106 protein-coding genes, 1 tRNA gene and 1 pseudogene (2 of these 108 running past the window's edge) are annotated in these 115343 nt (G+C 59.1%); 54 read left to right on the forward strand and 54 right to left on the reverse strand.

Going from position 1 to position 115343, the window contains the following annotated elements; all coding sequences use genetic code 11:
* A protein-coding gene (locus tag KVG87_RS00730; RefSeq protein ID WP_217848623.1) for a dermonecrotic toxin domain-containing protein crosses the window boundary here: on the reverse strand, positions 1-4477 show its 5' portion. Its footprint begins 371 nt before the window's first position; only the first 4477 of its 4848 coding nucleotides appear in the window; the start codon lies at positions 4475-4477; the stop codon falls past the left edge of the window.
* 233 nt (positions 4478-4710) lie between these two features.
* Here KVG87_RS00730 and KVG87_RS00735 point away from each other — a divergent pair, with 233 nt between their 5' ends.
* On the forward strand, positions 4711-5739 hold the full coding sequence (locus KVG87_RS00735) for an Ldh family oxidoreductase (protein WP_217848625.1): 1029 nt from the start codon (positions 4711-4713) through the stop codon (positions 5737-5739).
* 57 nt (positions 5740-5796) lie between these two features.
* Here KVG87_RS00735 and KVG87_RS00740 read toward each other — a convergent pair whose 3' ends face one another.
* Positions 5797-6114: an ElaB/YgaM/YqjD family protein gene (locus KVG87_RS00740; protein ID WP_016774661.1), complete on the reverse strand. Its 318-nt coding sequence runs from the start codon at positions 6112-6114 to the stop codon at positions 5797-5799.
* A gap of 154 nt (positions 6115-6268) precedes the next feature.
* Here KVG87_RS00740 and KVG87_RS00745 point away from each other — a divergent pair, with 154 nt between their 5' ends.
* Positions 6269-6523 carry a hypothetical protein gene (locus KVG87_RS00745; RefSeq protein WP_003224595.1) on the forward strand — a complete coding sequence of 85 codons (255 nt, stop codon included), beginning with the start codon at positions 6269-6271 and terminating at the stop codon, positions 6521-6523.
* A 6-nt stretch (positions 6524-6529) separates the two neighbouring features.
* On the opposite strand, the gene KVG87_RS00750 is transcribed toward KVG87_RS00745, so the two are convergent.
* Complete coding sequence (locus tag KVG87_RS00750) at positions 6530-7444, reverse strand: LysR family transcriptional regulator (RefSeq protein WP_217848627.1); 915 nt, start codon at positions 7442-7444, stop codon at positions 6530-6532.
* 84 nt (positions 7445-7528) lie between these two features.
* Between KVG87_RS00750 and KVG87_RS00755 the strand changes: the two genes are divergently transcribed.
* On the forward strand, positions 7529-8452 hold the full coding sequence (locus KVG87_RS00755; RefSeq protein ID WP_217848629.1) for a carbon-nitrogen hydrolase family protein: 924 nt from the start codon (positions 7529-7531) through the stop codon (positions 8450-8452).
* Between the two features lie 137 nt (positions 8453-8589).
* On the opposite strand, the gene KVG87_RS00760 is transcribed toward KVG87_RS00755, so the two are convergent.
* Together KVG87_RS00760 and KVG87_RS00765 are read right to left on the reverse strand one after the other, a co-directional pair.
* On the reverse strand, positions 8590-9063 hold the full coding sequence (locus tag KVG87_RS00760; RefSeq protein WP_056785875.1) for an LEA/WHy family protein: 474 nt from the start codon (positions 9061-9063) through the stop codon (positions 8590-8592).
* A gap of 65 nt (positions 9064-9128) precedes the next feature.
* The gene (locus KVG87_RS00765) at positions 9129-10595 is read right to left on the reverse strand and encodes a nucleobase:cation symporter-2 family protein (RefSeq protein WP_217848631.1); all 1467 of its coding nucleotides are present in this window, start codon (positions 10593-10595) and stop codon (positions 9129-9131) included.
* Positions 10596-10858: 263 nt separating this feature from the next.
* On the opposite strand from KVG87_RS00765, the gene zapE reads away from it, so the two are divergent.
* The 3 genes from zapE (at position 10859) to KVG87_RS00780 (ending at position 13199) form a co-directional block, all read left to right on the forward strand.
* Entirely contained in the window at positions 10859-11977 is a 1119-nt protein-coding gene (zapE, locus tag KVG87_RS00770; protein WP_217848633.1) for a cell division protein ZapE, read from the forward strand.
* Positions 11978-11994: 17 nt separating this feature from the next.
* On the forward strand, positions 11995-12576 hold the full coding sequence (locus KVG87_RS00775; protein ID WP_076563029.1) for a DinB family protein: 582 nt from the start codon (positions 11995-11997) through the stop codon (positions 12574-12576).
* Between the two features lie 125 nt (positions 12577-12701).
* The gene (locus KVG87_RS00780) at positions 12702-13199 is read left to right on the forward strand and encodes a GNAT family N-acetyltransferase (protein ID WP_073474539.1); all 498 of its coding nucleotides are present in this window, start codon (positions 12702-12704) and stop codon (positions 13197-13199) included.
* Between the two features lie 115 nt (positions 13200-13314).
* Here KVG87_RS00780 and KVG87_RS00785 read toward each other — a convergent pair whose 3' ends face one another.
* The 3 genes from KVG87_RS00785 to KVG87_RS00795 form a co-directional block, all read right to left on the reverse strand.
* Positions 13315-13524 (reverse strand): hypothetical protein, encoded by a 210-nt coding sequence (locus tag KVG87_RS00785; RefSeq protein WP_217848635.1) that lies wholly within the window; start codon positions 13522-13524, stop codon positions 13315-13317.
* Between the two features lie 177 nt (positions 13525-13701).
* Entirely contained in the window at positions 13702-15444 is a 1743-nt protein-coding gene (locus KVG87_RS00790; protein ID WP_217848637.1) for a phosphoethanolamine transferase CptA, read from the reverse strand.
* Between the two features lie 210 nt (positions 15445-15654).
* Positions 15655-15837: a DUF6026 family protein gene (locus tag KVG87_RS00795; RefSeq protein WP_016774671.1), complete on the reverse strand. Its 183-nt coding sequence runs from the start codon at positions 15835-15837 to the stop codon at positions 15655-15657.
* 275 nt (positions 15838-16112) lie between these two features.
* Here KVG87_RS00795 and gnd point away from each other — a divergent pair, with 275 nt between their 5' ends.
* Genes gnd through KVG87_RS00810 form a run of 3 tightly spaced genes read left to right on the forward strand, consistent with a single transcriptional unit; the run spans position 16113 to position 19431 of the window.
* Positions 16113-17093, forward strand: coding sequence for a phosphogluconate dehydrogenase (NAD(+)-dependent, decarboxylating) (gene gnd / locus KVG87_RS00800; protein ID WP_095179978.1), 981 nt, complete (start codon positions 16113-16115; stop codon positions 17091-17093).
* A complete protein-coding gene (zwf, locus tag KVG87_RS00805) occupies positions 17090-18613 on the forward strand; it encodes a glucose-6-phosphate dehydrogenase (protein ID WP_217848639.1) in 1524 nt (507 codons plus the stop codon). The genes gnd and zwf overlap by 4 nt, the downstream gene beginning before the upstream one ends.
* Positions 18610-19431 (forward strand): HAD family hydrolase, encoded by an 822-nt coding sequence (locus tag KVG87_RS00810; RefSeq protein WP_217848641.1) that lies wholly within the window; start codon positions 18610-18612, stop codon positions 19429-19431. The genes zwf and KVG87_RS00810 overlap by 4 nt, the downstream gene beginning before the upstream one ends.
* 159 nt (positions 19432-19590) lie before the next feature.
* On the opposite strand, the gene nhaB is transcribed toward KVG87_RS00810, so the two are convergent.
* From nhaB to KVG87_RS00825, 3 genes are all read right to left on the reverse strand, one after another.
* Entirely contained in the window at positions 19591-21093 is a 1503-nt protein-coding gene (gene nhaB, locus KVG87_RS00815) for a sodium/proton antiporter NhaB (protein WP_217848644.1), read from the reverse strand.
* A gap of 88 nt (positions 21094-21181) precedes the next feature.
* The gene (locus KVG87_RS00820; protein WP_217848646.1) at positions 21182-22471 is read right to left on the reverse strand and encodes an NHL repeat-containing protein; all 1290 of its coding nucleotides are present in this window, start codon (positions 22469-22471) and stop codon (positions 21182-21184) included.
* A gap of 263 nt (positions 22472-22734) precedes the next feature.
* Complete coding sequence (locus tag KVG87_RS00825; RefSeq protein WP_016774677.1) at positions 22735-23001, reverse strand: hypothetical protein; 267 nt, start codon at positions 22999-23001, stop codon at positions 22735-22737.
* Between the two features lie 320 nt (positions 23002-23321).
* On the opposite strand from KVG87_RS00825, the gene KVG87_RS00830 reads away from it, so the two are divergent.
* The gene (locus tag KVG87_RS00830) at positions 23322-24647 is read left to right on the forward strand and encodes a sigma-54 dependent transcriptional regulator (RefSeq protein WP_076563015.1); all 1326 of its coding nucleotides are present in this window, start codon (positions 23322-23324) and stop codon (positions 24645-24647) included.
* A 99-nt stretch (positions 24648-24746) separates the two neighbouring features.
* Here the strand turns inward: KVG87_RS00830 and KVG87_RS00835 are convergent, their stop codons facing one another.
* The 10 genes from KVG87_RS00835 to KVG87_RS00880 form a co-directional block, all read right to left on the reverse strand.
* Positions 24747-26957, reverse strand: a complete 2211-nt coding sequence (locus tag KVG87_RS00835) for a hypothetical protein (protein WP_217848648.1) — start codon at positions 26955-26957, stop codon at positions 24747-24749.
* Positions 26958-27182: 225 nt separating this feature from the next.
* Positions 27183-28499, reverse strand: a complete 1317-nt coding sequence (gene fapF, locus KVG87_RS00840; protein WP_041479694.1) for a fibril amyloid transporter FapF — start codon at positions 28497-28499, stop codon at positions 27183-27185.
* 45 nt (positions 28500-28544) lie between these two features.
* Positions 28545-29291, reverse strand: a complete 747-nt coding sequence (gene fapE / locus KVG87_RS00845) for a fibril amyloid subunit FapE (RefSeq protein ID WP_217848650.1) — start codon at positions 29289-29291, stop codon at positions 28545-28547.
* 43 nt (positions 29292-29334) lie between these two features.
* On the reverse strand, positions 29335-30015 hold the full coding sequence (gene fapD, locus KVG87_RS00850) for a fibril amyloid maturation endopeptidase FapD (RefSeq protein WP_217848652.1): 681 nt from the start codon (positions 30013-30015) through the stop codon (positions 29335-29337).
* 64 nt (positions 30016-30079) lie between these two features.
* Positions 30080-31063, reverse strand: a complete 984-nt coding sequence (gene fapC / locus KVG87_RS00855) for an amyloid-like fimbrin subunit FapC (RefSeq protein ID WP_217848654.1) — start codon at positions 31061-31063, stop codon at positions 30080-30082.
* A gap of 73 nt (positions 31064-31136) precedes the next feature.
* Positions 31137-31709 carry a fibril amyloid subunit FapB gene (gene fapB, locus KVG87_RS00860; protein ID WP_076563009.1) on the reverse strand — a complete coding sequence of 191 codons (573 nt, stop codon included), beginning with the start codon at positions 31707-31709 and terminating at the stop codon, positions 31137-31139.
* Position 31710: 1 nt separating this feature from the next.
* Entirely contained in the window at positions 31711-32160 is a 450-nt protein-coding gene (gene fapA, locus KVG87_RS00865) for a functional amyloid chaperone FapA (protein ID WP_041479690.1), read from the reverse strand.
* 331 nt (positions 32161-32491) lie between these two features.
* Complete coding sequence (locus tag KVG87_RS00870) at positions 32492-33016, reverse strand: AAA family ATPase (protein ID WP_217848656.1); 525 nt, start codon at positions 33014-33016, stop codon at positions 32492-32494.
* Positions 33013-33576 (reverse strand): nicotinamide riboside transporter PnuC, encoded by a 564-nt coding sequence (gene pnuC, locus KVG87_RS00875; protein ID WP_217848658.1) that lies wholly within the window; start codon positions 33574-33576, stop codon positions 33013-33015. Before pnuC ends, KVG87_RS00870 begins: the two co-directional genes overlap by 4 nt.
* Positions 33577-33746: 170 nt before the next feature.
* Positions 33747-35381, reverse strand: coding sequence for a methyl-accepting chemotaxis protein (locus KVG87_RS00880; protein ID WP_217848660.1), 1635 nt, complete (start codon positions 35379-35381; stop codon positions 33747-33749).
* A gap of 293 nt (positions 35382-35674) precedes the next feature.
* Between KVG87_RS00880 and KVG87_RS00885 the strand changes: the two genes are divergently transcribed.
* Positions 35675-36505, forward strand: coding sequence for an undecaprenyl-diphosphate phosphatase (locus tag KVG87_RS00885; protein ID WP_016774688.1), 831 nt, complete (start codon positions 35675-35677; stop codon positions 36503-36505).
* Positions 36502-36930 carry a DUF1294 domain-containing protein gene (locus KVG87_RS00890; protein WP_217848662.1) on the forward strand — a complete coding sequence of 143 codons (429 nt, stop codon included), beginning with the start codon at positions 36502-36504 and terminating at the stop codon, positions 36928-36930. The genes KVG87_RS00885 and KVG87_RS00890 overlap by 4 nt, the downstream gene beginning before the upstream one ends.
* A gap of 119 nt (positions 36931-37049) precedes the next feature.
* Here the strand turns inward: KVG87_RS00890 and KVG87_RS00895 are convergent, their stop codons facing one another.
* Together KVG87_RS00895 and KVG87_RS00900 are read right to left on the reverse strand one after the other, a co-directional pair.
* A complete protein-coding gene (locus KVG87_RS00895) occupies positions 37050-37409 on the reverse strand; it encodes an MmcQ/YjbR family DNA-binding protein (RefSeq protein WP_217848664.1) in 360 nt (119 codons plus the stop codon).
* Positions 37406-38314 carry a LysR substrate-binding domain-containing protein gene (locus KVG87_RS00900; RefSeq protein ID WP_110645260.1) on the reverse strand — a complete coding sequence of 303 codons (909 nt, stop codon included), beginning with the start codon at positions 38312-38314 and terminating at the stop codon, positions 37406-37408. Before KVG87_RS00900 ends, KVG87_RS00895 begins: the two co-directional genes overlap by 4 nt.
* A 126-nt stretch (positions 38315-38440) precedes the next feature.
* Here KVG87_RS00900 and KVG87_RS00905 point away from each other — a divergent pair, with 126 nt between their 5' ends.
* Both KVG87_RS00905 and KVG87_RS00910 read left to right on the forward strand, forming a co-directional pair.
* Positions 38441-39052: an FMN-dependent NADH-azoreductase gene (locus KVG87_RS00905; protein ID WP_016774691.1), complete on the forward strand. Its 612-nt coding sequence runs from the start codon at positions 38441-38443 to the stop codon at positions 39050-39052.
* Positions 39053-39219: 167 nt separating this feature from the next.
* On the forward strand, positions 39220-40257 hold the full coding sequence (locus KVG87_RS00910; protein ID WP_217848666.1) for an alpha/beta hydrolase family protein: 1038 nt from the start codon (positions 39220-39222) through the stop codon (positions 40255-40257).
* Between the two features lie 38 nt (positions 40258-40295).
* Here the strand turns inward: KVG87_RS00910 and KVG87_RS00915 are convergent, their stop codons facing one another.
* Both KVG87_RS00915 and KVG87_RS00920 read right to left on the reverse strand, forming a co-directional pair.
* Entirely contained in the window at positions 40296-41483 is a 1188-nt protein-coding gene (locus tag KVG87_RS00915) for an MFS transporter (protein WP_217848667.1), read from the reverse strand.
* A gap of 275 nt (positions 41484-41758) precedes the next feature.
* Positions 41759-43345 (reverse strand): ABC-F family ATPase, encoded by a 1587-nt coding sequence (locus tag KVG87_RS00920; protein ID WP_016774693.1) that lies wholly within the window; start codon positions 43343-43345, stop codon positions 41759-41761.
* A 374-nt stretch (positions 43346-43719) separates the two neighbouring features.
* On the opposite strand from KVG87_RS00920, the gene KVG87_RS00925 reads away from it, so the two are divergent.
* The 4 genes from KVG87_RS00925 (at position 43720) to KVG87_RS00940 (ending at position 48327) form a co-directional block, all read left to right on the forward strand.
* Positions 43720-44946: a zinc-dependent alcohol dehydrogenase gene (locus KVG87_RS00925; protein WP_073474496.1), complete on the forward strand. Its 1227-nt coding sequence runs from the start codon at positions 43720-43722 to the stop codon at positions 44944-44946.
* A 15-nt stretch (positions 44947-44961) separates the two neighbouring features.
* Positions 44962-45891, forward strand: a complete 930-nt coding sequence (locus KVG87_RS00930; protein WP_110600651.1) for a ZIP family metal transporter — start codon at positions 44962-44964, stop codon at positions 45889-45891.
* Between the two features lie 109 nt (positions 45892-46000).
* Positions 46001-47368, forward strand: a complete 1368-nt coding sequence (locus tag KVG87_RS00935; protein ID WP_217848669.1) for an iron-containing redox enzyme family protein — start codon at positions 46001-46003, stop codon at positions 47366-47368.
* Between the two features lie 14 nt (positions 47369-47382).
* Positions 47383-48327 carry a methyltransferase gene (locus tag KVG87_RS00940; RefSeq protein ID WP_217848671.1) on the forward strand — a complete coding sequence of 315 codons (945 nt, stop codon included), beginning with the start codon at positions 47383-47385 and terminating at the stop codon, positions 48325-48327.
* Between the two features lie 33 nt (positions 48328-48360).
* Here KVG87_RS00940 and KVG87_RS00945 read toward each other — a convergent pair whose 3' ends face one another.
* Positions 48361-48795, reverse strand: a complete 435-nt coding sequence (locus tag KVG87_RS00945) for a short chain dehydrogenase (protein WP_206420296.1) — start codon at positions 48793-48795, stop codon at positions 48361-48363.
* 308 nt (positions 48796-49103) lie between these two features.
* Here KVG87_RS00945 and lpxO point away from each other — a divergent pair, with 308 nt between their 5' ends.
* Positions 49104-50003, forward strand: a complete 900-nt coding sequence (gene lpxO / locus KVG87_RS00950; RefSeq protein WP_064362281.1) for a lipid A hydroxylase LpxO — start codon at positions 49104-49106, stop codon at positions 50001-50003.
* Between the two features lie 132 nt (positions 50004-50135).
* On the opposite strand, the gene ku is transcribed toward lpxO, so the two are convergent.
* Positions 50136-51002, reverse strand: coding sequence for a non-homologous end joining protein Ku (ku, locus tag KVG87_RS00955; protein WP_056785952.1), 867 nt, complete (start codon positions 51000-51002; stop codon positions 50136-50138).
* A 188-nt stretch (positions 51003-51190) separates the two neighbouring features.
* On the opposite strand from ku, the gene KVG87_RS00960 reads away from it, so the two are divergent.
* The 4 genes from KVG87_RS00960 to nudC all read left to right on the forward strand — a co-directional run bounded on the left by KVG87_RS00960 (position 51191) and on the right by nudC (position 54565).
* Entirely contained in the window at positions 51191-51511 is a 321-nt protein-coding gene (locus tag KVG87_RS00960) for a hypothetical protein (RefSeq protein WP_217848673.1), read from the forward strand.
* Positions 51512-51563: 52 nt separating this feature from the next.
* Complete coding sequence (locus tag KVG87_RS00965; RefSeq protein WP_217848681.1) at positions 51564-52709, forward strand: PQQ-dependent sugar dehydrogenase; 1146 nt, start codon at positions 51564-51566, stop codon at positions 52707-52709.
* 205 nt (positions 52710-52914) lie between these two features.
* The gene (locus KVG87_RS00970; protein WP_095179999.1) at positions 52915-53727 is read left to right on the forward strand and encodes a crotonase/enoyl-CoA hydratase family protein; all 813 of its coding nucleotides are present in this window, start codon (positions 52915-52917) and stop codon (positions 53725-53727) included.
* Between the two features lie 7 nt (positions 53728-53734).
* Positions 53735-54565, forward strand: a complete 831-nt coding sequence (gene nudC, locus KVG87_RS00975; protein WP_217848683.1) for an NAD(+) diphosphatase — start codon at positions 53735-53737, stop codon at positions 54563-54565.
* Here nudC and KVG87_RS00980 read toward each other — a convergent pair.
* From KVG87_RS00980 to KVG87_RS00990, 3 genes are all read right to left on the reverse strand, one after another.
* Positions 54533-55312, reverse strand: a complete 780-nt coding sequence (locus KVG87_RS00980) for a TSUP family transporter (protein ID WP_076562976.1) — start codon at positions 55310-55312, stop codon at positions 54533-54535. The two genes, nudC and KVG87_RS00980, sit on opposite strands and share 33 nt — an antisense overlap.
* Positions 55313-55574: 262 nt before the next feature.
* Positions 55575-56054 (reverse strand): nuclear transport factor 2 family protein, encoded by a 480-nt coding sequence (locus tag KVG87_RS00985; protein WP_016774707.1) that lies wholly within the window; start codon positions 56052-56054, stop codon positions 55575-55577.
* A gap of 54 nt (positions 56055-56108) precedes the next feature.
* Positions 56109-56672, reverse strand: coding sequence for a TetR/AcrR family transcriptional regulator (locus KVG87_RS00990; protein ID WP_217848685.1), 564 nt, complete (start codon positions 56670-56672; stop codon positions 56109-56111).
* Positions 56673-56887: 215 nt separating this feature from the next.
* Here KVG87_RS00990 and pssA point away from each other — a divergent pair, with 215 nt between their 5' ends.
* A complete protein-coding gene (pssA, locus tag KVG87_RS00995; RefSeq protein ID WP_217848687.1) occupies positions 56888-58231 on the forward strand; it encodes a CDP-diacylglycerol--serine O-phosphatidyltransferase in 1344 nt (447 codons plus the stop codon).
* Positions 58232-58336: 105 nt separating this feature from the next.
* On the opposite strand, the gene efeO (KVG87_RS01000) is transcribed toward pssA, so the two are convergent.
* From efeO (KVG87_RS01000) to efeU, 4 genes are read right to left on the reverse strand one after another with little or no spacing between them, the layout of a single operon-like run.
* A complete protein-coding gene (gene efeO, locus KVG87_RS01000; RefSeq protein WP_217848689.1) occupies positions 58337-59161 on the reverse strand; it encodes an iron uptake system protein EfeO in 825 nt (274 codons plus the stop codon).
* Between the two features lie 26 nt (positions 59162-59187).
* The gene (gene efeB / locus KVG87_RS01005; RefSeq protein ID WP_217848691.1) at positions 59188-60486 is read right to left on the reverse strand and encodes an iron uptake transporter deferrochelatase/peroxidase subunit; all 1299 of its coding nucleotides are present in this window, start codon (positions 60484-60486) and stop codon (positions 59188-59190) included.
* Positions 60487-60503: 17 nt separating this feature from the next.
* Positions 60504-61688 (reverse strand): iron uptake system protein EfeO, encoded by a 1185-nt coding sequence (gene efeO, locus KVG87_RS01010; RefSeq protein WP_225930729.1) that lies wholly within the window; start codon positions 61686-61688, stop codon positions 60504-60506.
* 8 nt (positions 61689-61696) lie between these two features.
* Positions 61697-62536, reverse strand: a complete 840-nt coding sequence (efeU, locus tag KVG87_RS01015; RefSeq protein WP_217848693.1) for an iron uptake transporter permease EfeU — start codon at positions 62534-62536, stop codon at positions 61697-61699.
* Positions 62537-62808: 272 nt separating this feature from the next.
* On the opposite strand from efeU, the gene KVG87_RS01020 reads away from it, so the two are divergent.
* The 6 genes from KVG87_RS01020 to KVG87_RS01045 all read left to right on the forward strand — a co-directional run bounded on the left by KVG87_RS01020 (position 62809) and on the right by KVG87_RS01045 (position 69719).
* Positions 62809-63825, forward strand: a complete 1017-nt coding sequence (locus KVG87_RS01020) for an AraC family transcriptional regulator (RefSeq protein ID WP_217848695.1) — start codon at positions 62809-62811, stop codon at positions 63823-63825.
* 184 nt (positions 63826-64009) lie between these two features.
* Complete coding sequence (locus tag KVG87_RS01025; RefSeq protein WP_217848697.1) at positions 64010-65674, forward strand: AMP-binding protein; 1665 nt, start codon at positions 64010-64012, stop codon at positions 65672-65674.
* 18 nt (positions 65675-65692) lie between these two features.
* A complete protein-coding gene (locus tag KVG87_RS01030) occupies positions 65693-66454 on the forward strand; it encodes an SDR family NAD(P)-dependent oxidoreductase (RefSeq protein WP_217848699.1) in 762 nt (253 codons plus the stop codon).
* A 12-nt stretch (positions 66455-66466) separates the two neighbouring features.
* Positions 66467-67660 carry an acetyl-CoA C-acyltransferase gene (locus tag KVG87_RS01035; protein ID WP_217848701.1) on the forward strand — a complete coding sequence of 398 codons (1194 nt, stop codon included), beginning with the start codon at positions 66467-66469 and terminating at the stop codon, positions 67658-67660.
* Between the two features lie 142 nt (positions 67661-67802).
* A complete protein-coding gene (locus tag KVG87_RS01040) occupies positions 67803-68930 on the forward strand; it encodes an acyl-CoA dehydrogenase (protein ID WP_217848704.1) in 1128 nt (375 codons plus the stop codon).
* Between the two features lie 15 nt (positions 68931-68945).
* On the forward strand, positions 68946-69719 hold the full coding sequence (locus KVG87_RS01045) for an enoyl-CoA hydratase (RefSeq protein ID WP_024012950.1): 774 nt from the start codon (positions 68946-68948) through the stop codon (positions 69717-69719).
* Between the two features lie 91 nt (positions 69720-69810).
* Here the strand turns inward: KVG87_RS01045 and KVG87_RS01050 are convergent, their stop codons facing one another.
* From KVG87_RS01050 to KVG87_RS01070, 5 genes are all read right to left on the reverse strand, one after another.
* Positions 69811-70962 carry an acyl-CoA dehydrogenase family protein gene (locus KVG87_RS01050; protein WP_039762931.1) on the reverse strand — a complete coding sequence of 384 codons (1152 nt, stop codon included), beginning with the start codon at positions 70960-70962 and terminating at the stop codon, positions 69811-69813.
* Positions 70963-70965: 3 nt separating this feature from the next.
* Entirely contained in the window at positions 70966-72072 is a 1107-nt protein-coding gene (locus KVG87_RS01055) for an enoyl-CoA hydratase/isomerase family protein (RefSeq protein WP_217848706.1), read from the reverse strand.
* A gap of 142 nt (positions 72073-72214) precedes the next feature.
* Positions 72215-72901: an HPP family protein gene (locus KVG87_RS01060; RefSeq protein ID WP_024012953.1), complete on the reverse strand. Its 687-nt coding sequence runs from the start codon at positions 72899-72901 to the stop codon at positions 72215-72217.
* Positions 72902-73057: 156 nt separating this feature from the next.
* Positions 73058-74236, reverse strand: a complete 1179-nt coding sequence (locus KVG87_RS01065) for an MFS transporter (protein WP_217848708.1) — start codon at positions 74234-74236, stop codon at positions 73058-73060.
* A 234-nt stretch (positions 74237-74470) separates the two neighbouring features.
* The gene (locus KVG87_RS01070; protein ID WP_217848711.1) at positions 74471-75850 is read right to left on the reverse strand and encodes a UDP-glucose 6-dehydrogenase; all 1380 of its coding nucleotides are present in this window, start codon (positions 75848-75850) and stop codon (positions 74471-74473) included.
* Positions 75851-76094: 244 nt separating this feature from the next.
* Here KVG87_RS01070 and KVG87_RS01075 point away from each other — a divergent pair, with 244 nt between their 5' ends.
* Positions 76095-77033 (forward strand): site-specific integrase, encoded by a 939-nt coding sequence (locus tag KVG87_RS01075; RefSeq protein WP_307845070.1) that lies wholly within the window; start codon positions 76095-76097, stop codon positions 77031-77033.
* A 6-nt stretch (positions 77034-77039) separates the two neighbouring features.
* Here the strand turns inward: KVG87_RS01075 and KVG87_RS01080 are convergent, their stop codons facing one another.
* The 5 genes from KVG87_RS01080 to KVG87_RS01100 all read right to left on the reverse strand — a co-directional run bounded on the left by KVG87_RS01080 (position 77040) and on the right by KVG87_RS01100 (position 83419).
* The gene (locus KVG87_RS01080) at positions 77040-77588 is read right to left on the reverse strand and encodes a PqiC family protein (RefSeq protein WP_217848713.1); all 549 of its coding nucleotides are present in this window, start codon (positions 77586-77588) and stop codon (positions 77040-77042) included.
* Between the two features lie 17 nt (positions 77589-77605).
* Positions 77606-79261, reverse strand: a complete 1656-nt coding sequence (locus KVG87_RS01085; protein ID WP_217848715.1) for a PqiB family protein — start codon at positions 79259-79261, stop codon at positions 77606-77608.
* A 222-nt stretch (positions 79262-79483) separates the two neighbouring features.
* Positions 79484-80785 (reverse strand): NAD(P)/FAD-dependent oxidoreductase, encoded by a 1302-nt coding sequence (locus KVG87_RS01090; protein ID WP_217848717.1) that lies wholly within the window; start codon positions 80783-80785, stop codon positions 79484-79486.
* Positions 80782-81870 (reverse strand): polyamine ABC transporter substrate-binding protein, encoded by a 1089-nt coding sequence (locus KVG87_RS01095; protein WP_217848719.1) that lies wholly within the window; start codon positions 81868-81870, stop codon positions 80782-80784. Before KVG87_RS01095 ends, KVG87_RS01090 begins: the two co-directional genes overlap by 4 nt.
* Before the next feature lie 190 nt (positions 81871-82060).
* A complete protein-coding gene (locus tag KVG87_RS01100; RefSeq protein WP_016774729.1) occupies positions 82061-83419 on the reverse strand; it encodes a glutamine synthetase family protein in 1359 nt (452 codons plus the stop codon).
* 162 nt (positions 83420-83581) lie between these two features.
* Between KVG87_RS01100 and KVG87_RS01105 the strand changes: the two genes are divergently transcribed.
* The 5 genes from KVG87_RS01105 (at position 83582) to KVG87_RS01125 (ending at position 89110) form a co-directional block, all read left to right on the forward strand.
* Entirely contained in the window at positions 83582-84478 is an 897-nt protein-coding gene (locus KVG87_RS01105; protein ID WP_217848721.1) for a helix-turn-helix domain-containing protein, read from the forward strand.
* A gap of 81 nt (positions 84479-84559) precedes the next feature.
* A complete protein-coding gene (locus KVG87_RS01110; RefSeq protein WP_217848723.1) occupies positions 84560-85069 on the forward strand; it encodes a sigma-70 family RNA polymerase sigma factor in 510 nt (169 codons plus the stop codon).
* Positions 85069-86019, forward strand: a complete 951-nt coding sequence (locus tag KVG87_RS01115; protein ID WP_217848725.1) for a DUF4880 domain-containing protein — start codon at positions 85069-85071, stop codon at positions 86017-86019. Before KVG87_RS01110 ends, KVG87_RS01115 begins: the two co-directional genes overlap by 1 nt.
* 67 nt (positions 86020-86086) lie before the next feature.
* Positions 86087-88489 (forward strand): TonB-dependent receptor, encoded by a 2403-nt coding sequence (locus KVG87_RS01120; protein ID WP_217848727.1) that lies wholly within the window; start codon positions 86087-86089, stop codon positions 88487-88489.
* Positions 88490-88594: 105 nt separating this feature from the next.
* Entirely contained in the window at positions 88595-89110 is a 516-nt protein-coding gene (locus tag KVG87_RS01125; RefSeq protein WP_130929811.1) for a cupin domain-containing protein, read from the forward strand.
* Between the two features lie 191 nt (positions 89111-89301).
* Here the strand turns inward: KVG87_RS01125 and KVG87_RS01130 are convergent, their stop codons facing one another.
* The 3 genes from KVG87_RS01130 to KVG87_RS26080 all read right to left on the reverse strand — a co-directional run bounded on the left by KVG87_RS01130 (position 89302) and on the right by KVG87_RS26080 (position 92457).
* Positions 89302-91623: a hypothetical protein gene (locus KVG87_RS01130; protein ID WP_217848729.1), complete on the reverse strand. Its 2322-nt coding sequence runs from the start codon at positions 91621-91623 to the stop codon at positions 89302-89304.
* Between the two features lie 25 nt (positions 91624-91648).
* Positions 91649-91723: transfer RNA gene (locus tag KVG87_RS01135), tRNA-Lys, on the reverse strand.
* Entirely contained in the window at positions 91714-92457 is a 744-nt protein-coding gene (locus KVG87_RS26080) for a nuclease domain-containing protein (protein WP_217848731.1), read from the reverse strand. The genes KVG87_RS01135 and KVG87_RS26080 overlap by 10 nt, the downstream gene beginning before the upstream one ends.
* A gap of 964 nt (positions 92458-93421) precedes the next feature.
* On the opposite strand from KVG87_RS26080, the gene KVG87_RS01145 reads away from it, so the two are divergent.
* Together KVG87_RS01145 and KVG87_RS01150 are read left to right on the forward strand one after the other, a co-directional pair.
* Positions 93422-93769, forward strand: coding sequence for a helix-turn-helix domain-containing protein (locus tag KVG87_RS01145; protein WP_052392211.1), 348 nt, complete (start codon positions 93422-93424; stop codon positions 93767-93769).
* Between the two features lie 126 nt (positions 93770-93895).
* Entirely contained in the window at positions 93896-95008 is a 1113-nt protein-coding gene (locus tag KVG87_RS01150) for a hypothetical protein (protein ID WP_217848734.1), read from the forward strand.
* Positions 95009-95082: 74 nt separating this feature from the next.
* On the opposite strand, the gene KVG87_RS01155 is transcribed toward KVG87_RS01150, so the two are convergent.
* Positions 95083-95448 (reverse strand): low affinity iron permease family protein, encoded by a 366-nt coding sequence (locus KVG87_RS01155; protein WP_041480361.1) that lies wholly within the window; start codon positions 95446-95448, stop codon positions 95083-95085.
* Positions 95449-95556: 108 nt separating this feature from the next.
* Positions 95557-96189 carry a dTMP kinase gene (locus KVG87_RS01160; protein ID WP_217848736.1) on the reverse strand — a complete coding sequence of 211 codons (633 nt, stop codon included), beginning with the start codon at positions 96187-96189 and terminating at the stop codon, positions 95557-95559.
* A gap of 102 nt (positions 96190-96291) precedes the next feature.
* Between KVG87_RS01160 and KVG87_RS01165 the strand changes: the two genes are divergently transcribed.
* From KVG87_RS01165 to KVG87_RS01210, 10 genes are all read left to right on the forward strand, one after another.
* Positions 96292-97353, forward strand: a complete 1062-nt coding sequence (locus tag KVG87_RS01165; protein WP_217848738.1) for an SDR family oxidoreductase — start codon at positions 96292-96294, stop codon at positions 97351-97353.
* A 373-nt stretch (positions 97354-97726) separates the two neighbouring features.
* A complete protein-coding gene (locus KVG87_RS01170) occupies positions 97727-98242 on the forward strand; it encodes an HvfX family Cu-binding RiPP maturation protein (protein ID WP_217848741.1) in 516 nt (171 codons plus the stop codon).
* Between the two features lie 61 nt (positions 98243-98303).
* Positions 98304-98723, forward strand: a complete 420-nt coding sequence (locus tag KVG87_RS01175) for an organic hydroperoxide resistance protein (RefSeq protein WP_217848743.1) — start codon at positions 98304-98306, stop codon at positions 98721-98723.
* A gap of 112 nt (positions 98724-98835) precedes the next feature.
* A complete protein-coding gene (locus KVG87_RS01180) occupies positions 98836-99720 on the forward strand; it encodes an HvfB family MNIO-type RiPP peptide maturase (RefSeq protein WP_217848745.1) in 885 nt (294 codons plus the stop codon).
* A complete protein-coding gene (locus KVG87_RS01185) occupies positions 99713-100504 on the forward strand; it encodes an HvfC family RiPP maturation protein (protein WP_217848747.1) in 792 nt (263 codons plus the stop codon). The genes KVG87_RS01180 and KVG87_RS01185 overlap by 8 nt, the downstream gene beginning before the upstream one ends.
* 252 nt (positions 100505-100756) lie before the next feature.
* Complete coding sequence (locus KVG87_RS01190; protein ID WP_217848749.1) at positions 100757-101224, forward strand: HvfA family oxazolone/thioamide-modified RiPP metallophore; 468 nt, start codon at positions 100757-100759, stop codon at positions 101222-101224.
* A 204-nt stretch (positions 101225-101428) separates the two neighbouring features.
* Positions 101429-101644, forward strand: coding sequence for a tautomerase family protein (locus KVG87_RS01195; RefSeq protein WP_016774741.1), 216 nt, complete (start codon positions 101429-101431; stop codon positions 101642-101644).
* Entirely contained in the window at positions 101641-102297 is a 657-nt protein-coding gene (locus tag KVG87_RS01200) for a DsbA family oxidoreductase (protein ID WP_122507365.1), read from the forward strand. The genes KVG87_RS01195 and KVG87_RS01200 overlap by 4 nt, the downstream gene beginning before the upstream one ends.
* A 98-nt stretch (positions 102298-102395) precedes the next feature.
* The gene (locus KVG87_RS01205) at positions 102396-103424 is read left to right on the forward strand and encodes a D-cysteine desulfhydrase family protein (protein WP_217848751.1); all 1029 of its coding nucleotides are present in this window, start codon (positions 102396-102398) and stop codon (positions 103422-103424) included.
* Between the two features lie 84 nt (positions 103425-103508).
* On the forward strand, positions 103509-104138 hold the full coding sequence (locus tag KVG87_RS01210; RefSeq protein WP_217848753.1) for a cysteine hydrolase family protein: 630 nt from the start codon (positions 103509-103511) through the stop codon (positions 104136-104138).
* A gap of 186 nt (positions 104139-104324) precedes the next feature.
* Here the strand turns inward: KVG87_RS01210 and KVG87_RS01215 are convergent, their stop codons facing one another.
* Entirely contained in the window at positions 104325-105206 is an 882-nt protein-coding gene (locus KVG87_RS01215; protein ID WP_217848755.1) for a LysR family transcriptional regulator, read from the reverse strand.
* A 108-nt stretch (positions 105207-105314) separates the two neighbouring features.
* Between KVG87_RS01215 and KVG87_RS01220 the strand changes: the two genes are divergently transcribed.
* Positions 105315-106316 (forward strand): zinc-dependent alcohol dehydrogenase family protein, encoded by a 1002-nt coding sequence (locus KVG87_RS01220; protein ID WP_217848756.1) that lies wholly within the window; start codon positions 105315-105317, stop codon positions 106314-106316.
* Positions 106317-106589: 273 nt separating this feature from the next.
* Here KVG87_RS01220 and KVG87_RS01225 read toward each other — a convergent pair whose 3' ends face one another.
* Together KVG87_RS01225 and KVG87_RS25825 are read right to left on the reverse strand one after the other, a co-directional pair.
* Positions 106590-107426 (reverse strand): MliC family protein, encoded by an 837-nt coding sequence (locus tag KVG87_RS01225; protein WP_217848758.1) that lies wholly within the window; start codon positions 107424-107426, stop codon positions 106590-106592.
* 153 nt (positions 107427-107579) lie between these two features.
* Positions 107580-107666: pseudogene (locus tag KVG87_RS25825) on the reverse strand (integrase); the annotation flags it as partial.
* Between the two features lie 126 nt (positions 107667-107792).
* Between KVG87_RS25825 and KVG87_RS01230 the strand changes: the two are divergent.
* From KVG87_RS01230 to KVG87_RS01245, 4 genes are all read left to right on the forward strand, one after another.
* Entirely contained in the window at positions 107793-108920 is a 1128-nt protein-coding gene (locus KVG87_RS01230; RefSeq protein ID WP_367616656.1) for an NAD(P)/FAD-dependent oxidoreductase, read from the forward strand.
* A gap of 270 nt (positions 108921-109190) precedes the next feature.
* A complete protein-coding gene (locus tag KVG87_RS01235) occupies positions 109191-109709 on the forward strand; it encodes a sigma-70 family RNA polymerase sigma factor (RefSeq protein WP_217848761.1) in 519 nt (172 codons plus the stop codon).
* Positions 109696-110676 carry a DUF4880 domain-containing protein gene (locus KVG87_RS01240; RefSeq protein ID WP_217849366.1) on the forward strand — a complete coding sequence of 327 codons (981 nt, stop codon included), beginning with the start codon at positions 109696-109698 and terminating at the stop codon, positions 110674-110676. Before KVG87_RS01235 ends, KVG87_RS01240 begins: the two co-directional genes overlap by 14 nt.
* Before the next feature lie 121 nt (positions 110677-110797).
* Positions 110798-113188: a TonB-dependent siderophore receptor gene (locus tag KVG87_RS01245; RefSeq protein WP_217848762.1), complete on the forward strand. Its 2391-nt coding sequence runs from the start codon at positions 110798-110800 to the stop codon at positions 113186-113188.
* 72 nt (positions 113189-113260) lie between these two features.
* On the opposite strand, the gene KVG87_RS01250 is transcribed toward KVG87_RS01245, so the two are convergent.
* The gene (locus tag KVG87_RS01250; protein WP_217848764.1) at positions 113261-113641 is read right to left on the reverse strand and encodes a hypothetical protein; all 381 of its coding nucleotides are present in this window, start codon (positions 113639-113641) and stop codon (positions 113261-113263) included.
* A gap of 410 nt (positions 113642-114051) precedes the next feature.
* Here KVG87_RS01250 and KVG87_RS01255 point away from each other — a divergent pair, with 410 nt between their 5' ends.
* Positions 114052-114537 (forward strand): DUF6130 family protein, encoded by a 486-nt coding sequence (locus tag KVG87_RS01255; RefSeq protein ID WP_217848766.1) that lies wholly within the window; start codon positions 114052-114054, stop codon positions 114535-114537.
* A 58-nt stretch (positions 114538-114595) separates the two neighbouring features.
* On the opposite strand, the gene KVG87_RS01260 is transcribed toward KVG87_RS01255, so the two are convergent.
* Positions 114596-115343, reverse strand: the 3' portion of a protein-coding gene (locus KVG87_RS01260) for a TrkH family potassium uptake protein (RefSeq protein ID WP_217848768.1). Its footprint extends 707 nt past the window's final position; the window shows 748 of its 1455 coding nt (coding positions 708-1455); its start codon lies off the right edge, out of view; it ends in the stop codon at positions 114596-114598.

Consider the following 115343-nt stretch of genomic DNA (forward strand, 5'->3'; position numbering starts at 1 on the left):
CCGTCGTCGTGTCGATAAGATCGAGATAAGGCCCCATGGCCTGGACCGTTACCAGATCTTCGCTGTCGCAAACCAGATGCGAGAGTTCATGGATCAGCGTTAGCGCGCGTGCGTGTGAATCAACGTTGAACCGAGGAGGTAAATGGGCGGTGTATCTGTCCATTCTTGGATTGAAAAAAACCTCGGTGAGATGAATTATTTTTTGTTTGTCCTGTTTGAAAACGAAGGCAACGGTATTGGCGCTGCCAGGCCCATTCAGACCAATAAAAAAGCGCTCGGTGTAGAGCAAATCATCTTTTGGGTTCGTCAGTTCCTGGCAGACAGGAATTATCACTTTCTCGAGTTTTGTGAGCAGCAAGGGCGTTACCTCATGCACCTCGAAGAACTCCTTCAAAACCGTCTCCAGCCGTGTGCCCGCAGGATTGCTGCGCTGTGTAACGTAGTTATGCAGGCAGTTGACTGCGTATTCTCTTGCACGGTTTACGGCTTGCTGTATCACGAAAGCCCTGGCCGGATAGCGACGGTGGATCTGGGCCATGCCTCTGGCCTGGATATACATCTCTATTGAGCGGTTTTCCTCGACTTCATGTTGAGCAGGGTCACGACGTTTTGATCGGCAGCGATGAACCGGCTGGCTGGCGCTCGCAATAACCAGACGGGCATTTTTCTCTTCGAGTGCCGGCCCCTGACTGCCGTCTTTTTTGCGCAAATGCCAGCTTTTTTCGACCTGGACTGCCGGATACACCTTGCCGGCAATGGCGGCGTATTTCTGCGTCGTCAACGAATCCCCATAGACCAGCTCATTGGCATCAAGCTTGAGGGATTCCAGCGCCGTACTGCTTTCAAAGGGCTGCAAATCAATCCGAGCGGGCGTGACGGGCGACACCTTTGCCCAGCGAGAGGCGACTTGCACCGTTGTGGCTGTACCCGCAGGTGCTTGCGCCTCTGCGGCGAATTCGGAGCCGGCCGTTTCTGCCTCGCTTTCCCATGACAGACGTCCCAGGCTGAAGAGGGTAATCGCCCCTGCGATGAAGCTTTTCAGGGCATTTGCCCAGTGGTGATCCTGAAGGCCTTCGGCGGACGCCTTGAAGTCCTGATAGCTTCGCCACAGAAAAAAACCGGACGCGAGTTTGCCCGGTAGCAAATGTGGCACCAGGCGCACGCCGTGACTGAAAAGAAACTTCACCGCTTCCCAATCCGCTTGGCCATTGATCTGTGGCTGGCTGCGCAACAGTTGCGGCAGAAGGCTCAGGGTGTCTTTGTGCAACCGCTCAAGCATGTTGCCCCTCATGGGGGAGTCATGAAGTGTGATTTCACTGTTTTTGCCGATCGTTGTTTTCAACAAGCTCTTGAATACGGCCTGCTGCGCGTCAGGCAGACGCCGGATGAGCAAGTCCTGAAAGTGGCCGGGGGTATTCAGTGCTTCGATCAACTGCGCTTCGTTCTCGAACTCGCGAAATACCCATCTTGAGTAAGGCGCATAGAGAACCCGGGGACCTGTTTGCCCTGCGCCCGGACCGAAGACATACAGTCCGAGCGCGTCTACGCAATCAGCGCCTGAAGTCTTGATCAACGATAGCGGACAGGCGATGGCATGAGCGCCCTCGACCGCAGCGCGCGCTATCCCGTCAGGCATGTCGAGGACCTGGCAAATGTAGTCATAACCGGTATCCGAGAGCTGTTGTTGCAATTTCATCGAGTGAGCGTGTTGCATCAATTGCCAAGGCAACTGGCGCAAAAACCGTTCTTTGCTGGTGCGAGCAGACGGGCTGTCGGCTGACAGCGCTTCGGTCACTTTCGCGGTGTAGGTGGTAGCAACATCAAGAGATTGCAGTAATTGCCGTACCGCGGCCTGGGCAAACTCTTTTGGTAAGGCTGTGGCCGTTGTCGAGGCGACTTTGAAACCGCTGCCCTGCACGACGTTGTAGTGATGCAAGGCAAATTCCAGCAAGTTGCAGGCAGGGCCGGCCAATATCAGGTTGGGGGTGATCCGGATGTCCTGTGGCTTGAGCCCATTGCCTGGAAAGCGCGCGTCGAGCAGGGTTTTGAGGGTCTGCTCGATATGAGTGGCCAGCGCCGGGACCTCATCGAGGAAATCCTTGCCATCGATGAACGCATGCCGCAGTTCATCCAGCAGCGCGAGTTGCGTGCGTTGCTCCGTCGCCGAGGCCATGCGCAACCAGTCGGGGTAATCCAGATGACGCGAAAGGGTGCTGGCAAGATCGATCGCGCGTCGCAGGTTGGTATCGATGACAGCATTTTTCATTTGATCAAGGAAGGTCGCCAATGTCTTTGGCTCCTTGATACACACTCGCAGCCTTTCACATTCCGCCAGGAACTGTTCAATGGCCGATTGCATGCGGTCTCGGGCGACACTGCCATCAATCAATTGAAACTCGCCCAGTGTGTATTGCTGGTCCAGTCCGTGTTGCGCCTTTGGCAGATTTTCCAGCAGCGTGTGACTCTGATTGTTGTCGTCCAGTCGTTGTTGCAATTGCTTTTGCGCATTGGCGATGTCGTCAAACAGCTCCAGGCCCAGGGCCGGTGTCCAGAGGATGGCGCGCCCGGAATGTTTCACGTCCATGCCGCCGCGCTCGGTCAGCAGCACGCAGTGAGCGAGCGGCAGCGCAGCGTTGGGCTCGGCCCCGTTGAGGGTCAGTGACCAGGCATCGGGGCGGAAACCATTGAGTGACTGGCGGTCCCTGCGTGTCGGGTGCCTGGAATCGAACACGGTGTCGACGATCTTTCGTTCCGCCTCCAGCCATGACCCGCTGAGGCTGCGCAGGTACGCCTCACCACGCAGGCCGTCTTCGAATGCCTGGGCCAGTTTCCACAGAATGCCTTCAAGAAATACGCGCTGTTCGGCGCCGTGCGCGGTCGGCTGGTCTTTGAAGTGGCTGGTCAGATTATCCAGCGTCCGTCCCAGAAGTGTCGCCTGCTGCGCAGCCTTGTCTGCCTGCACGAGTGACGATGGCGGTGTACTGGTAAACAACGGCCGGGTACTCCAGCGCTGATTGACGTCGAGCTTGAGCAGCCGTTCATGAATCATTGAGCGGATATCCAACGCCTTGTCGAAGAGCGCATGGATGTCAGTGGTGCGCTCGCTCTGACGAAAACGCTGCAGAACGAATTCAACGTTCTGACGTTGCTTGGTGAGGATGGCCTCGAACAGCGTCGTCATGATCTCACCGCCAATGTTTTCCCCGGATACCTGTGCGTTAGCGAAGCCAAGGTAGCGATTGCGCTCTTGCAGGTTCATCAGCCCGTACAGCTCATCTTCGTGCCCGGCTGCCCGCAGTTTGGCGGTCAGTGTCTGTTTGAGGTCGGCGTAGTCGGTGAGTACCTGCAGGCCCTGGCTGGGCGTATAGAGATAAGCCTTGTCGTGATTGATCATCAGCGAACCGGCCAGCTCGACACAGGCTGTTTCTTCGCTCAGGCACACGGTTTCGAACGTTGGCCGCCGTACCGCAACGGTTGGCTCACGTACCAGGCTGTGCAGGGCGTCGAACTCGCTGGCGGTGAGGATCTGCGTTTCGCGCTTGATCATCAGATCCGCGCGCGCCTGATCCTGCACCGTCTGGCTGAAGAAAGTACGTCTGGGCGAGCCTTCGAATGAAGCGCCGTTCCAAAACACCTCAAGCTGTCGAAACAACAGCATGGTCAGTTTTCCCGACGCCGACTTGATCGCATTGCTCCAGGCCGACTGATCGTCTTCGCGTACCGAACGGGCGGGATGGGTGAATTCTACGGCCTGACCGTGGGGCCAGCCCTGACGGTGAAAGTGCACCAACAGCGCTTCAGTCAGCGACAGCGAGTCGACCCACTGTTTCCCATCCGAAGAAGTCACCGAATAGAAACCGACCCGGGTAAGCGACTGTTGCACCGCGCCAAAATGCGCTTCGAGCAGTTCGTCGAGAATCTTTTCCAGCAGCGTTGCAAGGGATGGCAGGCGTTTAAGCTCGTCCAGCAAGTCACGGGCGCACCTCTCCAGAGAGTCGCCGATTGCCAATTGCTGGTCCTCGAACACATCACCTTCGATGGTTTCGCAAGTCAGAGTGATACCGCGTTTCTCCACCAGTTCCTTGCGCAATGAAACCGAGAGGAAAGCCAGCAGATCATCGTTTTCCCTGGCGTTGTCGAGGCGTTTCTGCAGGGCATCAGTCAGGGCTTGCCGGTCAGCGAATTTTTTCAGGCCATCGTAGGGCGTATAGAGAAACACGCCGTTGTCATCCGGCCCGGCGCTGAGTATGAAGCTGCCTGCCAGCGGCACGGCCAGTTGCTTGTCGGCGTTGAGCAGGATGCGTTCGGCCAGCATTGGCGGGGTTTGCTTGTTGCGCAGTGATTGCGTAGCGAGTTGCGCATGTGCAAGCCAGTCGAAGTCTTTGCTGTTGAGACCGTGTGCCGGACCGAGGTTAGCGTGCAGGCCGGGTGAATCGAATACCACTGGAAACAACAGCGGGGCAGTCGGGGTGGACATCATTGCAACTCTGAACAGGGCGCCATTGGGCTGGAACTCAACAGTAAATGCGCAGAGTGGAGCACTTGCGGTAGATAGTGACCGCACGTGCCGACATCGAAATGTGCATCAGGGCGCACCAACCAATGGCAATTAATCGAAGGGTTGACAGCTGGCAGCTCGGACAGGGTTAATCGGTGGGCAAAATCGACCGTACGCTGTTGTTCCCTCCAATAATCATTCTGGAGCTTCAGATGTCTGCGCCACACGATCATGGCTCGTCCACAGTGTCCCTCGAAGCACTGACGCAACTGCTTGAAACGATTTTTCTGCGCCACGGCACCTCCAGCGAAGTCGCCCGGGTACTCGCCGTCAACTGCGCCAACGCCGAACGCGACGGCGCCCACAGTCATGGCGTGTTTCGCATCCCCGGTTATGTCTCGACGCTGAAAAGCGGCTGGGTCAATGGCCATGCCGTGCCACAGGTTGAAGATGTCGCGTCGGGGTTTGTCCGGGTTGACGCTGGCAACGGTTTTGCCCAGCCAGCGTTGGCAGCGGCCCGACCCTTGCTGATCGAGAAGGCGCGTCATGCCGGGATCGCAGTCCTGGCAATTCGCAACTCGCATCATTTCGCCGCTTTGTGGCCGGATGTCGAGCCCTTCGCCGACGAAGGTCTGGTGGCGCTGAGCGTGGTCAACAGCATGACCTGCGTGGTGCCCCATGGCGCTGATCGGCCATTGTTCGGTACCAATCCGATTGCGTTCGCCGCGCCAAGGGCCAACGCCGCGCCGATTGTGTTCGATCTTGCCACCAGCGCCATCGCTCATGGCGATGTGCAGATCGCAGCGCGCAAGGGTGAAAAACTCCCGGCCGGCATGGGTGTCGACAGCCTCGGCCAGCCAACCCAGGACCCCAAAGCGATTCTCGAAGGCGGAGCCTTGTTGCCGTTTGGCGGCCATAAAGGCTCGGCGCTGTCGATGATGGTCGAGTTGCTGGCGGCGGCATTGACCGGCGGCAATTTCTCATTCGAGTTTGACTGGTCCAACCATCCCGGCGCGAAAACCCCGTGGACCGGCCAGCTGTTGATCGTCATCGATCCGAGCAAAGCGGCGGGGCAGAGCTTTGCCCAGCGCAGCGAGGAACTGGTACGGCAGATGCACGGGGTCGGGCTCAAGCGTTTGCCGGGGGATCGACGGCATTTGCAGCGAGGCCGATCACTGGCCCAGGGAATTGTGCTGGATGAGCAGACGCTGGGGCAGTTGCGGGAGTTGGCGGGGGAGTGAGTGTGCAGGCATAAAAAAAGCGAACCGGAAGGCTCGCTTTTTTTGTGGCGCTGGAACTCAGCGACGGCCGAGCAGCAGGCCCACCACCAGGCCGAAACCGGCGGAGATCGCCACGGTTTGCCAAGGGTGACCACCGATGTAGTTTTCGGTGGCTTCGACGGCGGGTTTGGTGCGGTCGCGCACGCTGGACACCGAATCCAGTGCCAGCTGCAGTTTCTGGGCGATTTGTGCACGCAGCGTTTCTGCTTCTTCGCCGACCAGTGAAGCGCTGCTCTTGAGCAGTTTGTCCGATTCTTCGATCAGAGCCTGAAGCTCGCTGAAAGCTTGATCCTTGATTTGCTCTTCGGCAGCTTGCGAGGCGGTTTTACGGGCCATTGGGTGACTCCTTGCAGGTGAATGGACAGTGACCAATGGAGTGTAGCGGCAGGCGAAAAGTTGCATGTCATTCGTGGAGAAGGGAAAAACCTGCACCGGAGATTTCCTTCGAGCGTGTAAGATGTCGCCATTTTACGCAGCAGGATAAATCCCCATGAGTTTCAATCTGGCCGACAAATCCCTCGCAGAGCGCGCAGCGCTGGAAGATGAGAAATCCCGTCTGTTCGAACTCTGGCAGAACAATCTGGGCAAAGCCAAAGGCGAAGCCGCGCGCTTGTTTGGGGAGCGCTCCAAGCGCAAGGGCAAATGGGCCGAGTGGGTCCGCGCCGAACTGGACGGCATGTCGCCGCCGGAATTCGCAAACATGGTGCGCAGTGAAGTCAATCGCCTGATGGCGGCGAACAAATAATCCGCTTCACGCCTGGCTGAACGTGGCGGCAATCGCCTCGCGAACCTTGACCAGCACCGGATCGATCTGCGTGCTGGTGCGCCAGCCCAGTTCCACCGGATAGCGCGGTAAAGCCAAAGGGCAGGGCAGCAACGCCAGCCCGCTCAGCGTCGCGATGCTTGCGGCGGCATGGGCCGGGATGGTCGCCACCGCCTGACTGCCCTTGAGCAGGAAGGGCAGCGCGGCGAAATGCGTGGTCGACGCGCAGACTCGCCGGCTCAAGCCCGATGCCGCCAATCCCTCATCGGTGATACCGATAAAGCCCCCCGACGACACCAGAATGTGCTCGCGTTCAACGAACTCCTGCAACGCGATCTGCTGTTGGCCTGGCGCGAGACTGGCCGGGTCGACCAGACAGGCATAGCCGCCTTCCCCCAACACCTGACGACTGAGCAGGCGCTCGGAAAAGCCGCCGGCAGTGATCGCCAGGTCGATGCTACGCTCCATCAGCGCGCGGGCGACGATCTGGCTATGGGTCTGGCGAAAGATCAGCCGCAGTTTCGGCGCGAGACGGGCGATTTCCTCGATCAAGCGGCGCCCGTAGGCAATTTCAAAATCATCTGACAGACCGATCGCCACCGAGCGGCCGTCGTATTGATTGGCCGCCGGATCGAGCATGGCCAGGCTTTGCCGGCATTTGTTCAGGGCATCGCTGATCACCGGTTTCAGCTGATTGGCTTGCAGCGTCGGCGCCAGACCGCGCCCGGTGCGCACGAACAACTGATCGCCATACACCTCACGCAAGCGGCGCAATGCCGCGCTGACTGCCGATTGCGTTACGCCCAGGCGCAAAGCGGCGCGGCTGGCGCTGGATTCATCGTGGAGTGCTTCGAAGACTTTCAGCAGGTTGAGGTCGATGTCGGCGATATTCATTTGACTCATATCATTCAGCAGTGGGTAGGGCTTTATTCATGATCGCGTGACGCTGGAGAATCAGCAACACCTGAACCTGATGGAGTAAACACGATGGCCAAATCCATAGTCGCAGCGTTGCAGATCGGTGCCTTGCCCGGCGGCAAAGGCGAGACCCTTGAGCAGATCCTTGCTTGGGAAGACGCAATCCGCGAATCCGGCGCGGCGCTGGTGGTGATGCCGGAAGCCTTGCTCGGTGGCTACCCGAAAGGCGAGGGCTTCGGCACCCAATTGGGCTACCGACTGCCCGAGGGGCGTGAGGCGTTCGCGCGTTATTTTGCCAACGCCATCGATGTGCCCGGCGCCGAAACCGACGCGCTGGCCGGATTGTCAGCGCGCACCGGGGCCAATCTGGTGATCGGCGTGATCGAGCGCGCCGGCAGCACGTTGTATTGCACCGTGCTGTATTTCGATCCGCAGGCCGGGCTGATCGGCAAACACCGCAAGCTCATGCCCACCGGCACCGAGCGACTGATCTGGGGCAAGGGTGATGGCTCGACGCTGCCGGTGTTCGACACCCAGGTCGGCAAGCTTGGCGCGGTGGTCTGCTGGGAAAACATGATGCCGCTGCTGCGCACGGCGATGTATGCCAAAGGCGTTGAGGTCTGGTGCGCGCCGACCGTGGACGAGCGCGAGATGTGGCAGGTCAGCATGCGCCACATCGCCCATGAAGGCCGCTGTTTCGTGGTCAGCGCCTGTCAGGTGCAGGCCTCGCCGAATGCGTTGGGTGTGGAGATTGCCAATTGGCCGGGTGATCGACCGTTGATTGCCGGTGGCAGCGTGATCGTCGGACCGATGGGCGACGTGCTGGCGGGGCCGTTGCGCGGGGAAGCGGGCTTGCTCACGGCGCAGATCGACACCGATGAACTGATCCGCGCGCGGTACGACTACGATGTGGTCGGCCACTACGCGCGGCCGGATGTCTTCGAGTTGACCGTTGATGAGCGTGCGAAGCCGGGAGTGCGGTTCAACTCCTGACCTTGAAACTTGTTTTGAACCTGTGGGAGCTGGCTTGCCAGCGATGGGGCCATGTCAGTCGACATCTTTTTGGCAGATGCACCGCTATCGCTGGCAAGCCAGCTCCCACAGGGATCGGTGCCCGATCAGAAAACTTTTTACCAAGTCGCCGCACTCGCTTTAGGCAGGCTCAGCTTGCCGCTGTCGGTAAAGCGCATCGTGCCGAACAATCCGCCCGCCAGTTTGCCGCGCAGCACGTAGGGCAGGTTATCGAGGCTTTGCGTCTGGCTCAGGCCCAACGTCTGGCGCAGCACCGAGAACGCCGAGACGCTGACCGGCACCGTGACAATGGCTTCAGAGAAACGCGGGATCGAGCCGCTCTGATCGCTCACACCCGAAGCCAGCGAATGACCATTGACCTCCAGATCCAGCGCGATGCCGTTGTAATCGATCGCCGTTTCATTGGGGTTCTGTACGCGCAGCTTGATCGCGAAGCGTACTTCCAGTTCCTGGCTGGGTAACGGTTCGAGGCCGACCACGTTGATGTTCACCGGATCGCGGTTGGGAAACAGTGCGCAGGCGCTGAGCGACAACAGCACAAGCGACAGGATGACAGCGTGGACGCGGCGCATAAAAATCTCTCGACAAAAAAAGGGCTGAACCGTCGCCGGTGCAGCCCTTTTTTCAAGGCGCGACGTCAGCGGTTCAACTGTGCGACAGCCGCCGCTTGGCCGGGTTCACCTTTGGCGGCGACGTCGGGGTTTTCCATGACCTGCAGAATCGACGCTTCCGGGTCGAAATCATCTTCTTCCAGCTCGATGAATTCTTCCGGCAGGAAGATGTTCAGCACGATAGCGCACAACGCACCGACAGTGATTGGCGATTCGAAGATGTTGCGCAGCGCTTGCGGCAGTTCGCGCAGGACTTCCGGCACCGCCGCGATGCCCAGGCCCATGCCCAGCGAAATCGCCACGATCAACATGTTGCGCCGATGCAGGCCGGCCTCGGCGAGGATCTTGATCCCGGCCACGGCGACGGTGCCGAACATCACCAGTTCAGCGCCACCCAGCACCGGTTTCGGCATCAGTTGCAGCACTGCGCCGATCATCGGGAACAAACCGAGCAACACCAGCAGCCCGGCGATGAAAAACGCCACGTAGCGGCTGGCCACGCCAGTCAACTGGATCACGCCGTTGTTTTGCGCGAAGGTCACCATCGGCATGCTGTTGAACACTGCCGCCATGGCCGAGTTGAGACCATCGGCGAGCAGGCCGGATTTGATCCGGCGGATGTACAGCGGGCCTTTCACCGGTTGCCGCGAGATCATCGAGTTGGCGGTCAGGTCACCGGCCGCTTCCAGCGGCGACACGAGGAAAATCACCGCCACCGGCACGAACGCCACCCAATCGAAGTTGAAGCCGTACTTGAACGGCACCGGCACGCTGACCAGCGGCACCTCGGGCATCGAAGCGAAATCCACCGTGCCCATCAGCCATGCCACCACGTAGCCGAGGGTCAGGCCGATGACGATCGCGCCCAGGCGCAGAAACGGCACGTCGACACGGTTCAAAACAACGATGGTGCCGATCACCAGTGCCGCCAGAAACACATGGCTGGCCGCGCCAAGATCTGGTGCACCGAAGCCGCCAGCGATGTCGGTCATCGCCACTTTGATCAGCGACAGGCCCATCAGCGTGATGATCGTGCCGGTCACCACCGGCGTGATCAGCATGCGCAGTTTGCCGATGAACTGGCTGAGCACCACTTCGATGAAGGCAGCGAAGAAGCACACGCCGAAGATCGTCGAGAGGATTTCGTCAGTGCCACCGCCGCGTGCCTTGACCATGAACCCGGCGCTGAGGATCACACTGATAAAGGAAAAACTGGTGCCTTGCAGGCACAGCAGACCGGAACCCACCGGGCCAAAGCGCCTGGCCTGGACAAAGGTGCCAAGGCCGGAGACGAACAGCGCCATGCTGATCAGGTAGGGGATTTCACTGTGCAGACCGAGGGCGCCACCCATGATCAGGGTCGGGGTGATGATGCCGACGAAACTGGCCAGCACGTGCTGCAACGCGGCGAACACCGTGGCGGTCAGGTGCGGACGGTCGTTGAGGCCGTAGATCAGGTCGTTGTTGCGCGGGGTTTTGTCAGAGGCGGTCATGGTGAGGTGCGCGCCGCAAGGCGGGGCCGGGTCAGAAAATGGGTGCGCAGAATGCCGGAAGAGGGCGGCGAGGGCAACGAGCAATAACTGCCTGAAAAGTCAGGTTTTACTGCCTATGTGGGAGCGAGCTTGCTCGCGAAAGCGGTGGCTCAGTCTGCATCTCGGTGACTGACGAGCCGCCTTCGCAAGCAGGCTCGCTCCCACGATGATCGTCCACGCGCGTTAATCAACAATGGCCAAGCGCCCGTGGCATACTCCCGCGCATGACTTTCGACTCCCCCCTCAGTGCCTGGCAATACGCAGTCGACCACAAGGGTTTCATCCAGGATGAAGCCCAGGAACACGCGGTCTGGGCCTTGCAAAAATGCCATGAAGCCTTGCACGCCGGTGCCCGTTCGGTCAGCGGCGTGTACCTGTGGGGGCCAGTCGGTCGTGGCAAGACCTGGCTGATGGATCAGTTCTATCAGAGCCTGCGGGTGCCAGCGCGGCGTCAACACTTTCATCACTTCATGGGCTGGGTGCACCAGCGTTCGTTTCAACTCAGTGGCATCGCCGATCCATTGCGCGCTTTGGCCAAAGAGCTGGCCGGCGAAGTGCGCGTGCTGTGCTTCGATGAACTGTTCGTCAATGACATCGGCGACGCGATCATTCTCGGCCGGCTGTTTCAAGTGATGTTTGACGAAGGCGTGGTGATCGTTTGCACGTCCAACCTGCCACCGGACGATCTGTACGCGGACGGCTTCAACCGCGACCGTTTCACGCCGGCGATTGCGGCGATCAAGGCACACATGACAGTGGTGGCGGTGAATGGCGCCGAGGATCATCGCTTGCATCCCGGAGCGATCGAACAGCGCTATTTTGTCAGCGCGACCGATTCGCCGAGCGCACTGGGTGCCGTGTTCAACTCGCTGGCTGCAGATGAGACTGTCAGCGATGAGCCAGTCGCCGTGGGCCACCGCACACTCAACGTGGTGCAAGCCAGCGAATCCGTGCTGTGGTGCCGCTACAGCGATCTGTGCGAACAACCTTTCGCCGCCATGGACTTCATTGCCCTGTGTGATCGCTACCGGGCTATTCTGTTGAGCGAAGTACCGAACCTCAGCGCACAAAAACGCGAAGGACGTATCGCGCGCGGTACCGAAGACGGCGCTGAGCGCGTGGTCGCCGGCGACCGGGAATTGCCGCAGTTGTCAGTACATGACGACGGCGTTCGCCGCTTTATCGCACTGGTCGACGAATGCTACGACCGCAAAGTGCCGCTGTACGTCGAGGCAAGCGTTCCGATGGAGGCGCTGTACACCGAGGGCTATCTGGAATTCCCGTTCCGCCGCACCCTCAGCCGTTTGCAGGAGATGCAACTGCAGCGTTTCGCCGAAGCTTGAAAGAAGAGGGCGCCGACATGAGTCAACCGCTGTCCCATCATTTGCTGACCATGGCCTATCAAAATGCCTGGGCCAATCACCGCCTGGCAAAGGCCTGGAGCCAGCTCGACACCACTGAACTGGCGGCGCCACGGGTGAGCTTCTTCCCCAGCATCCGCCTCACGCTCAATCACATCCTCACCTGCGACTGGTTCTACGTTGATGCGCTGGAGCGCGAATTGCGCGGGGACGAGCCGCACCCGGATTGCTATGTTTTCTTCAATGCAGACGAGCCGTTTACCGAGGCTGCGGCGCTGCGTGCAGAACAGGCCCGCGTCGATCGCCGGCTGATCGCCTATTGCGAGCAACTGCGCGATGCCGATCTGCCAAGAATCGTCACTATCGCTCGCGACGAACCGCAACATGACAGCCGCCTGCGCATGCTCTCGCACCTGTTCGAGCACCAGCTCCATCATCGTGGCCAGGTGCACGCCATGCTCAGCGGCACGACGGTCAAGCCACCGCAACTGGATGAATTTTTCTGTGTCGGCGAAAGCGCATTGCGCGCCGAAGACTTCGCCGAACTGGGCTGGACCGAAGAGCTCATCTGGGGCCACTGAGCGCAAAAGATCGCAGCCTGATCTTCAAATTTCCGATTGCCCGCCCATTCAAACCCAAGCTAATGTCCCCAGGCCTTTCAGCTAGCACCTTGCGCGCCGGGGCTTTTTGCTTATCGGGGATGGAAATGGATTCCGCAGAAATACTCGTACTTCAGGCCAGCTACAGCAACCCGGTGCACGCCGAAGCCATCGGCATCGTGCTCAACCACTATGCCGAAGATCCCATGGGCGGCGGTCATCCGATCGCGCCCGAACTGCTGCAACGCCTGCCCGAAGAACTCGCCCGCCGCCCGCATGCCTTCAGCGTGCTGGCCTTCGTCGGCGGTGAACCGGCCGGGCTGGTCAACTGCTTTGAAGGCTTCTCGACTTTCGCCTGCAAACCGCTGGTCAACGTTCACGACGTCGCCGTGGTCGGCAAATTTCGCGGCCTGGGGCTCAGTCAGAAAATGCTGCAGAAGGTAGAAGACATCGCCCGTCAGCGCGGTTGCTGCAAGATCACCCTGGAAGTGCTGGAAGGCAATGCGGTGGCGCAGGGTTCGTATCGCAAATTCGGCTTTGCACCGGGGATGTTCAATCCAGATCACGGGCGGATGTTGTTCTGGATAAAGGATTTGCAGGCCTGAAGGCTTCTCACCGCAAATCACCAACATAAAAAAAGGCGCCCCAAGCAGGGCGCCTAACTGTCATCTCCCGGGCCAGAGCGGAGCCACGGAAGGTTCATCGGTTGCTCGGTAGAACTCAGTCGCGATAAGACTCGGTCACCTGCGCCGTCTGGTCAGCAGGGACGCGGATTTCTTTCGCGCTGGCGACGGTCTTCTGCTCGCTTTGCGCGTGCTGGACCGGGAAATTGTCGTAGTAATAACGCATACGTTCGGCACCGCCTTCAGCGAAGGCGCTGGTGGAGCCGAGGGCGAGCAGGGTGGTGAGGATGATAGTGGTGGTTTTCATGGTGCCTCCTACTGAACAAGTGGGAGTCGGTTCGTCCGTGAAGCAGACCGCGAAAGAGAGTCTGCGGCGCGGCCATTAACGATGGGTTAACGCTGGTTCAGCGCAAATATTGCGGCGTATTACAGAAGCACCGCGGTCGATGGGCACAAAAAAGGGCCTTCTCGGCCCTTTATCGTTTTACTTCTGCGCGACTTCCGCCGAATCAGGGTGTTTGGGCTTCATCAAACTGAAGTCAATCAACGCTCGCCTCGGCGCCTGGTACGGGTCGCCAATCAACAGCTTGCGCGGTACAAAGCTGTCGCTAACCAGGCTTTTGCTGCGATCCAGTTCATCGGAGCTCAACCCGGCCAAGTCCGCCCAGGTATGAATGAGCTGCGAGCTGCTGTACGGGCGGCTGAGGTCGCCGGCGAAGTTCCAGTCGTGGTTTTCCTTCCACTTCGGCGAGGCCCAGGCCATGAACGGGATGGTGTACATCGGCGCGGTCGGTTTGTTTTCGTTGCGGCCCAGCGTGCCGTGGCCGGCGGAGTCGAAGACATCTTCACCGTGGTCGGACAGGTACAGCAGGAAGCCATTCGGGTCTGTCTTGGCGTAGTCCTTGATCAGGCTCGAGACTACGAAGTCGTTGTACAGCACGGCGTTGTCATAGCTGTTGTAGGTCGGTACCTGATCGTCACGCACGCCAGCCGGAACGCCCTGGCGATCCTTGAACTTGTCGAACGTCGGCGGATATCGGTACTGGTAGCTCATGTGCGTGCCGAGCAGATGCACGACGATCAGCTTGCGCGGCGCCGCATCGGCCAGCGCCTTGTTGAACGGCTCGATGACGTCGCCATCGTATTGCGCCGAGTTCTGGTTGCGGTTGTTGTTCAGGTACACCTGCTCGTCGGCCTGTTCGGAGAACGTCGTGAGCATGGTGTTGCGCTTGGTCATGGTCTGCTGGTTGGTGATCCAGAAGGTCTTGTAACCGGCCTGTTTCATCACGCTGACCAGCGATGGCGTCGACAGGTACAGGTCGGGGCTCTGCTCGTCAGCGAAGGTCAACACTTGCTGCAGCGCTTCGATGGTGTACGGGCGCGGGGTGATGACGTTGTCGAAAACCGCCAGTTGATCCTTGAGCTTGTCCAGTTCCGGCGTGGTGTTGCGCGGGTATCCGTAAAGACTCATGCGCTGGCGGTTGGTCGATTCACCGATGACCAGCACCAGCGTCGCCGGCTGACCGGCCGAGGCGTCCTTGAGATTTTTCAGTGGCGCAATCTTGCTGGCGCTGTCGAGCATGCCTTGCATGTCGGCGAGGGTTTCCTGATAACGGTGATACGCCACAGCCATCTGCCACGGCACGGCAGGCTCGATGCGGGTTTCGAATTTCTCGAAGCCTTCGGCGAAATTGCCCATGCGCATGGTTTGTTTGATCAGCGGGTAGCCGGCGACGGCGATCACGATTGCGGTGGCTGCAACCAGTGCGCGACCACGGGGCATGTACACCGGGCGCAGGCGCGTCCACAGAAAGTAGGCGAACGCGGTATGGGCGAGGAACGCCGGGATCATCCACCAGGCGAAATACTGGGTCATGTACTCGCCGGCTTCCGACACGTTCGACTCGAACATGATGAAGATGACGCTCTGCGAGAATTCCTGCTGATAAATGAAGAAGTAACCCAGGCTGGCCATCGAGCAGGCCCACAGCACCACGCCAATGACCGCCGCAAGCAGACGCGTCTGTTTGGGGAACAGCAGCATCGGCGCCAGCCACAGCGCGCTCATCACGAATGCCTGACGAAATCCCGTGAAACCGGACGTGCCGGTCAGTTGGATCAGCAGTTGGGTAATACCCGAGAAGTACCAGAAGAAGACGAACAACCAGATGAATCCGGCCCAGTCGAAACCGGTCGCAGTCGTTTTGCTGCGTTTGAACAATGTCATTCAGCGCTCCAGCTCAATCATCAGACCCACGCCGGAACGCTTCCATGACACCGACGAACAGAGGCCGCACGCGCAGGTACGGCCAGAATGGGGCGGAGTATCCCCAAGGGCGTGTGAAAGATTTGTTAAGCGCCGCTGTTGGTGTGTATCAAGCGGTCAGAGGTGCAACGTGTCGGGAACGACGAGGGCCGTTCCCGAAGCAGGCGGGGATCAGGCGTGGGGTGCGCGCTGCACAACCGGACGCGGTTGCGGCTGCGAGCCCTGGGTCAATGCGCGCAATTGCGCCAATTCGTGCTTCAACTGGTCGCGCTCGTCTTTCAACTGGCGCAATTCATCGCGACGGATCGTTACGTAGAGGGTTTGTGGCGGCATTGCTGTATGTACTGTGCCCATTGCTCACCTCGCAAATGGCGTGCATCAACTGTAAGTCACTCCTCGTTTTGAGGCGCTTGACTTACTATCGGCGCCAATTTTGATTTCTTTTGCCCTGGAAGGGAACTTTTTTATTTTTCATGGTCGGTGTGTCTTCGGCAGGATTCGGGGCGTTATCACTCTGGATCGGGCACAATGCCCGGAAACTTCATCGCAACGCTCTGGACTAACCTCCATCAGTCGCGTTGGGCTATAACCAATGACACACATTTATTTGTAGTAAGGAGCATCAGCACATGCAACTCGGGATTATTGGACTGGGCCGCATGGGCGGCAATATTGCGCGACGTCTGATGCTCAACGGGCACACCACCGTTGTTTACGACCGCAATACCGCTTTCATCGATAACCTGGTCGCCGAGGGCTCCACCGGCGTCGCCGACTTGCCAGCACTGGTTGCCGGCCTCGACAAGCCGCGCGCGGTCTGGGTCATGCTGCCGGCGGGCGCACCGACCGAAGACACCATCAACACCCTGAGCGAACTGCTCGAACCCGGCGATACCATCATCGACGGCGGCAACACCAACTACAAGGATGACATCCGTCGCGCCAAAACCCTGAACGACAAGGGCCTGCACTACATTGATGTCGGCACCTCCGGCGGCGTCTGGGGCCTGGAACGCGGCTATTGCATGATGATCGGTGGCGATGCCGAAACCGTGCAGCGTCTCGATCCGCTGTTCGCCGCACTGGCGCCGGGCATGGGCGACATTCCGCGCACCAAGGATCGCAAGTCCGACGACCACCGCGCCGAGCATGGCTACATTCACGCCGGTCCCGCCGGCGCCGGGCACTTCGTGAAGATGATTCACAACGGCATCGAGTACGGCATGATGGCCGCGTTCGCCGAGGGCTTCGATATTCTCAAGACCAAATCCAGTGAACGTTTGCCGGAAGATCAGCGATTTGATCTGAACGTGGCCGATATCGCTGAAGTCTGGCGTCGTGGCAGCGTGGTTTCGTCGTGGTTGCTGGACCTGACTGCCGATGCGCTGGCCAGCGATCCGAAGCTCGACGGTTTCTCCGGTTCCGTGGCTGACAGCGGCGAAGGCCAATGGACCATTGAAGCGGCCATGGAGCAAGCGGTGCCGGTACCGGTGCTGTCCAACTCGCTGTTCTCCCGTTACCGCTCGCGCGGGCAGGGCACCTTCGGTGACAAGATCCTGTCGGCACAACGCTTCGGCTTCGGCGGCCACGTGGAGACCGCGAAAAAATGACCCGTACGATCCGCAGAAAATCCAAGGCAGAACCCGCACCACCGACCACGCTGTTCCTGTTCGGTGCCCACGGCGACCTGGTCAAGCGCCTGCTCATGCCGGCGCTGTACAACCTCAGTCGCGACGGCCTGCTCGACGAAAATCTGCGGATCGTCGGCGTTGATCACAACGCCATTACCGATGAAGCCTTTGCGCAGAAGCTCGAAGACTTCATCCGTACCGAAGTGGCGGCGAAGGTCGGCAAGGGCGATCAGATGCTTGATCCGCTCTTGTGGGCCAAGCTCGCCAAAGGCATCAGCTACGTCCAGGGCGATTTCCTCGACGACAGCACCTATTCAGCCCTGGCGGCGAAAATCGCCGACAGCGGCACCGGCAATGCGGTGTTCTACCTGGCCACCGCGCCACGTTTTTTCAGTGAAGTGGTACGCCGTCTCGGCAGCGCCGGTTTGCTTGAAGAAACCTCCGAAGCGTTCAGAAGAGTGGTGATCGAGAAGCCGTTCGGCTCCGACCTGCAGACCGCCGAAGCCTTGAACGCGTGCCTGCTCAAGGTCATGAGCGAGAAGCAGATCTACCGCATCGACCATTACCTGGGCAAGGAAACCGTGCAGAACATCCTGGTCAGCCGGTTCTCCAACAGCCTGTTCGAAGCGTTCTGGAACAATCATTACATCGACCACGTGCAGATCACCGCGGCGGAAACCGTCGGTGTGGAAACCCGTGGCAGCTTTTACGAACACACCGGCGCATTGCGTGACATGGTGCCCAATCACCTGTTCCAACTGTTGGCCATGGTCGCCATGGAACCGCCGGCTGCTTTCGGCGCTGACGCGGTGCGCGGCGAGAAGGCCAAAGTGGTCGGGGCGATTCGTCCCTGGTCGACGGAAGAAGCCCGGGCCAACTCGGTGCGCGGCCAGTACAGTGCCGGCGAGCGCGATGGCCAGCCATTGAAGGGTTATCGCGAAGAAGCCAACGTGTCGCCCGACAGCACCACGGAAACCTATGTGGCGCTGAAGGTGATGATCGATAACTGGCGCTGGGTCGGCGTGCCGTTCTATCTGCGCACCGGCAAGCGCATGAGCGTGCGCGACACCGAGATCGTCATCTGCTTCAAACCGGCGCCGTACGCACAGTTCCGCGACACCGAAGTCGACGAGTTGCAGCCGACTTATCTGCGCATCCAGATCCAGCCAAACGAAGGCATGTGGTTCGACCTGCTGGCCAAGCGCCCGGGGCCGGCGCTGAACATGGCCAACATCGAGTTGGGCTTTGCCTACAAGGACTTCTTCGAGATGCAGCCTTCCACCGGCTACGAAACCTTGATCTACGACTGCCTGACCGGCGACCAGACGCTGTTCCAGCGTGCCGACAACATCGAGAACGGTTGGCGAGCGGTGCAGCCTTTCCTTGATGCCTGGCAGCAGGACGCCAGCATCGAGACGTATGCGGCCGGCGAAGATGGCCCGCAAGCAGCCGAAGATCTCCTGACTCGCGATGGTCGCGTCTGGCACGGCCTGGGATGAGTGATTTGCCGAAACAACCGATCCGTTTTCTGCTCAGCGACATGGACGGCACGCTGTTGCTGCCGGATCACACGCTGAACCAACGCACCATCGAAGCCGTGCGCTCGCTGCGCGACGCCGGCGTGCTGTTCAGCCTCGCCAGCGGCCGTCCGCCGAAAGCCATGTTGCAGCAGATCGAGGCGCTAGGCGTTGATCTGCCGACAGCGGCGTTCAATGGCGGCACCATCGTCAAACCGGACGGCACGCTGTTGGCCGCGCATTATTTGCCGGCGACCACAGCGCTGATCGCACTGGCACTGTTTGCCGATCAACCGGAGGTGGAAATCTGGGTGTTCTGCGGCGGCGACTGGCTGCTCAAGGACCCGCACGGGCCGATGGTCCCACGTGAACAGAGTGGCCTCGGCTATCCGCCGGTGGTGGTCGAGAGTTTTGAACCGTATCTGGAGCGCATCGACAAGATCGTCGCTACCAGCAACAACACTGAGTTGCTGATTGAGCTGGAGGCGCAGCTGTTGCCCAAGGTCAATGGCATGGCGCAAGTGTCGCGCTCGCAGCCGGTGTATCTCGACGTTACGGCGCTTGAGGCCAACAAAGGCACGGCATTGACGACCATCGCCGAATACCTCGGCGTGCCGCTGGAGCAAACCGCTGTCATCGGCGACGGCGGCAACGACCCGGCGATGTTCAAATGCGCTGGCTTTTCGATTGCCATGGGCCAGGCGGAAGAGGCGGTGAAGCACCAGGCTGACGTCGTTACAGCGCCAAACACTGAAGACGGCGTGGTCCTGGCGATCGAGAAATACATCCTCCCGCGCTGACGCAACAAAAAACCAATGTGGGAGCGAGCCTGCTCGCGAAGGCGGTGTGTCATTCAACAGATTCGTTGCCTGACACGACCTCTTCGCGAGCAGGCTCGCTCCCACAGGTTTTCGCGGCGCGTGCAAACCCCGGTAACCCACAGGTTTATTCAGTGTGGCTTAGAGCCAATAGCTCACCGCATACCAGCCCAGCAGTCCCATCACTACCGTATATGGCACCGCCATCCACACCATGCGCCCGTACGACAACCGCACCAGCGGTGCAATCGCCGAGGTCAGCAGGAACAGAAACGCTGCCTGACCATTAGGGGTCGCCACGCTCGGCAGGTTGGTGCCGGTATTGATCGCAATCGCCAACGTCTCGAAGTGCTCGCGAGTCATGTGCCCAGCAAGAAAAGCCTGTTTCACTTCGGTAATGTAAATGGTCGCAACGAATACGTTGTCGCTGATCGCCGAGAGCAAGCCGTTGGCGATGAACAACATGCCCGGCTGTTGATCCATCGGCAGCGCCAAGACCCACTCGATCAGTGGGACGAACAGATGCTGATCGTGAATGACCGCCACCACGGCAAAAAACACCACCAGCAGCGCAGTAAACGGCATGGCGTCCTTGAACGCGCTGCCCAGGCGATGCTCGTCGGTGATCCCGGTAAACGCGGTGATCAACACGATTACCATCAACCCGATCAGGCCGACTTCAGCCAAGTGAAACGCCAGGCAACCAATCAGGATCAGCGCCGCCGCCCCTTGCACCAGCAGCGCCGCCGTCTGGCGGGGCGTGCGTTTGGCGTTGTCCTCGGCGGCGTAGTTCGCCAGCACGGCGCGGACGTTGTCTGGCAGCAGCGTGCCGTATCCGAACCAGCGCAGCTTCTCCAGCAGCACGCAAGTAACCAGACCCGCCGCCAGTACCGGCAGCGACACCGGGGCAACTTTCTGGAAAAACTCGCCGAAATGCCAGCCCATCTCATGGCCGATCAACAGGTTCTGCGGCTCGCCGACCAAGGTGCAAACCCCACCGAGCGCTGTGCCGACCGCGCCGTGCATCAACAGGCTGCGCAGGAATGCGCGGAATTGATTCAAGTCGTCATGGTGTCGCGACGGTAGATGCTGATCGTCAGCGAATTCGCTGTCCTTGCGTGGATCGTTGCCCGACGCGACGCGGTGATACACCGAGTAAAAGCCGACAGCCGCACTGATGATCACCGCTGTCACGGTCAACGCATCCAGAAACGCAGAGAGGAACGCTGACAAGAAGCAGAACATCAGCGCCAGGATCGCTTTCGAACGCACGCCCAATAGCAGTCGCGAGAAGAGAAACAGCAGCAGATCCTTCATGAAGTAAATGCCGGCGACCATGAACATCAGCAGCAAAATCACCGGAAAGTTGTGCAGCAACTCATCGTAAAGCGCTTGCGGCGTGGTCATCTTCAGCAGCAACGCTTCAATCAACAACAAGCCGCCGGGCATCAACGGATAACACTTGAGGGCCATGGCCAGGGTGAAGATGAATTCGATCACCAGCAACCAGCCTGCGGCGACCGGGCCGATGGTGAACAGCACCACGGCGTTGAGAATGAGAAAACCGACGATGGTCGCCTTGTACCAGCGTGGCGATTGCCCGAGGAAGTTGTGCGCGAACGCCTGGGCGATTGAACCGGACATCGGCTGCTCCTTTTATTTAGAAGCGCGAAAGTTGCCGGATGTTTCAAGGAAGATCAAGTCGCCGATAACCTCGATCCTGTTGAATGCTCTATGGATTCAGATAACGCGCAACCATTGCCCGGTAGTTGCCATCCAGCGAATAGCCACCTACCACAATCGCCCCGTCAGTTTGTACGGCCAGTGAATTGGCTGTATCGAGACTCCGCCCCAGTCGCGTGCGCAACCAGCCGAGGCCTTGGCCGAACGCCGGATCGAGGCTGCCAGCAGCTTGATAGCGCGCGACCATGAAGTCCGCTTCAACCCCGCCGATGGTCGCGCCCACGGCGACGATGCGGCCGTCGCTCATTAGCTGGGCGGCGTTCCATTGGCATCCGCTGGGGCCGATGTCCAACACCTGTGGCTGGCCATGATGACAGTGCAGGTCAGGTCGACCGTTGGCGTGCAGGACAAACGTCAAACAGCGGATTGGATCGCGGCTGCTGCCAAAGCAATAAAGCCTGTCGTCGTACTCAATGATCTGGCTGACCTGAGCGCTATTGCCGTGGGCCTTGAAGGCCATGAAGCCATCGACGGCGAAGCGCTCATCCAGGCTGCCATCGGGCCGATACACCGCCAGCAGGCCTTGCTGAGGAAAGTCGATGGAGCCTGCGACCACGACGCGCCCATCCTTCTTCAACAGCAGCGTACTTAGCCAGGTATTGAGCAGCAGGTGGCGGACCACTACAAATCCGCGTCCGTTGAATGATTCGTCGAGAAATCCATCGGGCTGCAGGCGGATCAATATGCCGGCGTGGTCGGCAAGGCTGAAATGATGGTTGGCGATCAGCAGAATACGGCCGTCTTCCTGCACCACAAAGTCACAGGCTTCGACGCCCGGCACGCCCGGCGGCAACCAGTTGTCGCGGGTGCCCATGGACAGCTCGCCGGGCAGTCGCACCACCTGGAAACCGTCATCGCCGAAGAATCGGTCTGGCTGGCCGTTGGCATCGAACAGGGCGAGGGCGGGCAGGGTGCGTCGGGTATCTTCATAATGCAGGCCGGCCAGCAGAATCTTGCCATCAGCTAACACCTGAGCCTTGCCGGCCTTGGCTTCGAAACCCTCGATAAAGCTGCCGATCACGCTGCCCTGAATGCCGAACGACAAATCCGCCGACCCATCGGCCAGCAGCCGCGCCAGGCCAAAACGGCTTCCCTTGGATGTACCGACCTTGGCCGCGACCAGAATCCGACCCTGTGCATCGAGCGTGACATGTTGAGTCTGGCTGGACAAACTGCCGGCAAAGTACGCCTGCGCAACACCGCCAATGGCGAATGTCGGGTCGAGCGAACCGGGGGCGGTCCATGCAGTAGGCAGCGCATAAGGGCTCAGGGTGGACATGCACGCGTCTCCTTGTGCCTGAGCCGATACCCAGTGGTTGGGAGGCTGACTGCACGAGCGACACATTCAATCCCTGAACCGCGAGAAGTACAACTGGACGAATTAACAGACGACGGTCGCACTGTGCCAGAACAGTGTCTTGTTGAACCAGTCGCAAGCGAGCCAAGTACTTTGGATAAAACTGCGCTTCAAGTACGTTGCTTATTTGACTACGCATACAACAAGGGCGGATGACTTTAACGTCATCCGCCCTTGTTCGGTTATCAGTGTGGCATCGACCAGGATTGCAACTTGTGGCCGTCTTCGCTCAGCTCGGCGCGGGCCTGCTGCAGCAGTTGTTCGAGTTGCGCCGGGTCAGAGTAGGCGCTGCTCGGGATCTGTTTGCGACCGATGTGGGAATTGGTGCGGTCGACGACGGTCAGGCTCAGTTCGCCATTGCCGTCTTGTGGCGCCCAGGCCACGCATTGAAAAGGCTTGAACGCGTGGTTGGCAATCAAAAGAGCTTCGTTGATACGCAGCGGGGCAGTCATGGGGTCTTCTCTCTATTGGCGCCCAATCAAATGATGTGCCGTCGGTTGGGCTTACCGTGCGGCGGGTTACTTGTACTGATGCACGCAACCGGGGGGCGGGTCACACGTGAAACAAAGAAATTTTCGAATCAGGCGCCGCGATTCAGAACAAATCAAATAGTCGATAGCTAACTAACAACCGACATTCTTATAACTCTTTTAATACCCGCCCTATAAGCAATCGGTACAAGCCCACGTCAAAATCTTGCTAGTGTTACAACCGGGTCTGCCAAATGACTGTTTTTACGATCATTTATCAAATTTGGCGCCAAGGAACAGTCATGAGCGAAGCGCCTGCATCGAGACGTTTACTGGTGGTCGATCCCTGCGACGACTGTTATCGCCTGTTGCCCGGATTGCGCGCCGTAGGCTGGGATGTCGACAGTTGTAATCTGGAAAACGCCGCATCCCGGGCCTGCGATGTTGGCCTGCTGCGTTTGCAGCCGTTCCACCTGGAACGACCCGAGGCCGTCAAAGAACTGATCAGCCGCAGCGGCACCGAATGGATCGCTGTGCTCAATCAGGAAGTCCTGCGCTTGCAGAACGTCGGCGACTTCGTTTGTGAATGGTTCTTCGACTTCCACACCTTGCCCTTCGACGTTTCCCGCGTACAGGTCACCCTCGGCCGCGCCTTCGGCATGGCACGCCTGCGCGGGCAGGGTACGATTCATGTCGATCAGCCGGAGCACGAACTGCTCGGCGACAGTAAGCCGATCCGCGAACTGCGCAAACTCCTTAGCAAACTGGCCCCGACCGAATCACCCGTGCTGATTCGCGGCGAAAGCGGCACCGGCAAAGAACTCGTCGCGCGCACCCTGCACCGACAATCCCAGCGCCATAACAAACCGTTCGTAGCGATCAACTGCGGGGCGATTCCCGAGCATTTGATTCAGTCCGAATTGTTTGGCCACGAAAAAGGCGCGTTCACCGGCGCGCACCAGCGCAAGGTCGGACGCATCGAAGCGGCGAATGGCGGCACGTTGTTCCTGGACGAAATCGGCGACCTGCCGCTGGAATTGCAGGCCAATCTCCTGCGCTTTCTGCAGGAAAAGCATATTGAACGGGTAGGGGGCAGTCAGCCGATACCGGTCGATGTACGCGTGCTGGCGGCAACCCACGTTGACCTGGAAGCAGCAATCGAGAAGAAGCGCTTTCGTGAAGACCTTTATTACCGGCTGAACGTCCTGCAAGTGGTCACAGCGCCGTTGCGTGAACGTCATGGCGATCTGTCGATGCTGGCCAACCACTTTTCGCACTTCTACAGCCATGAAACCGGTCGCCGACCAAGAAGCTTCAGCGAAGATGCGTTGATTGCCATGGGCAAGCACGACTGGCCGGGCAATGTGCGCGAGCTGGCTAACCGGGTCAGGCGCGGGTTGGTGTTGGCCGAGGGCCGCCAGATCGAGGCGCGGGATTTGGGGTTGATCAGCCAGCATTCGATCGCCACACCGATGGGCACGCTGGAGGATTACAAAACCCGGGCGGAGCGGCAGGCGTTGTGTGATGTGTTGAACCGGCACAGTGATAATTTGAGTGTGGCCGCGAAAGTCCTCGGTGTTTCGCGGCCTACTTTTTATCGGTTGTTGCATAAGCATCAGATTAGGTGAGTGCAAGAATCAGAATATAAATGCAATTGTTTTTGTTAGGGTGTCACACAAAACATCCAATATAGTGCGTTTGATCTTGCTTCATAATAGGATTGGATTTTACAATTTCCGCAACCTTATATTTTTGATACGTGTTTGCGTCACAACACTCCCCACATGAAGGTATAACATTAATGTTTTTGGCGTCTCGTATTTTGCGGCATTAAAACGAAAGTTTTGAGACTGCCAAAGCATAGAGCCGGGTACGTTGAGCTGCGTTCTTTCATTATTCTGCTTGAATATTACAACGCACAGTTCTGTGTTTTTATAATCAAAACTCAACTCATATTGGTCGCCCTCTTCAACTTCTTGGAAACTCTTGACGATCTGAATGGCACTGCGCACCTGTGGGCCAGGTACTGATTCAAGAAAATACTCATTTTCAATAAAGGAAATTCTTGGAGGGGAGGCCTCTGCATCTTGGACTACCCAATGGTTCCAATGATAGTTATCAAACGTAGTCAAATCATCCAACCCAGCCTTAACCCCATAACTCCTCACCCGACACCCAACCGCCTCACTCTCAACCGCCCCCGAATACAACCCCACCTTCAATAAGACAACCAGCCTCGAATCCGCCTTACACCCCCGCAACCATTCCACCTCAGCCAAATAACTAAGGCCCACCCCTTGATCATGCGCCGCCCCGAAAAACTGCTCCCTGACCCGCTCCCCACCCTCCGCAAACGTCTCCACATACTTTAACCAGATCGGTAATCCCGCCTGCTGAAATGGCCAAGCCTCACACAAAACCTTCGTGTCATCCTTGAGCATTCCAACATCCAGCACCTCACCATCAAAACCCTCAAGTTTCGGCATCGGCATGCTCGATTGCAGCAACTCACCAATCAATAACGTCACACTCTGCACAGGCGTCGGCTGGCCATTGACGATCAAGTTGTATTTCAATTCCACACTACGCTGCAGATTTACCCCGGTGATAGAAGAATCGATATCGAATTGCACTTTCGACTGTCCCGCCACCGGCTTGTGCTGGGGAGGCACTGAGCCGGCGCCGGGTCTGCCGGCGATTTCCAGTTGCACTTCGTGATCGGCGCCAAACGTCGAAGTGTCAAACACCACGGTAAATCCACTTTGATGCAGATTCGGGTTCAGCCTGTAATCGGGCGCCTCAACAACCGTTGGCGGTTTCAATTGACTGACTTCGCCGGTGACCGTGACGACAACGTCATTGGACGGGCGCGCGGGCACGTTGGCGCGCAGCAGCTGAAAGCCGACCTTGGCCGAACCGTTGACGATCGCTGTGATCTTGTCGTTCGGGATCGGGAAGTCATGATGGCCGGGCACGCTGTCGACGGTTTTTTCCAGCGGGCCGACGATCACGGTCTGTCCTCCAGACGTCGTGCCGGCCCAGGTCAGGACGACCTTGTCACCGGCCTGGTAGTCGGCGCCTGTGAAGTAAACCCGGGCGGCGGCGTCGCTTGTGCCCAGTACCTTCAGGTCGATGGTGGTGACGTTCTGGTTGTTGACCCAGATCGTTGGCGCCGGCAAGCGATTGTTCAGATCCACCGAGACGTAAGTGATTTTCGACCACCGCGCCTTCGGATCCGGCAGATTACCCACCCGGTCGACGACCTGATAGCTCACTTCGATATTGTTGCCGTTGCCTTGCGCCCTGATGACGTCCTCGGTGAAGGTGGCGAAGATCGGATGGTTGACCGGATCGTCGATCTGCTCTCTGGTGACCGGGTAGTACGTCACCACCTGATCACCCCAACGGCACCGAATGGTGTCGAAGATGGCGATGTTCTCATAGGGTACGATGTTCATGCGGATTCCCCGCCGGGCCAAATCCTCATTCACACCATTGGACGGATCCGGGCTAAGCGTATAGATCAGGCCGGAGTTGCCTTCTTCGTTGTCGCTATCGGTGCCACCTGGTTGTGTGAGTTGGACCCACATACGCCGTACCGGCTCGGAGCTAACCGGGTCCTGACCCAAGCGCTGTACGGTGTAAACGATCAGTGCTTCGCCATTGGTGACTTGACCCTTGGGGACTTTGAATTCGAGCCGCTTATTCAAGTTGCTTTCATCGACCGGAATTGTCCCAACCTCGACGCCATCAAAATACATTTTGCAGTTGTCATACATCGCCATCCCTACCCACGGATCTACGATGATCAGCAAATCATTTTCGACGGTCTCGAGCGAAATGCCACCGTCGTAGCCCCCATCCTTCAAAACGGCCTGTTTCAAAACAAAGGGTGGATTCAGAGCGAGAATGCGGTTTTCATCCGGGGTCTGGTTCATGTCGATGCTCCGTTACGGCCTGTTGCAAGGTGCCAGGCGCTGGAGTCATGTAAGCGGATTCAGCGGTAGGGCGCACCTGTCAGATCTGACAGGTGCGGACGTATTTCCGATAAGTGGTCACGAGTTGCACCAGCAGCGAAAAGCAGACAGATCAAAGGATCGCAGCCTTCGGCAGCGCCTACACGGAACAATGTAGGGACTGCCGAAGGCTGCGATCTTTTGCTTTTAGAAGTAATACGGGAATTTCAGGCTGAACGAAAAGTCCGGCGCATCATCGGTCATACCGATCGACAAGTTCGGCACGATCGTCAGGTTGTCGGTGGCTGCGATGGTCATGCCGACGTTGAAGTAACCGGCGTTGGCATCACTGGACACTACCGATTCCCAATCGCCGCCGTCCTGTTTCAGCTTGCTTTTGCGTTGCACCAGGTCGGAGACCGAGAACGACATACTCATCTTCTCGTTGAGCGCGAAGGCGATACCGGCGCCGATCTGGAAGCTGTCGCCAATCTTAACCTTGCCCGGGTTTTTCTGATTGACCGTAGAGCTGATGTCGTCGAACGACTCCTCGAGGTTGTGGGTGTAGGAAAGGCTGCCGAACAGCACCGCCGGGTCAAACGTCTTGACCAGCGAGATACCCGGCGTGATCGACCAGACGCCGTTGCCGGTGGGCAGGGTGTCGGGGACGAACAGGTTGGAGTTGGCGTCGGTCTGGCGCAGTTTGATGCCGAACGGGTCTTTGCCGGTCGGCGCCTTGACGCGCAAGGTGACGACGGCGTCCGGGGTGTTGACCGATTCGTCGAGGAACTTGTAGGCGATACCGAAGTTGACGTCGCCAATGGTTGGATCCTTGGTGACGGTTTCTTCTGTTGTTACGCCAGCCGCGCCCTCGTTGCCGCCGCCGGATTGATACGTCGACTCGCGATAGATCACCGGCACGTTCAGGTCGAACTGCCAGCGGTTATCGAAGTTGTAGCGGCCGGTGAGGTCCAGGGTCCAGGTGTCGGCCTTGATCCGGTCGAGGTTGATGTTGCCGAGGAAAATCGAATCCAGCGCAAGGAAACCGTTGAGGATCAACTGGCGGGTGTCGTAGCGCGAATAGGTCAGGCCGGTTTCCACGCTGAACTTGCCGCCGCCAAAGAAACCGCTGGCTTCGTCATACAGGTTGGAAACGCTCTGCGCCGGTTGTGAATCATCGGCCAGCGATTGGCCGTAGGAAGCGCCGCTGCCCCCGGCGGCGCCTCCCGATGCAGCGGCCGCACCGGTGCCTGTGGCGGCTCCGGCGGCGACGCGATTGCCTTTCATGTCGGACGGCGATTTGGCCAGCCGTTTTGGCGGTGGGGCGGCGGGTGTTTCTTCTACCTGGCGGACCCGTTGTTCAAGTACCGCCAGCGCTTGTTGTTGTTGTTCGTATCGTTGTCTCAGTTCCAGAAGTTCCCGTTTCAGGGCTTCTACATCGGCGTCGGGTGCTGCTTGCAGCATTGCCGCCGGGAGAAGGGTACTCAAACACACTGCGGCACGCAGTGATACTGATCGATACATGAATAAGCCGTCCCTTTAAGCCCAATGATCGAGACTCAGCGTAGTTCAATATCCGATATTGCGTAGGGCCCCGAGTTGGGTCAGGTTGCAATCCAGTGCACCGGCGCTTCTGCCGTTATTGTTAAGTACGACGTTGAGTTGCGTAAGGTTGTTGACCACGTTGGCGCTGCCCAGCAATCGGGTGTTCTGCAGCAGCCCGCCCTGGGCGACTTGTTGCAGTGCCGTGCCTTGATTGCCGCTGGCCTGAATGGCCATTTGCACGCCACCGCCATTGGCTGAAACCGCGACACTGCCGGCGCCGTTGCTGCCAGTAATGGTTTGTCCGGCGATAAGGGCCTGGCCTTGCGACGGCATCAGTGCCGGCGCCTGACTGGCTTCGCTGACGTTGATCGCGACGTTGTTGTTGGCGGTGTTGCCATCGCCGGCGGCGCGTACGCTTTGCGTCACACCCTGGCTGCTGTTGAGGCCGGCGCCACCGATTACGCTGCCGGTGCCTGCGGTGAGGGCGCTGCCGTTGCCCGACTCCTTGATGGTCGAGACGTAGAATTCCGGTTTGACGGTTGCGGCCTGGATCTGCATCGAGGTCGCGGCCCCGATCAAGTCGCCGCTGGCGTTGCGCCAGGTGCTGCTCATGACAATGCCGAAGCTGATGATCCGCCCCGGCATGACGTACCGACCGCGCAGCTCTGCGAGCTCCTGGTCCTTGATTTCGATGGGTTTGAATCCGGCATGGGCTAAACCTGACGCACTCGCTGCCAGGCAGGCGGCGGCCAGCCAGTATGAGCTTTTCATCTGCTGCTCCCGGGACATCCAGTCCCATTCTCTAACTCGGCGATTAAAAGAAGTCGCTCTGAATGAACCCGAAATCCATCAATTCCGCATCTTTGACCGGGTTGAAACTGTCCAGCGAGTTCTTCGCCGTCAGCGGCACGGGAGGGCTGCGCAAGGCGTTGGCCTTGTCGTAACCGGGGCCGACGATGGCAAAGACAATGCCGTTCCAACCTTTGACAAAGTCGTCTTGTTTGTAGCGCTTGTGGCCGAGAACCGGGTCACCGATGTAGACCCAATCCTTGTCCGAACGCTGCAGGACGACGAAATGCTTGTAACCACGAATGTCCATCAGAACCACCACCGGAATGGTCACCGCTTCGAGTTTCTCGGGCGGGATCCGGTAGCCACGGGCACGCATGCCGATGCTTTCTACGTAGCGCTTCATGTCGAGCATGGAGAAACCCTGGGTTCGCACCAGGTCCTGGTCAGCGTGGACCAGCATGCCTTTGATGATGTGCTCCTCATCGACGTCGAGCCAATAGGCCTGGCGCAGGACCGTCGCCAGTGCAGCAGCGCCGCAGCTGAAGTCGGTTTTCTGTTCGACGATGTCGGCAAACTTGCGCTCACGAATGCTTTGCACGTCCTTGTAGACCAGCACGCCACCCGGCAGGGCAGCCACGGGCATCTGGGCCGCCTGAGTCAGGCCGCACAGACAAAGCAGAGCGAGGAGGGCAGGAGTCCGCATGATCGAATACGCCTTGTGGAACCGAGGAAAAGCCCCGTTGCCGGGGCTTTCGTTTCGATCGCGATTACATGCAGGCTTTGCAACCTGCGGCGATGGACAGCGAGTTGCTTTGTTGGTTGCCCACACCCGCCGAGACGTTGGCTCCGCCGTTGCCGGAGAAGTTGTTCATCGAGTTGGTCATGTTGGCGTTGTTGACGACAGGGGTTTTCCAGCCATCTTTGGTCAACACTTGTTGGGTGGTGACGCCAGCGAGGCCAAAAGTACCCACGGCTTCGAACTTGGCTTTCTGATCATCGTTGCCACCATGGCCGCCGCCACGGTTACCCCAGCCACCATGGTTGTCGTCTTCGATGGTCGCAGTGCCTTTGGCTTTGAACACGCCAGCGGCTGCATAAGTACCGGTAAGGGTGTCGGTTTTGTAAGCCTGCACGCCTTTGTTTTCCACGACCAGGCCAGTCGAGGACTGGTTGGCAGAGGCGGCAGCCTGCGCTACACGACCACCGGAAACGGCGATGGCGAGGTTGTTTTTCTGTTGGTTGAAGTTGCCCGAGCTCACGTTGATGCCGATGTTGCCGGAACCATTGTTGCCTGCATTGCTGAGCGTGGCGTTGTTGAAGGTGGACGAGTTTTTCACGTAGTTGTTGCTGTTCACCTGAGTCGCGCTCGAGGCGGCAACAGCATTGCCGAAGATGAAGCTTTCGTCAGCGGTGGCCAGCGCAGCAGCGTTGTCCTGCTGGTTGCCGTCGCCGGCGGCGACGTTGGCGCCCATGTTGCCGTTGGAGCCGTTGAGCGAGTCGCTGGCATTGGCGTTGTTCAGGGTGCCCTGGTTTTTCACCACGTTGCCGTCGCTGTTTTGTGCGTCGAGTACAGCGGCGCCGGCGCCTGCGGTGATCTGCAGCAGTTGTTCAAGATTCGGACCTTGTGGCTGGCCGTGACCGTTGCCGTGTCCATTGCCATGCCCGTTACCACGACCGTCGGCCTGTGCTGCCATTGCCATCACTGCTGCGAGTGCGAAAACCAGTGGTTTGAGAGCCATTGTAGGTTTCATGGTTGTTTCTCCGTCGTGCTTATTAGTTGGTTAAGTGTTGGGACTTTTCTAATTGCACTGCTTTTTGTTTGGGTCAGTCTGCGACCCGGATGCTCAGGGTGTTAGCCATTCGGTTCCCCACCCCGGCACTCTGGTTCACCTGGATTACCCCGCGGCTGCCGGTGAAGGCCTGATCACTGGTCGTGACCTGGCGACTGCCGATTGAGGTACCAGTTGCTCCTGAGCTCGGTAAAAACGCCACGTTCTGTTGCGAAAGGGCGCTGTCGTCAACGCTCTGCGGGCCGGCACTGATGCTGACGCGCGTTACGTTGGCCATTTGATTGTTGGCACCGGCGCCCTGGTTAACACCGAGGATGCCGTTGCCATTGCTGAAAGAGTTGCCGCCGATGTTGGCGCTCGCGTCGATGGCGCGGCTGGCGGGCGTGTCGATGGTTTGCCTGACGCCGGTGGTGGCATGGGCTTCGGTGCCGATGGCAATCGCCTTGGTGTTGGCTTGCTGCATCTGGTCACCGGCGGCCTGGTTGACGTTGAAGTTGCCGCGATATTGCGCACCGGAATCCTGAATGTTTGCCTTGTTGACTGAAGCCGAATCGGCCATGGCGCTGGTGCAGCCGAGCAGGGCGAGAAGCAGCAGGGTGCGATTCATGTCATTGGCCTCCGGCCATGCGAGTCAGAGGCGCCAGCCCGGTGCTCATCGCCCGGTTGACCGTGTTGGAGATCGAGGCGCCAGAACCACCGCCGCTGCCAGTGCGCATACCGGGCAGGCCGTTCTGGTTGGTCAGGGTGTTCATGCCGGGCAGGTTGGAGCTGGGCGTGGTCATGTTGCCGCGGATCGATGAGCCGCTGGCGACACTGGCGAAATCACCGTCAGTGAGTTCGGTACTGCTGAGGGTCTGGTTGATCCGCGCCGAAGGGTTGGCGTTGACCGTGGTCGGATAGGGGTCTTTGCCGCCATTGCGACCGATCGCGATGGGTTGAACGTCGCGGTTGAGGACGATCACCCCATTGCCTTCGGCTTGGGCGCTGACACTGATCAATGCGCTGGCGGCTGATCCGATCAGCAGGAGGCAGGTCAGGCCTTTATTGAAATTCCCCACGGCTGCAATTCCTTCTTCAGTGGGCTGGGTAATTCAGCGTTGTGAAGAAGAGAGCGAAAGCTGTGCCGGTTTTGAATTATCTAGTTATTTCAACGGCTTACATGCTGTGGGAAGTTCCCTGTTGCGGGCACTGTTTCAGCGCTGAGACACAGTGCGGATGGCTTGAGGGGCAATGGGCGCCGCAAAGCTCTGGAACAAGGGTTTGCGCCGAGGTGTTTCATCGGCGTAACAGATCACGTGACGCAATGGTGAATGACGCTTGGGCGGGGCCTTTGCGCGGTCGGGAGTGTTTCAAAAACGGACAGTTTTGCGTTAAAAGCCGCCGGGCGGCTTATCTGGACAGCAAACGCTCGACCGCCGCAAAGGCTTGTGTCTGGCGCTCGGCCCAATTGCCTTCGATCACTTGCAACGGCTGTTGGTGCTGGATCAGCCAAACGCGGGTGGATTCGTAGAACGCCAGGCGATCCGCAAGATCCGGTTGGCAGCGCTGGCCGTCTTCGGTCCAGTCGACTTGCTGCGGTGACAACAGCAGGTGCAGGTCGTAATGGCGCGCCAGTAACTCGGTTTCCAGCCAGTCCGGGCAGGCGCCAAACAAAGTCTGGCTCCAGAGGATGTTGCTGAGCAGGTGGGTGTCGAGAATCAGCAGTGGGGGCTGTTCCGCGCGCGCCTGATCTTCCCATTGCAACTGGCCCTGGGCGATATCAGGGATATCCGCAAGGCAAGTGTCGCGTGGGTTGTCTTCGATGAACCGACGAACATATTCATCAACGCGCACGCCGCCGAAACGCTGCTCCAACCCTGCCGCCAGCCAACTCTTGCCGGTGGATTCCGGGCCGGTGAGAACGACGACTTTCATGTGCGCAATGCCGGATCGGCGCGCCATTCCCGCCAGCCTTGCACGGCGAGCAAGGTAAACAGCGCGTAGAGCGCGGCGGTCAGGTACAGGCCTTTATAGATGAACAGGCCGACAAAGATCACATCGAGGACAAACCATAGCGCCCAGCACTGCAGGCGTTTCTGCGCCATCCACAGTTGCGCGACCAGACTGAAGCCGGTGAGCGCGGCATCGAGCCACGGCTGTGCGGCGTCGGTCCAGTGCGCCATCGCCGCGCCTAGCAACACACTGCCGACCGCCCCAACGCCGAGGCCGAGCACCATCGAGCGTGCATCGAGGCGGGTAATCTGGCGACCGTCATGCATCGTCCCGGCGCGGGTCCATTGCCACCAGCCGTAGATCTGCAGCGCGGCGTAGATCACTTGCAGCAACATGTCCGAATACAGCTTCACCTCAAAGAAGATCCAGCTGTAGAGCAACACCATGACCAGCCCGATCGGCCAGCACCACGGATTCTGCTTGACCGTCAGCCAAACGGCGATGACACCGAGGGCGGCGGCAAACAGTTCAAGCCCGGACATGAGTGATCCTTGGGGGAGTTGAGAAGGGGGCGGATTGTACTGCATTCGCCCAGACACAGAAGTACCCTGTGGGAGCGAGCCTGCTAGCGAAAGGGCCTGTCCAGTCGACATCTTCTTCCACTGACTGGCCCGACGCCTTCGCGAGCAGGCTCGCTCCCACAGGTTATGGGTCAGACCCTGAACTGACGCAGCAACCCGTTGAGCTGTTCGCTCAGTTGCCCAAGGCGCAAGCTGGCCGCGCTCGACTGCTCAGCGGCCAACGCGGTGCTATGGGAAAGCCCGGCCGCCTGCGTCACGTTCTGGTTGATGTCCTCAACCACCTGCGCCTGTTGCAGCGTAGCGCTGGCAATCGACGCATTGAGGCCGTTGAGATTACGCAACGCCTGGCCAATCGCATTAAGGCTCGCCCCGGCCAGTCCCGCCTGTTCGATGGTCAATTGCGAGGCCTTGCTGCTGTCGCCGATCACCTTCACCGCAGCCTCCGAATGATTCTGAAGACGCTCGATCATCGACTGAATCTCCGCCGTCGATTTCTGCGTACGCTGGGCCAGCAAGCGCACCTCATCGGCGACCACGGCAAACCCGCGCCCCTGTTCTCCCGCGCGCGCGGCTTCAATAGCCGCGTTCAAGGCCAACAGGTTGGTCTGTTCGGCAATCGAGCGAATCACCTCCAACACGCTGCCAATCTGCGTACTCTCCGCTGCCAGGGTGCGGATCACTTCCACCGCCTGATCGATCGTGCCCGAGAGCTTGTCGATCTGTTGCAGGCTGCCGTCAATATTGATCTGCCCCTGTTGCGCCTGCGCTTCGGCATCGCGCATTTCTGCGGCGGCGTGTTCGGCGTTTTTCGCCACGTCCTGCACGCCGTAGGTGACTTCGTTGATCGCCGTGGCCACCAATTCCATCTGCTGCGATTGCTGCTGACTGCGCTGCTGCGCCTGCGAGGCATCGTTACCCAGCTCGCTGGAAGACTGGCCCAAAGCGCTGGCCGAGACCTGCAGATCACCAATCACTCGGCGCAGCTTGGCGGTGAAGGCATTGAAGTGATGGGCCAGTTCAGTGACCTCATCCTTGCCATGGGTATCGAGGCTGCGGGTCAGGTCGCTTTCGCCACTGGCGATGTTGGCCATCGCATTCACGGTTTCCTGCAACGGACGGACGATGCTGCGTGCGATCAGGGTCACCAGCAGCGCCATGATCAGCGCAATCGCCAGGCCGATCGCCGACGCCTTGATCATCTGCCCCTGGAATTCGGCTTGCACATCGTCGACGTACACGCCGGAGCCGATCACCCAGCCCCACGGTTCGAACAGCTTTACATAAGAAGTCTTCGCCACCGGATCCGTCGCCCCCGGTTTCGGCCAGCGATAATTGACCATGCCCGCGCCTTTGGCCTTGGCAATGGCGACCATCTCGTTGAACACGGCAAAGCCGTCCGGGTCGCGGATCGCCGAAAGATTCTGGCCTTCGAGCTTGGGGTTGGTCGGGTGCATGACCATCACGGGCGTGAGGTCGTTGATCCAGAAGTAGTCGCTCTGGTCGTAGCGCAGGCCACGGATCGCGGTCAACGCCTGCTTTTGCGCCGCGTCCCTGGTCAGGGTGCCAGCGGTTTCCAGCCCTTGGTAATAAGTCAGCAGGCCACTGGCGGTCTGCACCACGTGCTGGGTTTTCTGCGCCTTGGCGTGGTAGAGGTCGTCATGGATCTGCTTGAGCATCAGCACGCCCAAGGTCAGCAACATGACCACCGCCACGATCAAGATGAGCCACAAGCGTCGGCTGATCGACACACTGCGCAAGCTGTTCATAACGCTGTCACTCCGGATTCTTGTTCTTGTAGTAAACGATCGCCAGCATCCAGCCACAGCTGAGTGCCCGGGACTACCATCCAACGCGCAGAGCGCTTTTGAGGCTTGTCTGTTAGGATTTCGGCCCCGCGCGCAAAAACCTGAATCCGGTTTTGATATTTCACGGAATTTTTACCGTTTCGTGTGGATCCTGTGCGCGCGCAATCGCTACAGCTTTTACCGGCTACGCTGGACGCAGTGAACGAAAAAATACTATCGGGGCATGCCCGCGTGCATCGCTCTTTGGGGGATTGATGGATCTTTGGACCGCCTTGCAGGCACTGATTCTAGGAGTTGTAGAAGGGCTGACGGAGTTTTTGCCCATTTCGAGTACCGGACACCAGATCATCGTCGCCGACTTGCTGAACTTCGGCGGCGAGCGGGCCATGGCGTTCAACATCATCATTCAGCTCGGCGCGATCCTCGCGGTGGTCTGGGAATTTCGGCGCAAGATCCTCGACGTGGTGATCGGCCTGCCGACCCAGCCGAGCGCACGGCGTTTCACCGCCAACCTGCTGATCGCCTTCCTGCCGGCCGTAGTGCTCGGCGTAATTTTTGCCGATCTGATCCACGAATATCTGTTCAACCCGATCACCGTGGCGGCGGCGCTGGTCATCGGCGGAATCATCATGTTGTGGGCCGAACAGCGCCAGCATGAAGTGCATGCCGAAACCGTCGACGAGATTCGCTGGACCGACGCGCTGAAAATCGGCTTCGCGCAATGCCTGGCGATGATTCCAGGCACCTCGCGTTCCGGCTCGACGATCATTGGTGGCTTGCTGTTCGGCCTGTCGCGCAAGACGGCCACCGAGTTCTCGTTCTTCCTCGCCATGCCAACCATGGTCGGTGCGGCGGTGTATTCGGGCTACAAATACCGCGACCTGTTTGTGCCGGCGGATTTCCCGGTGTTCGCCATTGGTTTTGTCACGGCGTTCATCTTCGCCATGATCGCTGTACGCGGCCTGCTCAAGTTCATCGGCAGCCACAGTTATGCAGCGTTCGCCTGGTACCGGATTGCCTTCGGCCTGTTCATTCTGGCGACCTGGCAGTTCGGCTGGGTGGACTGGTCGGCGGCCAAGGCATGAACGACTCCCGCACGCGCCGCCCTGAGGGACGACCTACAGGCGGCCGCGTTCAGCATCTGAAATTGAAGCTTGTGGTGTTGCTGATCGTCTGCGCGCTGCCGCTGTTCGGCTCGCTGTCGATGTGGCTCAGCGGCATCTCGCGGGTGCCGCTGGCGGCGTACGGGATTGTCAGTGTGCTGGCGTTCTTTCTGTACTGGGCCGACAAACGCAAGGCCCGCGCCGATGCCTGGCGCACGCCGGAAAACATCCTGCATGCGGTGGAACTGGCGGGTGGCTGGCCGGGTGCTTTGATCGCGCAGCAGGTGTTCCGGCACAAAACGCGCAAGGTGTCGTTTCAGATTCTGTTCTGGGTGATCGTGTTGTTGCATCAGGTGTTCTGGATTGACCAGATTTTCCTCGGTTCAAACCTGCTGTCGCTGATCTAACGTGCACCGAAAATCCCCTGTGGGAGCGAGCCTGCTCGCGAAAGCAATCTCATCCTCGCTGATGAGTCGCCTGACAAACCGCCTTCGCGAGCAGGCTCGCTCCCACAGGATTTGCGTGCTTACAAAAGCAGGCCGATTTGGGTTTTCTTAGGCAACTTGCTCACCACCAGTTGATGCGATCGCTGCAACAGTCCCCGCAATTCGTTGGCACCCAGCGGGTAGGGCGGGTGCATGATGATCCACTGCGCCCGCGCCAGATACGGCGCCGGATGAATCCCCGGGCGGTCGCAATGGCCGAGAAACAGATCCTTGTCGACCTTGAACGCCAGCGAATCTCCTCGCAGCCCCTGCAAGGCAAACATCTTGTTGCCGGCAATCGAGAACACCCGCACGCCGCCCCATTTGTAATCTTCCCGCGCGCCGGGCAGGGCAAGACAAAACTCGGCAACTTCGGCTTCGCTCATTCTTCCCTGTTTCATAGAAATCGATCCCCGCAGGCATTGAACGATTCGACCAGGTGATCGATCCATGCGCGCACCGCTGGCATTACCCCGCGCCTGTGCGGATAGACCGCTTGCAGCCAGCCGCCAGGCAATGACCATTGCGGCAGCACTTGCACCAGTGTGCCGTTACGCAATTCGGTTTCGCAGAACATCATCGGCAGCACGGTAAAGCCCTGACCGGCGAGCACGCAGGCCTTGCGCACCACGAAGTCATCAATGCCCAGCCGCGCTTCCATGCTCAGATCGACGCTCTTGCCTTGCTGATCGAGCAGACGCACATGAACCATGCGGTCGGCTTCCAGCGCGCCGAGTACCGGCAGGTTTTTCAGGTCCTGCGGATGAGTGATGGTCTTGCCTTGCATGAACGCCGGGCTGGCGATCACCACTGCTTGCGCCTGCCGCAAGCGCCTGGTGACCAGCAACGGATCTTCATCACCGTGATCGCGCACACGCAAGGCGACATCGATGCCTTCGGTGACCAGATCGACCCGGCGGTTGAGCAGCACGACCTCCAACTGCACCTGCGGAAACTTGCCGAGAAAGTCGCTGATCACCGTCGGCAGCATTTCATGGGCAAGCCCGGTCGGGCACGACACCCGCAAGCGCCCGCGCGGTTCGCTGGACATGCTGGCCACGGCTTCGTCAGCCATCTCCGCTTCCAGCAACATCGCCTGACAGTGGCGCAAATAGCGTTCACCGACGGCAGTGAGATTCAGTTGGCGGGTGGTGCGTTGCAGCAGACGTGCGCCGAGTCGTTCCTCCAGTTCGGCGATCCTTCTTGAAAGCCGTGACTTGGGAATGCCGAGCAGGCGCCCGGCGGCGGCAAATCCGCCGGCTTCGACCACTTTGGCGAAGTAGTAGAGATCGTTGAGGTCCTGCATGCACGTTTCCAGTCGTTCTATCAATGGGACGAACTATCGCATTGTCGGCGACTAATCAGCTATTGGTTTGTTGCGTAGGATTGTCTCCATTCCGTCGCCGCCGGCGATTCTTTCAGGAGAACCCACATGAAACTGTTGCACATCGATTCGAGCATTCTCGGCGACAACTCGGCTTCCCGTCAGTTGAGCCGTCAAGTCGTCGACGCCTGGCAAGCCGCCGAGCCGAGCGCCGTGGTTACCTACCGCGACTTGGCCGCCGATGCGATCAGCCACTTCTCGTCGACCACGCTGGTTGCCGCCGGCACCACCGCCGAACTGCGCGACGCTGCACAACAGCACGAAGCCGAGCTGAGCGCTTCGACCCTGGCCGAATTCATCGCTGCCGACGCCGTGGTGATTGCCGCGCCGATGTACAACTTCACCGTTCCAACCCAGCTCAAAGCGTGGATCGACCGCGTCGCCGTCGCCGGCCAGACGTTCCGCTACACCGAAGCCGGCCCTGAAGGCCTGTGCGGTGGCAAGAAAGTGGTGATCGTGTCGACTTCCGGTGGCATCCACGCCGGTCAGGCCAGCGGCATCGCTCACGAAGAATATCTGAAGCTGGTACTGGGCTTCCTCGGCATCACCGATATCGAAATCGTCCGGGCTGAAGGTCTGGCCTATGGCGAAGAAGTGCGCAACAACGCCATGAGCGCTGCGCAAGCGAAGATCAGCGAGCAACTGTTCGCCGCCGCGTAAGGCTTGCGTAAAGAACAGCTGATGTTCAGGTAATCCCCCAAAAACTCTGTATTCTGGTTCCGCAAGGGCCGAATACGGAGTTTTTTGTTTCTGGCTGTTACATAATCTGGCCCGGGTTATGCAGTTTCAGCACATCCGACGATGTGGTCCGAGAGGGTGGGGCATTCATGAGGCATCTTTGTGCAATGTTGCTGATTTGCCTGCTGGGCAGCCTGAATACAGTGCAGGCCGCACCAGGGCGCCACCCTGTCTGGAGCGTCGGTTATCACGAGATGACCTTTCTCGACCCGCTCGATCTGCAACCGATGCGCGCCATCGCTTTTTACCCCTCCAGTGACCGCGAGCACATGAGCTTGCTTGAGGGCTATTCGGTCGAGGCTGGAGAAGACACCAAAGTCGCGATCGGCCGCTTTCCCATGTTGATGCTGTCCCACGGCAATACCGGCACGCCGCTGGCCCTGCATGATCTGGCCACTTCACTGGCGCGCAAAGGCTTTGTCGTGGTGGCGGTAATTCATCCCGGTGACAACTGGCGCGACCACAGCCGACTTGGCACGTTGAGCAATCTCTACGGGCGGCCAATCCAGATTTCCCAAGCGATCACCGCCACCCTCGGCGACAACATGCTGGCACCGTTCGTCAATGCTGATCAGGTCGGTGTGATCGGTTATTCGGCTGGAGGCGAGACCGCGTTGATTCTCTCCGGGGCGCAACCGGATCTGGATCGTCTGCGCCGCTATTGTCAGGAACGTCCGGATGATCACGACGCCTGTAACACCCAGGGCGAGCTGATTGTTGATCGCGATGACTTGCAGCCGGTGGCCGATCCACGGGTTCACGCGTTATTGCTGATGGCGCCGCTGAGCCTCAAGTTCGGCCGCCACACCCTCGCCGATGTGCACGTACCGGTGCTGCTCTACAGCGGCGACGGCGACAAACTGGTGGCCTTCGATAAAAATGCTGCGGCCCTGGCGCGCAAACTGCCCACCGCGCCGGACTTCAAACTGCTCGCCGGGGCAGGGCACTTCGTGTTCATGGCGCCGTGCACCGAAGAGCAGATCCGCGCCATGCCGGCGTTGTGCACCGATGCCGACGGGGTGGATCGCGAGGATATTCACCGCAACCTGATATCCGAGGCCGGACGGTTTTTTGCCCAGGCACTGGGTAAATCGAGCAGGGCGGGGATGCAGACGGCGGATCAATAACTCAAACACCGCTCCCACGGAGATTGAATTGTCTGTTTTCAGGGAAGTGCACGACGCTTGAGCAACAAGGTCAGGCCTAACCCGGTCACTGACAACAACGCCGCGCAGAAGAAAATCCACGAATAGCCCAGTTTCAACGCCACCGCGCCCATCAATGGCCCGGCAATCGCCAGCGCCAGATCGAAGAACACTGCATAAGCCCCCAACCCTGAACCACGACTGGAACTCGGCACCTGTTTGATCGCTTCAACGCCCAGCGCCGGGTACACCAGAGACAGCCCAAACCCCGCCAGCCCTGCGCCAATCAACGCATACGCACTGGAGGGCGCCAGCCACAACATCACCAGCCCGACAGTTTCAACCGACATGCAAACGATGGCCGAGGCAAACCCGCCAAACCGGGCAATCGCCGAGATGAACAACAGCCGCGACAGAATGAAACACACGCCAAACACGGTCAGGCAGTAAGCCGCGCCGGTCCAGCCTCGGTTGAGGTAATAAAGGGTGATGAAAGTCGTCAGTGTGCCGTAGCCGATCGAGGCTAGCGTCAGGCTGGTGCCGTACGGCGCAATCTTGCCGAACACGGCCCAGAATGACAGGCGCTCACCACGAATCACCGGCACCGAAGGCTTGTTGCGGATCAACCACAGCGCACCTGCCGCCAACGCCGACAGCGCGAGGCCAAGGCTGACAAAACCATATTCGGCAACCATCACCACGCCCAGCGGCGCACCAATGGCGATCGCGCCGTAAGAGGCGATGCCGTTCCAGCCGATGGATTTTGCCGTGTGCTCGACACCGACCTGACCCATGCACCAACTGATGGTGCCGACGCCGATCAGGCCTTGGGCGATACCGAGCAACAAGCGCCCGGCAATCAGGATCAACAGGCTGGTCAGCGGAAAGCTTTGCAGCAAGGTCGACAGCAACGTCAGCGCGCCGCTGAGGACAATCCCCCACAAGCCATAAATGATCGCCCGCTTGGTGCCGAGCGTGTCCGACATGCGCCCGGCCATTGGCCGACTGAGCAGGGTGGCCAGATACTGCGAACCGATCACCAGGCCGGCAATGATCGCGCTGAAACCCAGTTGCTCATGGACGTAACCGGGCAATACCGCAATCGGCAAACCAATGCAGAGGAAGGCAATGAAGGTGTAGAAAACGATGGAGACGATCTGCAGGGTGATCGCCAGGGAGCTTTGCGGTGGCAGTGGCTGCGCAGACATGAGCACTCGTTCGCGGGCGGCGGTGGGAGAGTTGCCGACATCATGGCGCGGGGCCGGGATAAAAGAAAGCAGGCTAACTACTTTCCCTTGGGATTGATGGGGCTGCTGACGGCCCCTTCGCGAGCAGGCTCGCTCCCACATTTGAAATGCATTCCCCTGTGGGAGCGAGCCTGCTCGCGAATATCTGCGCACCCACAATTCCCAAACGCCGAATGCAAAAAGCCCCGTCACACGGACAGGGCTTTTAACTTGTCGCTTGAAACTAAAAGCTGCTCTTAGAAAACGACGCCCTGGCTACGCAGGTAGTCATCATAAGTGCCGCTGAAGTCGGTCACGCCGTTCGGGCTCAGCTCGATGATGCGCGTGGCCAGGGACGATACGAACTCACGGTCGTGGCTGACGAAGATCAGCGTGCCCGGGTAGTTTTCCAGCGCCAGGTTCAGCGCCTCGATCGATTCCATGTCCAGGTGGTTGGTCGGTTCGTCCATGATCAGCACGTTGGGCTTTTGCAGGATCAGCTTGCCGAACAGCATGCGACCTTGCTCACCACCGGAGATGACCTTGACCGACTTGAGGATCTCGTCGTTGGAGAACAGCATCCGGCCCAAAGTACCGCGAATCATCTGCTCGCCCTGGGTCCACTGACCCATCCAGTCGAACAGGGTGACGTCGTCTTCGAAGTCGTGAGCGTGGTCCTGAGCGTAGTAACCCAGTTCAGCGGCGTCGGTCCATTTCACGCTACCGGCATCCGGGGTCAGTTCGTTGACCAGGGTGCGCAGCAGGGTGGTCTTGCCGATACCGTTCGGGCCGATGATCGCAACGCGCTCGCCGGCTTCAACCTGGAAGCTGAAGTCCTTGAACAGTGGCTTGCCATCGAAACCCTTGGCCATTTTCTCGACCATGACCGCCTGACGGTGCAGCTTCTTGTTCTGCTCGAAACGAATGAACGGGCTGACGCGGCTGGAAGGCTTGACCTCGGCCAGCTGGATCTTGTCGATCGCTTTGGCGCGGGAGGTGGCCTGCTTGGCTTTCGAGGCGTTGGCCGAGAAGCGGCTGACGAACGATTGCAGTTCGGAGATCTGCGCTTTCTTCTTGGCGTTGTCCGACAGCAGTTGCTCGCGGGACTGGGTCGCCACGGTCATGTATTCGTCGTAGTTGCCCGGGAACAGACGCAGCTCGCCGTAATCCAGGTCAGCCATGTGCGTGCACACGCTGTTCAGGAAGTGACGGTCGTGGGAGATGATGATCATCAGGCTGTTACGCTGGGTGAGGATGTTTTCCAGCCAGCGAATGGTGTTGATGTCCAGGTGGTTGGTCGGTTCGTCGAGCAACAGCACTTCCGGATCGGAAAACAGTGCCTGCGCCAGCAGCACGCGCAGTTTCCAGCCTGGCGAAACTTCGCTCATCGGGCCGAAATGCTGTTCCAGCGGAATGCCCAGACCCAGCAACAATTCGCCGGCACGGGATTCGGCGGTGTAGCCGTCCATCTCGGCGAACTCGGTTTCCAGCTCGGCGACGGCCATGCCGTCTTCTTCGGACATTTCAGCCAGCGAGTAGATGCGATCGCGCTCGGCTTTGACCTTCCACAGCTCTTCGTGACCCATGATCACGGTGTCGATCACGGTGAATTCTTCGTAGGCGAACTGATCCTGGCGCAGCTTACCCAGACGCACGTTCGGCTCGAGCATGACCTGGCCACCGGACGGATCGAGGTCGCCGCCGAGGATTTTCATGAAGGTCGACTTGCCGCAACCGTTGGCACCGATCAGGCCGTAGCGATTGCCTGCGCCGAATTTGACCGAAACGTTTTCGAACAGCGGCTTGGCGCCAAACTGCATCGTGATGTTAGCTGTGGAGATCAATTACCTTACCTATCAATGGGTTAGAGCTGGTCTGTGGTGCCTGGTACAAACTTGCGTACCAATCTGGAGCTTTTCCAGCTCCCCCCAGTCTGTGCTTGAGTTGAGCCAACGCGCATAAGCCGTCCGCAACTGGGGCCGTTGAAGGCAAGCTGCTGAGCGACGAGTACGGGGTTCTTGTTGGACATTGGCGCGCATTGTCGCATAACTCAGACGGCAGTTATATGGCAGGCAAACGGGCGTACACATCGGCTCGTCCGAGAAGCGACCGATATCCGCTGATCAAAATCTCGAAAACCCGAATGAACTCACTCGACCATTTTCACTTCGGAAAGTGGAGCAGCAGCCATTTTGTTCAAACGAGTGAGGACCAAGCCATGCGAGCAATGACCTATCACGGCGCCCATGACGTGCGCGTCGAAACCGTACCGGACCCGAAACTTGAAGCCGCCGACGACATCATCCTGCGCGTCACCGCCACCGCCATCTGCGGATCGGACCTGCACCTGTACCGCGGCAAAATACCCACCGTCGAGCACGGCGATATCTTTGGCCATGAGTTCATGGGCATCGTCGAAGAAACCGGCCCAGCCGTCACCGCCGTGCAGCGCGGCGACCGTGTCGTGATTCCGTTCGTGATCGCCTGTGGCGATTGCTTCTTCTGCCAGCAAGAGCTTTACGCCGCCTGCGAGACCACCAATGAAGGCCCTGGCGCGGCGCTGAACAAGAAAATGATTCCGCCGCCAGCAGCGCTGTTCGGCTACAGCCGTATGTATGGCGGGATTCCCGGTGGCCAGGCGGAACTGGTGCGGGTACCGAAAGCCAATACCGGGCCGTTCAAGGTGCCGGGCACGCTGTCGGACGAGAAAGTACTGTTTCTCTCTGACATCCTGCCGACTGCCTGGCAAGCCGTGATCAACGCCGGCGTCAAACAGGGTTCGAGTCTGGCCATTTACGGCGCCGGACCGGTCGGTTTGCTCACCGCAGCCTGCGCGAGAATGCTCGGTGCCGAGCTGATCTTCATGGTCGACCATCACCAGTACCGCCTCGATTATGCCCAGCGCACCTACGGCGTGATTCCGATCAACTTCGATGAAGACGATGACCCGGCCGACACCATTACCAGCCAGACTCCCGGCCATCGCGGCGTCGATGCCGTGGTCGATGCCGTCGGTCTTGAAGCCAAGGGCAGCACCACCGAAACGGTCATGGCTACACTCAAGCTTGAAGGCAGCAGCGGCAAGGCTTTGCGCCAGTGCATCGCCGCCGTCCGGCGCGGTGGTGTGGTCAGCGTTCCGGGCGTATATGCCGGGTTCATCCATGGTTTTATGTTCGGCGATGCATTCGACAAGGGCCTGACCTTCAAAATGGGCCAGACTCACGTGCAGCGTTTTCTGCCGGAACTGCTTGGCTACATCGAAACCGGCAAGTTGCAGCCCGAAGCGATCATCACCCACAGGCTATCGCTGGAGCAGGCCGCCGAGGGCTACAAGATCTTCAATAAGAAGCAGGAAGAATGCCGCAAGGTGATTCTGACCCCGGGTGGCAGCGATGTTCCGCTGGCGCAACTGGATGAAACCACGCCGTTCGCACCGGCCACCTGAAATTGAGGAGTTTTCATGGCGCTACCGTCATCTTCATTCGCAGCTCCCGTACGCGCATGGTTCGTGAACCTTTCGCGTACGGGCTGGGGAGGGCGCATTTTCTGGCTGACCCTGGTCGGTGTCACAGTGTTGTTGCTGATCAGCGGCTACACCGGTTTGGTCAGTACCGGCCGCGACACGCTACGCCTCGCAACTCTCGGCGGGCTGTCGGGTTTTGCCGCGACGGCAATCGGTGCGTTGCTGGCCCTGGCGTTGCGCGCGATTACTTCGCGAACTCAAGACACCATGCTCGGGTTTGCGGCAGGGATGATGCTGGCCGCCAGTTCCTTTTCACTGATCCTGCCGGGCATTGCGGCGGCGAAGGAGGCGGTGAGCAGTCCCATGCTCGCCGCTGCCGTCGTTGTGGCCGGCATGGCCTTGGGCGTGGCGTTGATGGTCGGCCTCGACCGCTTCGTTCCTCACGAACATGAAAAAAGCGGCCGGCGCGGGCCCGAAGCCAAGCGTTTCAATCGAGTCTGGCTGTTCGTGCTGGCGATCACCCTGCACAACCTGCCGGAAGGCATGGCGATCGGCGTCAGCTTCGCCACCGGCGACATGAAAATCGGCTTGCCGCTGACCACTGCGATCGCCATTCAGGACATCCCCGAAGGTCTCGCTGTGGCGTTGGCGCTGCGGGTGACCGGCATTTCCGCAGTGCGTGCGGCGTTGATTGCCGCCGCTTCAGGATTGATGGAGCCGTTGGGCGCGATTATCGGTTTGGGCATCACCAACAGCTTCGCCTTGGGCTTCCCGGTAGCGATGGGCCTGGCCGCTGGTGCAATGATTTTCGTGGTGTCCCACGAAGTGATTCCGGAGACTCACCGCAACGGCCACGAAACACCGGCCACGCTCGGGTTGATGCTTGGCTTCGGCGTGATGATGTTTCTCGACACGGCTTTGGGTTAGTCAACCATCCACACCACTGAGCGCATCGCCCCGCACAAAAAGGGAATTTTTTTCAGCGCCAATCACTCTTTCGTTTATAGGCAATGCCAATAACGCAGGGGAATGAGTCATGTCGCTGATCGAAATCCCGACCAGGAAGTCTTCGGGTAAAACATCCACGCCGGCGGATACCGAGCGCCGGCTCTATGACCGATTGCTGGCGGACGACTCCACGGTTGATCGCGCGGCACTGGACTTCCTGCGCCGACAACTGAGCAAGGCGGCTGCGCTGTCTGACGATTTGCCGGCCAGCGCCGAAGAGCTGCTGCAATGGTCGGAAACCCGCTGCGCCAGCGTGGCGGCCGAATACGCCGATTACCTCGAGCAACGTCAGCAGGGCGCGCCGCGCCGCTATTTCCGCAACAAATCCCACGCTTTGTATTTCGTCTTGCACGTGGCACCGACCAAAGAGGTCGATGGCGCTTGGCTCGCCGGGCTGCTGCCGCAGTGGCAGGACCCGCGTTTCGACGATTTGCTCGATACCTATCTGGAAGAGCTGGGCGAGGGCGTGCCACGGCAGAATCATGTGGTGATCTATCGCAAGCTGCTCGCCGAGCATGACTGCTCCGATCTGAGCGGTCTTGCCGACGAGTATTTTCTGCAAGGCGCGGTGCAGTTGGCACTGGGACGTTTCGGCGGGCAGTTTTTGCCTGAAGTTATCGGTTTCAATCTCGGCTACGAACAACTACCTCTGCATCTGCTGATCAGTGCTTATGAATTGGCAGAGCTGGGCATCGATCCGCACTATTTCCGCCTGCATGTGACCATCGACAACGCCAGCACCGGCCATGCGCGCAAGGCTGTGCAATCAATGCTCGAACTTATGCCGTTGGGCGAAGAGCGCGATGAGTTCTATCGGCGCATGGCCGTCGGTTATCGCCTCAACGACATCGGCAAGGGCACAACCGCCGTGATTACAGAGTTCGATCTGGACCACGAAGTCATCGCCATGCTTGAGCGCAAGGCTGTGTTTGGCCGGCACATGCATTCCGACTACTGCCGCATCGAAAACCGCACCATCAATCAATGGCTGGCCACGCCGGGACAGATGGGCGAGTTTCTGTCGGCGCTGGAGCGCAAAAGCTGGATCAAACGTGGTGAGGCATTGGAAGAAAGTCGCTTCTGGCGTTTGATCGACGGCAGTGACGCGGCAATGTTCGGGGTGTTCAATGGCTATGAGAAACAGCTGTTGCGCGACTGGATCACTCAGGATTGCCCGGCCTCCCGGCCTCGGCCTTACGTACGCCGCGAAGCTGCCGTCGAAGAAAACTTCGACGATGACGCCGATCTGCTCAACCTCGAAGCCGCACTGGCTGACAAACCTGCCGCCGAGCAGATGGCGTTGTTGATGCCGTGGCTGCAACCGCAGCGACACTGGCGCCCGGCCGGACTTTTCGCGACGCGTCGCTTCATGCAACTGCGCGCCCGTTTGCGTTGAAACAAGGAGGCTTCATGTCGGCACAAGAAACATCGGACAGAGCGCTGTTCGAGCTGGGCAAGCGCCTGCTCGACAGCGGTTATCACTTCATTACTCCAACGCCGTTGACCCACGAACGATTTCTCCAGCGCTTTGCCACGCCGTTGGCGAAAGATCTGCGCGATGTGTTTGGTTGGTCGATGCCGTTTCCTTCAGAGCTGTTTCGCGCAGAAGAACTGGCCACGCTGGAGCAGGCCGGTGTAGTCGAACGCGATGGCGCGGTGTGGCGCAGTCGTGTGCGCTGGTCGACGCTGAATGACCGGTTGTTCGCCCACTCGGCGTTTCCGACGACGGCGAGCGATGCGGTGTTCTTCGGCCCCGACACTTATCGCTTTGCCCAGGCCATCGAAGCGCAATTGCAGCAACGTTTTTCGCCGATCAGACGCGCGGTGGACATCGGCTGCGGCAGCGGAGCCGGGGCGGTGCTGATCGCCAAGGCGCGCCCGGATGCCGAGGTGCTGGCGGTGGACATCAATCCGCAGGCGTTGCGCATGAGTGCGGTCAACGCCGAGTTGGCCGGGGCCAACAACGTGTCGGTGTACCACAGCGATCTGCTCGCCAGTGTCGAGGGTCAGTTCGACTTGATCATCGCCAATCCGCCGTACATGAACGACCAGCAACAGCGCGCTTATCGCCACGGCGGCGGGGCGCTGGGTGAGGGTTTGTCGGTGCGGATCGTGCGTGAGGCGTTGCCGCGTCTGGAAGTCGGCGGCACGTTGCTGGTGTACACCGGCGTGGCGATCGTCGCCGGGCAGGATCCGTTCCGCGAGGCCGTGGCGCCTTTGCTCAAGGGCGAGCGTTTTGGCTGGACTTATCGTGAGCTCGATCCGGACGTTTTCAGCGAGGAATTGCTCAAGCCTGAATACGAGCGCGCCGAGCGCATCGCCGTGGTCGCACTGACGGTAACACGCGAGCAGTGACCGATAGTTGGGCCACTGCTCGCGCGGTGGCCTTCAGCGATTTCTGATGCGCGAAATCGTCAGCAGGCAAACCCCTACCAACATCGCAGCCCCGGCTACCAATAGCGGCGAAGGGCGTATCGGCTGCCTCGAAATACGCTCGATGCGCCCGGCGAGGGAAGCGCGCACAGGTGCAGCAGGTTCCGCCAGATAAGGCGCTTCTTCAATCTCCAGCCGTAAGCCGTCCGGCATTACCAGCGTCAGCCCTTCGATCGTGCCGGCAATTCTGCCCGGATAAACCGGCTCACCGGTCGGGTCGAGCTGGTCGTAGAAGAATATTTGCCCTTCAAGCCAGCCGATGGCCGTCTGCAACTCAGGTCCCAGGTAATACTTTCCATCGAGAAAAAAGCCAGAGAATTGCGGCGCGCGCTCGACGCTTTCAATTCGATAGCGCTGACCTGGTTTCATACCGGTTTCTGGGGCGATCATGGGGGTTCCTCCGTTATTGGTAAGCGATAGAGGAGCGCGTGCCAAGCGTGGTTCCATTGAAGTGAGCAACGGGCGTTTCGCCTCTTGTACAACGGGCAGGCATTACACAAACGCAGGCAAGACAGTTTTTCACAGTTGAGGGTTCACTATCGGTTACGAACTGTGGCTAAAATGCCACCCTTTCACCGAGCGCCCGGAAACGGCGCGGGCCATGGACGCGCCCTGTGCATCAAGATCGCTGCATAAGACGCTGGGCCTCAGGCCTCCAAGCGCGCAGTTTGTTCACTTTTGACGTGTGACCCTTTTCCGTGAAACTCATCATTGCCGCTGTTTATGTCATCTCCATTGCCTACGTTCACTTGCGTGGGCGCGTGCGCCACAAACTGGGGCGGCAATTGAGTGACCACTCGACGTTCCTCGCGCCGATCAACTGCTTCCTCTATCTGTTTTCCAGGATGCCCAACAAGCCGTATCTGAACCCGGCAGACTTTCCCGATCTGAGCCCGTTGCAGGCGCACTGGCAAGAGATTCGCGAGGAAGGCCAGAATCTGCTGCGTGCCGGCGAGATCAAGCGCTCGAATCAATACGACGATGTCGGTTTCAATTCCTTCTTCAAGACTGGCTGGAAACGCTTCTACCTCAAGTGGTACGGCGACAGTCATCCATCGGCGATGAAGCTGTGCCCACGCACCACCGAACTGGTGCAAAGCATCGGTTCGATCAAAGCGGCGATGTTTGCCGAGCTGCCACCGGGCTCGAAGCTGGTGCGCCATCGTGATCCTTACGCCGGTTCCTATCGTTATCACCTGGGTCTGGATACGCCGAACGATCCTGGCTGCTACATCAATGTCGACGGTGAGAACTATCACTGGCGCGATGGCGAAGCGGTGATGTTCGACGAGACGTTTATTCACTACGCCGAAAACACCACGGACCAGAATCGCATCATTCTGTTCTGCGATATCGAAAGGCCGTTGAAGTACCGCTGGGCAGCAGCGTTCAACCGCTGGTTCAGCCGCACGGTGATGTCAGCGGCAGGCGCGCCGAATGATGCGGGGGACAAGACTGGCGGCATCAACCGCTTGTTTACCAAAATCTACAAGATCCGTTTGCGCGGCAAAGAGCTGAAGAAGCGCAACCGTACGCGGTATTACCTGGAGAAATGGGCGATTTTTGCCGCGCTGCTGGCGATCTTCATTCTGATCTGAAGATTTGCAGTGTAATCGCTGGCCTCTTCGCGAGCAGGCTCGCTCCCACAATCTGAAATGCATTTCCCTGTGGGAGCGAGCCTGCTCGCGAAGGCGGCCTCACTTCAAACATACCTCTAGCTGGCCCAACGCTTACTCCCCGGACGCCTTCCGAGTCTTCTTCGCCGGCGCCGCCTTACTGCTGGATTTGGCCTTGGGCTTGGCCGGTGCCTTGCCACCGAGGCTGCGTTTGAGCAGCTCGGTCAAGTCGATAACATCGGCAGTCTTGCGTTCTTCCTCGCCAGTGGTGGTCTCGACGTCCTCGATCTTGCCTTCGTGGGCTTTTTTCTCGACTAGCGCCATGATCTTGTCTTCGAACTCGTCCTTGTAGTCCTCAGGCGACCACTCCGAGGTCATGTCTTCAACCAGACGTTTAGCCATGTCCAGCTCGCCCTTGGCCAGTTGCGGCTTGGTCACTTCGCTGCCCAGCGCCAGTTCATCAAGGCTGCGCACTTCCTGCGGCCAGCGCAGTTTCACCAGAACCAGCGCCGACTCCAGCGGCATCAACGCGGCCAGGTATTGGCGCGTGTGCAAGACGACGCGGGCGAGGGCGACCTTGTTGGTTTTGCTCAGGGTTTCGCGCAGCAACGCGTAGACCTTGCCGCCGCGCTTGTCTGGCGCCAGGTAATAGGGCGTGTCGATGTTCTGCAGCGGAATCTGCTCGGCATCGACGAACGAGAAAATATCGATGGTCTGCGTGGAAACCGGGTGCGCCGAGCGGATTTCTTCCTCGCTGAGCACCACGTAGCGGCCCTTTTCGTAGGCCACGCCTTTGACGATGTTTTCTTTGGTGACTTCCTTGCCGGTGACCTTGTTGATGCGTTTATAGCCCACCGGGTCCATGCTGCGGCTGTCGAGCCAATCGAAGTCCACGCCTTGGGACGACGTCGCTGAAACCAGCGCCACGGGGATGTGTACCAGTCCAAAACTGATTGCGCCTTTCCAGATTGCCCGAGCCATGACTTGTCCTCCGAGTGATGATCAGGTGACCCGTGGCGCGGTGAGAAAGTTTCCAGTGATTGCGCGGCCTCCAGCGGTACGGTCAAGCCGTGTTACATGTTGTTTAAAGCACGAGGGTTAACAAATCCGAACCCACGGCGTAGCGTGGGCTCCAAGGCTCTAGTCCACGCACATCGAGAGGTATTCCCATGAACCGGTTTCTGATTGGCATCGCCGTCCTCGCCCTAAGTGGTGGCCTGGTTCATGCCGATGTCGTGCTCGCACAAAGCCCTACCGGGAACAGCAACAATCCCTACAACAGCCCGATCCGCCGGGCCAATCCCAACAGCATGCAGGGCACCCAGCCCAGCACTCCGCCCCTTCGCGGGCCGAATACCGTTCCCGTGCCACGTCAGCCGACCGTTGAAAATCGCGGCATTGGCAATGGCCAGCCAATTCGCTCGGTGCCGAGCAATCCGCCAACCTTCATTCCCAACCCGCCCCCACGGGGCACCGGCAGCAACCGTTGAACGGCAGGACTGAAGTTCTGTCAGCCTTTCACACGAACAAAAGGAATCGTGCATGTTGCGTAAAACCCTACTAGCCACCTGCTGCGCCGCCGCGCTGATCAGTGTTCCGGCCTTCGCCGCCGCGCCCAAGGAGCTGAAAAGCGAACAGGGCATTCTTGAAGTCACCACCATTGCCCAGGGCCTGGAACATCCCTGGGCGCTGGCGTTTCTGCCTGATCAGAAGGGCATGCTGGTGACCGAACGCCCGGGTCATCTGCGCGTCGTGAGCAAGGACGGCAAACTGTCGGAGCCGATCAGTGGCGTGCCGCAAGTCTGGGCCAAAGGGCAGGGCGGTTTGCTTGATGTGGCGCTGTCGCCAGACTTCAAGCAGGACCGCATGGTCTATCTGTCGTATGCCGAAGGCGGCGGTGAGGGCGGCAAGGCTGGTACGGCGGTAGGGCGCGGACGGCTTTCCGATGACCTGAAGACGTTGAAGGACTTCAACGTGATCTTCCGTCAGGAACCGAAACTCTCAGTGAGCAACCACTTCGGTTCGCGGCTGGTGTTCGATCGCGACGGGTATCTGTTCATCACCCTCGGTGAAAACAACGATCGGCCGACTGCGCAGGATCTCGACAAGTTGCAAGGCAAAGTCGTACGCATCTTCCCGGATGGCAAGGTGCCGGACGATAACCCTTTCGTCGGCCAATCCGGTGTCCGGCCTGAAATCTGGTCCTATGGCCTGCGCAACCCGCAGGGCGCGGCGCTCAATCCGTGGACCGGCACGCTGTGGGAGAACGAGCACGGGCCACGTGGCGGCGACGAAGTGAACATCATCGAACGTGGCAAGAACTACGGCTGGCCGTTGGCGACCCATGGCATCAATTACTCGATGCAGCCGATTCCTGAGGCCAAGGGCAAAACCGCTGAAGGCACCGTGGCGCCGCATCATGTCTGGGAAAAATCCCCCGGGGTTACCGGCATGGCCTTCTATGACGCGGATCGCTTCACGCCGTGGCAGCACAACGCGTTTATCGGCGCACTGGTGACCCAGGAGCTGATTCGCCTGCAGTTCGATGGCGACAAGGTGGTCCATGAGGAGCGTTTGCTGGGTGAGTTGAATCAGCGTATCCGTGACGTGCGCCAAGGACCGGATGGGTATTTGTATGTGCTGACAGATGAAGAGAATGGCTCGCTTTACAGGCTGGGGCTGAAATGATTGCGTGCGGTGAGTGATCCGACGCCTTCGCGAGCAGGCTCGCTCCCACATTGAAATGCAGTCTCCCTGTGGGAGCGAGCCTGCTCGCGAAGCGGCCCGCGCATCTTGCGCAGACTTCGGGCAGTCCCGCATTTGGCCGAACCGCCGCCCCCTTGCCTTGTTATAGTTCGAGGCTTATTTCCCAGCCCGGTAAAGGATCACTGCCATGACTCAATACTCCGCCTTCAGCGTCGAACTGGCCGACAACATCGCGCATGTGCAGATCAATCGCCCGGAAAAGATCAACGCAATGAACGCGGCGTTCTGGAGCGAGATTGTCGAGATCTTCCAATGGATCGACGATACCGACGAAGTCCGCGTGGTGGTCCTCAGCGGTAACGGCAAGCATTTTTCATCGGGCATCGACCTGATGATGCTTGCCGGTGTCGCCAATGAACTGGGCAAGGACGTGGGCCGCAATGCGCGCCTGCTGCGGCGCAAGATCCTCAATCTGCAAGCCTCGTTCAACGCCGTCGACAACTGCCGCAAACCGGTACTCGCCGCGATTCAGGGCTATTGCCTGGGCGGGGCGATCGATCTGATCTCGGCTTGTGACATGCGTTATGCCGCCGAGGACGCGCAATTTTCCATCAAGGAAATTGACATCGGCATGGCCGCTGATGTCGGTACGCTGCAACGGTTGCCGCGAATCATCGGAGACGGCATGCTGCGTGAACTGGCTTACACCGGTCGCACCTTTGGCGCCGAGGAAGCACGCAGCATGGGCCTGGTCAATCGTGTCTACGGCGATAAGGACACGCTGCTCGAAGGCGTGTTCGGCATCGCCCGTGACATCGCTGCGAAGTCGCCGATCGCCGTGACCGGTACCAAGGAAATGATCAGCTACATGCGCGACCATCGCATCGACGATGGTCTTGAATACGTTGCCACCTGGAACGCCGCCATGTTGCAATCCACCGATCTGCGCGTGGCCATGGCCGCCCACATGAGCAAACAGAAACCCGAATTTCTGGATTGAGTTAACCATGATCTCTCGCTGGACCACTGCAGTACTCGACACCGATCAACCCGGCGGCTGGGCCGTAGCGCGCAGCCCCGAAGGCTTCCTGTTCGATGACAACGGCGCACTGTTCCCGCGCGAGTGGCTCAAGCGCCAGGACCTTTCAGTCCTCGCTGAGCATGGGATTGGTCATCTCGACGGCGAACCGGTCTATCTGCTTGAGTTGCGCAGCGTCAGCGATGTGCCCGGTTGCGGCTGGAAGGGCCTGCGAGCGTTCATGCTCGAAGGCGATCACACGCTGTACAAAGTGCTCGGTTACGCCGCACAGATCGGCACTTGGGCACGAGAGCATCGCTTCTGCGGCAACTGCGGCCTGCCGATGACGCAAGTCCCGCGCGAACGAGCGATGTATTGCCAGCCGTGCGATCTGCGCAGTTATCCGCGCATTTCACCAAGCATGATCGTGCTGATCACCCGTGGCGACGAAATCCTTCTGGCGCGCTCGCCGCGTTTCGTCACCGGGGTTTACAGCACGCTGGCCGGTTTCGCCGAGCCGGGGGAATCGGCCGAGGATTGCCTGATTCGCGAAGTGCGTGAAGAAGTGCAGATCGAAGTAAAGAACATCCAGTACATCGGCAGCCAGTGCTGGCCGTTCCCGCATTCGATGATGCTCGGCTTCCATGCCGAATATGCCGGTGGCGAAATTGTCTGTCAGGAAGACGAGATCGAGGACGCCCAGTGGTTCAACGTGCATGACTTGCCGCCGTTGCCGGCGTCGCGTTCGATTGCCCGTTACCTGATCGACGTCTACGTCGCGCGGCGCTTAGGCCACGCTGAACCAGTGCTGCCAGGCTAAGCGCACGGTCAAGCCGAGCACAACGGTGATGAACACCGGACGAATGAATTTGGCGCCGCCGCTGATCGCGGTGCGCGCGCCAAAGAACGCTCCGACCATCACCGACAGGCCCATGCACAAGCCAATGATCCAGTCGACCTGACCGGAGAAGATGAACACCGACAGCGCCGCGATGTTGCTGACAAAGTTCATGCTCCGCGCCACGCCGCTGGCCTTGACCAAGTCGATCGGGTACAGCAGCAGACTGCTCACGGTCCAGAATGCGCCCGTGCCGGGGCCGGCCACGCCATCGTAGAAGCCGAGGCTGAAGCCCTGGGTCGATTGCCACTTTTTTTTGATCGGCGCGTCGCTGTCCAGCGGCGCTTTCGGCGTGCCGCCAAACAGCAAATACAGGCCACAGGCGAAAACGATCACCGGCAGCATCTTGTTCAGCCACTCGGCCGGCAGGTAATGCGCAACCACCGCGCCAGTGAGCGCACCGATCAGTGTGCCGACAATGGCGTGGGTCCACTGGCGTGGATGAAACAGTTTGCGTTTGTAGAAGGTGAAGCTGGCGGTCGCCGAACCGAAGGTCGAGCTCAGCTTGTTGGTGCCCAGAACCAGATGCGGCGGCAGGCCCGCCGTCAGCAGCGCCGGCGTGGTCAACAGACCGCCACCGCCCGCAATGGCATCGATGAAACCGGCAAGGAAAGCAACAGCAGCCAGAATGGCTAGGGTGGTGAGGTCAACGCTGAGTTCGAAAGGCATGGAGTCGGCTTATTCGGCAAGGCGCAGAACGTGGGCTGCGGGGAGGGCGGTTATGTTACCTGTATCCAACTGTTGCGGCGAGCCGTAGGGCTTCTTCGCGAGCAGGCTCGCTCCCACACATGCGGTGCCTTACGCAACATCAAGTTTCAGAACAAAACCATTGTAGGAGTGAGCCTGCTCGCGATGGCGGCTCGTCAGACGTGAAGATGTCACAGACACGCTATCGCGAGCAGGCTCACTCCTACATGGGACCATGTTCGGCTTAGAGACCGAGTTCACTCAGCCCCGGATGATCATCCGGCCGGCGGCCCAGCGGCCAGTGGAATTTGCGCTCGCTTTCCTTGATCGGCATGTCATTGATACAGGCATAGCGTTGGAACATCAGGCCGTTGTCGTCGAACTCCCAGTTCTCGTTACCGTACGAGCGGAACCAGTTGCCCGAATCGTCGTGCCATTCATAGGCATAACGCACCGCGATACGCGTATCGGAGTAGGCCCAGAGTTCTTTGATCAAGCGATAATCCAGTTCCTTCGCCCATTTGCGCGTCAGAAACGCCTTGGCCTCTTCGCGGTTGTTGGCGAACTCGGCGCGATTGCGCCACTTGGTATCGAGGGTGTAAGCGAGCGACACCTTTTCCGGATCGCGGCTGTTCCAGCCATCCTCGGCGAGGCGCACCTTCTCGATCGCTGACGCGTGGTTGAACGGCGGCAATGGCGGACGTACCTGGGCTGCAGTCGACATGTTCAATCTCCTGATTCATTTAATGTATGAACAACAAGTCCGGCTTATTGAGAGTTACAGGCCCAATAACTTTCGCGCCATGCATTGCGCATTATCGGCGGCACTGTGATCACCCATCACAAGCGCTACGGTAATGGCGCCTTCAATCAGGATCAGCAACTGTCTGGCCAGCAGTTGCGGATCCTCGGCGCCATATTCGGTACATAGCTCGCACACGTAGTCGAGCAGCTTCTGTTTGTGTTCTTTGGCCACCAGCCGCACTGGATCCTGTGGATCACCGGTTTCGCCGCTGGTGTTGATAAAGGCGCAGCCGCGAAAGCCTTCCGAGTCGAACCAGCCCTTGAGCACGGTAAACAGGTTGAGCAGGCGCTCGGCCGGGGTTTCGGCCTGGTCGACAGCACTTGTGAACCAGTGCATCCAGCGAACATCGCGTCGCTGAAGGGCCGCGACAACCAGTGCGTCCTTGTCGGCAAAGTAACGGTAGATGCTTTTTCTGGAGACGCCGGCGGTTTTCACCAGAAGATCCATGCTGGTGGCAGCGATGCCACTTTTGTAGATCAACTTTTCGGTGACATCCAGAATGATGTCGCGTGTCTCATTGCTGATTGATTCGTTCATGTGCCGAACAGTAGAACGACTGTTCTCCTTGGTCAAGCGAATTTCTTCAGCGTGTGTGAAAACGCTTTCGCGAGCACGCTCGCTCCCACAGGGGAATGCATTTCAACGGTGGGAGCGAGCCTGCTCGCGAAGGGGCCATTACGGACACTGACAAGACCCGGCGCAGACGATGGTGTAAGCTCTCAAACTCTTCGGAATCGAACCTTGCGAGCCTTATGCCGTTGCTTTTCAAACGTTCTCTGCTGCCTAAACTGCGCAGCTTCGCGCTGACCGCCGAGGCGGTCAGCATTCTGTCCAGTGCTGCCGAATTCCGACGCTGCCTGCTCGAGCAAATCGCCGCAGCGACCCAGCGCATCTACATCGTCGCGCTGTATTTGCAGCAGGACGAAGCCGGTCAGGAAATCCTCGATGCCCTGCACGCAGCCAAGCTCAAGCGTCCCGAGCTGGAAATCGCCGTGGTGGTCGACTGGTTGCGTGCCCAGCGCGGCCTGATCGGCGCTGGCAAGCAGCCGGGCAACGCCGCCTGGTATCAGGACATGACCCGCACGCACCAGAGCGAAGTGCCGATCTACGGCGTGCCGGTGCAGACCCGCGAGCTGTTCGGCGTGCTGCACCTCAAAGGCTTCGTGATCGACGACAACGTGGTCTACAGCGGCGCGAGCCTGAACAACGTCTACCTGCACAAACTCGACAAGTACCGCTTCGACCGCTACCACGTGCTGCACAGTCGCGAGCTCGCGGATTCGATGCATCATCTGGTCAAGCACGGCCTGATCGAATCGAAAGCAGTGCATCGCCTCGACCTGCCGAACCTGCCGAGCACGCGCAGCCTGCGCAACGACATCGGCGACCTGCGCAGTCGCCTCAAGTATGCGACCTACGACACCGGCGCAGGCAGCACCAGCAGAGAAGGTCTGTCGGTCACGCCACTGCTCGGCGTCGGCAAGAACAACCCGCTGAACCGGGCGATTCTCGAACTGATCGCCAGCGCGCAAAAGCAGCTGACCATCTGCACGCCATACTTCAACCTGCCACTGGGCGTGATCCGTGAGATCAACCGCGCGCTGGCCCGTGGTGTGAAGATCGACATCGTGGTTGGCGACAAGACCGCCAACGATTTTTACATTCCGCCGAGCGAGCCGTTCAAGGTGATCGCCGCGCTGCCGTATCTGTATGAGATCAGCCTGCGCCGCTTCGCCAAACGCCATCAGCACAGCATCGACAGCGGCCAGTTGAATCTGCACCTGTGGCGCGACGGCGACAACACCTATCACCTCAAGGGCATGTGGATCGATCAGCGTTACACCTTGCTGACCGGCAACAACCTCAACCCGCGCGCATTTCGCCTCGACCTGGAAAACGCGCTGCTGATCGAAGACCCGAAAGGCGAGTGGCTGGAGCCACGGGCGAAAGAGCTGGAAAACATCTTCCGCCATACCACGCGGATCGATAACTTCCAGTCGCTTGAAACGCTGCCGGATTACCCGGCAGGGGTGGCGAAGTTTCTCAAGCGGGTGAGTCGGGTGAGGATTGAGCGGTTGCTGTACAGGATTCTCTAGAGCGTCCGCAATTGCTTTCGCGAGCAGGCTCGCTCCCACAGGGACATGCATTCCAACTGTGGGAGCGAGCCTGCTCGCGAAGGGGCCAGACCAGAGGCTAAAAAATCAGTTCAGACCCAACTTCCCGCGCATCATCGACAAATCCTCTGCCAGGGTATTCACCGGCCCGACCAGCGCTTTGCGGTCGTTGTCCTTCACTTTGTCGTAGGTCTCAAAGCCGCCATCTGCCGTTTTGTACTTGGCGAGGATCTTGTCGACCGTGGCGAAGTTCTTGTCGACCTTGGCAACAAACGCCTTGTCCTGCTGTTCGATCTGCGGGCGGAACAGGTCGACGATTTTCTTGGCGCCGTCAATATTGCCCTGAAAGTCATACAGGTCGGTGTGGCTGTAGCGGTCTTCCTCGCCGGAAATCTTCGTCGCCGCGACTTCTTCCAACAGCGCAGCAGCGCCGCCGACGACTTTCTCCGGCGGGAAGGTCAGACCGGCCACACGGCTTTGCAGATCCTGCACGTCTTTGTTCAAACCGTCGGCCAATGCGTCCAGGCCTTTGGTGGATTTCTCCGCGAACAACGAATATTCGAGCCGGTGAAAGCCAGTGAAGTCTTCAGCCTTTACGCCTTTTTCGTGGTCGTCGACGCGCGAGTCGATGGACGCATCGAGATCGCTGAACAGCTCGGCGATCGGCTCGATCGACTCGTAATACACCCGCGTCGGCGCGTAGAGCTTCTGCGCGGTCGCCAAGTCGCCTTTCTTCACTGCGTCGGTGAACTGCTGGGTGTGGCTGGCCAGTTCATCGAGCTTTTCGGTGACGTAAATCTTGTAGTCCGACACCGGCCCCACCAGATCCAGCGGCGCGGTCGCGGCGAACGCCGACAGCGGGGTGTTGAGCAAACCAAGGGTCAGCAATAACGCGAGTGGCGTCTTTTTCATCGGGCGGCTCCAGTGTCGGTTGGGTGTCATGCGGTTTTGTTTTGGGAGGTGGCAGCGAGTAACGAGCGACCGATGAAGTCGTCATCTCCGGTAGCGCCGGGCAGGGTGAAGAAATAACCACCGCCGACCGGTTTGAGGTATTCCTCAAGCGGTTCGCCGTTGAGGCGGGTTTGCACGGTGATAAAGCCTTTTTCCAGATCGGCCTGATAGCAGATGAACAGCAGGCCCATGTCGAGCTGGCCGTTCTTGTTGACGCCGTTGGAGTAGTTGAACGGCCGGCGCAGGATCAGATTGGCCTGGGTCGCGGCGGTGCGCGGGTTGGCCAATCGGATGTGCGCGTCGAGTTTGGTCAGCTTGCCAGCCGGGTCTTTGCTGTAATCCGGCACTTCGCTTTCCTTGTGGCCGCCGATGGGCGCGCCGCTGCTCTTGACCCGGCCGAGAATGCTTTCCTGCTCCTGCAAGGGCGTGCGATCCCAGCGCTCGACGAAGTTGCGGATGATGCGCACCGCTTGATAACTGCCGTGGGCAGCCCAGGCCGGTTCGTCACTGTCCGGTTGTACCCAGACAATCCGCTCCATGGCCTTGGCGTCGTTGGAATCAGGGTTGGCCGAGCCATCGCGAAAACCGAGAAAGTTGCGCGCCGACTGCGCCGGTACACCGGGTTTGGCCGGGGCTTGCGGCGGGACGCTGCCTTCCTGTTTCCAGCGCACCAGCAACAGATCAGGCAGGTTTTTGACGATGTCGCGCAGGGCGTGAATGTTGGTGTCGGCGGTGTTGGCGCAGAACTGCAGGCTCAGGTCGCCATGGCAGCAATCGGCGTCCAAGGCATCGTTGGGGAAGCCAACCATGCGTTGCAGACGCTTGGGCTTTGCCGCCGCCAGACCGAAGCGCTCGTCGAACAGCGAATCGCCGACGGAAACGGTGATGGTCAGGTTGTCCGGGGTGACCACCGGGCCGAGGATGCCAGAGTCCAGCGGCGGCAGTTTCGGGTCGATCTGCGCGACCGGGCCGCCCTTCATCAAAAACGCGATGCGTTCGTTGAGGGTGCGGAACAGCCGCTCAAGGTCTTCGCGATCGCTGGCCAGCACATCGAACGCCACCAGCATCCCGGAGGCCGGGCGCGGGGTGACGATGCCGGTCTGGTGCAGACCGTGGAAATCGTGGCGGTCTTCGGTCTTGTCGCTGCTCGGCGCTTCGGTAACTTGCGCAGGCTGCGCGGCCATGGCCGGGCAGCTCAGCGCCGAGCCGGCAAGGGCGACACCGGCGGCGCCCATACCCATCAGCACGCGACGTCGTTGCAGGTTGAGAGGTTCAGAATCGTTCATCTGTCGTGGTCTTCTGCTTACAGGCCGGAAAGGCCGAGGGCGGGGTCGATGCCATCCATTGCCGTGGCCAGAGCCTTGGCTTTGGCGGCGATCTGCTGGCGTTGCGCGGCGGTCACGGCGTCGTAACTGACGTAGCCATCGGCGGATTTGAACGCGTTGAGCTGGTTGTCGAAGTCACTAATGGCCTGGTCGACATTCGCCAACACGTCAGCGGAGGATTTGCTCAGCATCGGGCGCAACAGGTCGACGACCTTGCGCGCGGTCTGCGCGTTGGCGGCGAAACCGTTGAGATCGCTGTGGCTGTAGCGTTCTTCCTCGCCGCTGCCGGCGCGCACCTCGGCGAGGCTGTTGAGGTTACGCACGACGATGCCCACCAGTTGCTCCGGCGGCAGTGACTGCGCGAGCAACTGTTGCTTGAGGGTGGTGACATCTGCGAGCAAGCGCTGGGCAATCGGCGTGACATCGTCGAGATTGCGCTGCTGGAACAGCGCGTATTCGAGGCGATGGAAACCGACGAACGCCGGATCCTGCTCGCGCTTTTCGAAATAATCGGCGCGGGCATTGATCTGATTGTCCAGCTCGGCCAGGCGCTGCGCCGCCGGCGCCAGACGCTGATAGGCAGCACGCGCCGGCAGGTACAACGCTTGCGCCTGCGCCAGATCGCCACTGGCGATCGCCTGATTCAGCGCCGTCGCCGCTTTGATCAACGCGCTGCTCTGAACGGCCAGATACACGCGAAACTCCGACAGCGGCCCGACGAAAGCCACCATCGACGGCTTGGCCTTGGCGGCGGCATCGGAAGCGGCCGTCGGCGTCACGTGCAAGGTGCCGCGCGGGTTGCTGAGCAAGCCGCAGGTGATCGCATAATCGCCCGGTTGCAGGTTGGCGTTGATCACCTGGCTCAGGCCCGGCGCGATGTTTTCCCGCTCTTCGACCACCAGCACGCCGTCGAGAATTTCCCACTCGACCGCACGCTCGGAGCGGTTGACGATGCGGAAACTGGCGCGGCCGGCGGGCACGGTCAGGGCATTCGGCTCGCAACTGTGTGGATGGATGTTGACGACGATTTCGTCGTGGTTGTGCTGACGCTTGGCGGCGGCCATGTTCGAGGCGTACCAGAACAGCCCGCCGGCGGCGATCATCAGCAGCACCGAGCCGGCCAGCGCCCAATGCAGGGCCGGAGGGGTTTGGGTAGTAGACATGAAGGGCCTTATTGGCTGGAAACGGAAGTGGTTGGCGTCGCCTGGCGAGGCGCGGGCATGAAGAACGTCACCAGTGCCAGCAGCAGATAAATCAGGTACGCGCCGAGGGTGCTGACGGTCGGCGCATCCTGATAACCGAACATGCCGGCCAGCACTGAACCCAGCGGGCCGTCCATCGGCAGCGTCGCGCTGAAGTCGAACAGCACCGTTTGCAGGTGATTCCACAGCCCGGCTTCATGCAGCGCCTGCACCGAGTTGGCGAGAATCCCGGCGGCGACCACGAGGATGAACAATCCGGTCCACTTGAAGAATGCCGAGAGATTGAGGCGCATGCTGCCGCTGTAGATCAGGAAACCGACAATCACCGCCAGGATCAGGCCGAGCAGGGCGCCAATCGGCGCGTCCGGGCCTTCGCTTTGCTGGAACACGGCGAGCAGGAAGAACACCGTTTCCAGGCCCTCGCGAGCGACGGCGAAGAAAACCATGGCGATCAGTGCAATCACTTGATGCCTGGATTGCGTCAGCGCTTGATCCAGCGAGGCTTGCAGCGAGTGCTTGATCGACCGCGCGACTTTGCGCATCCAGAACACCATCGAACTGAGAATGCCCACGGCGACCAGACCGACCACGCCTTCGAACAACTCCTGCTGTTTTTGCGGGAATTCAGCGCTCACCAGCTCCAGGCCACCGCCGACCAGCAGGGCAAGGGCGGCGGCGAGGAAGACGCCGATCCATACCGCTGGCATCCATTGGCCACGGCCGGTCTGCTGCAAATAACTGGCAATGATGCCGACGATAAGCGCGGCCTCGATGCCTTCGCGCAACATGATCAAAAAGGGAACGAGCATTGGCTAGCCACAGCGATTTAGATAGGAGGCTAAGTTGTAACATAATGACACTCATTCCCAAATGGCACTCATTGACATTTAGCTGAACCTTAGCTGAACAACTGTGATTCCTGTGGGAGCGAGCCTGCTCGCGAATGCGGTATGCCTGTGACATTTCTTTATCTGACACACCGCGTTCGCGAGCAGGCTCGCTCCCACATTGGTCCTGCGATGACTTCAGCAGCTGGGTTAAGATGCCCACCACCGAAAAACAACAAGGTTCACCTCGCTCCATGGCAGAAAAAGACACCATTGCCATTCAACTGGTGCGCGAAGCGCTGCTGCAGAGTTGTGCCCCGGGTGCGGCAACGGATGAGGCGTTGACCAAGGTCGGCATCGATCCGGCTTTGTTAGCGGCCGATGAGGGCAGGGTGCCGGCCTCGCAATACGCCAGACTCTGGCGCCTGCTGGCACGACGCGGTGATGACGAGTTCTTCGGCATGGACCCGCGCCCGCTCAAATCCGGCAGCCTGGCGTTTTTGTGTCGCAGCGCCATGGCGCAACCGACGCTGGCGGCGGCGCTGGATACCGGTCTGACGTTCCTGTCGCTGATGCTGGAAAAACTGCCGGCGCAACTGGTGCATCAGCAGAGCCTTGCAGAAATCGTCCTGCTCGAAGACGACGCCGCGCCGCGCCGCGCCTTTACCTATTTCACTTACTGGATGATCGTGCACGGCGTCGCGTGCTGGCTGGCCGGGCGGCGGATTCCGATTCTGGCGATTGAACTGCGCTGCGCCGAACCGGACTTTACCGACGACTATCGGGTGATGTTTTCGGAAAACCTGCGCTTCGAACGTCCGCGAACACGAATGATCTTTTCCGCCGATTGCCTCGATCTGCCGATCAAGCGCAGCGCCGAAGAGCTGAAACGCTTTCTGGCCCAGGCGCCAGCGAACATTCTGGTCAAGTACCGCGACCCCGACAGCCTCGCCAGCCGGATCAAGCAGGATCTGCGGCAGCTGCCCGCCGAGCAATGGCCGGAAACCGAGGCGCTGGCCCAGCAACTGTGCATGTCCGCGTCGACATTACGCCGGCGTCTGGCTGAGGAAGGGCAGACCTATCAGGGCCTCAAGGACAGTGTGCGCAAAGAGCTGGCGATCACCTGGCTGGCAGAGCCCTCGATCAGTTTCGTCGAGATTGCTGCACGGCTGGGTTTTGCTGATGCCAGTTCGTTCTACAAAGCGTTTCGCAAGTGGTCCGGGTCGAATCCGGGGCATTACCGGACGCTGATCCTCAATGAGGTGGTCTGACCCTACGCCTTCGCGAGCAGGCTCGCTCCCACCCAGGGCCGCGTGACCATTCCCCTTAAAAGGCTTGGCCAAACCAGTCAGCCACTTTGATAACTTTGACCATTGCCCCAAGCCCCGCGCGGCGCGACTATCCCTGTGTTGTTTACGGTTCCCAGCCTAATAAAAACACCGAGGGATTCTGGCAATGCGCGATTACTTGTCTGCCACCGAACAGTTCAACTATCAGCACACCGTCGATGCATCGCTCAGCGGCACGCTCGCTGCGCTCAACGCCTGCGTGGAATGTTGCGACCGCCATGCCTTGCCCGGGCGCATTGCGTTGTTCTGGGAAGGTCGCGACGGCTCAAGTGCGACTTACACCTTCACTGATCTGCAAGACAAAGCCGCGCGTTTCGCCAATTTCCTCCTCGCCCAGGGCGTGCAGAAGGGCGATAAAGTCGCCGGCCTGCTGCCGCGCAACGTCGAATTACTCATCACTGTGCTCGCCACCTGGCGCATCGGCGCGGTGTATCAGCCGCTATTCACTGCATTCGGGCCGAAAGCTCTTGAACATCGCCTGAACAGTTCCGGGGCTAAAATCGTGGTCACCGACGCGGTCAATCGGCCCAAGCTCAATGAAGTCAGCGCATGCCCGACCATCGTCACCGTTGGTGGCGCCAAAGGTCAGGGCATTGTTCGTGGTGATTTCAGTTTCTGGGCTGAGCTGGCCAACTATTCCGATGTCTGCGAGCCGGTATTGCTGACCGGCGAAGACCCGTTCCTGCTGATGTTCACCTCGGGCACCACGGGGCCGGCGAAAGCGCTGTCAGTGCCGCTCAAAGCCATCGTCGCTTTCCAGAGCTACACCCGTGATGCGGTGGACCTGCGCCCCGAAGACGCGTTCTGGAACGTCGCCGATCCGGGCTGGGCCTATGGCATCTATTTCGGCGTGACCGGGCCGTTGGCGCTGGGCCACCCGATTACCTTCTACGATGGCCCGTTCACCCTCGAAAGCACCTGCCGGGTGATCAACAAATACGCCATCACCAATCTCACCGGCTCGCCCACTGCCTATCGTTTGCTGATTGCCGGTGGCGAGGAGTTCGCCAGATCGATCAAGGGCAAACTGCGCATCGTCAGCAGCGCCGGTGAGCCGCTGAACCCGGAAGTGATCCGCTGGTTCGCCGACAACCTCGACGTGGTCATCCACGACCATTACGGCCAGACCGAACTGGGCATGGTGCTGTGCAACCACCACGGCCTCGAGCACCCGGTGCATGTCGGCGCCGCTGGTTTCGCTTCGCCGGGCCATCGCATCGTCGTGCTCGATGAGCAGTACAACGAACTCGGCGTCGGTCAGCCGGGCATTCTTGCCATCGACCGCCCGCAGTCGCCGATGTGCTGGTTCGGTGGCTACGAAGGCGCGCCGACCAAGGCCTTCGTCGGCAACTACTATCTAAGCGGCGACACCGTGGAGTGGAACCCGGACGGCAGCATCAGCTTCGTCGGCCGCAGTGATGATGTGATCACTACTTCGGGCTACCGCGTCGGCCCGTTCGACGTGGAAAGTGCCCTGATCGAACACCCGGCCGTGATCGAAGCGGCGGTCGTCGGCAAACCCGACCCGGAACGCACCGAACTGGTCAAAGCCTTTGTCGTGCTGAGCGCGCAGTACCGCGCCGCGCCGGAGTTGGCCGAAGAACTGCGCCAACACGTGCGCAAGCGTCTGGCCGCGCATTCGTACCCGCGTGAAATCGAATTTGTCAGCGAATTGCCCAAAACCCCGAGTGGCAAATTGCAGCGCTTTATCTTGCGCAACCAGGAAATCGCCAAGGCTCAAGAGGCCGCGGCGCACAACGTTTCAGCTTGAATCCAAGGAAACACCGTCATGCAGATTGAGAACAAGGTTTTTATCGTCACCGGCGGCGCCTCCGGCCTTGGTGCCGCCAGCGCTGAATTGCTGGTCAGTGCCGGCGCCAAAGTCATGCTGGTCGACATGAACGCCGAAGCCGTCGCCGCTCAGGCTCAGCGCCTGGGTGCGCAAAGTGTAGTTGCCGACATCAGCAATGAAGCCGCCGCCGAAGCCGCTGTGCAGGCGACCGTTGCCGCGTTTGGCAGCGTCAATGGCCTGGTCAATTGCGCCGGCATCGTCCGTGGCGAAAAAATCCTCGGCAAGAACGGCCCGCACGCACTCAGCAGCTTCGCGCAGGTGATCAACGTCAACCTGATAGGCAGTTTCAACATGCTGCGCCTCGCCGCTGCGGCGATTGCCGAAAGCGAAGCCAATGCTGAAGGTGAGCGCGGAGTAATCATCAACACCGCCTCGGTCGCAGCGTTCGACGGTCAGATCGGCCAGGCTGCGTACTCGGCATCCAAAGGCGCGATCGCCAGCCTGACCCTGCCAGCCGCCCGCGAACTGGCGCGCTTCGGCATCCGCGTGATGACCATCGCACCGGGCATTTTCGAAACGCCGATGATGGCCGGCATGACCCCGGAAGTGCGCGATTCGCTGGCCTCGGGTGTGCCATTCCCGCCGCGTCTGGGCAAGCCTGCCGAATATGCCGCGCTGGTGCGCCACATCATCGAAAACAGCATGCTCAATGGCGAGGTGATCCGTCTCGACGGCGCCTTGCGCATGGCCGCCAAGTAAGGAGGATTAGTCATGACTATGTCCAACGATCCGATTGTTATCGTCAGCGCTGTCCGCACACCGATGGGCGGTTTTCAGGGCGAGTTGAAAAGCCTTACCGCACCGCAACTCGGCGCGGCGGCAATCCAGGCTGCGGTCGAACGCGCCGGTGTCGCCAGTGATGCGGTTGATGAAGTGCTGTTTGGTTGCGTACTGCCCGCCGGCCTCGGCCAGGCGCCGGCACGTCAGGCTGCGCTGGGTGCCGGGCTGGATAAATCGACGCGCTGCACCACGGTCAACAAGATGTGCGGCTCGGGCATGCAGACCACCATCATGGCCCACGACATGCTGCTTGCCGGCAGTGCCGACGTGGTGATCGCCGGCGGCATGGAAAGCATGTCCAACTCGCCGTACCTGCTCGATCGCGCCCGCGCCGGCTATCGCATGGGCCATGGCCGCGTGCTCGATTCGATGTTTCTCGACGGCCTCGAAGACGCCTACGACAAGGGCCGCCTGATGGGCACCTTCGCCGAGGATTGCGCCGAGGCCAACAGCTTCAGCCGCGAGGCGCAGGACGCTTTCGCCATTGCCTCGACCACCCGCGCGCAACAGGCGATCAAGGACGGCAGCTTCAAGGACGAAATCGTCCCGCTGACGGTGACCGTCGGCAAAGAGCAGGTAGTGATCAGCAACGATGAACAGCCGCCAAAAGCCAAACTCGACAAAGTCGCCTCGCTGAAACCGGCGTTCCGCGACGGCGGCACGGTCACCGCAGCCAACTCCAGCTCGATTTCCGACGGCGCGGCGGCGCTGGTGCTGATGCGCCAGTCCCACGCGCAGCAACTGGGCCTCAAGCCGCTGGCGGTGATTCATGGGCATGCTGCGTTCGCTGATACCCCTGGGCTGTTTCCCACCGCACCGATTGGCGCGATCAAGAAACTGGTGAAGAAGACCGGTTGGACGCTGGATCAGGTAGATCTGTTTGAAGTGAACGAAGCGTTTGCCGTGGTCGGCATGGCGGCGATGACGCACCTGGAGATTTCTCACGACAAGCTCAATGTGCACGGTGGCGCCTGCGCGCTGGGCCATCCGATCGGCGCATCAGGGGCGCGGATTCTGGTGACGTTGCTCGCGGCTTTGCGGCAGAAACAGCTCAAGCGCGGCATTGCAGCGATCTGCATTGGCGGCGGCGAAGCCACGGCCATGGCTGTGGAATGCGTTTACTGAAGGCATCACCGATCAACTGTGGGAGCGAGCCTGCTCGCGAAGACGTCGTTTCAGCCAGCACATGCGTGACTGACACACCGCTTTCGCGAGCAGGCTCGCTCCCACAGAGTTCAATGTCGTACTCAGATTTCAAGGAATCACCATGATCCCCAACGAAGACCAGACCCAGATCCGCGACATGGCCCGGCAGTTTGCCGAGGAACGGCTCAAGCCGTTCGCCGCCGAGTGGGATCGCGAGCACCGTTTCCCCAGGGAAGCCATCGCCGAGATGGCTGAGCTGGGCTTTTTCGGCATGCTCGTGCCGGAGCAATGGGGCGGCTGTGACACCGGCTACCTCGCGTACGCCATGGCTCTGGAAGAAATCGCCGCCGGCGACGGTGCGTGCTCGACGATCATGAGCGTGCACAACTCGGTCGGCTGCGTGCCGATTCTCAAGTTCGGCAATGATGACCAGCGCGAGCGCTTCCTCAAACCATTGGCCAGCGGCGCCATGCTCGGCGCCTTCGCCCTCACCGAACCCCAGGCCGGTTCCGATGCCAGCAGCCTGAAAACCCGCGCGCGGCTGGACGGCGATCACTACGTGCTCAACGGTTGCAAACAGTTCATCACCTCCGGGCAGAACGCCGGCATCGTGATCGTGTTTGCCGTGACCGACCCGAGCGCCGGCAAACGCGGGATCAGCGCGTTTATCGTGCCGACCGACTCGCCGGGCTACAAAGTCGCGCGGGTCGAAGACAAACTCGGCCAGCACGCGTCCGACACCTGCCAGATTCTCTTCGAGGATGTGAAAGTGCCGGTCGCCAACCGCCTCGGCGAGGAGGGCGAGGGCTACAAGATCGCCTTGGCCAACCTCGAAGGCGGCCGCGTCGGTATCGCCTCGCAAGCCGTCGGCATGGCCCGCGCCGCGTTCGAAGCCGCCCGTGATTACGCCCGCGAGCGTGACACCTTCGGCAAGCCGATCATCGAGCATCAGGCCGTGGCGTTCCGCTTGGCGGACATGGCCACGCAAATTGCCGTCGCCCGGCAGATGGTGCATTACGCCGCAGCCTTGCGCGACAGCGGCCAACCGGCGCTGGTCGAGGCGTCGATGGCCAAGCTGTTCGCCTCGGAAATGGCCGAGAAGGTCTGTTCCATGGCCTTGCAAACCCTCGGCGGTTACGGTTACCTCAACGACTTCCCGCTGGAACGCATCTACCGCGACGTGCGCGTCTGCCAGATCTACGAAGGCACCAGCGACATTCAGCGCATGGTCATTTCGCGCAATCTCTGACAAGGAATTTTATTCATGACTTACGAAACGATTCTGCTGGAAACCCGCGACCGCGTCGGCCTGATCACCCTCAATCGGCCGCAGGCACTGAACGCGTTGAACGCGCAACTGGTCAGCGAAGTGAACCACGCGCTCGATACGCTGGAAGCCGATGCGCACATTGGCTGCATCGTCCTCACCGGTTCGAAAAAAGCTTTCGCCGCTGGCGCCGACATCAAGGAAATGGCTGAGCTGACCTATCCGCAGATCTACATGGACGATCTGTTCAGCGACAGCGATCGCGTGGCCAACCGGCGCAAGCCGATCATCGCCGCGGTCAATGGTTTTGCCCTCGGCGGCGGCTGTGAACTGGCGCTGATGTGCGACTTCATTCTGGCTGGCGACAACGCCAGATTCGGCCAGCCGGAAATCAACCTCGGCGTGCTGCCGGGCATGGGCGGCACCCAGCGCCTGACCCGCGCCGTGGGCAAAGCCAAAGCCATGGAAATGTGCCTGAGCGGACGCATGATCGACGCGGTAGAAGCCGAGCGCTGCGGCATCGTCGCGCGGATCGTGCCGAGCGATGAGCTGCTTGATGAGGCGCTGAAAGTCGCAGCGGTGATCGCCGGCAAGTCACTGCCGATTGCGATGATGATCAAGGAGAGCGTCAACCGCGCGTTCGAGGTCAACCTGACCGAGGGTGTGCGTTTCGAGCGGCGGGTGTTCCATGCCGCGTTTGCGACGCAGGATCAGAAGGAAGGGATGGCGGCGTTTATTGCCAAGCGTGAGGCTGCATTTCAAGGCAAATAGATGCGGTGCCTAAGCTGACGCTTTCGCGAGCAGGCTCGCTCCCACAGGATCTGCACCGTCCCATGTGGAAGCGAGCCTGCTCGCGAAGCTTTTACAACTGATAGTTCTTCAAATCCCGCGCAATCACCATCCGCTGTATCTCGCTCGACCCTTCATAGATCTGAGTAATCCGCGCGTCGCGGTAGTACTTCTCGACCGGGTAATCTTCCAGATAGCCATAGCCGCCATGAATCTGGATCGCCGACGAACAGACCTTCTCGGCCATTTCCGAAGCGAACAGCTTGGCCTGCGAAGCCTCGGACAAACACGGTTTGCCCGCCGTTCTCAACCGTGCTGCATGGAGGATCAGCAACCGCGCGGCGTTGATCTGCATGTGCATGTCAGCCAGCAGATTGGCGATGCTCTGGTGCTCGATGATTGGCTTGTCGAATTGCACCCGGTCTTTCGAATAAGCCAGCGCCGCTTCAAAAGCCGCCCGGGCGATGCCCAACGCTTGCGCGGCGATGCCGATGCGTCCGCCTTCAAGGTTGGACAGGGCAATCGCCAGGCCCTTGCCGCGCTCGCCGAGCAGATTGGCCTCGGGGATGCTGCAGTTGTTCAGCGTCACCGCGCAGGTATCGGAAGCGCGGATGCCCATTTTGTGTTCGGTGCGATCGACGATGAAACCCGGCGTGTCGGTCGGTACCAGAAACGCCGACAGGCCTTTCTTGCCCAATTCCGGATCGGTTACCGCGAAAACGATCGCCAGTTTCGCCCGTTTGCCATTGCTGACAAATTGCTTGGCGCCGTTGATCACCCACTGGCCGTCGCGCAGTTCGGCGCGGGTGCGCAGGTTGTGCGCTTCGGAACCGGCCTGGGGCTCGGTCAGGCAGAAGCAACCGATGGTCTGCCCACTGGCCAGATCGGCCAGCCAGGTCTGTTTCTGTTCGTCGCTGCCGTAGTTGAGCACCGGGCCGCAGCCGACCGAGTTGTGAATGCTCATGAACGCGCCGGTCGCGCCATCGCCGGCAGAGATTTCCTCAACCGCCAGCGCATAGGCAACGTAATCGACGTAGGTGCCGCCCCATTCCTCCGGCACAACCATGCCGAGCAGGCCCAGCTCACCCATCTTCGCCACCAGCGCGTCGTCGATCCAGCCGGCCTTTTCCCAGGCCTGGGCGTGGGGCGCGATTTCGCCACGGGCAAAATCCCGGGCCATGTCGCGGATCATCACTTGTTCTTCAGTCAGTTCGAGATCGTGCATGACTCAGCTCCCGCTCTCATCAAAACCATGGAAGAAACTCGCCACCTGCGCAGAGTCCAGCTCGGCAACGGTCGGCGGGTTCCAGCGCGGTGACTTGTCCTTGTCGATCAACAGGGCGCGCACGCCTTCGATCAGGTCGCCACGGGCAAACCACTGGCGGTCCAGATGCAGCTCCAGCGCAAAGCAATTCTCCAGACTCAGGTGCCTGCCGCGACGGAGCATTTCCAGGGTCACGGCCATGGCCAGCGGCGAGCGGGTTTCCAGCAGATCCGCCGTGCTGACTGCCCATTCATGGCTGTCGGCGACAGTGACGGCGCGCAATTGCTCGATCATGCTCGGCACGTCGGGCAGGGCAAAGAAATGATCGATGGCCGGGCGCAACGCCTCGAGTGGTGCGTCCGGCAGGGTTTGTACGGCGTGCTTGGCCAGCAGGTTCTGCAGCGACTTCAGCGGCGTGTCCTGCCACTCCATCTGGTCGAGCTTGTCGTCGAGCAGCGCCAGTTTGCTGCTGTCCAGGTACCAGTCGGCGAGGCCGCAGTACAGCGCATCGGCGGCGCGAATCTGCACGCCGCTGACGCCCAGATAAATCCCCAGCTCACCGGGGATGCGCGGCAGGAAGTAACTGCCGCCGACATCAGGGAAATAACCGATGGCCACTTCCGGCATCGCCAGACGGCTCTTCTCGGTGACCACACGCAGATCGGCGCCTTGCACCAGGCCCATGCCGCCGCCAAGAACGAATCCGTCCATCAGGGCCAGCACCGGTTTGCGGTAGTGATGAATCGCCAGATCGAGGGCATATTCCTCGACGAAGAAATCTTCGTGCAGCGTGTCGCCGCTTTTGTAGCTGTCATACAGCGAACGAATATCACCGCCGGCGCAAAAAGCCTTTTCACCGGCGCCGCGCAATACCACGGCGTGAACATCGGCATCAGACGCCCAGGCATCGAGCTGCTGCTGCAGCAGACGCACCATGTCGAGGGTGATGGCATTGAGGCCCGCAGGGCGGTTGAGGGTCAGGTGGCCGATATGGTTGCGCACCTCGGCCAGCACGTCGTTTTGCATGGCATCCATGGACGGGGTCCGCCGGGATGAAGCCTGAGCTGTCATCTGTAACTCCCTGCTTTTTATTGTCTTTATTCGAAAAGCCCGCGCGCGGGCGTTAGCGGATCGTAACAGTGCAAATTTGTCGTGTACAACGGGGATATGTGCAGGGGGAATCTGCGTTTTTACATGCCTCGAAATTGCGTGGCTATCGAAAGGTTTCGCTGATGCTGCGGCGCTTGGCGTGCAATTCGCTGGCGTGAATCAGACGTTCGAGGTCTTCGGGGGTGACGTCGATGAAGGCTTCCATGTCGGCCAGCGCCAGTTTCAGGTCTTCGGCGGTAATTGCCTGGCGGTCGACCGGGACCACTGGCGGTGCCGGGTCAGCAGCTCGCTTCGGATAGCGTATGCGAGTCAGGTTATTATAGGCCAGCGCGCTGACGAGCATGCAAAGGGCGCCGAGCATCACCGGCTCCATGGCTTTCCAGTCCATGGCGATGGTTGCCGGGTCGGCCAGCACCAGCGTCAACGCCAAGGCGCCGGCCGGTGGGTGCAGGCAACGCAGCCAGCACATGAGAATCACCGCCATGCCGGCGGCGAGGCAGGCGCTGCCCAGCGTACGGCCAAGCACATGGGCGACCAGCAAGGCGACCACGCCAGCACACAGGTAGCCGCCAAGAATCGACCATGGCTGGGCGAGGGCGCCCGAGGACACCGCGAACAGCAGCACCGCCGAAGCGCCGAGCGGGCCGACCAGGTGAAAGGCAACGTCATGGCCGAACACCTGCGCGCACATCCACACACTGAACAGCGTGCCCAGGGCCATGCCGATCGCGGCACGGCTCCATTCAGTAGGGCGGGTGTTGATGGCAGCGGGCAACCAGCGAGCGAGCATGTAGAACTGATCCTTTACAAAATCCGGGGCAAAAAAAAGGACTTGTCCGGCAAATCCGGAAAGCCCTAGAAGCGTTCCAACATTGGGGGAGGAACGCGCGTAGTTTGCCGATCAAACTCGATGCTGACAAATTCATATAAATGCAGTTTTAGTGCACTATTTTTGCATTGAACGGGTGCGCCGCGCGCTGACGAAGCATAGATATCCACCCAACGCCGCCAAACCGCTGAGGGCGTAGAACATGCTCGGCGCCGGCGTGTGCATCAGCAGAAACCCGCACAGCACCGGGCTCGCCCCGCCGCCGAGTGCCGATAGATTCTGCGCGCCGTAGTAACTGCCGCGCAGCGCCTCCGGGGCGAGGGTGTCGACGAAGAGGAAGTCTGCCGGGTAAATGATCATTTCGCCCAAGGTGAAGATGAACATCGCCACGCACCAGCCGAGCAGGCTGTCCGCCACACTGAAGCCAATCAACCCGACGATGAACAGCGCAGTGCCGCCAGCAATCCAGTGACGCAGGTGTTCGCGACTGAGCCAGCGACCCACCTGGTATTGCAGCAGGATCACTGTGATTGCGTTGCAGGCGAGCAGGGCGGCCATGGTGTCCAGGGTCTGTTGCTGGGTGTGGGTGACCAGCAGGTATTGCGACAGGTACAGCGTAAAGCGCCCGTGCACCAATGTGCTGAGCAGGCAACCGAGGGTGAACAGCACCATGGTGCGGTCGTTTTTCAGGATCATCAGCGTGTTGAGGAAACTTTGCGGCGCACTGCCGGAAGTTATCGGACTGGCATCCCTGGCCGCGCCGAGCAGCAGGAAAATACTGCCAATGGCGATCGCACCGGCAACGATGAACGGCGCGGACGGCTGCACCCCGGCAATCACCACGCCAATCATCGGGCCGACGGCGTAGCCGATATTGGTCAGCGTGTAATTGAGGGAAAACGCCTTGACCCGCTGGCCCACCGGCAGGTTTTCACTGAGGATCGCCTTGGAGCCGATCAGGAACAGCGCCGACGCGGTTTCGCTGATGATCAGCACCAGAGTGACCAGATACAGGTTCTGCGCGAAGGTCAGCAGGATCAGGCCGATACCGCTGGAGAGCATGGCCACAATCAGCAATTGGCGCTTGTCCAGCTTGTCGATGATGTAGCCACCGTACAGCGACAGCAATGTTGCGCTGAACACGGCGATACCCAGCAGCAAGCCGACATCCTGCGGATCGAGGCCAAGCTTATTGCTGAGGAACAGCGTCAGCAGAGGACTGATCAGGGCGCGGCTGATGACCACGGTCAACGAGCTGATCATCAACCGGCGAATAAACGGCGAATAGATGGCCACGGAAGGGGAATGTCCTTATTCGGGAAGCGTGGGCGAACGCCATCCTCTCTGGGCAGCCGCCACCGGTCAACCCCCATCGCCCCATGCACATTGTCCCTGTGGGAGCTGGCTTGCCAGCGATTGCGGTGTGTCAGGCAACATTTGAATCGGCTGGTATTCCGTCATCGCTGGCAAGCCAGCTCCCACACGGTCTGTGTGCAGTCCACTGCCAGCACTGGCCACCGGCGGGCCAGTTCAAGCCACATCCGAAGCCGCCGGCCACTGCCGCAAGGTGATCGGCAACTTGCACGATTCACCGCGCCCCATCGGGAAATACTGAAAGCCATTGCGCGCCAGGCGCTCGGCGTCGTACAGGTTACGGCCGTCAAAGATCACCGGGCTGTTGAGGCGCTGTTTGATCAGCTCGAAATCCGGGGCCTTGAACTGTTGCCATTCGGTGCAGATGATCAGCGCATCGGCGCCGGCCAGTACCGATTCCGGCGTCCCCATCAACATCAGCTTCGACTCATCTGGATAGAGCTTTTGCGTTTCGACCATGGCCTCCGGATCAAACGCACGCACATTGGCACCGGCAGCCCATAAATCCTCAAGCATAACCCGGCTCGGCGCGTCGCGCATGTCGTCGGTGTTGGGCTTGAACGCCAGGCCCCACAGGGCAAAGGTCTTGCCGCGCAAATCGCCCCGGTAGAACGCGGTGATGCGCTCGAACAGCTTGTGCTTCTGGCGCTGGTTGATCGCCTCCACCGCTTGCAGCAAGTCGCTGGAACAGTGCGCTTGCTCGGCACTGTGAATCAACGCGCGCATGTCTTTGGGGAAACACGAACCGCCGTAGCCGCAACCCGGATAGATGAAGTGATAGCCGATCCGCGTATCGGCACCGATGCCTTGGCGCACTGCTTCGATATCTGCGCCCAGGTGCTCGGCGAGTTCGGCGATCTGGTTGATGAAGCTGATCTTGGTCGCCAGCATGCAGTTGGCGGCGTATTTGGTCAGCTCGGCGCTGCGCAGGTCCATGAACAGAATGCGGTCATGGTTGCGGTTGAACGGCGCGTACAGATCGCGCATCACATCGCGCACTTCAACGCCTTCGCAACCGATGACGATGCGATCCGGTCGCCGGCAATCAGCAACCGCTGAACCTTCCTTGAGAAATTCCGGGTTGGAGACAATATCGAACTGCAACAGGCGGCCAATCTTGATCAGGGCCTTTTCGATGTGGCTGCGCAAAGCATCGCCCGTGCCCACCGGCACCGTGGACTTTTCCACCACGATCAACGGCTGCTGGCGATGCCGGGCAATCGCGTCGCCGACCGACAGGACGTAGCGCAGATCCGCCGAACCGTCCTCGCGTGACGGCGTGCCTACCGCGATGAACGCCACACGCCCATGCAACACCGCAAGCCGCTCATCGGTGGTGAATTGCAGGCGTTTCGAATCCAGGCCCTCGCGCACCAGGCTGGCCAGCCCCGGCTCGAAGATACTGACGTGGCCCTGGCGTAACTGCTCGATCTTCTGCGCGTCGACATCCATGCAAACTACGTCGTGACCGACCTCAGCCAGCACCGCCGCTTGCACCAGACCGACATAACCACTGCCAAACACCGTGATCTTCATGCCGCACTCCTGCTCGCAGTTCCGTGGTTTGAAGATAAGAGCGCGATGTTTCAGTTCGCCTACCGTGCTGATAAAGCCGCAAACAGACCGTTCGGGGAATGCCCGATTGACTTTTATGGCCTCGAACGGCAGGTTGTCGGCCTTTCGCGGCAACCCCTGTCATTGCGTCACGCCGTTTTTTTGCGTTTCATTTCATGCATTTATTGTTTTTGTTGAATCGTTTTTTATTTCAAGGCCGTTTCGTTTGAGTGATTTGTCGAGTACCCAACCTGCACCGTCCACCAGCAATCCGCTGACCGTTTACCTGGCACGACTGGCACCTTCCAGCCAGTTGACCATGCGCTATGTGCTGCAAGATGCCGCTGACCGCCTCGGTTTCGAGGACGTCGATATCGAAGAAATCCCCTGGCACGGCCTGCAACCGGAAGACGTTGTAGCGCTGGTGGCCGCTTTGCGTGCCGATGGTTATGCACCGAACACCTCTTCGCTGTACGTGAATGCCGTGCGCGGGGTGATGAACGAGGCGTGGCGCATGAGCCTGATCAGCCAGGATCACCTGTTGAAGATGCGTTCGGTCAAGGGCATAGCCGGCACACGGCTGTCCCAGGGGCGCAACCTCAAGCGCACGCTGATTCACGAACTGATGGAAGTCTGCGCTGCCGACCCGCGCCCGCAGGGCTTGCGTGATGCGGCGGTGATAGCGCTGCTGTACGGCACCGGCATGCGCAAGTCGGAATCGGTGGATCTGGATCTGAGTCAGGTCGACTTCAAAGAGCGCAGCCTGACCGTCACCGGCAAGGGCAACAAACAGCTGATCAAGTACGCGCCGGCCTGGGCCTTTGCCAAGCTCGATGCCTGGCTGGAACTGCGTCGTTCACAGCTCAAGGAAGGCGAGAGCGACGATGCTTTTCTGTTCAATCGCATTCGCCGGGGCAGCCACATCACCCGCGAGCGCATCACCAAACACGCGATTTACTACATCGCCCGCCAGCGCGGTACGCAGGTCGGGGTAAAAATCATGCCCCACGATTTTCGGCGTTCATTCATCACCCGGGTGATCGAAGAGCACGACCTGTCGATCGCGCAGAAACTGGCGCATCACAGCAATATCCAGACGACTGCCAACTACGATGTGCGCGATGACAACGAGCGTCGGCGGGCGGTGGATCGCTTCGATTTGTAAACGGTGTCAGGTCCGCGGCGGGCAGCGCGAGCCGCTGGCACCCTGCGCGATGTGCGCAGCGAGGCGTTTGACGTTGTTCTGTTGCGCGGTCACCAGTTCGTCGATGCTCGGCCCTGAAGGTGTCTGCAAGACCGAGCGACAGCTCAGCAGCGCCGCGTCCGCCGCACCTGATGGGCGCACTCGCCATTTCACGTCGATCAAGGCGTACTGGCCGGGAATCGAATCGAAGCGCTGCACGTCGATACGCACGGAGGCGCGCTGCTGGCCGACGCCGCCGCTCAATTGATCGACCAGCGCGCCGCGCAACTCATCAGCAAGGGTGGCGCTCCACCAATCGGTTTCCAGAATCGCTACGCCGCTGTTGCCTTGGCGAATCACGATCTGCGCGCGATCGACCTGTGGCGGCACGCTGATGCTTTCAATGGCGATATCGGCGCCGTTGCGGCTGGCGCCCGGTTGCGCCGGGGTCAGCGTATGGAAGCTGATCGGGTCGCTACGGCACGCGGCCAGCAGCACGAGCGCAGCGAGCAGGGTGATCTTCAACGGTAAAACCATGGATTCAGCTCCTGTGCTCAATTGCGTGGCGGTCCTTTAAGGTCCAGCGGCGCGGCGTTGTCGGGGCGTCCGCGAATCAGCGACTCAGGGTGGCGACCGAGGTAATCCGACAGCTCTCGCAACGAGCGCGACATGCGCCCGAGTTCGTCGAGGGTTTCGGTCAACTGCTCACGTTGCGGTGAGTCCTCGGCGAGAGTCGAATTGGCGGACTGCAAGGTCTTGCTGACGTCGGCGAGGGTGCTCTGCACGCCCGGCAGGGTCCTGGCATTGAACTGCTTCAGGCCTTTGCGCAGCTCGACCAGATTGCCGTCGAGGTTGCTGGCGATGCGCTCCACCGGCAGCGCGTTGATCTTGTTGACCATCGCCTCGAGTTTTTCCTGCAACTGTTCAAGGCTGCCGGGGACTGTCGGAATGGTGACCGGCCGTGCCTTGGGGTCGAACGCGACTTTCGGCGCTTTGGGATAGAAATCCAGCGAAATATACAACTGACCGGTGAGCAGGTTGCCATTGCGGGCCTGGGCGCGCAGGCCATTTTCGATGAACGTGCCGATCAGGCGCGCGCCGGTGGCCTCGTCGTTTTCGTCGCCATGGTAGGTCTTGAGAATCTTCGCGTGGGCACGGCCGAGTCGCTGCGGATAAATGACAATGCCGACATTCACCGGAAAGGTGCGCTTGACCTCGTCGAAGTCGAGATTGACCGCCACCACCCGGCCGATTTCGATACCGAGGAACTCGACAGGCGCATCCACCTTGAGGCCGCGCAACGCCTGATCAAACCGCAGCGCCAGGTATTGCGCCTTGCCGTCGGGCGGGGCGAGGGCGGCGGTCTGGTTGGCAAACAGCTCGAAACTCTTGTCGTCGCTGGCCGGCTTATCGTCGGGGCTGTAGTCCGGGGCGCGGAAAGCGATGCCGCCGACCAGCAGGGTCGACAGCGATTCGGTTTTCACCGCAAAGCCGTTGGCGCCGACATTGATGTCGATGCCACTGGCGTTCCAGAAGCGGGTGTTTTCGGTGACGTAGGCATCGTTGGGCGAATGCACGAACACTTCGATGTTGACGCCTTTGCCGTCCTGGTCCAAGGCATAGGACACCACTTGGCCGACTGGGATCTTGCGGTAATAGACGGGGGAGCCGATGTCCAGCGAGCCGAGGTCGGCGGTGTGCAGGGTGAAGCGCTTGCCCGGTTCGCCGTAGGTGATCGGCGGCGGGTTTTCCAGACCCTTGAAGTTTTTTGTACGGGTATTGGCCTGGCCAATGTCGGCACCGATGTAGTCGCCCGACAGCAGTGTGTCGATGCCCGATACCCCGCCGGCGCCGATGCGCGGACGTACCACCCAGAATTGCGAGTCCTCGCGGGTGAAGGCTTCGGCCTGCTTGGCGAGTTTGATCGTGGCGTTGACGTGTTTATGGTCGTTGGCCAGTTCAACATCGGAGACATGGCCGATGACTACGTTGCGGTACCTGACTTCGGTCTTGTTGGCGGTCAGGCCATCGCCGGTCTTGAAGGTGACGGTGATCGTCGGGCCTTCCTGGAGGATGTTGTGAATCACCAGCGAAATGCCCACCAGCACCGCCACGATCGGCACGATCCATACCAGCGAGATACCGAATCGGCGGGTTTTGATCGGCGCCTGACCGGGTGCTCGCGGCTCGTCGCTGGCTGACGACTTCATCCATGTCCTCCTCAATTAATCGGGCACTGAGCGTCAGGAACGCAAAAGCACTTCATCAATATAGAAGTGCTTGGCGATAGAGCAAATGTGTATAGCTGGCGTGGGACGCGATTGCAGTCCAGGAGCTGCCGAAGGCTGCGATCTTTTCATCGAGTTTGGGACGCGGAGCGTCCCGGGCTGCATTCCCACGCAGAGCGTGGGAACGATCAGTGTAAGCGCCTGTTAACCGAGCATTTCGCGCAGGCGATACCAGAACATGCCCAGCGCCAGCAGCGGCGAACGCAACGCCGGGCCGCCGGGGAAGGTCATGTGCGGCACGCTGCTGAACACGTCCATGCCCTGGCTATGCCCGGCATGAATGGCTTCGCCCAGCAATTTCGCGCACCAGTGGGTGACGTTGAGGCCATGACCGGAATAACCCTGCGCGTAAAACACGTTCGGGTGCTGTTTGAGTCGGCCAACCTGGGGGAAGCGATTGGCGGTAATGCCGATCTTCCCGCCCCATTGGTAGTCGATGTGCACGTCGGCCAGTTGCGGGAACACCTTGAGCATTTTCGGGCGCATATAGGCGGCAATGTCCGCCGGATCGCGCCCGGAATAATGACAAGCGCCGCCGAACAGCAGCCGTCGATCAGCCGAGAGTCGGTAATAATCGAGTCCGACCTTTTGATCGCACAGCGCCAGGTTCTGTGGAATCAACTGCGCGGCGCGGCTTTCGTCCAACGGCTCGGTGGCGATGATGTAACTGCCGGCGGGCAGCACTTTGCCGCTGAGTTTCGGCTCGAGGTCATCAAGATGCGCGTTGCAGCCGAGCACCAGGCTGCCGACGCGCACTGAACCCGTGGCGCAACGCACCTCGACGGTCGGGCCATGGAGGATTTCCAGCACCGGACTTTGCTCAAAGATACGCACGCCTAGCGATGCCGCGAGATGCGCTTCGCCCTGGACCAGATCAAGCGGATGCAAATGGCCCGAACCCATGTCGATCAATCCGCCGGCGTACACTCCGGCGTCGACCACTTGCTGACGGATCTGCTGCGGGCCGACCAGCCTGGTTTCGTGGGCATAGTCGAGTTCGGCGAGACTGTCCTGTTCCTGCTTGAACGCGGCGAATTGCGCGGCGGTGTTGGCCAGTTCGCAAAAGCCCCAGCGCAGATCACAGTCGATAGCGTTTTCAGTGATGCGCTGGCGCACCAGCTCCACCGAATCGATGCCGGCGCGCTGCAGATAGCGCACGCCGTCCTGGCCAACGTAACGGGTGAAACCCTCGACTTCATGGCCGATGCCGCGAATCAGCTGCCCGCCATTGCGCCCGCTGGCGCCCCAGCCGATACGTCGCGCCTCGAGCAACACCACCGACAAACCGCGCTGCGCCAGCTCAATCGCGGTGTTGACGCCAGTGAAGCCGCCACCGATTACGCAGACGTCGGCAAGCAAATCACCATCCAGCGCAGGGTAGGGCGTGGTCGTCCGTGCAGAAGCTGCGTAATAGGAGCGGGCGTGTTGTGCGCTGTGCTGATTCATTTGTTCGACTTCACTTTGCTCCACGACCGGGTCATCAGACGCATGATCGCCTGGGGCGGGGTCGAGGAAATGTAGAGTTTGTCGAGCACCGACTGCGGCGGGTAAACCTCAGGGTTGTTGACCAGTTCCTGATCCATGAACGGCTTGGCCGCCGGATTCGGGTTGGCGTAGCCGACGGTGGCGCTGACTTTGGCGATCACTTGCGGATCTAGCAGGTAGTTGATGAAGGCGTGCGCCTCTTTGGCGTTGCTCGCGTCGGCTGGGATCGCCAGCAGATCGAACCACAGGTTGGCGCCTTCCTTGGGGATGGCGTAAGCGATATTCACACCGTTCTTCGCTTCCTTGGCGCGGTTGGCTGCCTGGAACACATCGCCGGAGTAACCGAACGCGACGCAGATGTCGCCATTGGCCAGGTCCGACACGTACTTGGAGGAATGGAAATAGGTGATGTACGGACGGATGCTCAGCAGCTTGGCTTCGGCCTTTTTATAGTCCTCGGGCTTTTCGCTGCGAGGGTCCATGCCCATGTAGTTGAGGATGGCCGGGAAGACTTCGTCGGCGGAATCCATCATCGACACACCGCACTGGCTGAGCTTCTTCAGATTTTCGGGTTCGAACAGCACGGCCCAGGAATCGATGTGGTCGATGCCGAGCACTTGCTTGACCTTATCGACGTTGTAACCGATGCCGTTGGTACCCCACAGATAGGGCACCGAGTGCTCATTGCCAGGATCATTTTTCTCAAGCAATTCAAGCAGTTTTGGGTCCAAGTTCTTCCAGTTTGGCAACTGTGAACGATCGAGCTTCATGAACGCGCCGGCCTTTACCTGACGGGCGAGGAAATGGTTGGACGGGACTACCACGTCGTATCCGGTGCGACCGGCGAGGAGTTTGCCTTCAAGGGTTTCGTTGGAGTCGAAGACGTCGTAGATCACCTTGATCCCGGTCTTGCTCTGGAAGTCGGCGAGGGTGGTTTCGCCGATGTAGTCGGTCCAGTTGTAGACGCTGACTTGGGGCTCGGCGTGGGCTACGGCACTGAACAGCACGCTCATTGCGACCGGGAGTACGGATTTCAATAGACGCATATCGACACCTCTTCTTGTAATGATCGTTCCCACGCTCTGCGTGGGAATGCCGCAACGGACGCTCCGCGTTCGGCTTTGGATGGGACGCAGAGCGTCCCGGGATGCATTCCCACGCGGGAGCGTGGGAACGATCAATTGAATGTACTGACGTCTTCGCGAGCAGGCTCGCTCCCACAGGGACGGGGCGCCGTCAGACGCTGAGCAGCAGGAACTCCCGCTCCCACGAGCTGATCACGCGCTTGAAGTTTTCGTGCTCGGCGCGTTTGACCGCGACGTAACCACGGACGAATTTGCTGCCCAGGTACTCGGCGACCTTCGGGCACTCTTCCATCTGCGTCAGGGCTTCTTCGATGGTGATGGGCAGGCGCAGATTGCGGCGCTCGTAGGCCCGGCCTTCGACCGCCGCGCTCGGCTCGATCTTCTCGACCATGCCGATGTAGCCGCAGAGCAGACTCGCGGCAATCGCCAGATACGGGTTGGCGTCGGCGCCGGGCAAGCGGTTCTCCACGCGCATCGATTCAGGACCAGAAGTCGGCACACGCAGGCCCACCGTGCGGTTCTCTTCGCCCCATTCGACGTTGACCGGCGCCGAAGTGTCCGGCAGGAAGCGGCGGAACGAATTGACGTTCGGCGCGAACATCGGCAGCACTTTCGGGATGTATTTCTGCAAGCCACCGATGTGATGACGGAACAGCTCGCTCATGTTGCCCTCGGCATCGGCGAAGATCGGCTGACCCGTAGCGATCTCGACCACGCTCTGGTGCAGGTGCATGGCGCTGCCCGGCTCGTCGCCGATCGGCTTGGCCATGAACGTCGCGGTGACGTTGTGCTTGAGCGCCGCCTCGCGCAGGGTGCGCTTGAACACGGTGATCTGGTCAGCCAGATCCAGCGCATCGCCGTGGCGGAAGTTGATTTCCATCTGCGCCGGGCCGTCTTCGTGGATCAGCGTGTCGAGATCCAGGCCTTGCAGTTCGCACCAGTCGTAGACGTCTTCGAACAGCGGATCGAACTCGTTGGCGGCATCGATCGAGAACGACTGGCGACCGCTTTCCGCACGGCCCGAACGACCCAGCGGTGCCTTGAGCGGCAGGTCCGGGTCTTCACAGCGTTGGGTCAGGTAGAACTCCATTTCCGGCGCGACAATCGGCTTCCAGCCCTTGTCGGTGTAGAGCTGCAGGACTTTCTTCAGCACGTTGCGCGGCGACAGTTCGATCGGATTGCCAAACTTGTCGAAGGTGTCGTGGATGACGATGGCGGTCGGCTCGATGGCCCACGGAATGACATACACGGCATCGGAAACCGGTTTGCACACCATGTCGATGTCGGCCGGATCGAGCAGGTCGTAGTAGATGTCGTCGTCGACAAAATCCCCGGTTACCGTTTGCAGCAGCACGCTCTCCGGCAGGCGCATGCCGCGCTCATGCAGGAACTTGTTGGTCGGTGCAATCTTGCCGCGGGCGATGCCGGTCAGGTCGCTGACCACGCATTCGACTTCGGTAATCTTGTGATCTTTCAGCCAGGTGAACAGCTGATCGAAAGGGGCGTTCATAAAGACCTCGTTATTGGTTTTGTAGACGCCGGGGAGGGCGGGTTTCATCTTCCGCCCCTTCCCCTGTGGCGCGTTGGCGACTATCTTGGGCGCGGCTTGCGATTCCATCTATCCACTTTCAGCAGCACCAAAGCGCACCAAAAGAGTGCGCAAGGTCACCCCATGACAACGTGCAATCCGCTTCAGGTACAAGCGTTCAATACCGCCGACGTGGCCGAGCAAATCCGCGCTACACCGGGCTGGGTCCAGCATTACCAGCAGATGTCGCCGGGGCATTTCGCTGGGCAGATTCGCTATCTCGATCTGCAGGGCGTCGAGGTTTACGAAGAACAGATGAACACCCGGGTCGAGCAGAATTTCAGTGCGCCATCCGGGGCTCTGGCGTTCTGTTTCGATCGCAGCGACAACGCGCTGTACCTGCTCAACGAAGAGAGCCGCAACATCTGGATCACCCCGGAGAACTACCGGGAAATCGCCGTGGTATTCGGTCCGGACTTTGTCCGCGAGCACGGTTTGCAAGTGGCAAAGCTCGAGGGTTTGTTCATGGCGCCGCTGAACTGCGGCCAGAACGCTTTGTTCAGCGGCTGGTTAAGCTCGATTCTCACGAAGTTGTCGCAAGCTGCTGATCCACTTGATAAAGATCGTCTGACTCAACAGTTGCTTGAGGACTGCCTGTTCATCCTTGATAACGCTCACACCAGCCTTGATCGCAGCGGATTGCAGCGGCGCAACAACGAACGCCAGATCATCAAAAGAGTAGGGGAGTGGGCGGCTGATTCGCCGGAAGACACGGTTAATCTGCTCGAACTTTCTCACGTTGCCGGCGTGCCGCTGCGCCAGTTGCAACAGGCTTTCAAGGCCTACACCGGGATGACCCCGAGCCACTGGTTGCGCCTGAGACGGCTAAACAGTGCGCACCGTGAATTGCTCAAGCGCCGACCTTGCGAAACCACCGTTGCCGAAGTGGCGATGCGCTGGTCGTTCTGGCATCTGGGGCGGTTTTCCAGCAGTTACCGCGCGCTTTTCAAGGAGCTGCCGAGCGAAACGCTCAAGCGCTGAGCAGAAAAAGGCTTTGTGTCCTCGCAGAAGTTAAATAGAATCAGTCTCATTTGAATCTACCTTCGCGCAGGGTCTCTTGAGATGATTGAAGCCACGTCACCGTCGGAGCAAAGCCTGCAGCAGTTGTACCGCGAGCATCGCGGCTGGCTGGAAACCTGGCTGCGCCGGCGCATGGGCAATGCGTGGGATGCGGCGGACCTCAGTCAAGACACCTTTGTCCGCGTCCTGTGCAACGCGCCGCCACTGGCTGAATTGCGCGAGCCGCGCGCGTATCTGCTCACCGTCGGCAAACGGCTACTGAGCAATTTCTACACGCGGCGCCATCTGGAAAAAGCCTACCTCGATGCCTTGGCGCAATTGCCGGAAGCGTGCGCACCGTCGCCGGAGCAGCGCTGGTTGCTGCTGGAAACCTTGCAGGCGCTGGATGAATTGCTCGATGGCTTGCCGCGCCCGGTGCGCCGGGCATTTCTTTGGAGTCAACTCGAGGGACTTGGCTACCGCGAGATTGCCGAGCGCTTGCAGGTTTCCGAGCGCACGGTGAAACGCTACATGACCCACGCGTACGAGCATTGCTTGCTGGTGGATCTGTGATGCGCGTTGCCCCCAGCGAGGAAACGCGGGAAGTGGCGCGGGCAGCGGCGCAATGGCTGGCACTGCTCGAGTCCGGTGGTGCCAGTGATGAAGATCACGCACGGTTGCAGCATTGGCGCGCCAGTGACAGTCGCCACGAAAACGCTTGGCAGAAAATCCAGCAGCTTCGCCAGCGTTTCGCAGGTTTGCCGCTGACACTGGCCATGGCCACGCTGGATCGGCCTGATCCGGCGCGGCGCGCTGCTCTCAAGCGTGCCTTGGGCGTGGCGGCGCTGGTGCCGGCGGTGTGGTTGATCGGACGCGAGCTGCCGCTGGAGGTCTGGCGCGCCGACCTGCACACCAACACCGGCGAGCGGCGCAAAGTGCAATTAGCGCAGGATTCTTCATTGCTGCTCAACACCGACAGCGCGGTGAATGTCGATCTGGCGGCACGTCAGTTGACGCTGATTCGTGGCGAGATGGCGCTCAACGCGGCAGGCGATTCAGCCTTTATCGTCAACGCGCTTTATGGACGGATGATCGTCAAGCACAGCGACATCTCGGTGCGCCTCAATGCGCGCGATTGCCAGGTCTGCGTGTTGCGCGGTTCGGTGCAATTGCAGCCACTGCACGGCCCGACGCTGGTATTGCAGCAAGGCCAGCAAGTCAGCCTGCAAGCTTCGGGCGCCGGGGCGGTGACGGCGTTCGATGCGTTGATGCCCGGTTGGCGCGATGGCGTGCTGATGGCGCAGAACCAGCCGCTGGGTAATTTCCTCCGCGAGCTGAGTCGCTACCGCTCGGGTGTTCTGCGCTGGGACCCGGCGCTGGAATCGCTGCGCGTCACTGGCAGCTTTCGCCTCGACGATACCGATCAAGTGCTGGTACTGCTGGCAGCCAGTTTGCCCGTCGATGTGCATACGCGAACGCGATTTTGGGTGTCACTGGTACCGCGTGCAGAAAAAACTGGCTGAAGTCTGTCCCTTTTTTTCGCCTCGCTGGTCATTCCAGGCAAGTGAACAAAATCGAGAGCTTCTTCCAATGCCCGCAGTATTCCCAGGTCGTTTGCGTCCGTTGTTGCAGTTGAGCCTTTTGCTGAGCCTGAGTGCCAGCCCCGTGTTGATCCAATCGAGCTGGGCAGACGATGGCAGCCGCCGCAGTTATCAGGTGCCGGCCGGTAGTCTGAGTGCCGCGCTGACGCGCTTCGCCGGTCTCGCTGGAGTCAATCTGTCGGTGGATCCGGCGCTGGTCAGTGGCCGCAACAGCAATGGTTTGTCCGGTGAATATGGCGTGGAGGAGGGGTTCAGCCGGTTGTTGCTGGGTTCGGGTTTGCAGCTGCAACCGGTCGGCGATCAGGCTTATACGCTGGTGCCCGCAGCGCAAGGCAGCACCTTGCAACTGGCACCGACATCCATTCTTGGTGCGAGCGATTCAGCCGATGCCGACGTCTTCGCCGGTGGCCAGGTTGCACGGCGTGGCTCGCAAGGGCTGTTGGGGTCCAGGGATTTCATGGAAACCCCGTTCAGCATGACCACCTACACCAGCGAAACGGTGAAAAACCAACAGGCGCGTACGCTCGGCGACCTGATCGGCAGCGACCCTTCGGTACGCGCAACCAACCCGGCCGGTGGCCGCTACGAGCAATTCACCATCCGTGGTTTCAGTCTGTTCAACAGTGACGTTGCCTACAACGGCCTCTACGGTGTGTTGCCGACTTACACCATCGACATGGAAATGGCCGATCGTGTCGACATCCTTAAGGGCCCGAGCCAATTGATCAACGGGATTTCGCCACGGGGCAGCGTAGGAGGGGGGATCAACGTCGTGCCGAAGCGTGCGACCGACAAGCCGATTACTTCGCTGACGGCCAATTACGCCTCGAACAACCAAGTCGGCGGCGCGGTGGATGTCGGACGGCGTTTTGGCGAAGACAATCAATTCGGGGTGCGCTTCAACGGGGTCAAACAGTCCGGTGATACCGAATGGGATCATCAGAGTGTCGATCGCGACATGGCAGTACTCGGTCTGGATTTCCGTGGTGAACGCTTGCGACTTTCCACCGATATCGGCCACACCGAGCGCGACACCGACGCACCGCAGGAACGCGTGCAGGTCGCGGCCGGTGCCAAGGTGCCGAACGCCAATGATGTGCGCGATAACTACGCGCAACCCTGGAGCCGGGCGCGCACCAATGACACTTTCGGCACGCTCAACGGCGAGTTCGATGTCAGCGATTCAGTCATGCTGTATGGCGGCGTCGGCGCACGTAAAAGCAATCACGACTTCTTGCGTCATGCGGTCTCGGTGACCAATGACGCCGGCGACTTCAGCGTCCAGCCGCGCGACTTCACCCGCGACGAAAACGTTCGCACGGCTACCGCTGGCGTTCGTAACTGGTTCCAGACCGGACCGGTCAGCCATGAAGTGAACCTGGCGGCCAACTACTTTTATATGGACTTCGAAAACGGCGGCGCCCGTTACGCGGCCGGGCGCAGCAATCTCTACGACCCGGTGGAAATAGCCAGACCCGGCACGCCGACCCGCAATGACGCCAAGGTCTACACCGAAAATCGCTTCAGCGGCGTGGCCTTGTCCGACACGCTCGGTTTCTTCGAGGATCGACTGCTGCTGACTCTGGGTGCGCGCTGGCAGCGGGTCAAAGTCGATGACTGGAGCGACGGTATCAAGGGCGACACGGCCTACGATGAGGAAAAAGTCTCGCCGTCGGGCGGCATTCTGTTCAAGGCGACGGACAAACTTTCGCTGTACGCCAACTACATGGAAGGTCTGAGCCAAGGCAAGATCGCGCCATCGACATCTATCAACGAAGACGAAATCTTCCCGCCATTCATCAGCCGCCAGATTGAAGTCGGCGCCAAATACGACGCGGGCTCATACGCGCTGACGGCAGCGGTGTTCCGCATCAAACAGCCTGCCTACGAAACCAATGCGACCACACGAGTCTTCGGCCCGAACGGCAAGCGTGAGAACAACGGCGTAGAACTGAGCGTGTTCGGCGAACCGCTCAAAGGCTTCCGGTTGCTCGGCGGTGTGATGTACATCGACAGCGAACTGACCCACACCACCAACGGCACATTCGACGGCAACCGCGCACCGGCGACACCGAAATACAACGTCAATCTCGGCGCGGAGTGGGACGTACCGACTGTGCAGGGTTTGACACTTACCAGTCGTGGAATCTATTCGAGTTCGCAGTATCTGGATCAGGCGAATGATAAGGAAATCGACTCCTGGGAGCGGTTCGACGTAGGTACACGCTATGCTTTCAAGCTGGACGAGAAGACGATCACCTTGCGCGCCAATGTCGAAAACGTTCTGGATAAACGCTATTGGAGCTCGGCAGGCGCCTCGGATGACAGCGAACCGGGATTGACGCTTTCTACGCCGCGAACGTATCTGCTGTCGGCGACGATAGACTTCTAATGGAGCGGGGCAAGTGCGTCGATCGTCTTCGAAAATACGTTAACTACACTAAATGACCGTTTAGTTGAGCTAACAAAAAAATCATTACCCATATCGGAGAAGACCATGATTCAGCGCAAGCCGAACGCAACTGATGTAATTGCTGCGCTGAATCTACAGCCTCATGTCGAGGGCGGTTATTACCGCAGAACCTATCAAGCCGATCACCGTGCCTGCCTCGAAACGCAGCAAGGCCCGCGATATCTGCTGACCTCGATCTACTATCTGCTTACTGAGCAATCGCCAGTGGGCCAGTTTCATTTCAACCAGTCCGACATCCTGCATTATTTCCAGTTGGGCGACGCCATCGAATACAACCTGATCCACGCCGACGGCTCACTGCAAACGCTGGTGATGGGCAGCGATGTTTTGGCTGGTCAGCAACTGCAATTGCACGTACCGGGTGGAATCTGGAAAGCCTCTCGATTACTGGAAGGCTCAAATGGCTTTGGCTTGATCAGCGAAGCGGTTTCGCCTGGGTTTGATTTCGCAGACATGGAAATCGGTAATCGCGCAAAACTCACGGCACAGTTTCCACAGCATGGAGCGCTGATTGAAAAGCTGACGCGTGATGATGGATGAGGGCTGTAGATGGGGAAGAATGCAGTTTGTAGGGAAAGCTGGTTTTGAAGCGGCCAACGCAGTTTCAAATCTCCTGGGCGACGACGCTAACCTTGTAATACTTTGTTACGTGTAATGTATATTATGTTAAATCATGTATGCGAATGGCCTCAGGCTTTAGATATCAGATCCACCACTCCCAACCTCTCAGGCTAAGCAACGCCATTCGTTTGCAGCTTCAACAACCAATGTCTCTCGGTAGTCCATCCGATAAAAACCTGAGCACCTCCGCTTGCTTGGCGAGCCTCGGTCAACGGTGCGCCAGAAGCCGCTACTCGCAATCCTCTAATCGCCGGCAGGAACCTCTCACGAAATGCACTAGGCTGATTCGCGAAATGAGCTTCGATACGTTCAATTGCGAAACGCATTTCTGCCTCATCGAGCATCGCTAGATAAAAGACCATTTGCCGCCAGGCATAAGCCGTATTTTTGATCATCACCAGGCTGGAGTGATAAAACTTCAACTTCACCTGCTGGCGTACGCATATCCATCTGAAGCATTCCTCGGCCATCGAAGCCAGGCGATGCTGCAACAGCGCCTTCAACCCGAACTCACCAAACAACAGCGCAAGGTTTTGCGTCGTCAGGATCTGTTGTTGCTCGATGATCTTCCCGTTAGTCGCCGGTCGCCATGTCCCCAGGGCCGCATCAGCCCGCTGGGAGCACAATCTGGCCAATGCGTCCCTGGAACTAGCGTCAGGTCTGGAGAACCTTTTCCGCCTGGATTTCGGTTGATCAGGAAGCATCGCCAATTGGCTTGCATCAATGTCGTAGTAATTGGCGTATAGCGTCCCACCTGTCAAAGATGCCGCCTGCCTGGCAGCTCTTATGTACTTGTTCGAGAAAGCGCCCATGAAAATGTCCGAGGCGACTTCTTCCACAAAAGGCAGATCCAGCTTGGCCATCGCAGCAAGCGCAGCAAATTCCTGAATGAGTTTGTTGGGCAGGATCGCTTGAGGAAAAGCGCAAAGAGTCATTGCTGCGGATTCGATCAGGAACTGTTTCGCTGCTTCAGCGACCACCGCGTCCGTTTCTCGCTGGTCTTCAACAGCCGCCACCCACGGCAATTCATTCATCCTGACCTGACTTTGCAGATCCAACAGCAACAATGATCGGCGTTGTCGAAAGGCGCGATAGGTTGCGACAGACAGCATCCGCAGCGACATATCGCGAAATCCTGCACTGCAGATCTCAGCCGTTATCGCTGGCAGCAGCCGCGCCACGGTATCCCCGGATGTAATCAATCCCTTATCGATCAACTCGGCAATTGTGCCCTTTCGACACCGCTCGACGCGTCGACGAATATCAGTAGGAATGCCGATACCTGTTAACAGCGAATATGCGGTCGCTTCTTCGCAGGTAACGGGTTGCAGCAGAGATGAAAAGTCGGAAACTCCGTCCGAACCGGGATACCTGCTCAGACGTGCGGCAACCGCTTTAGCAAATAGATGGTGCCCGGGTGAGGACACGTGACTGCGTTGAGACTCTCTGTGCTTTTGATGAGATTCGGATTCGGGATGACCATGCTTGCGTACGAAATCGTCGACGATCCTGCGAATTCGTCCGACTTGCCGTCCCGTAAGCGACGCCGCATCGCTAGCGCAACTCCCCAGCAATGCAAACAACTCCCCTGCCCGATCCCTTGAGCTTTCAGCTTCACCTGAAGCGCTGGGGCAAGAAGCATCGAACTGCCGCTTCAGAATATTCGCCTGCTCAAACCAGCCTTCGGGGTACCGGCGACAAGGCCAATCATCCTGATACGTCAAAAGGAAAAGCGACACCGCCGCATCGTAGAGCGGCAAGCGAGTCTCGACGACATGTTTTTGCGCTGCCAGACGCGTCTGTGCTGGGCGGTTTGAAAGCACGGTTCTGACATCACCGACAGTAAAAACCTGCACTTGCCCTGCTGAAAGCGGCGAACCGTCAGAAGCGATCGGAAAGAATCGCAGCTCTTCAAAGAAAGGCGCTATCGCTTCAACCAGATCCCATGCGTTCTCTGTACGTTGCTGCCCCAGCAACCAGGCCACCGTCAGCAGTGCAGCTTCTTCTGGCACCTCGATTCGATAATCCCCGCTCGCCAGCTTCGTTTGCAGTACCTCAATCCCCTCCTCCGTAAGGTGCCAAGTGTTGAGATCGAGTCGCTCGAAGCCAGGACGGATACCAGGAATCGAAGCAGCCAAATGTCGCTCGTACTCGGTCAGTGCGCCACCGGCCATGTACTGCCCAGTGGCAAAACCACCCGTGGCGACTTCCAGCGTGACCCACTCAGGCACATCCGCGAATGGAGTTCGTGAGCCATACGACGCAGATCCCTGCAATATGTGCTCGATTACATTGCGCCAGCGCTCGATGCGCTTGCTCGTCTGTCCGTTATCGTCGAGGCCCGATGCAGCGAGTGCCCGAGACAGTTGAAAGGCTGCATAGCCGGCACCTATGCCGGCATTCGCATTCGATTCCCTATCGTCCCTGAGCATGAGTTCTTCCGAGCCTGCGATGTTGTGGGTCCGGGGGCTGGATTCGAACCAGCGCCCACCCGGTTAAGAGCCGAGTGTTCTACCGCTGAACTACCCCGGAACAGAGCGCGGATTGTCCACCAGCGCTGAACGATTGTGAAGATCGAAAACATTGCCGCTTGTGAACCTGATTGCACTCAGAATTCGTTTGAGTTCGATCCCCAGTGCCTCCCCTTCTGATTCTGCACTGATTTGCCAGGCTCCGACCCCATAGTCCGCATGATAGGTCGGGCTGATAAGCGCCGTTACTTTGTCTGCCCTAGGTATCAGCAGCAATGAAACGTCAGGCTTGATGCCCTTCCACTGGAGACTGTCGTGATAAATGTGCGCTGACTCCATTGCATCCAGGGCGCTGCGATACTTCGCGTCGAAAACCAACAAGCGCTTCGTCGAAGGCGAGTCCAACGTCACGACGATGTCCGGATATCGCTCTCGCGATAAGCTTTGAAAACCGCGATGTGCAGGTTGATCAATCGCTGGGCATCGGACTTGGTAACATGCCTCAACGGTCACATCAGCCGCTATTCCCCGCCACACGATTTCTTTTAAACCCACCGATCGATATTCACGACTCCAGACGAGTTCAGGAAACTGACGTTGCAGCTGTGAGACTACAGTTACAAAGCACCACCGCTCATAAACCTCCCATGTTGGGCTGACCCACAGCGTCTCATCAGGATCCTTTCCCAACCAACCTGAACGCAACGCGTACCAACCAAACCGATAAGCTCGCGCGTATGCAGGGTGAGCAGAGATCGCATTCAATCCAGCAGCCGATAGACGTCTGGCAGTCACGATGCAGAAAGGTCGCGCGCGTTGAAGCCGTTGAAGCTTGCGAGCAAGCGACTCGGTGAACGCGATTCGACGTACGAGCCTTGGCGTTAACGCTGATCGGGTATCGCAGACCACTTCAGTGGCAGCTGCATGCTGAAGCCCCCTTACCACCTGCCGGCAACGTCTAAGAACATCGAAGAGAATAAGTCCAACGGCATGATTCGCTGGGTTGTCCTCTTCCTCGTAAGATCTGCTGACCTCAAAGCGTACAGTGTTCAAGGCCGGACGCTGAGTGCTGGCAGGATGCAAGAGTGCCTGTCCCGTCGGCCCTCTGAGTGCCTTATGCACGGATGCGGAGTCCAACCGCTTGACCGTGTGCGCACTCACCGACGTGCGATCACTCTTCAAGGTTGTTAACGGCCGCTGAGATATCTGTGTGAGCGCGCGGTGAAAACGATTCCCATAGCGCCTCAGCCTCGCATACTGCAGATGCGCGTTGGTTAGCGCTCCATCATGGCCAATTCCAAACTGAGCCTCTTCTGTGCCCATAACGAGAGCCGGGTCGAAATCCAGAATAGCCTCAACCATGGCAGCGAATGCCTGGCCGCCGAGCTTATTATCAGCTGCTGAAACGTCCAGCCGGTAGATTGCGGCAGTCCGCCCCTGGTCATCCAGAAGCTCTGCCGCGACCTCATTTACGCTTGCCCTACCCCTCTATAACCAAGTGTTGGCTGGCGCTCAGGCCATAATCGCTCGAACCAGAAAATCACCTTGGCCGGACACCTACCTGAGCTCTCAGTCGGCAAAGTTCATATCACTGCACATGAGTTCGTCTTTAGCATGGCCGAGAGCAATCGTTGGCGCGCTGCCATGTGCCTCTCACCACACTCGATTCGCTCTTGGGGGCTTCACCCGCCTTAAACCCGGAGAGGCTGCGGACTTCTGAAGCTTTCGATGCCTCTCCGAGTAAAGGACGAAGATAGATATGGAAATGCATGGCATCAAAAGCTACGGCGAGAGACTTCAGTTCGCATATACCCTTCGTGGGTTTCCAAAACTCTACGCGCTGTCACACCGAATCGGTGTGACGGACAGCGCCCTCAGTCGGTGGTTTCGTTCAGAGCCAATCAGTATGGAGAACTTCGCCAAGCTGTGCGTCGAGTTGAACGTCAATGCCGATTGGCTTCTGCTCGGCCGTGGACAGCACTCGCTCGGCGCGATGCATGACGCGCCGCATCGCAAAACGCTCGCGGACGTGATTGAAAGAATGGCCGACAACGACGTTCGTAACCTCGCCAAGTTTCTTGATGAAGTGACCACTCCAGCACCTTGAGCGCCACGCAAAATTTTCAGGGCAATTCGTGAGCACTGCTCAACCGACTGAGCTTCACGAAGGGTCCGATATTGATAACTTCTAGATGCCCAAGCAATGACGCCTGGGTATGAGCTGGAGATCATCATGTGCACTAAGGAATCTGCAAAAGCTGATGTAGAAGTGAAGTTCGAGTCCCAGAAAACGTTCAGCCTTTTCGGTCGGAACATCTCAACTTGCCAAGCGGCCCTGGGGGCTGGTGCTCACGTGCAAGTCACCAACACAGAAGGCCTGAACTACCATCTGAATGTTTTCGCGAAATGCGAGTGCGACGGGCTTCTGAAGAGGCTCAACGTGGCAATCGACAAGTCCATAGGTAACCCTCCCGAAGGCTTGCGTGACGTCCCTTTCACTATCGACCGCACTTCCCATCCCGACTGGCGCTCTCGTCAAGCCTATCTTCGCGATGGTGTGGGATTTACGAGCAGGATCATCACCTGCGCATGGCCTGCCCTTGCGCCGCCTAAGCTGGGCAGCGTGGTAACCGGTAGAACTACGACGACAATCGACGCCACAGCCATCGACTCGCAGTTGGTTTATGCCATGACCGATGCTACCCCGGAGCAGGTCAGCGCATACTCTCACCTGAACCTCTACGCACAGGGGGCTGCGCGCGCCGTCCTGAAAAACAAGGGCGTGGACATCACCAATACGGACTATCTGCAGACGAAGCAATGGTTCGATGCTGTGGTTTACCAACTGACCGATCTGGGCTTTACCGTAAAGGCAGCGAGTGGCGGCCAGGTCAGGCAGGATGTCTCTTCAGGTGACGTGGACATCGGTAGTTTGCTGACCACCATCGTTGGCACGTATCTGGGAGCGACGGAACTCGAGAGCTTCAAGCAGCTCGCGATGCTCTTGGCCAAGGATCCCAACGATTCGGGCACCCACGACTTCATGACCTTCTGGTGGAACAAGGCAAGCACTAAGGACGGCCGCACGACTGTCGCCTTTGGCCCCATCAAGAACGACCAGGGCATGGCTTCGGTGACAGTGGTCTACCTCGTGTTGGATGTGGAATTCACAGACTGGCACTCACTGTTTGTCAGCTACCACCATGAAGGTGTAATGATCCGCAGCGCTGCCATTACCCTGGATCTCGACATGGAGGTCTACAGCAACAATGAAAAAGCAATCTTCGACGCCATCTCCGGCGCAGTGGCCAATCACATCAAGACTCAGGAACTGAGTTTCGACTGATAGCCGATCGATGCGGGGCTCCAGCAATGCTCGCAATGCTGGGGCCCCGTAGCTTTGCGGGTGCTTCGCCAGTTTCAATCAAACTTGATCTGCCCTGACTCACCCAGCATGCGGTATTGTTCACGAAGTTTTCGCAGCTCACTCGAGCCCATTTGCTCCAGCCCCAGCGTAGCATTCTGTGCCTCGTGGGTAGCTCGTATCAGCTCATCGATCTTCAGATGCAGAATGTCATTGTCGCGGTTCTGGGTGTTTTGAATGAGGAATACCATCAGGAAGGTGATGATCGTTGTCGAGGTGTTGATGATCAGCTGCCAAGTGTCGTTGTAATGAAAGTACGGCCCTGTCCCAGCCCAGGCGAAGATCAGAACAATCGCTGTCAAAAAGGTCTTGGGGCTACCCGCCCAGTTGGACAGTGTCTGGCAAAAGCGTGCAAATCTCATCTTCAAACCTCTGAATAAACCTAATCACTTGACCTCGTTTGATGGCGAAATACTTTGTCATATTTGCGCCGCTCGTCGGTGGCGTAGATTCGCACGATTACTCAGGCGTCAGATGGAGCGGCCGTGCCGGTGGCTCACCACCCGATTAATCTCCCCTACCACCCGCCCCGTCGCTTCCTCGATCGCTCCCTCATTGCGGCAAATAAACCAACCCTGATCGGCAGCGGCTTGCTCAAAAGCCTGGGTACAGTCGACATGCTCCTCCAGACCGCGAAGCACAGTACTGCTCAAGCCACGCCGTCGCGCCCCCGCCCTCGCCCACGAAATCTCCGCCGCCGTGACCACGCCAACATGCAGGTCGGGCACCTGAACGTTGCGATCACGGTTTAATTGCAGGATTTCAGCAAACGGGACCATCCGGCGAAACGCCGCATCGGACGGGTACCAGCGATCGATCAGGATGATGCTGTCGGCAGGCTGTTTGGTCAGCACGTGCTGGGAAATCCAGCGGCGGCTGTCAGCCAGGCGTTGGCAAACTTCCAGTTCCAGATCCCGGTCAGGATGTCGGACGAGTCGGTTCACCAGATGCATTGTCTCGCCCCTGAACGGGTCGCTTTTTTTCTCGCACAACCGGATGACTTTCTGGTTGTCTGCCCTCAAGACTTCAGTGATGGCCTCCAACAGCGAGGTTTTGCCGACGCCTTTGGGGCCATCAAGGGAAACAAACAGCGGACGAGTCATTGTTCACAGGCTTTAACGGGAAGTGGTGAACACTCTAACGGATTTTCAGGTTGAACCTCTTCTGCTCAGGCGGACTCCCAAACCTGAATTCAGGAGAAACCTATGACCCAGACAGCTCTAGTCGTGGGCGCCAGCGGCATTGTCGGCAGCGCCATCACCCAGTTACTTATCGACAACCAGTGGCAGGTCGCCGCGCTGTCGAGGCATCCATCTCAACTTCAAGGCGTGATCCCTGTCGCGGCGGACCTTCAGGATCCAGCCTCTTTGGAACAGGCGCTGAGGGATGTGAAACCCACGCATGTGTTCATTACCACATGGTCGCGGCAAGCCACGGAGGCCGAGAACATTCGCGTCAATGCCGCCATGGTGCGCAACGTGCTCTCGGCCATTCGCCCAGCGAAAAGCGTCAAACACGTAGCACTGGTTACCGGCCTGAAACACTACCTCGGCCCGTTCGAAGCCTATGGTAAAGGCAGCCTGCCACAGACGCCGTTTCGCGAAGAACAGGGTCGTCTGGAAGTCGAGAATTTCTATTACGCTCAGGAAAACGAACTCTTCGCCGCGGCTGAAAAGGATGGCTTCACGTGGAGCGTTCATCGCCCGCATACCGTCACTGGGGTGGCCGTGGGCAATGCGATGAACATGGCGACCACCCTCGCCGTCTATGCCTCGATTTGCAAACACACCAATCGCCCGTTTGTGTTTCCCGGATCCAGAGTGCAGTGGGACAGCCTCACCGACATGACCGATGCGCGGCAGTTGGCGAAGCAACAACTGTGGGCGGCCACCACCCCGGCTGCGGCCAACCAGGCGTTCAACGTCACTAATGGCGATGTATTCCGCTGGAAATGGATGTGGGGCCGCATTGCCGAATACTTCGACCTGCCTGCTGCTGACTATCCCGCGTCACCCTCGCCTCTAGAGAAGCAGATGGCGGACGATCAAGCCGTATGGACGAAAATAGTCGCCGAGCACGGTTTGAAAGAATCCGATATCGATCGCCTGATTTCCCCATGGCATACCGATGCAGATCTCGGTCGCCCTATCGAAGTGGTCACGGATATGTCGAAAAGCCGCCTGATGGGCTTCACTGCCTACCAGGCGAGCGATCAGGCATTTTTCGACGTGTTCGACAAACTGCGGGAGATGCGCTTGATCCCCTAGGCGGTTCCAGACAGATAAGGTGGGCACCTGGCGTGCCCCCTCATTCAACAGTCATTTCCACGCCCTCGCCCCCCACATCTGCGACTTTCATTCGCCCTGTGAAATCCTCCTGCCAGTCACCGGCAGAACGCAGCCGATCGTATATCCCAACTACAAAATAGCGCCTTCCACAGGTATCGCTCTGTATCCAAGTGTGTACGGACGCAAACACGTTACACAACATTGATCTTCCCGCCCCCTCAGACACAAGCGAGATACACCAGCACGATGAACTGCGCTCACGGCCAGCGCAGTGCTCCTGTGCCTGACAGCTGTCATTGGGAGCACCTGAACGGCTTCCACTTTCTTGACGACGAGTCGGAGGATTAAACCCATGCATACAAACGCGTTATCGGTCTTGAATCGCCTGCACCTTAATCTTGATCGCGCTGGAGACTGGATCGCCCCTTTGAGCCTGCGCGTTTTTCTGGCCTGGGAGTTTTTTGAAGCGGGATGGGAAAAGTGGAACGGTGAGAACTGGTTCCCCAGCATTCAAGGGGCCTTTCCTTTTCCCTTCAATCAGCTGCCGGCTACGTTCAATTGGCAGTTATCCATGTGGGCAGAACTGCTCTGTTCCATCGCTTTGCTTGTAGGCCTGGGAACACGCCTCTCGGCACTGATCCTCATAGTGGTCACCGTCGTGGCAACTGCCGCAGTTCACTGGCCAGCAGAGTGGTCGACGTTGAGCGAACTGGCTATGGGGTACTCCATCAGCAACAAAGGCTACGGCAATTTCAAGCTACCGTTGATCTATCTCGTCGCACTTCTGCCACTGGTATTCACAGGCGCCGGCAAGCTGAGCCTGGATGCATTCATCGATCGGTATCTCAAGCGCTTGAATGCACGCTGAGTGTTATTGCGTCACCAAGGTTATCGCTCTCAACCCCCGCTAGTTAATCAGGAGTTTCACCATGACCCATATTGATAAAGTGCTGTACACCGGCAAAGTCCATACCTCCTCGGGTGGTCGTAATGGCACCGCCCTCAGTGACGACGGCCGATTGGATATAAAGCTGTCATCGCCTGGCACCTCTGGCGCCGGTACCAACCCAGAGCAGTTGTTCGCCGCAGGTTGGTCGGCTTGTTTTATCGGTGCAATGGGACTAGCGGCGAGCAAGCTGAAAGTCACCCTCCCGGGTGACCTTGCCGTCGACGCCGAAGTGGATCTAGGCACAACCGATGGCGCTTATTTCCTCCAGGCTCGCCTCAACGTCTCCCTTCCCGGGCTGGATCGCAACGTCGCTCAAGACCTGATCGATACCGCACACCAGACATGCCCGTACTCCAAAGCGACGCGGAACAACATCAACGTGGTGATCAACCTCGTTTGAGCAGAACCGTGGCGGGTTTCAATCACCCGATTCACACCCCCCGGCTGCCAGCGGTAACCGTGGAGGTGCTGTGGATCGGGGGTTCCAGACGTCGAGTCGGAGTATTGAGTTCATGCAAACGAACACTTCATCATCAACACATTTAGATCCACAGCTCCCCTTTGGGGCGACCGTCGGGCTCGGGTTGCGCCGTGCGCTGCTCAACACGCTTCGCGACGCTCCAGTCGGGGATTTCGATTTTCTAGAGGTTGCTCCAGAGAACTGGATCGGCATCGGTGGCGCTCATGGTGAGGCCTTGCAGTTGCTGGCTGAACGCTACCCGCTGTCATGCCATGGCCTGTCACTGTCGCTGGGTGGCAGTGCGCCGCTGGACGAATCTTTTCTTGAGCAAGTCCGCGGGTTTCTTGATCGCTTCAACGTGCCGTTCTATAGCGAACACCTGAGTTACTGCAGTGACGATGGCCATTTATACGACCTGCTGCCGTTGCCATTCACTGAGGAGGCCGTTCATCACGTTGCTGCGCGCATCCGCCGTGCGCAGGACATTCTCGGTCGTCGTCTTGCTGTAGAAAACGTCTCTTACTACGCCGCTGCTCATCAGGACATGGACGAACTTGCTTTTACCAATGCAGTACTCCGCGAGGCGGATTGCGACCTGTTGCTCGACGTTAACAATGTGTACGTAAACTCGGTGAACCACAGCTTCGATCCAGCGGTTTTCCTCGCAGGCCTGGAACCAGAACGCGTAGTCGCCATGCATGTGGCTGGCCACTACGACGAAGCTGATGACCTGATCATCGACACCCATGGTGCTTCGGTCAAACCGGTAGTCTGGTCATTGCTGGGACAGGCTTATGACCTTTTCGGCGTGAAGCCAACCCTGCTGGAGCGCGATTTCAACTTTCCGTCCTACGACGAACTGGTGGCTGAGCTGAACACCATCAGGCGCTTGCAGCGCGACGCGGATGCTTTGTTGCGGGTGAGCGTCGATGGCTGACTCCCCTTCAAGTTTGCACAGTCAGCAGCTCGCACTGACCCGGTACCTGCGTGACCCGGACAGTTATGCGCCGCCTGCGCAGATGAATCCCGAGAGAGCACAGGTCTATCTCAACCTGGTGTTGAACAATCTGTTGGGGTTGCTGGGTGGGACGTTTCCGGTGCTGGTTGCCGTGCTGGGTGATGCCGGTTGGCGTGCGCTGGTACGGCGTTTTTTGCGTGACTACCGCGCGCAAACGCCACGCTTCGGAGAAATTGCTCGTGAGTTTGTAGGCTTCGTAGCGAGCCTGGAGGACTCGCCCGGTTTTGAGCATCCCTGGTACCCGTTCTTGCCTGAATTGGCTCATTACGAGTGGGTGGAAATGGCGCTGCAACAGTTGGACGCTGCGCCGTTAAAAGCCAGTGATGCGGCGCATTTACTCGACCGTCCCCTCAGGCTTTCCCCGCTCGTCTGGCCGCTGGCTTACACCTGGGCGGTACATCGTCTCGGGCCAGGTCATCTGCCTTCTGAACCGCCAGAACAACCAACGTTGCTGCTGATCAGCCGTGTGCCGAGTGGCCAAGTGCAATTCTCCCAGGTCAGCCCTCTCGCGTTCCGTTTGTTGCAGCGGATCGAGCAGTTCCCTCACATGGATGGTCGAGCGCAGTTGCAGGCTTTGGCTGCGGAGGCTGGTGCAACAGACGTGACCGGCTTCGTCGCTGACGCACTGGTGCTGCTGCGCCAGCTGCATGCGCAAGCTGCCGTCGGCGTAGCCGCGACACCCGTTTTAAAGCTGTTGTCCTGACTGACGCGCAAAGGCTGAGGTCAGTTTTTGTATCTCTATGTACCCAAACGCGAAGTCTTGGGATTGGCTTACAAATGCTCCGCTCGCCGATACATCGCCGATACATGACTCCCGCTAAATAGGCCTACCCGAACTAGGACGCTCTGTCGAAGTGGACGACGCTTGCGCCCTTCGCCTCGAGCGTCCTTGAGGGTCTATCCGCCCTGTGGCATGAATCGCGGCCTCGCCGCGCAAAGCATCTGGAGAAGCACTATGTACCGTAAACCAATGTCGAACAAAACCAGTCTTGGCCTGGCCGCAATTGCTTTAGCCGGTGGCATGAGCCTGGCATCGTCTGCGGCATTCGCTGTAGAGCCATTGCCTCAAGGTTATCAATTGGCATCGGCGGATAAAGCCGGCGAAGGTAAATGTGGTGAAGGCAAATGCGGCGCCAGCGAAGCCAGCGACAAGTCCGCTACTGCCGAGGGCAAATGCGGTGAAGGCAAATGTGGCGACGACTCTTTCGCTCGCACAGATACCGACCATGATGGCCTCGTCTCTCTTAAAGAGCTGCTGGCTGTGGCACCTCAGGGCGGTGAAGAATTCAAAGCGATGGACACCAACCACGATGGTTTTCTTTCGGAAGGTGAGGTCTACAAGTTCAGAACCAACCAGTACATCTCCAATGGCAAAAAAGTCCCCACCGAGCTATTTACCCGCATGAGCAAAGCGCAGAACTGATTCCTCCCGCCGTAGCATTCGCCCTCCCCGCGCCTGCAGCCAGGGAGGGCGATTTATCTTCTGCAAAGCCCCCAGTTGTATTGATTACATCGCGTCATAAGTGATGTTCTCCGCCCCTGATTTATCCCCTGAACGCAACACTCTAAAGTCCATCCCACTGCTCCCCTCATCATGTCGATGGGGCGCCTACTGGAGACTTATCCCATGCCTTTCATCAGCGTTCGTATCACTCGCGACGGCGTCACCAAAGAACAGAAATCTCAAGTCATCGCCGAGATCACCAAAACCATGCAAACCGTCCTCAACAAGGACCCGCACCTCACCCACATCGTTATTGAAGAGGTCGACACCGACAACTGGGGCTATGCCGGAATTACCACCACCGAGTACCGCCAACAACTGACGGAGTCGAAGAAATGACTTTCCCCGTCAGTATCGACTTTGTGTCGGATGTCGTGTGCCCCTGGTGCGCACTCGGCGCCACAGCGCTGGAACAAGCCATCGCCAATGTTGCCGGCGAGGTTGCCGTGGAGCTGACCTTCAAGCCCTTCGAACTGAACCCGGACATGCCGGCCGAGGGCGAGCACGCCATCAAGCACATGATGCGCAAATACGGGCGCAGCGCCGAAGAAGTCGCTTCGCGCAATGAAATGATCGTCGCGCGTGGCAAAGCCATCGGTTTTCAGTTCGACCTGGACAAGCGCAGCCATTTCTACAACACCTTCGATGCCCATCGCCTTCTGCTCTGGGCCGTGCAGGAAGGCCGCCAGGTCGCGCTGAAGAAAATCCTGATCGAGGCTTATTTCACCAATGGCGAGAACCCCAGCGACCACGAAACACTGGTGCGCCTGGCCGGTGAAGCGGGACTTTCAACCACCCGCGCCCGAGAGATTTTGACTAGCGAGGCGTTCGCTCTCGAGGTCCGTGAACTAGAGAGTTTTTACCTTGAGCGCGGAATTAATTCGGTCCCGGCCATGGTACTGAACGGTCGTCAGTTGGTGTCCGGATCGCTATCAGTCAAGGAATACGAGCAAATCCTCAGGCAAGTGGCACGAGAGTCCGCCCCGGCCTGACAAAGCGACTTAACTTCAATACCAGTTATTAACCATTTGGCCGGGGCCTTGGTGAAGTGACCGCCCCACTTCCTTTCATCAACGTCAAGTGAACCGTCATGCCTCACGACTTGAATCAACTGGAAACTGCGCTGGCTGCTTACCCCCGAGTGGCGCTGCTGGAAGGCCCGACACCGATTCAGAAGCTGTCCCGCCTGAGCCGGGCAGCCGAACTGCATGGCTGCAACCTGTACGTCAAACGCGATGATCTGATGGGCCTCGGCGGTGGTGGTAACAAACTGCGCAAACTTGAATTCCTGCTTGGCGAAGCATTGGCCGAAGGCGCGGACACACTGGTTACCTGGGGCGGTTTTCAATCCAATCACGCCCGGCTGACCGCCGCCGTCGCGGCCCGCCAAGGTTTGGCCTGCGAGCTTATCCTGACCCCGTCTGCGGTGCGCAGCGATGATGATTTTTGTCATAACGGCAACGTATTGCTCGATGGCCTGTTTGGCGCAAAGGTCCATCGACTGCCGCGGGGTTTGACGCCCGATAGCTACGCTGGTGAATTGCTTAGCGCGCTCAAAAGCCAGGGCAAAAAAACCTTCCTCATACCATTGGGCGGCTCCAGCCCCAGGGGCAGTCTGGGCTACGCCGCTTGTGCGGGAGAGATCCTCCGCCAGGCAGACGCGCTCGGCGTTCACTTCGAGCGGATCATCATCCCCAACGGCAGCGCCGGAACCCATTCAGGACTGCAAGCGGGTCTGGCACTCGCTCGATCATCAACCGAAGTTATCGGCTACTCGGTGTTGGCCAAAGAGGAGCAGGCCACGGCGACGACACTGGAAAAAACTCGGGAAACCTTGCAGCTCCTGGCCCCGTCCGCATCCCTTGTGGAAGGCGCAATCACTGTAGATGGCAGTCAACGTGGCGACGCCTATGGCGCCCCCACCGAATCGATGCTCGAAGCGGTTCGGCTGCTGGCCTCTGTTGAGGGCTTGCTGACGGATCCGGTCTACGGTGGCAAGGCCTTCGCCGGGTTGCTCGCTGCCGTGCGCCAAGGCGACTACCCGGCAGGAAGCAATCTACTGTTTGTGATGACCGGCGGCTTGCCTGGCCTTTTTGCCTACCGCAGCGCCTTCAACTGACTTGAGCTTTTTCGTCGTCATAAAAAACTGATGCCCGGGCGAGCCCACGGCATCGGTCACTCAACTTGCGTGGAGTACATCGTCATGTCGAACGCCCCTTATCCGCTGAACCGCACCGCTTACCTGCTGGTCGATCCGTACAACGATTTTCTCTCGGAAAACGGTAAGGTCTTCCCCTTGATCAAGCCGATTGCCGAACAGGTCGGGCTGCTCGACAACCTGCGAGCCCTCGATCGCGCCGTACGAGCGCAGAACATTCCGGTGGTCATCGTGCCGCACCACCGCTGGGAACATGGCGACTACGAAGGCTGGGATCATCCAACACCGACCCAGTGCAAAATCATGCACATGCACCACTTCGCACGCGGTGAATGGGGCGGCGAATGGCATCCCGATTTTGCGCCGAAGGACGGCGACATTGTCGTGCAGGAACATTGGGGCTCCAGCGGCTTTGCCAATACCGACCTTGATTTTCGCCTGAAGCAGAAAGGCATCACCCACGTCATCATCGTCGGCCTGCTCGCAAACACCTGCATCGAAGCGACCGCCCGCTACGCCTCGGAACTGGGCTACCACGTCACGCTGGTGCGCGATGCGACCGCCGCATTCCGTGCAGAAATGATGCACGCCGCCCACGAGTTGAACGGGCCGACTTTCGCTCATTCAATCGTCACCACCCAGGAATTGATTGAAGCGCTTGCAGCGCAGGTGTAATGGCGAGGAACCTCACCGATTTCGCCAGTTTGCCGTAGCGCGCTCACTCCAAGGACAACTCAGCGCTTGATCGACCGCCAATAAGAGCTGTGCAGAAATCAGCTTGAGCCACCTGTTCGTGTCGGCTTCAATGGCAGGAAAATTCGCTGATGGTCGATGTAGATCCGTCTTCCCGGCGAAACGCTTCTACAACATTTGCTCGCGTAGAAAATCGATGAACGCCATCGTCCGCGCTGAACGTCGTCGCTCGCGGCTGAGTACGGCGCTGACAGGCAGCGCGCTGGTCTGATAGTTATCGAGTACGGTACTCACCCTGCCCTGCTCGACGTCAGCTGTGAACAGCCATTGCGGTGAGAGGGAAATACCCAAGCCGCAGAGCACCATTTCGCGGATGGCCTCGCTGCTATTGCTGGTGACGTTGCCCTGAATGGCTACATCGAGTTCCTCGGCGCTGTGGGTAAAGTGCCAACGGTCGTAATGCTCCAGCAACGTGAAGCCGATGCAGTTGTGATCGGACAGTTCGCTGGGCTCACGTGGCACGCCGTGCAGAGCCAGGTAAGCGGGCGCGGCATAGACACGCCGTGGGCTATTGCCCAGTGGCAGTGCCACCAATCCCTCGTTCTTCACCGCGCCAATGCGTATAGCCAGATCAATGTTTTCCTTGAGCAGGTCTTCATTGTGGTCACTCAGCCGCAGGTCAATCCGCACATCAGGATGGCGTTGCAGGAAAGTCCCTATGAGCGGCGCAATGCATAACCTTCCATAACTGACCGGCGCGGCGACTCGTAAAGGGCCGGCAATCTGCTCCTGGCCACTGGTAAAGCTCCGTGTAGCAGTTTCGACGTGGCCGAGAATTTCCTGGCAGTGGTCGTAGAAGCGTTGACCTTGGTCGGTCAGGGCCAGGTGCCGAGTGCTGCGTGCGAAAAGTGGCCCACCCAGATACTGCTCCAGCGCGCGCACTTGCTTACTCACTGCCGGCTGCCCCACGTTCAGTTCACGGGCGACCGCCGAGAAAGACCCGCGCTCCACGACGCGAACAAAGACATGCATGCTGTCGAACAGATCCATCGACGATTGGTTCTCTTTGGGGAATAAGTCATATGCACATTGGGTTTCTTATCGGAATGATTAAAGCGCGGCAATCTGTAAGCGTCCATCCCAACACAGGTTCGCGCCATGAAACATTCCATGCTTGCCGCCATCGCCGAGTCCGCTCAATCCCCGCTGGCCATCCGTCACATCGATCGCCCTGTTCCCGGTAAGGGGCAAGTCCTGGTCAAGGTTCACGCCGCAGGAGTCAATCCGCTCGATACCAAAATTGCCGCCGGCGCAGGGGCTCACGCCCGCCAAACGCTGCCGGCCGTGCTCGGCCTTGATCTTGCCGGTACGGTGGTCGAAACGGGCGAAGCAGTCGAGGGGTTCACCCCGGGCCAGGAAGTCTTCGGCATGCCCGGCGGGATCGGCGGTGCCCAAGGCACCATGGCCGAGTACATTGCCGTGGATGCCCGCCTGATCGCGGTCAAGCCACACACCCTCAGCATGCGTGAGGCGGCTGCATTGCCTTTGGTATTCATCACCGCGTGGGAAGGTCTGGTCGATCACGCCAATGTCCGCTCTGGTCAGCGTGTCCTGATTCATGGGGGCGCAGGTGGGGTCGGCCAAGTGGCTGTGCAACTGGCCAAGGCACGCGGTGCCGATGTCTATGCCACCGGTTCGGCGGGCAGTCTCGACTTCATACGCTCGCTGGGGGCTACAGCGATCGACTATCAGGCACAGAGCGTTGAGGATTATGTCGAGCACTACACCTCCGGCGAAGGGTTCGACATTGTCTACGACACCGTCGGCGGCAGCACGCTGGATGCATCATTCAAAGCCGTGAAAGCCTATACCGGGCACGTGCTGAGCTGCCTGGGCTGGGGCCAGCACAGCCTGGCACCGTTATCGTTCAAAAGTGCCACCTACTCGGGGGTTTTCACTCTGGCTCCGCTGCTCACCGGCAAAGGACGCGAACACCACGGCGCTATCCTGCGCGAGGCCGCTGCGCTGGCCAATGCGGGTCAACTGACGATCCGCGTGGATCAACAGCACTTTGCACTGCAAGACGTCAACGAGGCATTTCGCCAAGTCGCCGAAGGCCGCGGCAAGGGCAAGACGGTTATCGAGTTTGTGACTGCATAGCCTCTTGTAATCCTTTCAGAACGCAAACGGCCAAAGGCTTCTGCCTTTGGCCGTTGGTTGCCACACAGCAATAACCGCTTTCGGGCAAGAGCTGCCGCCCTCATGGTCTTCTCCAGCCCAAAACGCTGTCGCCAGTTGCTGCCGACCGTATGGCACACCTACTGGCATGGGCCGCACACCATATGGATGGCAACCCGATCCCTATAGGCGGCTCGTTCTATGAGAGCTGGCCTCTCACCCATTTGTAATTACCTGGCCTGAATAAACCGCTGCTCAAGGTTTTCTTTTGCATTGCTCTTCGGGCGCATCATATCCCCAAGTGATGATGGCTTCGGCCTTATGTTCCCAAAGCGATTCATTACGCCCGACGTACTTGATGCCCATGCCACTGAGTTGCTGGTACATCAGCGATACGCTGTCGCCACGCTCGGCTATTAATGTCGGCGGATCAGTTTCGAAGAACCTGACAGTTACCTCGTTTGCAGGGTTGCCGTCGCATTCGTAAATGACAGGCCCAGTGCCAGAGATCAGTCGGTACCGTGCTTGCAACTCAGCGATGCGGTTATGGTATTCCATGCGCAGGCATGCACCGACGTCATCACTCTTCCAGCATTCGTCCCGCCCCTTGATCCACCCCCGCTGCTCTGCTTTGAGCATTGGAGGATGCTCGTTGCCGGCCTTGATACTCGCACTGGCATACACTGCCGAGAGTTTGCGATCGAGGGCAGATAATTCCTTGTCTTTACATATCAATGCTTCGATACCGCCAGGCTCCGCCTTTGAGCAATCGTAAGATGGACCAGGTGACGAACTGATAGCCGACGATGTTCCCGTGCGCGCCCCGGTCGACTGTATCGCACTGATTTGCTGATCAATGTAATTGCACCACTGCTCGGAGCTTCGCTCAGGGACATCTGACCCATCTTGAACCCCCAACTTTATCTCGATCACTGACTTCCATTCGTCAGAACCTAGATCCGGTCCGTGCCCTTGCATATCAGCCGTATGCAGAACCTTATCAACCGATTGATACCACGTGTTTGAGCATTGAGATTGCGCCTTGGCAATGCCTGTGAGGCCAATCAGTAGCAAAACCAAATATTTGCGCATGTGCGGTTTCCCTGGATTTACGCAGTCGCCAAAGACCCATCTTAGCCGGTCTCATCCGCTAGCGATCGGTGAGTCAATAGTGATTGCAGCACCTGATGAGCCACATCAATCGGCCATAAGTAGATGGAAGGAGATTGATTGCCTCAAGGCTCAGATATCCCTGACTTGAAGCGGAGCTTTCTGGCCAACGAGCTTCCCCTTATTCCATGGCTGATGTCGATATTTAGCGACTGTGTACATGGTGGTGCCCTCCACGTGGGTGAAGGACCGGGGTGGATCAGTCGCGCGGCACCGTCGTCGGATTCGGCCAGAAGCAGACACTTGAAAAGCTCAACGATCAGGTTCTCATGTCATGAAATCATCCGGCTGCCATACCATCGGCACATCGACAATACGGAGGTTGATATGGGAAATGGTCAGGACAAACGAGTCGTTGTCGTTGGTGCAGGCATCGTTGGCGCGTCATTGGCGTATCACTTGGCAGGTAAAGGCGCGAATGTCACTTTGGTAGAAGCTGAAGATATAGCTTCGGGAGTGACTGGCAGCTCATTCGCCTGGCTCAATGCCTCACACCCCGAACCCGACCCAATCGCGCAACTGCGCGGTTCTGCCATCAAGGAGTACCGCCGACTCCAAACGCAGCTGCCTGGTCTGGAGATAAGATGGACAGGCGCCTTGTCTTACAGTGCGATGGCGATTGAGGCGCTGCCAGTCTCAGGTCACCAGGCTTCGGCAAACCTGGTGTCTCGATCGCAGATTCTCGACTTGGAACCAAATCTCAAGAACCCTCCCCAGTCTGCTCTGTATGCGGCTGAAGAAGGAGCGCTGGACGCAGTGGCAGCTACGCATGCGTTGATCGCAGGTGCGCAGGCATATGGGGCGAAGATTTTCACTCGGACGCGAGTGCTCGGTTTTGTAACCCGGAGTGCAACGGTGACTGGAGTCGAAACAACGATAGGCAGCCTCGATGCCGATATCGTCGTACTGGCAGCCGGGACAGGCATCACGAAACTGACAGACATGCTTGGAGTGTCCCTGCCAATAGAGGCCTCGCCTGCCATTTTCATCCGTTACAAGTCACAACTCAACCTCGTACACACCCTCATATCCAGCCCTGAAATGGAAGTGCGGCAAAGTTCGGATGGTGCGTTGCTCGCGGCGGAAGATTATCTGAACGATGCCGTGGAAAATCAGCCGGCAGCGATAGCGCTTCGCACGGCCAAGACAATCCAGAACGAACTCCATGGTGTCGTTTCCATAGAACCGGAACGGGCTTGTGTCGGCCTCAGGCCCATGCCTGCCGATGGCATCCCCATCATCGGTTATCTCCCCAAAGGAGGTGGCGTCTACGTTTGTGCAATGCACCCTGGAATTACTTTGGCGGCGATAGTGGGACGTCTGGCCAGCGAGGAGATCATCGATGACAAGGTATCCAGTGCCCTTTGCCCATGCCGGCCTGATCGATTTTTGCAAGCGGAGGGAAGCCTCTTGTGAGGCAGAAATCGGCCAAGAGCAGACATTCGAACCTAAGGTAATGCGATGAAGAGAAAAACTAGTATGACAGCACCTCTGACCAGTAACGCAGCAACCCAGCCTGGGCCTATTACCGGGATCGGCGCGTCAGCCTGAACTGTGGCGAATTGTCCAAGAAACCCGGGGCGTCATTTCGTCCGAAACAGACACTACGCGCGACGTATTTGCCTGATGGCCCAACGCCTGAGTAGAATGCGATTCATTATCAATCATGTATGTCCCGGGATGCCGATGCGTAGCGACGAAACACTAGGTACTGCAGATCCAGGGCTGCTCTATCGCACCCACTTCTCGTGGTTACAGGGCTGGCTGGTCCGACGCATTGGCTGTCGCGATAATGCCGCAGATCTGGCGCAGGACACCTTTGTGCGTGTGCTCAAACACCGTCATCAGTCCGGCGCCCTGCGCGAGCCACGTGCTTATTTGAGCAGCATTGCCCGCGGTCTGATGATTGATCAGTATCGTCGTCGCGAACTCGAACGTGCTTACCTGGAAAGCATCACCTTGCTGCCTCAACACGAGGTTCCATCGGAAGAAAGCCGGCTGATGATTCTCGATGCGCTGGAGCGCATAGACCGTCTGCTCGACTCGCTTAAACCAAGAGTACGCCAGGCGTTTTTATTTGCCCGACTCGACGGTCTGACCTGCGCGCAAATCGCCGGAAAGCTCGGTGTTTCCCGCGCGACGGTGGAGCGCGATCTGGCCACGGCCCTGCAACATTGCTATCGCTTGCGTTATGTCGAGGCCTGAGCCCGAGGCGCTGGATCCGGCCATTGTCGAGCAGGCGATCCAATGGCTGGTGCGCCTTCGCTTCAATCAAGCCGATGAACAGACACAGCGCACTTTCGAGCACTGGCTGCAGCAGCGCCCGGAGCATGCGTTGGCGTGGCAGCGTGTGGAAACGCTGGGAGATGAATTCGAAGGCGTGCCAGCTCAGTTGGCTCGACAAACCCTTAAGGGCGCCCAACATGGAATGCGCCGGCGGGAAAGCCTGAAGCTACTGGGCGTATTGGCGACGGTCGGCACGGCAGCCTGGCTCGGCCGCGACTACACCCCCCTGCCCTCCATGCTTGCACAGCAGCGCAGCAGCACCGGCGAGCAACGACGTTTCGAACTCGATGATGGCAGCCTTATCCAGCTCAATAGCGATAGCGCCGTCGACAGCGATTTCGACGCCCAGCGGCGCCTGATCATCCTGCGCCGTGGTGAAATCATCGTGAATGTCGGTGCGGATCAACACTCGCCGCAAGCGCGACCGTTGTGGGTGCAATCACGCGACGGGATCATGCGAGCCCACAGCTCGCGCTTTCTGGTCCGCGAGCGTGACGACGGTACTCTGGTCGCAGCTCAGGAGGGATCAGTCACGGTTTTCCCCGGCTCCGGTCAAGCGTCTGCGAGCCGCAACGTCCTGGCAGGAAACCAACTGCTGTTCACATCAAGTGACGCCCGAAGGTTCAGGGACAACGGCCTTGATCTATGGGGTTGGGGTGACGGTGTGATCAGTGCGAACCATATGCGCCTTGGTGACTTCATCGCAGAGTTGTCGCGTTATCGCCCAGGAGTCCTGCGCTGCGCCGAAGAGGTCGCTGATCGACGCGTTTCAGGCACTTTCCAGCTCGCCGACAACGATCGGGTCCTGGCATTGATCGCGCAGTCACTGCGCCTGCACATTGATTACCGAACCCGTTACTGGGTCACCGTGAGCGCTGCGACCTGAGTCCACCTGAATATTTTTCTGCTACCTGAAAAATAATGAGGTGGTTTCTCATTCTCGTTCGACCTGTAAGGAAGGCCGGAATACAGGCCAGTCTGCCGATGTCCTTTCTTGGAGCGAGAAAATGAGTTCGTCCCCGGTTTCACAGCGCCATCCATTAAGTCGTGCCATGCACGGTGCGATTTTGGGTTTGATCGTGAGCAGCTATGCATTGCCATCGCTGGCGCAAACCTCGGGCGCTGACCACAGCGATCAAGTCAAACAGTGGAATATCGCCCCCGGGCCACTGGCGCCAGCGCTTGACCGTTTTGCGCGCGAAGCTGGCATCAGCCTTTCCTTCGACGCCTCGAGTGTTGCGAACCGCACCACGGCTGGCGTGAATGGCTCGCTCGAAACGTCGGCAGCGCTGTCATCCTTGCTGCAGGGCAGCGAATTGCAGGTCGAACAGCAAGGCCCGAATGCTTACCTGCTGACCCCTCAAGCAAAAACCGCCGGCCCGCTGGAACTCGACGCAACGGCCGTCGAGGACTACCGCCTCGCCCCGCTCATCATCAATGCCAAGGTCCGGGTCAGTGCCGACGACGACGCCAACTCGGTGGTTGCCAAGGAGCTCTGGGTGGGCGGCAAGGTGGCCACCAGCATACTCAATACACCGGCATCGGTGTCGGTGGTGACCAACAAGGAAATGCAGCAACGCAGCGTCAGCACCACGGAAGAAGCGCTGCAATACACGCCGGGCGTGGTCAGCGACTTTTATGGTACGGATGATCGCAACGACTATTTCCAGATCCGCGGCTTCCAGGCCACCACCTACCGTGACGGCTTGACCCTCAGCTCGATGCGCGGCGTACGCGAAGATCCGTTCGCCTATGAGCGCATCGAGATTCTGCGTGGCGCCAACTCCACCCTGTTTGGCCCTGCGGACCCGGGCGGTTCGGTAAATTTCGTGACCAAACAGCCGCGCTTCGAGAAGTTTGGCCAAGGCTATGTGACCTACGGTTCGTTTGACCATGTCGAGACAGGCATCGATGTCGGCGATGCGCTGAACGACGAAAAAACCCTGGCCGGCCGCTTTACTGCCAAAGGCCAGAACAGCGATCGCGAGTACGATCATTCGCAGGACGACAACCAGTTGTTTATGGGTGGCCTCACCTGGGCACCGACGGATTACACGTCGGCCACGATGATTCTGGACTACCTGAAAACCGAAAGCTCGCCCAACAGCGGCGGCTATCCACTGGATCGGGAATACGACCGCAGCAAGTTTTATGGCGAGCCCAGCTACAACTTCCACGATGTCGAGCGCACCAGCCTCAGCGGTAACGTCACCCATGATTTCGACAACGGTTTCGTGCTGCGTAGCAATCTGCGTTACAGCAAGTTGACCGATGATTTTGGCTACGTTTACCTCAGCGACAGCGCCGCACGTGTCGGTACCACCGTCGATCGATACCTGTTTGGCACGGACACTGAAGCCGATCAGTTCAACGGCAATCTGATGCTGCAATACGATGCCCGCTTCGAGAACATCGACAGCAGTAGCCTGGTGGGTGTGGAGTATCTCGATTCGACCACCAAGGAAAGCTCGGTCTACGCCCTGACGACACCGATCGATATTGCCAACCCGGTGTTTACTGGCGTTCCACGCTCAATCGCGCCGTATGCCGTCAACAAGCGAGACGCGACCACCAAGGCCGTCTTCCTTCAGCAGAACCTGTCGTTCTACGAGCGTTTCATCGTCACCGGAGGCGTGCGCAACGACTCGATGGACCTGACCAGCAAAGGCTTGCAATCCACTGAGAAAGACACCTTCTCCGAAACCTCCTACCGAGGTGCGTTGACCTATATCGTCAACGATGAAGTCTCCACCTATGTGAGCATGGTCGAATCCGTCTCGCCGCCGCAGGTTGGCGTAACACCGCAGACAGGCAGGCAGTACGAAGTGGGCGTGAAGTATGCGCCGATGGGGATGGACGCACTGTTCTCCGCCGCCGTGTATGACCTGACCCAGGAAAACGTCACCATCGCCGTGGTGCTGCCGAGCGGCATCATCGAGCAGCAGACGGTGGGTGAATCACGTGCACGCGGCCTCGACCTGGAGGCCAAGGCGCAGGTGACGCAGAACCTCAGCCTGATCGGTGGCTATTCCTACATGGAGTCCGAGGTACTGCGCGGTTCGTTGTATGACGGCAGTTCCCTGAAGGGCAACGAGTTCGCCACGGCACCCAAGCATTCCGCTTCGCTCTGGAGTTACTACGACGTACCCGCCACCGATGTCAGCGTGGGCCTGGGTGCGCGCTACGTCGGCGCTTATTACTTCGATGCAGCCAACTCCGGCAAAAGCGATGGCACTACCCTGTTCGACGCCGCCTTCAACTACAAGATCGCCAAGGGCACCGACCTGGCGGTGAACGTCAGCAACCTGCTGGACGAGCAGCACGTGGTCGGCTCCGGCACCGCGAACTTCTACAACCCGGGCCGCGAGATTACCGCCAAGCTGAGCTACAACTGGTAAGCAGGCGGGTCAGCGTTTTTCCCCACACAGAAAACGGTGCCCGCGTTACCGCGGGCACCTTCGACTTGGTTGTTAGCCGCCGACCTCACGCAAAATTCTCTCAAGCTCAGGACGGGTCCACCTCTCCCAAGGGAATACCTCCCGGTCATCGCCGCTGTGCCAATACTCGCCCGCATCAAATGCCTGATAGATCGAAAATGCCGGCTCGGGCATCTCTGCGTACAAGGACAGATCGACGATATCGCTGATGACAATATTCATCACCTCATCACAGTAGTGAAAATCGCGGCAGCCGGTGATAAACAGTCTTGCCACTGAGATCGCCAACTGATTGAGAAGACCGCGGCTGTCGATCTGCAGGTGCTCACACATAACATTTAATTCGGTGTTTGGGGCTTTCTCAATCATCCCCAGTACGTAATCAAGCTCGGCATCACTAAGACCTGTGGCCATATGATCAAAGTACTCGTGAGTTCGGTTTTGCGATGGATTCAGGACAAGCCTGTTAGAAAGCATTTTGGCAGATTTGCTGTTTAGCGACAGCTATGGTTCGAAAGCAGCTTCTGATTGGGTGGTCCCGTTTTCCCCCGGGGCTTATTCGGCAGAGGTCGACTTGGACTGTCATCAGATAAAGGTGACAAAGCGGGTATCGAGACCCGCGCTCACTGGCGCTAGCGAATTGAGATAGTACACAAACACAAGGGTGGCCGCTTTTGGGTATTTGGCGATCCGTGACACGAAGATCGGTCAGAAGCGGCCAGCCAGTATCGATGAAATACGTTGGATGATTCCAGTTTCAAATGAGCAGCGGGCAATACCCAGCTTGATCTACGCTTGAATGAAATCACGCGGAGAACCCGATCATGTCCCTCGCACCCGGAAATCTATTGGCCCTGGCTTTGGGTGTCTGCTTTTGCACATCCGTGCTCGGACAAGGGGCAGCAGACAGCGATTCTCCACCGGCGATACTGCCATTGGCATCCGAAAGTGCGCCGAAACTCATTGCCTACCCGCCGCTTGCCGAGCCGCTCGCCCGTGGAGTGGTCATCATCCAGTTTCGAACAGAGCACGCCAGGATCATGCCGGTTTTTGGCAAGGTGGCTGCTGAGGTATCACCACGCTTAGGTCACCTTCACGTGACCGTCGATGACTGGAAAGGTACGTGGGCGCACACCAGTGAAGACCCGATTATCCTGGTCGGGCTAACGCCCGGTCCTCACAAGGCTCTCTTGGAAGTGGCCGACCCGACGCACCAGATCATCACCAGTACGACAGTGAGTTTTACAGTACCGGAGAAGACACCGATGGACGCTCCCCGTACTGACGATCATCACGCGGTAAAACCATGACCGCCGTGCTATCACCGTAACAGGCGACGATCGGCGTCTCTGCCTACGAATGACTGGCTCAATATCTCCAGAAAACCGGGGTCACGAGCACCAACACCGTCAGGATTTCCAACCGGCCTAGCAGCATGCCAACGGTGAGTAGCCATTTGGCCGCATCCGGCAGTGACGAGAAATTACCTGCCGGCCCGATGATTGTGCCCAGGCCGGGGCCGACGTTACACACCGCCGTAGCGGCACCGCTCAGGGCGGTAATCCAATCAAGCCCGATCAGAGCCAGGCCCAAAGCGATGGCGGCAATCGTGATGGTGAAAAAAAACGAGAAGGTCAGCAGCGAGCGGACGATTTCCTCGTCGATAGGATGACCGTTGTACTTTTTCTGAATCACGGCTCGGGGATGGATCAACTGCTTCAAGCTGCTGACCAGAAGCGCGGCAGCCACCTGAAAACGGAAGATTTTCAGCCCGCCTGCCGTTGAGCCGGAACAGCCACCGACGAAGGTCAGATAGAAAAACAGCAAAACAGCAAAGCTGCCCCACAAGGTGTAGTCGCCAACCGCAATTCCAGTGGTCGTGACAACCGAGGTCACATTGACCGCCACGATACGAAACGCGTCCCACCATCCGTAGTCGCTGTGCAAATACAGCCAGGTACCTACAGCCAGTGACGTGACGAGCAAGAATCCAATAAACCCGCGTACCTGGTGGTCCCTGATCAGCGCACGCCGATTGCCTCGACATGTAGCGACGTACAAGGTGAATGGCAGGCTGCCCAAGATCATGATGACTACCGCCACCCAGTGGATTGCT

The sequence above is a fragment of the Pseudomonas siliginis genome (assembly GCF_019145195.1).
Lineage (GTDB): Bacteria > Pseudomonadota > Gammaproteobacteria > Pseudomonadales > Pseudomonadaceae > Aquipseudomonas > Aquipseudomonas siliginis.

Bases quoted from the DNA above. Each gene is read 5' to 3' on its own strand.
- zwf (WP_217848639.1), top strand. From the start codon at position 17,090: ATGACCCGTACGATCCGCAGAAAATCCAAGGCAGAACCCGCACCACCG.
- KVG87_RS00830 (WP_076563015.1), top strand. From the start codon at position 23,322: ATGAGCGAAGCGCCTGCATCGAGACGTTTACTGGTGGTCGATCCCTGC.
- KVG87_RS01120 (WP_217848727.1), top strand. From the start codon at position 86,087: ATGCCCGCAGTATTCCCAGGTCGTTTGCGTCCGTTGTTGCAGTTGAGC.
- KVG87_RS00795 (WP_016774671.1), bottom strand. From the start codon at position 15,837: ATGGGCACAGTACATACAGCAATGCCGCCACAAACCCTCTACGTAACG.
- KVG87_RS01235 (WP_217848761.1), top strand. From the start codon at position 109,191: ATGCGTAGCGACGAAACACTAGGTACTGCAGATCCAGGGCTGCTCTAT.
- nudC (WP_217848683.1), top strand. From the start codon at position 53,735: ATGATCTCTCGCTGGACCACTGCAGTACTCGACACCGATCAACCCGGC.
- KVG87_RS01250 (WP_217848764.1), bottom strand. From the start codon at position 113,641: ATGGCCACAGGTCTTAGTGATGCCGAGCTTGATTACGTACTGGGGATG.
- KVG87_RS01190 (WP_217848749.1), top strand. From the start codon at position 100,757: ATGTACCGTAAACCAATGTCGAACAAAACCAGTCTTGGCCTGGCCGCA.
- fapC (WP_217848654.1), bottom strand. From the start codon at position 31,063: ATGAAACCTACAATGGCTCTCAAACCACTGGTTTTCGCACTCGCAGCA.
- KVG87_RS01080 (WP_217848713.1), bottom strand. From the start codon at position 77,588: ATGGTTTTACCGTTGAAGATCACCCTGCTCGCTGCGCTCGTGCTGCTG.
- fapD (WP_217848652.1), bottom strand. From the start codon at position 30,015: ATGCGGACTCCTGCCCTCCTCGCTCTGCTTTGTCTGTGCGGCCTGACT.
- KVG87_RS01045 (WP_024012950.1), top strand. From the start codon at position 68,946: ATGACTTACGAAACGATTCTGCTGGAAACCCGCGACCGCGTCGGCCTG.
- KVG87_RS01225 (WP_217848758.1), bottom strand. From the start codon at position 107,426: ATGCGCAAATATTTGGTTTTGCTACTGATTGGCCTCACAGGCATTGCC.
- KVG87_RS00780 (WP_073474539.1), top strand. From the start codon at position 12,702: ATGGATTCCGCAGAAATACTCGTACTTCAGGCCAGCTACAGCAACCCG.
- KVG87_RS00965 (WP_217848681.1), top strand. From the start codon at position 51,564: ATGTTGCGTAAAACCCTACTAGCCACCTGCTGCGCCGCCGCGCTGATC.
- KVG87_RS01030 (WP_217848699.1), top strand. From the start codon at position 65,693: ATGCAGATTGAGAACAAGGTTTTTATCGTCACCGGCGGCGCCTCCGGC.
- KVG87_RS01020 (WP_217848695.1), top strand. From the start codon at position 62,809: ATGGCAGAAAAAGACACCATTGCCATTCAACTGGTGCGCGAAGCGCTG.
- KVG87_RS01180 (WP_217848745.1), top strand. From the start codon at position 98,836: ATGCAAACGAACACTTCATCATCAACACATTTAGATCCACAGCTCCCC.
- KVG87_RS01050 (WP_039762931.1), bottom strand. From the start codon at position 70,962: ATGCACGATCTCGAACTGACTGAAGAACAAGTGATGATCCGCGACATG.
- KVG87_RS00740 (WP_016774661.1), bottom strand. From the start codon at position 6,114: ATGGCCCGTAAAACCGCCTCGCAAGCTGCCGAAGAGCAAATCAAGGAT.
- KVG87_RS01170 (WP_217848741.1), top strand. From the start codon at position 97,727: ATGCATACAAACGCGTTATCGGTCTTGAATCGCCTGCACCTTAATCTT.
- pnuC (WP_217848658.1), bottom strand. From the start codon at position 33,576: ATGTCCGGGCTTGAACTGTTTGCCGCCGCCCTCGGTGTCATCGCCGTT.
- efeO (WP_217848689.1), bottom strand. From the start codon at position 59,161: ATGAAAAAGACGCCACTCGCGTTATTGCTGACCCTTGGTTTGCTCAAC.
- KVG87_RS01215 (WP_217848755.1), bottom strand. From the start codon at position 105,206: ATGGATCTGTTCGACAGCATGCATGTCTTTGTTCGCGTCGTGGAGCGC.
- pssA (WP_217848687.1), top strand. From the start codon at position 56,888: ATGCCGTTGCTTTTCAAACGTTCTCTGCTGCCTAAACTGCGCAGCTTC.
- KVG87_RS00930 (WP_110600651.1), top strand. From the start codon at position 44,962: ATGGCGCTACCGTCATCTTCATTCGCAGCTCCCGTACGCGCATGGTTC.
- efeU (WP_217848693.1), bottom strand. From the start codon at position 62,536: ATGCTCGTTCCCTTTTTGATCATGTTGCGCGAAGGCATCGAGGCCGCG.
- KVG87_RS01165 (WP_217848738.1), top strand. From the start codon at position 96,292: ATGACCCAGACAGCTCTAGTCGTGGGCGCCAGCGGCATTGTCGGCAGC.
- KVG87_RS00990 (WP_217848685.1), bottom strand. From the start codon at position 56,672: ATGAACGAATCAATCAGCAATGAGACACGCGACATCATTCTGGATGTC.
- KVG87_RS00765 (WP_217848631.1), bottom strand. From the start codon at position 10,595: ATGACCGCCTCTGACAAAACCCCGCGCAACAACGACCTGATCTACGGC.
- KVG87_RS00905 (WP_016774691.1), top strand. From the start codon at position 38,441: ATGAAACTGTTGCACATCGATTCGAGCATTCTCGGCGACAACTCGGCT.
- KVG87_RS01160 (WP_217848736.1), bottom strand. From the start codon at position 96,189: ATGACTCGTCCGCTGTTTGTTTCCCTTGATGGCCCCAAAGGCGTCGGC.
- KVG87_RS01150 (WP_217848734.1), top strand. From the start codon at position 93,896: ATGTGCACTAAGGAATCTGCAAAAGCTGATGTAGAAGTGAAGTTCGAG.
- KVG87_RS00945 (WP_206420296.1), bottom strand. From the start codon at position 48,795: ATGATCGCCCCAGAAACCGGTATGAAACCAGGTCAGCGCTATCGAATT.
- KVG87_RS01145 (WP_052392211.1), top strand. From the start codon at position 93,422: ATGGAAATGCATGGCATCAAAAGCTACGGCGAGAGACTTCAGTTCGCA.
- KVG87_RS01205 (WP_217848751.1), top strand. From the start codon at position 102,396: ATGCCTCACGACTTGAATCAACTGGAAACTGCGCTGGCTGCTTACCCC.
- KVG87_RS01095 (WP_217848719.1), bottom strand. From the start codon at position 81,870: ATGCGTCTATTGAAATCCGTACTCCCGGTCGCAATGAGCGTGCTGTTC.
- KVG87_RS00925 (WP_073474496.1), top strand. From the start codon at position 43,720: ATGCGAGCAATGACCTATCACGGCGCCCATGACGTGCGCGTCGAAACC.
- KVG87_RS00785 (WP_217848635.1), bottom strand. From the start codon at position 13,524: ATGAAAACCACCACTATCATCCTCACCACCCTGCTCGCCCTCGGCTCC.
- KVG87_RS01200 (WP_122507365.1), top strand. From the start codon at position 101,641: ATGACTTTCCCCGTCAGTATCGACTTTGTGTCGGATGTCGTGTGCCCC.
- efeB (WP_217848691.1), bottom strand. From the start codon at position 60,486: ATGAACGATTCTGAACCTCTCAACCTGCAACGACGTCGCGTGCTGATG.
- KVG87_RS01085 (WP_217848715.1), bottom strand. From the start codon at position 79,261: ATGAAGTCGTCAGCCAGCGACGAGCCGCGAGCACCCGGTCAGGCGCCG.
- KVG87_RS00910 (WP_217848666.1), top strand. From the start codon at position 39,220: ATGAGGCATCTTTGTGCAATGTTGCTGATTTGCCTGCTGGGCAGCCTG.
- KVG87_RS01055 (WP_217848706.1), bottom strand. From the start codon at position 72,072: ATGACAGCTCAGGCTTCATCCCGGCGGACCCCGTCCATGGATGCCATG.
- KVG87_RS00735 (WP_217848625.1), top strand. From the start codon at position 4,711: ATGTCTGCGCCACACGATCATGGCTCGTCCACAGTGTCCCTCGAAGCA.
- KVG87_RS00880 (WP_217848660.1), bottom strand. From the start codon at position 35,381: ATGAACAGCTTGCGCAGTGTGTCGATCAGCCGACGCTTGTGGCTCATC.
- KVG87_RS01220 (WP_217848756.1), top strand. From the start codon at position 105,315: ATGAAACATTCCATGCTTGCCGCCATCGCCGAGTCCGCTCAATCCCCG.
- KVG87_RS00960 (WP_217848673.1), top strand. From the start codon at position 51,191: ATGAACCGGTTTCTGATTGGCATCGCCGTCCTCGCCCTAAGTGGTGGC.
- fapE (WP_217848650.1), bottom strand. From the start codon at position 29,291: ATGAAAAGCTCATACTGGCTGGCCGCCGCCTGCCTGGCAGCGAGTGCG.
- KVG87_RS00970 (WP_095179999.1), top strand. From the start codon at position 52,915: ATGACTCAATACTCCGCCTTCAGCGTCGAACTGGCCGACAACATCGCG.
- KVG87_RS01070 (WP_217848711.1), bottom strand. From the start codon at position 75,850: ATGAAGATCACGGTGTTTGGCAGTGGTTATGTCGGTCTGGTGCAAGCG.
- KVG87_RS00885 (WP_016774688.1), top strand. From the start codon at position 35,675: ATGGATCTTTGGACCGCCTTGCAGGCACTGATTCTAGGAGTTGTAGAA.
- KVG87_RS01125 (WP_130929811.1), top strand. From the start codon at position 88,595: ATGATTCAGCGCAAGCCGAACGCAACTGATGTAATTGCTGCGCTGAAT.
- KVG87_RS01115 (WP_217848725.1), top strand. From the start codon at position 85,069: ATGCGCGTTGCCCCCAGCGAGGAAACGCGGGAAGTGGCGCGGGCAGCG.
- KVG87_RS00985 (WP_016774707.1), bottom strand. From the start codon at position 56,054: ATGTCGACTGCAGCCCAGGTACGTCCGCCATTGCCGCCGTTCAACCAC.
- KVG87_RS01130 (WP_217848729.1), bottom strand. From the start codon at position 91,623: ATGCTCAGGGACGATAGGGAATCGAATGCGAATGCCGGCATAGGTGCC.
- KVG87_RS00935 (WP_217848669.1), top strand. From the start codon at position 46,001: ATGTCGCTGATCGAAATCCCGACCAGGAAGTCTTCGGGTAAAACATCC.
- KVG87_RS00745 (WP_003224595.1), top strand. From the start codon at position 6,269: ATGAGTTTCAATCTGGCCGACAAATCCCTCGCAGAGCGCGCAGCGCTG.
- KVG87_RS01060 (WP_024012953.1), bottom strand. From the start codon at position 72,901: ATGCTCGCTCGCTGGTTGCCCGCTGCCATCAACACCCGCCCTACTGAA.
- ku (WP_056785952.1), bottom strand. From the start codon at position 51,002: ATGGCTCGGGCAATCTGGAAAGGCGCAATCAGTTTTGGACTGGTACAC.
- KVG87_RS01025 (WP_217848697.1), top strand. From the start codon at position 64,010: ATGCGCGATTACTTGTCTGCCACCGAACAGTTCAACTATCAGCACACC.
- KVG87_RS00760 (WP_056785875.1), bottom strand. From the start codon at position 9,063: ATGCGCCGCGTCCACGCTGTCATCCTGTCGCTTGTGCTGTTGTCGCTC.
- KVG87_RS00820 (WP_217848646.1), bottom strand. From the start codon at position 22,471: ATGTCCACCCTGAGCCCTTATGCGCTGCCTACTGCATGGACCGCCCCC.
- zapE (WP_217848633.1), top strand. From the start codon at position 10,859: ATGACTTTCGACTCCCCCCTCAGTGCCTGGCAATACGCAGTCGACCAC.
- KVG87_RS01255 (WP_217848766.1), top strand. From the start codon at position 114,052: ATGTCCCTCGCACCCGGAAATCTATTGGCCCTGGCTTTGGGTGTCTGC.
- KVG87_RS00895 (WP_217848664.1), bottom strand. From the start codon at position 37,409: ATGAAACAGGGAAGAATGAGCGAAGCCGAAGTTGCCGAGTTTTGTCTT.
- KVG87_RS01245 (WP_217848762.1), top strand. From the start codon at position 110,798: ATGAGTTCGTCCCCGGTTTCACAGCGCCATCCATTAAGTCGTGCCATG.
- KVG87_RS00825 (WP_016774677.1), bottom strand. From the start codon at position 23,001: ATGACTGCCCCGCTGCGTATCAACGAAGCTCTTTTGATTGCCAACCAC.
- KVG87_RS01155 (WP_041480361.1), bottom strand. From the start codon at position 95,448: ATGAGATTTGCACGCTTTTGCCAGACACTGTCCAACTGGGCGGGTAGC.
- KVG87_RS01240 (WP_217849366.1), top strand. From the start codon at position 109,696: ATGTCGAGGCCTGAGCCCGAGGCGCTGGATCCGGCCATTGTCGAGCAG.
- KVG87_RS00980 (WP_076562976.1), bottom strand. From the start codon at position 55,312: ATGCCTTTCGAACTCAGCGTTGACCTCACCACCCTAGCCATTCTGGCT.
- KVG87_RS00940 (WP_217848671.1), top strand. From the start codon at position 47,383: ATGTCGGCACAAGAAACATCGGACAGAGCGCTGTTCGAGCTGGGCAAG.
- efeO (WP_225930729.1), bottom strand. From the start codon at position 61,688: ATGTCTACTACCCAAACCCCTCCGGCCCTGCATTGGGCGCTGGCCGGC.
- KVG87_RS00890 (WP_217848662.1), top strand. From the start codon at position 36,502: ATGAACGACTCCCGCACGCGCCGCCCTGAGGGACGACCTACAGGCGGC.
- KVG87_RS01110 (WP_217848723.1), top strand. From the start codon at position 84,560: ATGATTGAAGCCACGTCACCGTCGGAGCAAAGCCTGCAGCAGTTGTAC.
- KVG87_RS00870 (WP_217848656.1), bottom strand. From the start codon at position 33,016: ATGAAAGTCGTCGTTCTCACCGGCCCGGAATCCACCGGCAAGAGTTGG.
- KVG87_RS01105 (WP_217848721.1), top strand. From the start codon at position 83,582: ATGACAACGTGCAATCCGCTTCAGGTACAAGCGTTCAATACCGCCGAC.
- KVG87_RS00810 (WP_217848641.1), top strand. From the start codon at position 18,610: ATGAGTGATTTGCCGAAACAACCGATCCGTTTTCTGCTCAGCGACATG.
- KVG87_RS00750 (WP_217848627.1), bottom strand. From the start codon at position 7,444: ATGAGTCAAATGAATATCGCCGACATCGACCTCAACCTGCTGAAAGTC.
- KVG87_RS00755 (WP_217848629.1), top strand. From the start codon at position 7,529: ATGGCCAAATCCATAGTCGCAGCGTTGCAGATCGGTGCCTTGCCCGGC.
- KVG87_RS01210 (WP_217848753.1), top strand. From the start codon at position 103,509: ATGTCGAACGCCCCTTATCCGCTGAACCGCACCGCTTACCTGCTGGTC.
- KVG87_RS01040 (WP_217848704.1), top strand. From the start codon at position 67,803: ATGATCCCCAACGAAGACCAGACCCAGATCCGCGACATGGCCCGGCAG.
- KVG87_RS01035 (WP_217848701.1), top strand. From the start codon at position 66,467: ATGACTATGTCCAACGATCCGATTGTTATCGTCAGCGCTGTCCGCACA.
- KVG87_RS00900 (WP_110645260.1), bottom strand. From the start codon at position 38,314: ATGCAGGACCTCAACGATCTCTACTACTTCGCCAAAGTGGTCGAAGCC.
- fapB (WP_076563009.1), bottom strand. From the start codon at position 31,709: ATGAATCGCACCCTGCTGCTTCTCGCCCTGCTCGGCTGCACCAGCGCC.
- KVG87_RS01175 (WP_217848743.1), top strand. From the start codon at position 98,304: ATGACCCATATTGATAAAGTGCTGTACACCGGCAAAGTCCATACCTCC.
- fapF (WP_041479694.1), bottom strand. From the start codon at position 28,499: ATGTATCGATCAGTATCACTGCGTGCCGCAGTGTGTTTGAGTACCCTT.
- KVG87_RS01185 (WP_217848747.1), top strand. From the start codon at position 99,713: ATGGCTGACTCCCCTTCAAGTTTGCACAGTCAGCAGCTCGCACTGACC.
- KVG87_RS01090 (WP_217848717.1), bottom strand. From the start codon at position 80,785: ATGAATCAGCACAGCGCACAACACGCCCGCTCCTATTACGCAGCTTCT.
- nhaB (WP_217848644.1), bottom strand. From the start codon at position 21,093: ATGTCCGGTTCAATCGCCCAGGCGTTCGCGCACAACTTCCTCGGGCAA.
- KVG87_RS00790 (WP_217848637.1), bottom strand. From the start codon at position 15,444: ATGACATTGTTCAAACGCAGCAAAACGACTGCGACCGGTTTCGACTGG.
- KVG87_RS01195 (WP_016774741.1), top strand. From the start codon at position 101,429: ATGCCTTTCATCAGCGTTCGTATCACTCGCGACGGCGTCACCAAAGAA.
- KVG87_RS01100 (WP_016774729.1), bottom strand. From the start codon at position 83,419: ATGAACGCCCCTTTCGATCAGCTGTTCACCTGGCTGAAAGATCACAAG.
- gnd (WP_095179978.1), top strand. From the start codon at position 16,113: ATGCAACTCGGGATTATTGGACTGGGCCGCATGGGCGGCAATATTGCG.
- KVG87_RS00835 (WP_217848648.1), bottom strand. From the start codon at position 26,957: ATGAACCAGACCCCGGATGAAAACCGCATTCTCGCTCTGAATCCACCC.
- KVG87_RS00915 (WP_217848667.1), bottom strand. From the start codon at position 41,483: ATGTCTGCGCAGCCACTGCCACCGCAAAGCTCCCTGGCGATCACCCTG.
- KVG87_RS00775 (WP_076563029.1), top strand. From the start codon at position 11,995: ATGAGTCAACCGCTGTCCCATCATTTGCTGACCATGGCCTATCAAAAT.